Source organism: Mesorhizobium sp. M0016, assembly GCF_040324035.1.
Lineage (GTDB): Bacteria > Pseudomonadota > Alphaproteobacteria > Rhizobiales > Rhizobiaceae > Mesorhizobium.
The window spans coordinates 56,925-170,376 of sequence record NZ_JAMYVM010000005.1 but is presented as its reverse complement, the minus strand read 5'-3'; the positions used below and the strand labels follow the sequence as shown (position 1 = coordinate 170,376).

The 113,452-nt window shown below is 63.1% G+C and carries 104 protein-coding genes, 1 tRNA gene and 1 other RNA gene (2 of these 106 only partly in view); 42 read left to right on the top strand and 64 right to left on the bottom strand.

Features of this window, described 5'->3' with window-relative positions; genetic code table 11:
• The 4 genes in view from infB to rimP are tightly spaced (at most 47 nt apart) and all read right to left on the bottom strand, a layout consistent with a single transcriptional unit that may run on beyond the window.
• Positions 1 to 2,022: the 5' portion of a translation initiation factor IF-2 gene (gene infB / locus NKJ88_RS10005; RefSeq protein ID WP_352444005.1), read on the bottom strand. 540 nt of this gene lie to the left of the window's left edge; only the first 2,022 of its 2,562 coding nucleotides appear in the window; the start codon lies at positions 2,020 to 2,022; the stop codon falls past the left edge of the window.
• A complete protein-coding gene (locus NKJ88_RS10000) occupies positions 2,019 to 2,669 on the bottom strand; it encodes an RNA-binding protein (RefSeq protein ID WP_023755160.1) in 651 nt (216 codons plus the stop codon). Before NKJ88_RS10000 ends, infB begins: the two co-directional genes overlap by 4 nt.
• 38 nt (positions 2,670 to 2,707) lie before the next feature.
• The gene (nusA, locus tag NKJ88_RS09995; RefSeq protein ID WP_023669555.1) at positions 2,708 to 4,303 is read right to left on the bottom strand and encodes a transcription termination factor NusA; all 1,596 of its coding nucleotides are present in this window, start codon (positions 4,301 to 4,303) and stop codon (positions 2,708 to 2,710) included.
• Between the two features lie 47 nt (positions 4,304 to 4,350).
• Positions 4,351 to 4,995 (bottom strand): ribosome maturation factor RimP, encoded by a 645-nt coding sequence (rimP, locus tag NKJ88_RS09990; RefSeq protein WP_023669554.1) that lies wholly within the window; start codon positions 4,993 to 4,995, stop codon positions 4,351 to 4,353.
• Positions 4,996 to 5,330: 335 nt separating this feature from the next.
• Between rimP and NKJ88_RS09985 the strand changes: the two genes are divergently transcribed.
• Positions 5,331 to 5,495 (top strand): hypothetical protein, encoded by a 165-nt coding sequence (locus NKJ88_RS09985; RefSeq protein WP_023669553.1) that lies wholly within the window; start codon positions 5,331 to 5,333, stop codon positions 5,493 to 5,495.
• 42 nt (positions 5,496 to 5,537) lie between these two features.
• Here the strand turns inward: NKJ88_RS09985 and trmB are convergent, their stop codons facing one another.
• The 18 genes from trmB to NKJ88_RS09895 form a co-directional block, all read right to left on the bottom strand.
• On the bottom strand, positions 5,538 to 6,239 hold the full coding sequence (gene trmB, locus NKJ88_RS09980) for a tRNA (guanine(46)-N(7))-methyltransferase TrmB (protein WP_352444004.1): 702 nt from the start codon (positions 6,237 to 6,239) through the stop codon (positions 5,538 to 5,540).
• Positions 6,240 to 6,378: 139 nt separating this feature from the next.
• Positions 6,379 to 7,644, bottom strand: a complete 1,266-nt coding sequence (metK, locus tag NKJ88_RS09975; protein WP_023669551.1) for a methionine adenosyltransferase — start codon at positions 7,642 to 7,644, stop codon at positions 6,379 to 6,381.
• A gap of 222 nt (positions 7,645 to 7,866) precedes the next feature.
• Positions 7,867 to 8,286: a helix-turn-helix domain-containing protein gene (locus tag NKJ88_RS09970; RefSeq protein ID WP_023669550.1), complete on the bottom strand. Its 420-nt coding sequence runs from the start codon at positions 8,284 to 8,286 to the stop codon at positions 7,867 to 7,869.
• A 137-nt stretch (positions 8,287 to 8,423) separates the two neighbouring features.
• Entirely contained in the window at positions 8,424 to 10,016 is a 1,593-nt protein-coding gene (gene lnt, locus NKJ88_RS09965) for an apolipoprotein N-acyltransferase (protein ID WP_352444003.1), read from the bottom strand.
• Positions 10,017 to 10,093: 77 nt separating this feature from the next.
• Positions 10,094 to 10,564, bottom strand: a complete 471-nt coding sequence (locus NKJ88_RS09960) for a VOC family protein (RefSeq protein WP_023688744.1) — start codon at positions 10,562 to 10,564, stop codon at positions 10,094 to 10,096.
• Positions 10,565 to 10,584: 20 nt separating this feature from the next.
• Positions 10,585 to 11,679: a hemolysin family protein gene (locus NKJ88_RS09955; RefSeq protein WP_023688745.1), complete on the bottom strand. Its 1,095-nt coding sequence runs from the start codon at positions 11,677 to 11,679 to the stop codon at positions 10,585 to 10,587.
• A 28-nt stretch (positions 11,680 to 11,707) separates the two neighbouring features.
• A complete protein-coding gene (ybeY, locus tag NKJ88_RS09950) occupies positions 11,708 to 12,214 on the bottom strand; it encodes an rRNA maturation RNase YbeY (protein WP_352444002.1) in 507 nt (168 codons plus the stop codon).
• Positions 12,215 to 12,231: 17 nt separating this feature from the next.
• The gene (locus NKJ88_RS09945; protein WP_027049340.1) at positions 12,232 to 13,224 is read right to left on the bottom strand and encodes a PhoH family protein; all 993 of its coding nucleotides are present in this window, start codon (positions 13,222 to 13,224) and stop codon (positions 12,232 to 12,234) included.
• An 83-nt stretch (positions 13,225 to 13,307) separates the two neighbouring features.
• Positions 13,308 to 14,717 carry a tRNA (N6-isopentenyl adenosine(37)-C2)-methylthiotransferase MiaB gene (gene miaB / locus NKJ88_RS09940; protein WP_352444001.1) on the bottom strand — a complete coding sequence of 470 codons (1,410 nt, stop codon included), beginning with the start codon at positions 14,715 to 14,717 and terminating at the stop codon, positions 13,308 to 13,310.
• A 76-nt stretch (positions 14,718 to 14,793) separates the two neighbouring features.
• On the bottom strand, positions 14,794 to 15,594 hold the full coding sequence (olsA, locus tag NKJ88_RS09935; protein WP_023682014.1) for a lyso-ornithine lipid O-acyltransferase: 801 nt from the start codon (positions 15,592 to 15,594) through the stop codon (positions 14,794 to 14,796).
• A 28-nt stretch (positions 15,595 to 15,622) separates the two neighbouring features.
• On the bottom strand, positions 15,623 to 16,117 hold the full coding sequence (gene rimI / locus NKJ88_RS09930; protein WP_023669542.1) for a ribosomal protein S18-alanine N-acetyltransferase: 495 nt from the start codon (positions 16,115 to 16,117) through the stop codon (positions 15,623 to 15,625).
• The gene (gene tsaB / locus NKJ88_RS09925) at positions 16,117 to 16,794 is read right to left on the bottom strand and encodes a tRNA (adenosine(37)-N6)-threonylcarbamoyltransferase complex dimerization subunit type 1 TsaB (protein ID WP_023711441.1); all 678 of its coding nucleotides are present in this window, start codon (positions 16,792 to 16,794) and stop codon (positions 16,117 to 16,119) included. The genes rimI and tsaB overlap by 1 nt, the downstream gene beginning before the upstream one ends.
• Before the next feature lie 107 nt (positions 16,795 to 16,901).
• Entirely contained in the window at positions 16,902 to 18,017 is a 1,116-nt protein-coding gene (locus NKJ88_RS09920) for a DUF1513 domain-containing protein (RefSeq protein WP_023726870.1), read from the bottom strand.
• Between the two features lie 3 nt (positions 18,018 to 18,020).
• Complete coding sequence (locus NKJ88_RS09915) at positions 18,021 to 19,100, bottom strand: imelysin family protein (protein WP_023821522.1); 1,080 nt, start codon at positions 19,098 to 19,100, stop codon at positions 18,021 to 18,023.
• The gene (locus NKJ88_RS09910) at positions 19,100 to 20,689 is read right to left on the bottom strand and encodes a di-heme oxidoreductase family protein (RefSeq protein ID WP_352444000.1); all 1,590 of its coding nucleotides are present in this window, start codon (positions 20,687 to 20,689) and stop codon (positions 19,100 to 19,102) included. Before NKJ88_RS09910 ends, NKJ88_RS09915 begins: the two co-directional genes overlap by 1 nt.
• A 12-nt stretch (positions 20,690 to 20,701) precedes the next feature.
• On the bottom strand, positions 20,702 to 21,187 hold the full coding sequence (bfr, locus tag NKJ88_RS09905) for a bacterioferritin (protein WP_023669537.1): 486 nt from the start codon (positions 21,185 to 21,187) through the stop codon (positions 20,702 to 20,704).
• On the bottom strand, positions 21,153 to 21,464 hold the full coding sequence (locus NKJ88_RS09900; protein ID WP_023669536.1) for a (2Fe-2S)-binding protein: 312 nt from the start codon (positions 21,462 to 21,464) through the stop codon (positions 21,153 to 21,155). Before NKJ88_RS09900 ends, bfr begins: the two co-directional genes overlap by 35 nt.
• Before the next feature lie 59 nt (positions 21,465 to 21,523).
• On the bottom strand, positions 21,524 to 22,816 hold the full coding sequence (locus NKJ88_RS09895; protein WP_023669535.1) for an imelysin family protein: 1,293 nt from the start codon (positions 22,814 to 22,816) through the stop codon (positions 21,524 to 21,526).
• A gap of 490 nt (positions 22,817 to 23,306) precedes the next feature.
• Between NKJ88_RS09895 and NKJ88_RS09890 the strand changes: the two genes are divergently transcribed.
• The gene (locus NKJ88_RS09890) at positions 23,307 to 24,560 is read left to right on the top strand and encodes an NAD(P)/FAD-dependent oxidoreductase (RefSeq protein WP_023669534.1); all 1,254 of its coding nucleotides are present in this window, start codon (positions 23,307 to 23,309) and stop codon (positions 24,558 to 24,560) included.
• A gap of 121 nt (positions 24,561 to 24,681) precedes the next feature.
• Here the strand turns inward: NKJ88_RS09890 and NKJ88_RS09885 are convergent, their stop codons facing one another.
• Positions 24,682 to 25,959, bottom strand: a complete 1,278-nt coding sequence (locus NKJ88_RS09885; RefSeq protein WP_023669533.1) for a 4-aminobutyrate--2-oxoglutarate transaminase — start codon at positions 25,957 to 25,959, stop codon at positions 24,682 to 24,684.
• 287 nt (positions 25,960 to 26,246) lie between these two features.
• Here NKJ88_RS09885 and NKJ88_RS09880 point away from each other — a divergent pair, with 287 nt between their 5' ends.
• The gene (locus tag NKJ88_RS09880) at positions 26,247 to 26,705 is read left to right on the top strand and encodes an efflux RND transporter permease subunit (protein WP_352443999.1); all 459 of its coding nucleotides are present in this window, start codon (positions 26,247 to 26,249) and stop codon (positions 26,703 to 26,705) included.
• Complete coding sequence (locus tag NKJ88_RS09875; RefSeq protein WP_023682020.1) at positions 26,687 to 26,860, top strand: hypothetical protein; 174 nt, start codon at positions 26,687 to 26,689, stop codon at positions 26,858 to 26,860. The genes NKJ88_RS09880 and NKJ88_RS09875 overlap by 19 nt, the downstream gene beginning before the upstream one ends.
• A 68-nt stretch (positions 26,861 to 26,928) precedes the next feature.
• Here the strand turns inward: NKJ88_RS09875 and NKJ88_RS09870 are convergent, their stop codons facing one another.
• The 12 genes from NKJ88_RS09870 to ffs form a co-directional block, all read right to left on the bottom strand.
• A complete protein-coding gene (locus tag NKJ88_RS09870; RefSeq protein ID WP_023682021.1) occupies positions 26,929 to 27,267 on the bottom strand; it encodes a hypothetical protein in 339 nt (112 codons plus the stop codon).
• Positions 27,268 to 27,281: 14 nt separating this feature from the next.
• Positions 27,282 to 28,031, bottom strand: coding sequence for an ABC transporter ATP-binding protein (locus NKJ88_RS09865; protein ID WP_023682022.1), 750 nt, complete (start codon positions 28,029 to 28,031; stop codon positions 27,282 to 27,284).
• Positions 28,028 to 28,864 (bottom strand): ABC transporter ATP-binding protein, encoded by an 837-nt coding sequence (locus tag NKJ88_RS09860; RefSeq protein ID WP_352443998.1) that lies wholly within the window; start codon positions 28,862 to 28,864, stop codon positions 28,028 to 28,030. Before NKJ88_RS09860 ends, NKJ88_RS09865 begins: the two co-directional genes overlap by 4 nt.
• Before the next feature lie 10 nt (positions 28,865 to 28,874).
• Positions 28,875 to 29,795: a nickel transporter permease gene (nikC, locus tag NKJ88_RS09855; protein WP_023823771.1), complete on the bottom strand. Its 921-nt coding sequence runs from the start codon at positions 29,793 to 29,795 to the stop codon at positions 28,875 to 28,877.
• Complete coding sequence (locus tag NKJ88_RS09850) at positions 29,792 to 30,859, bottom strand: ABC transporter permease (RefSeq protein WP_352443997.1); 1,068 nt, start codon at positions 30,857 to 30,859, stop codon at positions 29,792 to 29,794. Before NKJ88_RS09850 ends, nikC begins: the two co-directional genes overlap by 4 nt.
• Positions 30,860 to 30,878: 19 nt before the next feature.
• Positions 30,879 to 32,522, bottom strand: a complete 1,644-nt coding sequence (locus NKJ88_RS09845) for an ABC transporter substrate-binding protein (RefSeq protein ID WP_023682026.1) — start codon at positions 32,520 to 32,522, stop codon at positions 30,879 to 30,881.
• Positions 32,523 to 32,786: 264 nt separating this feature from the next.
• Positions 32,787 to 34,064: a lytic murein transglycosylase gene (locus NKJ88_RS09840; protein WP_352443996.1), complete on the bottom strand. Its 1,278-nt coding sequence runs from the start codon at positions 34,062 to 34,064 to the stop codon at positions 32,787 to 32,789.
• Between the two features lie 194 nt (positions 34,065 to 34,258).
• Entirely contained in the window at positions 34,259 to 34,864 is a 606-nt protein-coding gene (recR, locus tag NKJ88_RS09835) for a recombination mediator RecR (RefSeq protein ID WP_023828455.1), read from the bottom strand.
• A gap of 97 nt (positions 34,865 to 34,961) precedes the next feature.
• The gene (locus tag NKJ88_RS09830; protein ID WP_023692601.1) at positions 34,962 to 35,930 is read right to left on the bottom strand and encodes a cell wall hydrolase; all 969 of its coding nucleotides are present in this window, start codon (positions 35,928 to 35,930) and stop codon (positions 34,962 to 34,964) included.
• Between the two features lie 218 nt (positions 35,931 to 36,148).
• Positions 36,149 to 36,472, bottom strand: a complete 324-nt coding sequence (locus tag NKJ88_RS09825; protein ID WP_023669519.1) for a YbaB/EbfC family nucleoid-associated protein — start codon at positions 36,470 to 36,472, stop codon at positions 36,149 to 36,151.
• 31 nt (positions 36,473 to 36,503) lie between these two features.
• A complete protein-coding gene (locus tag NKJ88_RS09820; protein ID WP_352443995.1) occupies positions 36,504 to 38,315 on the bottom strand; it encodes a DNA polymerase III subunit gamma/tau in 1,812 nt (603 codons plus the stop codon).
• Between the two features lie 204 nt (positions 38,316 to 38,519).
• Positions 38,520 to 38,616: signal recognition particle sRNA small type (gene ffs, locus NKJ88_RS09815), an RNA gene on the bottom strand.
• Between the two features lie 157 nt (positions 38,617 to 38,773).
• Here ffs and NKJ88_RS09810 point away from each other — a divergent pair.
• From NKJ88_RS09810 to NKJ88_RS09800, 3 genes are all read left to right on the top strand, one after another.
• Positions 38,774 to 39,193, top strand: coding sequence for an HIT domain-containing protein (locus NKJ88_RS09810; RefSeq protein WP_023669517.1), 420 nt, complete (start codon positions 38,774 to 38,776; stop codon positions 39,191 to 39,193).
• Positions 39,194 to 39,228: 35 nt separating this feature from the next.
• Entirely contained in the window at positions 39,229 to 40,170 is a 942-nt protein-coding gene (gene nudC, locus NKJ88_RS09805) for an NAD(+) diphosphatase (protein WP_023751922.1), read from the top strand.
• 75 nt (positions 40,171 to 40,245) lie between these two features.
• Positions 40,246 to 40,551: a Dabb family protein gene (locus NKJ88_RS09800; protein WP_023669515.1), complete on the top strand. Its 306-nt coding sequence runs from the start codon at positions 40,246 to 40,248 to the stop codon at positions 40,549 to 40,551.
• A 7-nt stretch (positions 40,552 to 40,558) separates the two neighbouring features.
• Here NKJ88_RS09800 and NKJ88_RS09795 read toward each other — a convergent pair whose 3' ends face one another.
• A complete protein-coding gene (locus NKJ88_RS09795) occupies positions 40,559 to 41,422 on the bottom strand; it encodes a prephenate dehydratase (RefSeq protein ID WP_023682034.1) in 864 nt (287 codons plus the stop codon).
• A 23-nt stretch (positions 41,423 to 41,445) separates the two neighbouring features.
• Complete coding sequence (locus NKJ88_RS09790) at positions 41,446 to 42,171, bottom strand: 3-deoxy-manno-octulosonate cytidylyltransferase (RefSeq protein ID WP_023669513.1); 726 nt, start codon at positions 42,169 to 42,171, stop codon at positions 41,446 to 41,448.
• Between the two features lie 193 nt (positions 42,172 to 42,364).
• Here NKJ88_RS09790 and NKJ88_RS09785 point away from each other — a divergent pair, with 193 nt between their 5' ends.
• From NKJ88_RS09785 to NKJ88_RS09755, 7 genes are all read left to right on the top strand, one after another.
• The gene (locus tag NKJ88_RS09785; RefSeq protein WP_023669512.1) at positions 42,365 to 43,030 is read left to right on the top strand and encodes a c-type cytochrome; all 666 of its coding nucleotides are present in this window, start codon (positions 42,365 to 42,367) and stop codon (positions 43,028 to 43,030) included.
• Positions 43,031 to 43,181: 151 nt separating this feature from the next.
• The gene (locus NKJ88_RS09780; protein ID WP_352443994.1) at positions 43,182 to 45,059 is read left to right on the top strand and encodes an extracellular solute-binding protein; all 1,878 of its coding nucleotides are present in this window, start codon (positions 43,182 to 43,184) and stop codon (positions 45,057 to 45,059) included.
• Entirely contained in the window at positions 45,059 to 46,927 is a 1,869-nt protein-coding gene (locus NKJ88_RS09775) for an extracellular solute-binding protein (protein ID WP_023806304.1), read from the top strand. The genes NKJ88_RS09780 and NKJ88_RS09775 overlap by 1 nt, the downstream gene beginning before the upstream one ends.
• Positions 46,928 to 47,101: 174 nt before the next feature.
• Entirely contained in the window at positions 47,102 to 48,199 is a 1,098-nt protein-coding gene (locus NKJ88_RS09770) for a microcin C ABC transporter permease YejB (RefSeq protein WP_023669509.1), read from the top strand.
• A complete protein-coding gene (locus tag NKJ88_RS09765) occupies positions 48,199 to 49,338 on the top strand; it encodes an ABC transporter permease (protein WP_023682037.1) in 1,140 nt (379 codons plus the stop codon). The genes NKJ88_RS09770 and NKJ88_RS09765 overlap by 1 nt, the downstream gene beginning before the upstream one ends.
• Entirely contained in the window at positions 49,335 to 50,963 is a 1,629-nt protein-coding gene (locus NKJ88_RS09760; RefSeq protein WP_023682038.1) for an ABC transporter ATP-binding protein, read from the top strand. Before NKJ88_RS09765 ends, NKJ88_RS09760 begins: the two co-directional genes overlap by 4 nt.
• Positions 50,964 to 50,982: 19 nt before the next feature.
• Positions 50,983 to 51,924 (top strand): 2-hydroxyacid dehydrogenase, encoded by a 942-nt coding sequence (locus NKJ88_RS09755; RefSeq protein WP_023669506.1) that lies wholly within the window; start codon positions 50,983 to 50,985, stop codon positions 51,922 to 51,924.
• Between the two features lie 12 nt (positions 51,925 to 51,936).
• Here the strand turns inward: NKJ88_RS09755 and NKJ88_RS09750 are convergent, their stop codons facing one another.
• On the bottom strand, positions 51,937 to 52,296 hold the full coding sequence (locus NKJ88_RS09750; RefSeq protein WP_023669505.1) for a hypothetical protein: 360 nt from the start codon (positions 52,294 to 52,296) through the stop codon (positions 51,937 to 51,939).
• Positions 52,297 to 52,400: 104 nt separating this feature from the next.
• The gene (locus NKJ88_RS09745) at positions 52,401 to 53,333 is read right to left on the bottom strand and encodes a class I SAM-dependent DNA methyltransferase (protein WP_023823779.1); all 933 of its coding nucleotides are present in this window, start codon (positions 53,331 to 53,333) and stop codon (positions 52,401 to 52,403) included.
• A gap of 105 nt (positions 53,334 to 53,438) precedes the next feature.
• Between NKJ88_RS09745 and NKJ88_RS09740 the strand changes: the two genes are divergently transcribed.
• Both NKJ88_RS09740 and NKJ88_RS09735 read left to right on the top strand, forming a co-directional pair.
• Complete coding sequence (locus NKJ88_RS09740) at positions 53,439 to 54,449, top strand: ligase-associated DNA damage response exonuclease (RefSeq protein WP_023712591.1); 1,011 nt, start codon at positions 53,439 to 53,441, stop codon at positions 54,447 to 54,449.
• A 223-nt stretch (positions 54,450 to 54,672) separates the two neighbouring features.
• Positions 54,673 to 56,271, top strand: coding sequence for a cisplatin damage response ATP-dependent DNA ligase (locus tag NKJ88_RS09735; protein WP_352443993.1), 1,599 nt, complete (start codon positions 54,673 to 54,675; stop codon positions 56,269 to 56,271).
• Positions 56,272 to 56,278: 7 nt separating this feature from the next.
• Here the strand turns inward: NKJ88_RS09735 and NKJ88_RS09730 are convergent, their stop codons facing one another.
• A complete protein-coding gene (locus NKJ88_RS09730; RefSeq protein WP_352443992.1) occupies positions 56,279 to 57,472 on the bottom strand; it encodes a hypothetical protein in 1,194 nt (397 codons plus the stop codon).
• Positions 57,473 to 57,824: 352 nt separating this feature from the next.
• Here NKJ88_RS09730 and NKJ88_RS09725 point away from each other — a divergent pair.
• The 6 genes from NKJ88_RS09725 (at position 57,825) to NKJ88_RS09700 (ending at position 63,710) form a co-directional block, all read left to right on the top strand.
• A tRNA-Thr gene (locus NKJ88_RS09725) sits at positions 57,825 to 57,900 on the top strand.
• 492 nt (positions 57,901 to 58,392) lie between these two features.
• On the top strand, positions 58,393 to 58,581 hold the full coding sequence (locus NKJ88_RS09720) for a hypothetical protein (protein ID WP_023669500.1): 189 nt from the start codon (positions 58,393 to 58,395) through the stop codon (positions 58,579 to 58,581).
• Positions 58,581 to 59,762 (top strand): acyltransferase family protein, encoded by a 1,182-nt coding sequence (locus NKJ88_RS09715; RefSeq protein WP_352443991.1) that lies wholly within the window; start codon positions 58,581 to 58,583, stop codon positions 59,760 to 59,762. The genes NKJ88_RS09720 and NKJ88_RS09715 overlap by 1 nt, the downstream gene beginning before the upstream one ends.
• Positions 59,759 to 60,871 (top strand): glycosyltransferase family 2 protein, encoded by a 1,113-nt coding sequence (locus tag NKJ88_RS09710; protein ID WP_023755183.1) that lies wholly within the window; start codon positions 59,759 to 59,761, stop codon positions 60,869 to 60,871. The genes NKJ88_RS09715 and NKJ88_RS09710 overlap by 4 nt, the downstream gene beginning before the upstream one ends.
• Positions 60,868 to 61,914 carry a glycosyltransferase family 2 protein gene (locus NKJ88_RS09705; protein ID WP_352443990.1) on the top strand — a complete coding sequence of 349 codons (1,047 nt, stop codon included), beginning with the start codon at positions 60,868 to 60,870 and terminating at the stop codon, positions 61,912 to 61,914. Before NKJ88_RS09710 ends, NKJ88_RS09705 begins: the two co-directional genes overlap by 4 nt.
• Entirely contained in the window at positions 61,914 to 63,710 is a 1,797-nt protein-coding gene (locus tag NKJ88_RS09700) for an ABC transporter ATP-binding protein (RefSeq protein WP_027049321.1), read from the top strand. The genes NKJ88_RS09705 and NKJ88_RS09700 overlap by 1 nt, the downstream gene beginning before the upstream one ends.
• Positions 63,711 to 63,833: 123 nt before the next feature.
• Here NKJ88_RS09700 and NKJ88_RS09695 read toward each other — a convergent pair whose 3' ends face one another.
• Genes NKJ88_RS09695 through NKJ88_RS09675 form a run of 5 tightly spaced genes read right to left on the bottom strand, consistent with a single transcriptional unit; the run spans position 63,834 to position 69,073 of the window.
• Positions 63,834 to 64,664, bottom strand: coding sequence for a dipeptide ABC transporter ATP-binding protein (locus NKJ88_RS09695; protein ID WP_023682050.1), 831 nt, complete (start codon positions 64,662 to 64,664; stop codon positions 63,834 to 63,836).
• Positions 64,664 to 65,509: an ABC transporter ATP-binding protein gene (locus tag NKJ88_RS09690; RefSeq protein WP_081839785.1), complete on the bottom strand. Its 846-nt coding sequence runs from the start codon at positions 65,507 to 65,509 to the stop codon at positions 64,664 to 64,666. The genes NKJ88_RS09695 and NKJ88_RS09690 overlap by 1 nt, the downstream gene beginning before the upstream one ends.
• Positions 65,509 to 66,393, bottom strand: a complete 885-nt coding sequence (locus NKJ88_RS09685; protein ID WP_050485757.1) for an ABC transporter permease subunit — start codon at positions 66,391 to 66,393, stop codon at positions 65,509 to 65,511. The genes NKJ88_RS09690 and NKJ88_RS09685 overlap by 1 nt, the downstream gene beginning before the upstream one ends.
• A 26-nt stretch (positions 66,394 to 66,419) precedes the next feature.
• Positions 66,420 to 67,427 carry an ABC transporter permease subunit gene (locus tag NKJ88_RS09680; protein WP_023669492.1) on the bottom strand — a complete coding sequence of 336 codons (1,008 nt, stop codon included), beginning with the start codon at positions 67,425 to 67,427 and terminating at the stop codon, positions 66,420 to 66,422.
• 47 nt (positions 67,428 to 67,474) lie between these two features.
• Entirely contained in the window at positions 67,475 to 69,073 is a 1,599-nt protein-coding gene (locus NKJ88_RS09675) for an ABC transporter substrate-binding protein (RefSeq protein ID WP_023669491.1), read from the bottom strand.
• 476 nt (positions 69,074 to 69,549) lie between these two features.
• On the opposite strand from NKJ88_RS09675, the gene NKJ88_RS09670 reads away from it, so the two are divergent.
• The 4 genes from NKJ88_RS09670 to NKJ88_RS09655 all read left to right on the top strand — a co-directional run bounded on the left by NKJ88_RS09670 (position 69,550) and on the right by NKJ88_RS09655 (position 73,928).
• Positions 69,550 to 71,541, top strand: coding sequence for a long-chain fatty acid--CoA ligase (locus NKJ88_RS09670; RefSeq protein ID WP_352443989.1), 1,992 nt, complete (start codon positions 69,550 to 69,552; stop codon positions 71,539 to 71,541).
• Positions 71,542 to 71,621: 80 nt separating this feature from the next.
• Positions 71,622 to 72,305 (top strand): class I SAM-dependent methyltransferase, encoded by a 684-nt coding sequence (locus NKJ88_RS09665; RefSeq protein WP_502902178.1) that lies wholly within the window; start codon positions 71,622 to 71,624, stop codon positions 72,303 to 72,305.
• A 132-nt stretch (positions 72,306 to 72,437) separates the two neighbouring features.
• Complete coding sequence (locus NKJ88_RS09660; RefSeq protein ID WP_352443987.1) at positions 72,438 to 73,007, top strand: hypothetical protein; 570 nt, start codon at positions 72,438 to 72,440, stop codon at positions 73,005 to 73,007.
• A 99-nt stretch (positions 73,008 to 73,106) separates the two neighbouring features.
• Complete coding sequence (locus NKJ88_RS09655) at positions 73,107 to 73,928, top strand: gamma-glutamylcyclotransferase family protein (RefSeq protein WP_352443986.1); 822 nt, start codon at positions 73,107 to 73,109, stop codon at positions 73,926 to 73,928.
• Between the two features lie 140 nt (positions 73,929 to 74,068).
• Here the strand turns inward: NKJ88_RS09655 and NKJ88_RS09650 are convergent, their stop codons facing one another.
• Complete coding sequence (locus NKJ88_RS09650) at positions 74,069 to 74,800, bottom strand: HAD family hydrolase (protein ID WP_352443985.1); 732 nt, start codon at positions 74,798 to 74,800, stop codon at positions 74,069 to 74,071.
• On the bottom strand, positions 74,797 to 76,440 hold the full coding sequence (gene pgi, locus NKJ88_RS09645) for a glucose-6-phosphate isomerase (RefSeq protein WP_502904743.1): 1,644 nt from the start codon (positions 76,438 to 76,440) through the stop codon (positions 74,797 to 74,799). The genes NKJ88_RS09650 and pgi overlap by 4 nt, the downstream gene beginning before the upstream one ends.
• Before the next feature lie 427 nt (positions 76,441 to 76,867).
• Here pgi and pdxR point away from each other — a divergent pair, with 427 nt between their 5' ends.
• Together pdxR and NKJ88_RS09635 are read left to right on the top strand one after the other, a co-directional pair.
• Positions 76,868 to 78,361: a MocR-like pyridoxine biosynthesis transcription factor PdxR gene (gene pdxR, locus NKJ88_RS09640; protein WP_352443984.1), complete on the top strand. Its 1,494-nt coding sequence runs from the start codon at positions 76,868 to 76,870 to the stop codon at positions 78,359 to 78,361.
• Positions 78,362 to 78,568: 207 nt separating this feature from the next.
• The gene (locus NKJ88_RS09635) at positions 78,569 to 80,188 is read left to right on the top strand and encodes a trimethylamine methyltransferase family protein (protein WP_023745244.1); all 1,620 of its coding nucleotides are present in this window, start codon (positions 78,569 to 78,571) and stop codon (positions 80,186 to 80,188) included.
• A 17-nt stretch (positions 80,189 to 80,205) separates the two neighbouring features.
• On the opposite strand, the gene NKJ88_RS09630 is transcribed toward NKJ88_RS09635, so the two are convergent.
• The 3 genes from NKJ88_RS09630 to NKJ88_RS09620 form a co-directional block, all read right to left on the bottom strand.
• Positions 80,206 to 80,568, bottom strand: coding sequence for a hypothetical protein (locus NKJ88_RS09630; protein ID WP_081726128.1), 363 nt, complete (start codon positions 80,566 to 80,568; stop codon positions 80,206 to 80,208).
• 110 nt (positions 80,569 to 80,678) lie between these two features.
• The gene (locus NKJ88_RS09625) at positions 80,679 to 82,160 is read right to left on the bottom strand and encodes a flavin monoamine oxidase family protein (protein ID WP_352443983.1); all 1,482 of its coding nucleotides are present in this window, start codon (positions 82,158 to 82,160) and stop codon (positions 80,679 to 80,681) included.
• Positions 82,161 to 82,492: 332 nt separating this feature from the next.
• Positions 82,493 to 84,298 carry an IlvD/Edd family dehydratase gene (locus tag NKJ88_RS09620; RefSeq protein WP_352443982.1) on the bottom strand — a complete coding sequence of 602 codons (1,806 nt, stop codon included), beginning with the start codon at positions 84,296 to 84,298 and terminating at the stop codon, positions 82,493 to 82,495.
• 143 nt (positions 84,299 to 84,441) lie between these two features.
• Between NKJ88_RS09620 and NKJ88_RS09615 the strand changes: the two genes are divergently transcribed.
• Entirely contained in the window at positions 84,442 to 84,900 is a 459-nt protein-coding gene (locus tag NKJ88_RS09615; RefSeq protein ID WP_023712599.1) for an SRPBCC family protein, read from the top strand.
• Between the two features lie 17 nt (positions 84,901 to 84,917).
• On the opposite strand, the gene NKJ88_RS09610 is transcribed toward NKJ88_RS09615, so the two are convergent.
• The 3 genes from NKJ88_RS09610 to NKJ88_RS09600 all read right to left on the bottom strand — a co-directional run bounded on the left by NKJ88_RS09610 (position 84,918) and on the right by NKJ88_RS09600 (position 87,836).
• Positions 84,918 to 86,108: an Mrp/NBP35 family ATP-binding protein gene (locus tag NKJ88_RS09610; protein ID WP_023703517.1), complete on the bottom strand. Its 1,191-nt coding sequence runs from the start codon at positions 86,106 to 86,108 to the stop codon at positions 84,918 to 84,920.
• Positions 86,109 to 86,186: 78 nt separating this feature from the next.
• Positions 86,187 to 87,191 (bottom strand): inorganic phosphate transporter, encoded by a 1,005-nt coding sequence (locus NKJ88_RS09605; protein ID WP_023703518.1) that lies wholly within the window; start codon positions 87,189 to 87,191, stop codon positions 86,187 to 86,189.
• A gap of 3 nt (positions 87,192 to 87,194) precedes the next feature.
• On the bottom strand, positions 87,195 to 87,836 hold the full coding sequence (locus tag NKJ88_RS09600) for a DUF47 domain-containing protein (RefSeq protein WP_023673429.1): 642 nt from the start codon (positions 87,834 to 87,836) through the stop codon (positions 87,195 to 87,197).
• A gap of 158 nt (positions 87,837 to 87,994) precedes the next feature.
• Here NKJ88_RS09600 and NKJ88_RS09595 point away from each other — a divergent pair, with 158 nt between their 5' ends.
• The 10 genes from NKJ88_RS09595 to NKJ88_RS09550 all read left to right on the top strand — a co-directional run bounded on the left by NKJ88_RS09595 (position 87,995) and on the right by NKJ88_RS09550 (position 98,611).
• The gene (locus NKJ88_RS09595) at positions 87,995 to 88,894 is read left to right on the top strand and encodes a LysR family transcriptional regulator (protein ID WP_023688790.1); all 900 of its coding nucleotides are present in this window, start codon (positions 87,995 to 87,997) and stop codon (positions 88,892 to 88,894) included.
• A 194-nt stretch (positions 88,895 to 89,088) separates the two neighbouring features.
• Positions 89,089 to 89,568 (top strand): formate dehydrogenase subunit gamma, encoded by a 480-nt coding sequence (locus NKJ88_RS09590; RefSeq protein ID WP_023738147.1) that lies wholly within the window; start codon positions 89,089 to 89,091, stop codon positions 89,566 to 89,568.
• Positions 89,565 to 91,121 carry a formate dehydrogenase beta subunit gene (locus tag NKJ88_RS09585; RefSeq protein ID WP_023823787.1) on the top strand — a complete coding sequence of 519 codons (1,557 nt, stop codon included), beginning with the start codon at positions 89,565 to 89,567 and terminating at the stop codon, positions 91,119 to 91,121. Before NKJ88_RS09590 ends, NKJ88_RS09585 begins: the two co-directional genes overlap by 4 nt.
• Before the next feature lie 10 nt (positions 91,122 to 91,131).
• Positions 91,132 to 94,044 carry a formate dehydrogenase subunit alpha gene (fdhF, locus tag NKJ88_RS09580; protein ID WP_023823788.1) on the top strand — a complete coding sequence of 971 codons (2,913 nt, stop codon included), beginning with the start codon at positions 91,132 to 91,134 and terminating at the stop codon, positions 94,042 to 94,044.
• Positions 94,045 to 94,390: 346 nt separating this feature from the next.
• Positions 94,391 to 95,221, top strand: a complete 831-nt coding sequence (gene fdhD, locus NKJ88_RS09575; protein ID WP_352443981.1) for a formate dehydrogenase accessory sulfurtransferase FdhD — start codon at positions 94,391 to 94,393, stop codon at positions 95,219 to 95,221.
• Positions 95,211 to 95,525: a formate dehydrogenase subunit delta gene (locus NKJ88_RS09570; protein ID WP_023688796.1), complete on the top strand. Its 315-nt coding sequence runs from the start codon at positions 95,211 to 95,213 to the stop codon at positions 95,523 to 95,525. Before fdhD ends, NKJ88_RS09570 begins: the two co-directional genes overlap by 11 nt.
• Before the next feature lie 134 nt (positions 95,526 to 95,659).
• Positions 95,660 to 97,213, top strand: coding sequence for an alpha/beta fold hydrolase (locus NKJ88_RS09565; protein ID WP_023673422.1), 1,554 nt, complete (start codon positions 95,660 to 95,662; stop codon positions 97,211 to 97,213).
• 110 nt (positions 97,214 to 97,323) lie between these two features.
• Positions 97,324 to 97,803: a carboxymuconolactone decarboxylase family protein gene (locus NKJ88_RS09560; RefSeq protein ID WP_023688798.1), complete on the top strand. Its 480-nt coding sequence runs from the start codon at positions 97,324 to 97,326 to the stop codon at positions 97,801 to 97,803.
• A 76-nt stretch (positions 97,804 to 97,879) separates the two neighbouring features.
• Positions 97,880 to 98,242: a nuclear transport factor 2 family protein gene (locus tag NKJ88_RS09555; RefSeq protein WP_023688799.1), complete on the top strand. Its 363-nt coding sequence runs from the start codon at positions 97,880 to 97,882 to the stop codon at positions 98,240 to 98,242.
• Between the two features lie 54 nt (positions 98,243 to 98,296).
• Complete coding sequence (locus NKJ88_RS09550; RefSeq protein WP_023738143.1) at positions 98,297 to 98,611, top strand: hypothetical protein; 315 nt, start codon at positions 98,297 to 98,299, stop codon at positions 98,609 to 98,611.
• A gap of 28 nt (positions 98,612 to 98,639) precedes the next feature.
• Here NKJ88_RS09550 and NKJ88_RS09545 read toward each other — a convergent pair whose 3' ends face one another.
• The 10 genes from NKJ88_RS09545 to NKJ88_RS09500 form a co-directional block, all read right to left on the bottom strand.
• Positions 98,640 to 99,338 (bottom strand): hypothetical protein, encoded by a 699-nt coding sequence (locus NKJ88_RS09545; RefSeq protein ID WP_023698927.1) that lies wholly within the window; start codon positions 99,336 to 99,338, stop codon positions 98,640 to 98,642.
• A 153-nt stretch (positions 99,339 to 99,491) separates the two neighbouring features.
• On the bottom strand, positions 99,492 to 100,919 hold the full coding sequence (locus NKJ88_RS09540) for a gamma-aminobutyraldehyde dehydrogenase (protein WP_352443980.1): 1,428 nt from the start codon (positions 100,917 to 100,919) through the stop codon (positions 99,492 to 99,494).
• A gap of 105 nt (positions 100,920 to 101,024) precedes the next feature.
• A complete protein-coding gene (locus tag NKJ88_RS09535) occupies positions 101,025 to 101,840 on the bottom strand; it encodes an ABC transporter permease (protein ID WP_023673416.1) in 816 nt (271 codons plus the stop codon).
• Positions 101,830 to 102,795, bottom strand: a complete 966-nt coding sequence (locus NKJ88_RS09530; protein ID WP_023702659.1) for an ABC transporter permease — start codon at positions 102,793 to 102,795, stop codon at positions 101,830 to 101,832. Before NKJ88_RS09530 ends, NKJ88_RS09535 begins: the two co-directional genes overlap by 11 nt.
• Before the next feature lie 220 nt (positions 102,796 to 103,015).
• Entirely contained in the window at positions 103,016 to 104,014 is a 999-nt protein-coding gene (locus NKJ88_RS09525) for an ABC transporter ATP-binding protein (protein WP_023715589.1), read from the bottom strand.
• Between the two features lie 203 nt (positions 104,015 to 104,217).
• Positions 104,218 to 105,372: an ABC transporter substrate-binding protein gene (locus NKJ88_RS09520; RefSeq protein ID WP_023702657.1), complete on the bottom strand. Its 1,155-nt coding sequence runs from the start codon at positions 105,370 to 105,372 to the stop codon at positions 104,218 to 104,220.
• A gap of 210 nt (positions 105,373 to 105,582) precedes the next feature.
• On the bottom strand, positions 105,583 to 106,494 hold the full coding sequence (locus NKJ88_RS09515) for a LysR family transcriptional regulator (RefSeq protein ID WP_023715588.1): 912 nt from the start codon (positions 106,492 to 106,494) through the stop codon (positions 105,583 to 105,585).
• Positions 106,495 to 106,574: 80 nt separating this feature from the next.
• The gene (locus tag NKJ88_RS09510; RefSeq protein WP_023702654.1) at positions 106,575 to 107,186 is read right to left on the bottom strand and encodes a DedA family protein; all 612 of its coding nucleotides are present in this window, start codon (positions 107,184 to 107,186) and stop codon (positions 106,575 to 106,577) included.
• Positions 107,187 to 107,241: 55 nt separating this feature from the next.
• A complete protein-coding gene (locus NKJ88_RS09505; RefSeq protein WP_023715587.1) occupies positions 107,242 to 107,463 on the bottom strand; it encodes a hypothetical protein in 222 nt (73 codons plus the stop codon).
• A 123-nt stretch (positions 107,464 to 107,586) separates the two neighbouring features.
• The gene (locus tag NKJ88_RS09500) at positions 107,587 to 108,351 is read right to left on the bottom strand and encodes a DeoR/GlpR family DNA-binding transcription regulator (protein WP_023685103.1); all 765 of its coding nucleotides are present in this window, start codon (positions 108,349 to 108,351) and stop codon (positions 107,587 to 107,589) included.
• A 420-nt stretch (positions 108,352 to 108,771) separates the two neighbouring features.
• Between NKJ88_RS09500 and NKJ88_RS09495 the strand changes: the two genes are divergently transcribed.
• Together NKJ88_RS09495 and NKJ88_RS09490 are read left to right on the top strand one after the other, a co-directional pair.
• Complete coding sequence (locus NKJ88_RS09495; protein ID WP_027049312.1) at positions 108,772 to 109,656, top strand: phosphotransferase; 885 nt, start codon at positions 108,772 to 108,774, stop codon at positions 109,654 to 109,656.
• Positions 109,653 to 112,106 carry a GcvT family protein gene (locus NKJ88_RS09490; protein ID WP_352443979.1) on the top strand — a complete coding sequence of 818 codons (2,454 nt, stop codon included), beginning with the start codon at positions 109,653 to 109,655 and terminating at the stop codon, positions 112,104 to 112,106. The genes NKJ88_RS09495 and NKJ88_RS09490 overlap by 4 nt, the downstream gene beginning before the upstream one ends.
• A 12-nt stretch (positions 112,107 to 112,118) precedes the next feature.
• Here the strand turns inward: NKJ88_RS09490 and NKJ88_RS09485 are convergent, their stop codons facing one another.
• Positions 112,119 to 112,751 (bottom strand): class I SAM-dependent DNA methyltransferase, encoded by a 633-nt coding sequence (locus tag NKJ88_RS09485; RefSeq protein WP_352443978.1) that lies wholly within the window; start codon positions 112,749 to 112,751, stop codon positions 112,119 to 112,121.
• A 106-nt stretch (positions 112,752 to 112,857) separates the two neighbouring features.
• Between NKJ88_RS09485 and NKJ88_RS09480 the strand changes: the two genes are divergently transcribed.
• Positions 112,858 to 113,452 carry the 5' portion of a phosphotransferase gene (locus tag NKJ88_RS09480; RefSeq protein ID WP_352443977.1) on the top strand. 308 nt of this gene lie beyond the right edge of the window, so 595 of the gene's 903 nt are visible here — the first part of the coding sequence; its start codon is at positions 112,858 to 112,860; its stop codon lies off the right edge, out of view.

Here is a 113,452-nt window from a genome sequence, read left to right as displayed (position 1 = left end):
CTTGTCGAGAGCGGCGTTGATCGCCTCGATCGAACCCTGCACGTCGCCCTTGATGACCAGCGGGAATTCCTTCAACCCGCTCGTCTGCAGCTGCGACATCATCTGTTCGAGCGAGCCGCGCTGGCCGGCATGGCGAGCCACTGCCTTCTCGCGCGCCAGACGCTGGCGATATTCGGTGATCTCGCGGGCGCGGGCCTCGTTGTTGACGACAGCGAAGCGGTCGCCGGCTTGCGGCGTGCCCTGCAGGCCGAGCACCTCGACCGGCATAGCCGGCGGCGCCTCCTTGATCTGCTCGCCACGGTCATTGACCAGCGCGCGCACCCGGCCCCATTCGTTGCCGGCGACGAGGATGTCGCCCGGCATCAAAGTGCCGGTCTGCACCAGTACGGTGGCGACGGGGCCACGGCCCTTGTCCAGCTGGGCTTCGATGACCACGCCCTCGGCGGTACGGTCCGGATTGGCCTTGAGGTCGAGGATTTCGGCCTGCAGCAGGATCGCTTCCAACAGCTTGTCGAGGTTGGTGCCCTTGGTCGCCGACACTTCGACGTCCAGCACTTCACCGCCCATCGATTCAACGAACACCTCATGGCGCAGCAGTTCCGACCGCACCTTCTGCGGATCGGCATCATGCTTGTCGATCTTGTTGATCGCCACGATGATCGGAACGCCGGCCGCCTTGGCATGGCTGATCGATTCGATGGTCTGCGGCATGACGCTGTCGTCGGCCGCCACCACCAGGATGGCGATGTCGGTCGCCTGAGCGCCGCGGGCGCGCATCGCCGTGAAGGCGGCGTGACCGGGCGTGTCGATGAAGGTGATCTTCTGACCGTTCTTCTCGACCTGGTAGGCGCCGATATGCTGGGTGATGCCGCCGGCTTCGCCGGAGACGACATTGGCATTGCGGATGGCGTCGAGCAGCGAGGTCTTGCCGTGGTCGACATGGCCCATGATGGTCACGACAGGCGGCCGCGACACCAGGTCCTCGGCATTGTCGGCAATGTTGAACAGGCCTTCCTCGATGTCGGACTCGGCGACGCGGCGGACCGTGTGGCCGAATTCGGTGGCGACCAGCTCGGCCGTGTCGGCGTCGATGATGTCGCCCGGCTTCAGGATCTGGCCCTGCTTCATGAAGTACTTGACCACATCGACAGCGCGCTCGGACATGCGCTGCGCCAGTTCCTGGATGGTGATGGTTTCAGGCAGGATCACTTCGCGCATAACCTTCTCGCGCGGCTCATTATGCATCGCGCGCTTGAATTTTTCCTGGCGGCGACGCATCGACGACAGCGAGCGGGCGCGCGCGTCCTCGTCGGAAAGCGCCGTGTTGAGGGTCAGCTTGCCGCGACGACGGTCTTCCTCGGCCTTGGTCGGCTTGGCCGGGCGCGCCACTTCGGGCGTAACCGGACGGCGTACCGGGGCGCCGGCGGCGGTGCGCTTCGGCTTGACCTCTTCCTCGTCGTCCGATGCCACAAGCTCGGCAGCCTGCGGCGCGCGGCGGCGCGCTTCTTCCTCGGCGCGGCGGCGGGACTCGGCCTCGGTCTGCAGGCGGGCTTCTTCCTCGGCCTGACGGCGCGCGGATTCCTCGCGCTCGCGCTTGCGGCGTTCCTCATCCTCGTTGCGGCGCTTGGCCTCTTCGATGGCGCGTTGGCGGTCCTCGACGTCGCGAACCTTGGAGCCTTCGAGCGCCCTGCGGCGCGCTTCCATTTCATTGCGCGACAGTTCGTTCAGCACCATGCCGCCGCGTTCGGCCGGGGGCGGAGGCGGCGCCTTGGGCGCTTCCTGCACGACGGGGGCTGCCACTACCGCGGGCTTGGGCGTAAATACGGGTGCAGCCACCGGCTCCGGCTTGTCGCCGGGCATGGAGAATTTGCGCTTCTTGATCTCGACCTGGACCTGCTTGGTGCGGCCATGCGAGAAATTCTGTCGCACGACGCTCTGCTCGGTACCGGGGCGCTTCAGCGTCAAGGTCTTCTTCGCTGTAACACTCAACGTCTTATCGTCGCCCGATTTCGTATCGCTCATTCCATATCCTCTGCAGCATCATCTTCGTCAGCAACGGCCGCAAGCATTGCCAGATCGTCGGGGGTTCCGCCCCGATATCGGTCGAGCGCAACCATGCGCCTCTCAACCGCCTTGCCCGCGTCTCCCGCGAGAACGGCAGCATGTATCACATTTGTACCCCCCAATGCCAAGCTCAACTCGGCCTCGGAGAAAAGTTTGTAGGCAAGGACTGCAGGCCCGCCGAGGTGGACAGTTGCCCGCCGCGCCTGACTGATCTTGCGCACGCCATCGTCGGATGCCTCGCTCGCGTGGAGCACGAAAAGCGCCAACCCCGAGCGCACCGCGCTCTCGACCTTGGTTGCGCCGAGTGCGATCGAGCCAGCCTTGCGGGCAAGGCCAAGCATACCCAAAGCGGATCGTGCAAGCAGTCCGTCGACCATGCCGCCGAGATCGGGCGGCACGACGACCTGCGCCTTGAAGGCGCGGGCAAACAGGTTCTTCGCCGCCGCCTTGTCGATATGTAGGCGGTCGGCGCTCACCCAACAACCACGGCCGGGCAGATTTCTCTTCAGGTCAGGAACGACGGCCGAATCCGGGCCGACGACGAAACGGATCAGCTCATCCGGCTCGGCTTGCTTGCGCGTGACGATGCAGGTGCGATCGTTCATCTCGTCCTGGGGCGGGTTGTGTGCGATGCGGTTTCACCTCACGCACCAACGGCTTCGTCAGCCGGGACCTGTTCGGCTGCAAGCTCGTCTTCGGTGATCCAGCCGGCCTTGAGGCGGGCTGCCAGAACCATCTGCTCGGCGTCGGCGCGCGACACGCCGTGATTGGCGAGCACACCCGGGAATACCTTGGTCTCGCCGTCCTTGCGTTCCTTCCAGCCGGTCAGGTCGTCGGCGGCATAGCCGGCGAAATCCTCGATCGTCTTCACGCCATCCTCGCCGAGCGTCACCATCATGGCGGTGGTGACGCCAGGGATCTCGCGCAGTTCGTCGGTGACGCCCAGCGCCTTGCGCTTGTCGTCATGCTCGGCTTCGATCTTCTCCAGATATTCGCGGGCGCGGGTCTGGATCTCCGAAGCGGTGTCTTCGTCGAAACCGTCGATCGAGGCGATCTCGCCCGAATCGACATAGGCAACTTCCTCGACGCTGGTGAAGCCTTCGGAGGCCAACACCTGGCCGACCATCTCGTCGACATCAAGGGCTTCCATGAACAGCGACGAGCGTTCGACGAATTCCTTCTGGCGGCGCTCGGACTCCTCGGCCTCGGTCAGGATGTCGATGTCCCAGCCGGTGAGCTGCGAGGCAAGACGCACGTTCTGGCCGCGACGGCCGATGGCCAGCGACAGCTGGTCGTCGGGAACCACCACTTCGATGCGCTCGGCATCCTCGTCGAGCACCACCTTGGCGACTTCCGCCGGCTGCAGCGCGTTGACGATGAAGGAGGCGGCCGAAGGCGACCACGGAATGATGTCGATCTTTTCGCCCTGCAATTCGCCGACCACGGCCTGGACGCGGCTGCCGCGCATACCGACGCAGGCGCCGACCGGATCGATCGACGAGTCACGCGAAATGACGGCGATCTTGGCGCGCGAGCCTGGGTCGCGGGCGACCGACTTGATCTCGATGATGCCGTCATAGATTTCCGGCACTTCCATGGTGAAGAGCTTGGCCATGAACTGCGGATGGGTGCGCGACAGGAATATCTGCGGGCCGCGCTGTTCGCGGCGCACGTCGTAGACATAGGCGCGGACGCGGTCGCCGTACTTGTAGTTTTCGCGCGGGATCAGCTCGTCGCGGCGGATAATCGCCTCGCCACGGCCGAGATCGACGATGACGTTGCCATATTCGACGCGCTTGACGGTGCCGTTGACGATCTCGCCGATGCGGTCCTTGTATTCGTCATACTGGCGGTCGCGCTCGGCCTCGCGCACTTTCTGCACGATGACCTGCTTGGCTGACTGGGCGGCGATGCGGCCGAAATCCATTGGCGGCAGCTGTTCGGCGATGAAGTCGCCAAGCTGGGCGTCCGGATTGCGCTCGCGGGCCGAGGAAATGGCGATCTGGGTGGCGTAGTCGTCGACCTTCTCGACCACTTCCATCAGCCGCTGCAGCTTCATCTCGCCGGTGTTGGCGTTGATGTCGGCGCGGATGTTGGTTTCCTGGCCGTAGCGCGAGCGCGCGGCCTTCTGGATCGCATCAGCCATGGCGGCAATGACGATCGACTTGTCGATCGACTTTTCACGCGCCACCGCGTCGGCGATCTGCAGCAGTTCAAGTCTGTTGGCGCTTACAACCATCTTATTTCTCCCGAGCTTGTTGCCGAGCTTTTAGGCCCGGCCGCTCATCATAGTTCCTGTTCGATTTCGTCTTCCGCGCCGCCTTCAGCACCTTCGGGTGCATCATCAGCTTCGCCGCGGCGTTTCTTGGCTTCCTTGCGTTCCCGGTTGTCCTTCGAAAGGGCATCGCGAATAAGGTCGTCGGTGAGGATCAGCCGCACATCGGCGATCGCGTCATAAGGAATGCGAACCGTCGGCTCTTCGCCGTAGGCGGCCTTGTCGCGCTCGAGCAGCATGTCGTCTTCGCCGGCTTCGGCGATCTTGCCCTTGAAGCGCTTGCGGTCGGCGACCGGCACCGAGGTTTCCATCTTCACCAGATGGCCGGTCCAGGTGACGAAATCCGACTTGCGTACCAGCGGCCGGTCGATGCCCGGCGACGACACTTCGAGATGATAGGCCTTCTCGATCGGGTCATCGACGTCGAGCGCCGGCGACACAGCGCGGCTGACCTCTTCGCAATCCTCGACGGTCATGGTGCCGTCCTCGCGTTCGGCCATGATCTGCAGCGTCAGGCCGTTCTGGCCCGACAGATGCACCCGCACGAGGCGAAAGCCAATGCCTCGCAACACCGGCTGGACGATCAGCGCGATGCGCGCATCGATACCGCTTTCGCGGATGATGCGGTCGTCGGCTTCGCTTGCCGTTGCAGTCATGCGTTTCCTGTCGTTCTATGGATCAGGATGATCGTCGTCCCGAACCATCTCTTTGCTGATGGCTGACCGGCAGGTAATAAAAAAGAGCGGGACCGGGTGGACCCACTCTTCGTCATACCGACCAAGAATTTGAGGCTGATATAGACGATCCCGGCCGGTGTTTCAAGTCTGTTGACGGGCCGGGCAGAGTGCAGCCGGGGACGGCTGGCAGGATTGCGCGCGGCGCACGCCGGCTATGCGGTAACGGCCCTGTGATCCCGGATTTCACATCCCTATCTATGTTGCACTGCACAAATCAAAGATTAGCGCGCGGTGGCGCGCGGAAGGTCAAGACAATGAGCAACCGTACCGTGTTTTCCGCCATAGGCGACGCCTTTGCCCTGTTCGGCAGCGCCGTTGCCGCCTCGCGGGCCGTCGAAGCCGGCCGCAAGCCGCGCGCCAACGATCTGCGCCGGCTTGGCATGGACCCGACCGCTTTCGGCAAGATCGGCCGTTTCTGAAGCCAGACCGGCTGTCGATGCGGGACACTTTCCCGCATCGAACTATTTTCTGATGAAGGTGAGATAGGCCGGCCGTCGGCCCTCGCGAGTGGCTTTCGCCTCGTAGCGTGTGCCCGGCCAGCCTTCATAGGGCCGATGCCAGTCGGCCCCATCTTGCGCCTGCCAGAGGAGCCCGCCATGCGCCCGACAGTGCAACAAGGTCCAGTTCACATAGGTGTCGATGTCGGATGCGAAGCGGAATTTTCCGCCCGGCTTCAGCACGCGCGCGAACCGATCGAGGTTGAGCGGGCTGACAAAACGCCGCTTCCAGTGCTTTTTCTTCGGCCAGGGATCGGGGTAGAGCAGATCGATGCCGTCGAGCGACGCCTGCGGCAACCAATCGAGCAGGCGCGTGGCGTCGTCGTCATAAACGCGAAGATTGGCAAGCGGCTTTTCCCGCACCGCCATCATCAGCTTGGCCATGCCGTTGACGAACGGCTCGACACCGATGAAGCCGGTCGCCGGTGCCTCCGTGGCACGGTGCAGCAGATGCTCACCGCCGCCGAAGCCGATTTCCAGCCGAACCGTTGAAACATCCGCTGAGAATAGCGCGCGCAATTCTGCCGGTGCCTGGACGGAGAGGTCGAGGCCATAGGCCCCAAGACCGCTTTCCAGCGCCGCCGCCTGCTGCGGGCGAATGGTCTTGCCGTGCCGGCGGCCGAAGAACCCTTCGGTCGCCCGGCTCCGCCTGTCCTGTGGATCCATGGCCTGGTCGCGCGCCGCGCTTAGATTGAGATGAGATTTGGGATTGAGATGAGATTTGGCTGAAATCTCATCTCAATCTAATCCTTTGTTGGAGCATGATCTTTTCCAAAAAACCGGTACCCACTTTTTGGAATCATGCCTAAGCAGCGATCGCGTCCTTGAGCGCCTTGGCCAGATCGGTCTTTTCCCAGGAGAAGGACCCGTCTCGGCCGGCCTTGCGGCCGAAATGGCCGTAGGACGAGGTCTTTGCGTAGATCGGCTTGTTGAGGTCGAGATGCCTGCGGATGCCGGATGGCGACAAATCCATCACCGTGCGCAGCGCTTCCTCGAGCTTGGCCTCGTCGACCTTGCCAGTGCCGTGCAGGTCGACATAGACCGACAGCGGCTGGGCAACGCCGATGGCGTAGGACAGCTGGATGGTGCAGCGGTCGGCGAGCTTGGCCGCCACTACATTTTTGGCGAGATAGCGCGCCGCATAGGCGGCGGAGCGGTCGACCTTGGTGGTGTCCTTGCCGGAGAAGGCGCCGCCGCCGTGCGGGGCAGCACCACCGTAGGTGTCGACGATGATCTTGCGGCCGGTCAGGCCGGCGTCGCCGTCCGGTCCACCGATGACGAACTTGCCCGTCGGGTTGATGTACCACATGCAATCGTCGGCGATCTTGAGGTCGCCGAGCGCCTCACGGATGTAAGGCTCAACGACCTTGCGGACCTTCTTGGAATCCCAGGTCGCGTCGAGATGCTGCGTCGACAGCACGATCTGCGTCGCTTCGGCGGCTTTGCCATCGACATAGCGAACGGTGACCTGGCTCTTGGCGTCGGGTCCGAGCTTGCCGGCTTCGCCGTTGTTTTCGTGACGGGCAGCGGCGAGCAGTTCGAGAATCTTGTGGCTGTAATAGATCGGCGCCGGCATCAGGTCCGGGGTCTCGCGGCAGGCATAGCCGAACATGATGCCCTGGTCGCCGGCACCCTCCTCGCCCTGGCGGTCGGCGGCGTTGTCGACTCCCTGGCCGATGTCGGGCGACTGGCCGTGCAGCAGAACCTCGATCTTTGCCGTCTTCCAGTGGAAGCCGGCCTGCTCGTAGCCGATTTCGCGGATCGCCTTGCGGGCGACCGACTTGAACTTGGCCGGGTTGACGACCGAATGCCCGGCGGCGTCCTTGAGGATGTTGCCGGCTTTGTCCCGCTTCAGCAGAGTATCGGGAACCCTTACTTCGCCGGCGATGACGACGCGGTTGGTGGTTGCGAGCGTCTCGCAGGCGACCCGGACTTTCCATGGGTCCATGCCGGTCTTCTTGGCCTCGCGATAGACCAGATCGACGATCTCGTCCGAGATGCGGTCACAGACTTTATCGGGATGACCCTCGGCCACGGATTCCGAGGTGAAGAAGTAGTTCTGCCGCGTCACGGGTGTCCCCTCTTGAAAAAACGATCGGCAGGGCTGCCGATTTTGGCGCGCCACGTGTTAACGGTGCCGGGCGCCGCTCGTCAAGCGGTGCCGCGGTTCTGGCATGAGTGTCGCAGCAATATATCTTGTACCACCGGCGGCTTGGCGCCGCCGGCAGTCGAGCCTCTGGGCTACTCGGGCCCAGGGGATTACTGGGGCCAATGGGTCAATCGACCCACCGAATCACTCGGCATCTTCGGCAGAAAGGGACTTCACAAGGTCGATAATCCGGCGGCGCACCTTTACATCCGCGATCTTGACGAACGCGCGGTTGAGCTGAAGCCCTTCCGGACTGCCGCAGAATTCGACGGCGAAAGCCATCGAAGTGTCCTCGGCAAATCCTCTATTACCCACCGGCTCCTGCCCTGGCGCATCCTCGAAAAAGAAGGCGACAGGCACGCTGAGTATCGAGGCTATTGCCTGCAGACGGCTGGCGCCGACGCGGTTCGTTCCTTTTTCATATTTTTGGATCTGCTGAAACGTAATACCGAGATTTTCACCAAGCTTTTCCTGGCTCATTCCAAGCATATTGCGCCGAAGGCGGACGCGACTTCCGACATGGATGTCGATCGGATTCGGTTTCTTCTTGTTTTCTTCTGTCATTTTTTCCTCGCCGAATTTTTCCGGCCTTTTCTATTTTTCTCGCCCAAACGAAGCCGGAGCCAACTGCCCCAACAGAAACACCAACCGACTTCGAGAAAATTAGGCGGTAACAGTATGAGTTTCTAATGTGTCGACTGTCAATTCACCCGTAGCCGTTGCCTTACGTTCAAGCTGAGGGCGATTGCGGCAAACACCAACATGATCAGCATTCCGTTAATGCGCCGCCGCGCGGCGGAGATGAAGGCTTGGCCGGAGATCGGCACCCGCACGTCGATGGCGCCACGTGCATCGACCGCCAATGCGTCGACGATGCGTCCGCGCGTATCGACAACGGCGGAAATGCCGTTGTTGGCGGCGCGCAACAGCGGCAATCCGTTTTCCACCGCGCGAATCTGAGCCTGCCTGAAATGCTGGTACGGCCCGGGCGTGTCGCCGAACCATGCGTCGTTGGTGACGTTCACAATAAGCTGGGATGACGTTGCGTCAACAGCCACAAGATCAGGAAAGATCACCTCGTAGCAAATAAACGGCAAGGCGCTGATGCCGCCGGGCAAAGCGATCGGATGGCGCTCGTTGCCGGCGGCGAAATTCATCGGCCCGGCGACGAGCTGTCCGATGCCGAAGCGGCTGAGCAGACCGGAAAACGGCAGATACTCGCCGAACGGCACCAGATGGACCTTGTCGACGGCATCAGCGATTTCGCCCTTGTCATCGATCGCCACCACCGAATTGTAGTAGCGGCTGTCGGCATCCGCCCCCGATCCGCGCTCCTCGCGCACGACGCCGGCAATCAGCATCTGACCAGGCTGCAGCATGTCGCCGAGCGCGGTCAGCGCGTCCGGACGCTCGGTGAACAGGAACGGTACCGAGGTCTCCGGCCACAGGATAAGTTGCGGTTTGTCATGACCGGGATCGGGCGCTGCGGCCGACAGGCCCATCATCGTGGCGAAGATGCGGTCGCGCACCGAGGCGTCCCATTTTTCGCTGAGGTCGACATCCGGTTGCACGATACGGACATCGAGAGTGCGGGTTGTCGGCTTGTCGGGGGTCGCGAGCCTGACATAGCCGAAGCCGGCATGGGCGGCGACAAGAATGGCAAGCAGGACCACACCGAGACGGACATGCCGGCGTGCTGCAAGCAAGGCCGGCATGGCGAAGACAAAGACCGCCAGCGCGTTCATGCCGACCATGCCGGTCACCGACACGCTTTGCATCAACAGCGGCACGGGCATCGCCGCATAACCGACGGCATTCCAGGGAAAGCCGGTGAACAGGAAGCCGCGCAGCCATTCCGTCAGGCCAAAAGCAAAGGCAAGGGCGGCAATGCGGCCAATGTCGTTGGTCCATAACAGCCGCGCGACGACGGTGGCGAAGCCGTAGAAAAATGCCAGCGCCAAAGGAATGCCGACGACCGCGAAGGGTAAGGCCCAGGCGAAACTGTCGGCCTCGACCAGAAGCGCCTCGCCTATCCACCACAGGCCGGCGAGGAAATAGCCGAAGCCGAACCACCAGCCAATGGCAAAGGCCGGCCGCAGGCGCCTGAGCCAGCCGTCGGAAGCCTCGCCGGTGGCGCCGTCGAGCAGCCAGACCAGCAGTGGAAACGAGACGAAACAGACGGCGAAGAAATCGTAAGGCGCCTGGGCGAGCACCGCCAGCGCCCCGGCAAGAAACGCCACCAGCGCGCGCCGCCAGCCCCAAAGCAGAATTATCCGGCCGGCAAGGCGCTCCATACAGACTTCCCAGGTCGCGCGAATCAAGAGCCAAGATTTATCAGATTTATTGAAACGCGAACCGGCCGATCGCTGCGCTATCGGGGCCATCCCTCGATGGTTAGCCCGCTCAGGTGCTCGGCCTCCTCGCGCGGCACCGCGCGCAAGGTCTGGGTGAAGGTCCAGACATGGCCTTCGGGGTCGCGCGCCCGATACTGCCGTTCGCCGTAGAAATGGTCGGCAGGCTCCTCGACGATTTGGGCTCCAGCCGCCATTGCCCGCTCACAATGCACGTCCAGGCCGTCTTTCAGACGCACACAGACCGACTGAGTGTTCTTGCCGCCGACGCTTACCGGACTGGCAATATGATCGGCCCATTCGGAATCGACGATGATGTAGCCGTCGCCAAAGCGCATTTCGGCATGGACCAGCCGTCCGTCGGCGTCGCTGACCACCATGCTCGGCTTGAAGCCGAAGGCCGTTTCGAGCCATTTCAATGCGGCTCGCGGGTCCTTGTAGAAGACACCCGAGCCAAAGGTTGAGTGCTTGAAGGGATCGTCGATCGTCATCGGCCGGGCAACGTTCTGTCCTAGGCCTGCTCGGTGCGGGGGGCGGTCACGCGGCGGCGACGCTCGCCCTTCTGGTTATGGACGATGCGCACCCGCTTGACGCGGCGCGGATCGGCGTCGAGCACGTGGAATTCGAAGCCGGGGATGGCTTGCACAACCTCACCACGCGCGGGCACGCGGCCCAGCGTGTTGAAGATCATGCCGCCGATCGTGTCGACATACTCGCCATGCTCGCCGGCGGTAAAGTCCTCGCCGATCATCTTGGCGACCTCGTCGATCTCGGCCTTGCCGTCGACGACGAATACGCCCTCGCCGGTCTGGGTGATCAGCGGCTCGTCCTCGTCATGCTCGTCCTCGATATCGCCGACGACCATCTCGACGATGTCTTCCAGCGAGGCGAGACCATCGGTGCCGCCATATTCGTCGATGACCAGCGCCATCTGGGTTCGCGTCGTCTGCATATGGCCCATCAGGTCGGAGGCAAGCATCGATGGCGGCACGAAAAGCACCGGGCGGATCAGATTGAGGTCGCCGATGGTGCGGCCGAGATCGACCTGGGCGAGGTCGAGAAGCGTCGTTGCCGGCGTCTTCCTGGATGTTCTGCCCTTCTTGACGCGGGCAACCTTGGTGATGTGGGCCAGCACGTCGCGGATGTGAACCATGCCGCGCGGATCGTCGAGCGTCTCGGAATAGACCGGCATGCGGGAATGGCCGGACTGCTCGAACAGACCGAGCAGATCGCCCAACGTCGTGGTGATCTCGACGGCCTCAATATCGGCGCGCGGCACCATGACGTCCTCGACGCGTACCTCGCGCAGGCGCAATATGTTGTTGAGCATGGCGCGTTCGCCAGGCGAGAAAGACCCGGCATCGCTGGTCGTTTCGGCAAGCGCGCCGGCGATTTCCTCGCGCAGGCTGGTGCCGTTCCGCTGCCTGAAAAGGCCCAAGACGCGGTCGAACAGGGACGGACCGGCAGGCGATGGCTCGCTGGCAATACTACCAGAAGCGGGGCTGCCGGAACTGGGACTCGGACTCGATCCCTCTTCCGTCGTATCGGAAGGCTTTGTCGCACTGCCAGCCTCGGGGCGGGCGGCAGTTTCTGGTTTGTCGTTCATCGTCGTCCGGTCAATTGGTCTTTTGTCATTACGTGTAGGGATCGGGAATGGCAAGCCTTGCGAGCGCTGAGCGCTCGATGGCTTCCATCTCCTCGGCCTCTGCATCGGTCTCGTGATCGTAGCCCAGCAAATGCAGCAGGCCGTGGATGACGAGATGGGTGATATGGTTCTCGAAGGGCTTGTCTTCCAGGGCTGCTTCGCGCGCCACCGTCTCGGCGGCCAGCACGATGTCACCCAGCATGGGCGGCAGCTTGCCACCCCTGGGGAACGGAAAAACAGGGAAAGACAAGACGTTGGTCGCCTTGTCCTTGCCGCGCCAGCCGGCATTGAGGGTACGGATATGGGCATCGTCGGAAAAGACGATGCTGAGTTCGGAAGGACCGGCAGCAGCGGTTTCGGCAAAGGCAGCCGACACGGCGCGATCGACCAGACGCGTCAGCGCCGCCTCATCGGGCCAGTCGCCGGCCCCGACCGACATATCGATCTCGACGGGAACCGAACTATCCCCGCCGCCAGGTCTTATGTCTTCAGGCATGAGCCCGCATCGTCGCATCAGCTCTCGGCGCCGAGGCCGCGCGCCAGCTTGGCGTCGCGGTCATAGGCCCTGACGATTTCGGCCACCAGCGGGTGGCGCACAACGTCGACATCGTTGAAGCGCACGGTTACCGCGCCGGCCACGCCGTCAAGGACACGCAAGGCTTCGACGAGGCCCGACTTGGTGCTTGGAGGCAGATCGATCTGCGTCGGATCGCCGGTGACGATCATGCGCGAATTCTCGCCGAGGCGGGTCAAAAACATCTTCATCTGCATCGGCGTGGTGTTCTGCGCCTCGTCGAGGATGACGGCGGCATGCGCCAGCGTGCGGCCGCGCATGAAGGCCAGCGGCGCGATTTCGATGACCTCGGCAGCGATAGCACGCTCGACCTTGTCGGCCGGCATCATGTCGTAGAGCGCGTCATAGAGGGGCCGCAGGTACGGATCGACCTTTTCCTTCATATCGCCGGGCAGAAAACCCAGCCGCTCGCCGGCCTCGACCGCTGGGCGTGACAGGATGATGCGCTCGACCATGCCGCGTTCGAGCAGCATCGCCGCATGCGCCACCGCCAGATAGGTCTTGCCGGTGCCGGCCGGGCCAATGCCGAAGACAAGTTCCGAACGCTCCAGTGCCCGCATATAGGCGTCCTGGTTGAGCGAACGGGCATAGATCGTCTTCTTGCGGGTGGAGATCTGGGCGGCCGAAACCTTGCCCTTGCGTTCAAGCGTCGGCAGCGTCAGCTGGTCGTCGGCGGCAATCGCCATGCGCACGGCGCCATCGACGTCGGACTGGCCGATGTCGGTGCCCTTCTGGAGAATGCCGTAGAGATTGTCGAGTGCGCGGCGCGCCTGTTCGGCCGCCGAGGCCGAGCCCTTGATGGTCAACTGGTTGCCGCGCGAGCGGATATCGACGCCGAGCTTCTGCTCAAGCCGGGCCAAATTCTCGTCGAACTGACCGTACAGGGCGCTGGCAAGCTTGTTGTTGTCGAAAGTCAGAACGATGTGCGCCATGTCAGAGGCCCCGGATGTCTGGTTCTGGGGCAGAGTCTTCACTTCAGCAGCGCTCAACCGTCTCTCCTCATCTGCCGAGGCCATCAAGCCAACTCGGCGAACAGGCTATTGTAGCCCGTCTTCGTGATTCGCACCCGGATAATGTCACCGATTTCGGCGGCCTTTTCATCAACAATAACCGGCTGCAGCCAGGGCGAGCGGCCGACCTTCTGGCCGGCCTGACGGCCGGGCTTCTCGATCAGCGTGTCGATGGTGCTGCCGACCAGGCCCAGGCCGAAATCCTGCTGCTGCTTGAGCAACAATGCCTGCAGCTGTTGCAAACGTTCATCCTTGACCGCTTCCGGCACGTGATCGGGCATATCGGCGCCCGGCGTGCCGGGACGCGGCGAATATTTGAACGAGAAGGCCGAGGCGTAGTTCACCTGGCGCACCAGACCCATCGTGGCCTCGAAATCCGCCTCGGTTTCGCCGGGGAAGCCGACGATGAAGTCACCGGACAGCGCGATGTCGCCGCGTGCAGCGCGGATGCGCTCGAGCAGCGCCAGATAGTCCTTGGCCGTGTGCCTGCGGTTCATCGCCTTGAGGATGCGGTCTGACCCGGATTGCACCGGCAGGTGCAGATAAGGCATCAAAGCCGGGAGATCGCGATGGGCAGCGATCAATTCGTCGTCCATGTCGCGCGGATGGCTGGTGGTGTAGCGCAGCCGCGCCAGGCCGGGAATTTCGGCCAGCCGGAACAGCAGGCGACCAAGCCCCCATTCCATGCCATCCTCACCCTTGCCGTGCCATGCATTGACGTTCTGCCCCAGCAGCGTCACCTCGCGCACACCGGCATCGGCCAGCCGCTCGGCTTCGGCGACGATCTGCGCCACCGGCCGCGACACTTCCGAGCCCCTGGTATAGGGCACGACGCAGAAGGTGCAGAATTTGTCGCAGCCTTCCTGTACCGTGAGGAAGGCGGTGACGCCGCGCTTGATCATTTCGGCACGCTTCGGCTTCGGCAGATGCTCGAACTTGTCCTCGATGGCGTATTCGGTCTCGACGATCTTCTCGCCGCCACGCACCCGGGCCAGCACATCGGGCAGCCGGTGATAGGTCTGCGGGCCGATGACCAGATCGACAGCAGGCGAACGGCGGATGATTTCCGCGCCTTCGGCCTGCGCGACGCAACCGGCGACGCCGATCAGCATTTCGCGCCCAACTGCTGCGCGTTCAGCCTTCATGTCGCGGATGCGGCCGAGCTCAGAATAGACCTTTTCCGCCGCCTTCTCCCTGATATGGCAGGTGTTGAGCAGCACCAGGTCGGCGTCGGCGATGACATCGGTCGCGGTGTAGCCGTCGGCGGCCAGCGCATCGGTCATGCGCTGTGAGTCATAGACATTCATCTGGCAGCCATAGGTCTTGACGAAGACCTTTTTGGCCGGGGCGGACGCCGCAGCAGCGCTTTGCGAGGCGCTGTCGGTTTCGTTCCGCTCTATCGTGTTCAAATCCATCCGGCGGCTTCTAACGCCTTTCCGTGACAAAAAACAGACGATTCTCGGGCATCGGCCTGTAGGCGCTCGGCCTGCGCTAGCGGCTCGGTCGGGGATCGGCGAGCGCGGCCTGCATCATGGCGCGCACCTGGCTTTCCATCATCCTCGACGTTTCCTTGCGGTTCGAGCCCTTGGAAAAGGCGATGGGCTCGCCGAAATGCACCTCGACGTCAATGGCGCCTTCGGCCATCAGCACCTTGAGATGCGGCATCAGGTCCTGATCGCCGATCCAGGCAGCGAGCGGCCGGTGGCGACGGCCGAGAGGCACGCCGTGCACCCGCGTGTAGGCAATCGCCAGCGGCTGGATGAAGACCTGCTCGGCCGCGCCTTCCGAAATCGCCATCGAGGCGGCGCCGAACAAGGTGCTCTTGAACGGCAGGATGGTGTTGCCGTCGCCGGTAGAGCCCTCGGCAAACAGCACCATGGCGTCGCCCTTGGCCATGCGGCTGGCGATCTCGCTGGCCTGGTCGCCAGCTGTCCGCTTGCGCTCGCGTTCGATGAAGACCGTACGCTGCAGTTTCGACAGCCAGCCGATCAGCGGCCATCCCTCCATGTCCGCCCGGGCGATGAATGTCACATCGGCAAAGGAGCCGAGCACCATGATGTCGGTCCAGGAGATATGGTTCGAGGCGACCAGCAGCGGGCGCTGGCTGGACAGTGCGCCTTTGACATGGATGCGCAGGCCGAGCGTCCGGACGATGAGGCTGTGCCAGACCTTCAGAATGACCGTCTCGCGCCAAATTCCGGTCTTCATCGACAGCAGCTGCAAAGGCACAAGGACCAGCGAACCGACGACAACGAGGCTCAGCGCCAGGAAAATCCTGATTTTTCCGATCATGCAGCTTGGCCCTGCCCCAAAACTTTGGCTAGCGAAGATCGCGGCGCATGACAAGCGCGCCGGTAGGACCATGTTCGGTCGAGCGGTAATAATTGGCGCGGTGGCCCACCTGGCGGAAGCCGAGCCGCCGGTAGAGGGCGATGGCAGCGACATTGGTCTCGTCGACCTCAAGGAACAGCGCCTCGGCGCGCTGCGCATGCAATTCGCGCAGCACGGCGTCCATCAATTGCCAGCCGAGCCCCTGGCGGCGATGCGAGCGCGCCACCGCCACGGTCAGAATCTCGCCCTCGCCGGCTGCAAGCCTGGCCAGCACGAAGCCGACCGGCGGCTTGGCGCCCTGGCCGATTTCGCGCGCGGCATAGCCGAACACGGTTTCCTGTTCGAGCAACGCGGCGAACTCGCCATCGGTCCAGGGCCGGACGAAATCCTCGCGATGCAGCACCGACGCTGCCGGGCTGTCGGCGATGGTCAGCGGCTCGAGCGCATAGTCCCTGCGGCGCGGCTGGAGGAAAGGGATGCGCATCACTTTTCCTGCCTCAACAGGATGAACCCGGCCTGCGCCTTGGCATCGGCGCCGCGCAGATAGAGTGGCTTCGGCTTGTCGCCCTCACCTTTTGCAGCGGCGAGCCGGGCGTAGACGGCAATGTCGGCGGTGGCAGCCGTCGGGCCGATATCGAAATCGCGACCGGCCGCGGCTGCGATCTGCACGGCGGCCGTGCCGGCAAGCACCGGACGATTGTCCGCCGCCATTCCCGCGGCTTGGGCAAGTGTGGTCACAGCCGGACCATAGCGCAAAATCGCTTCCGCATCGTAAAACGCCGCATGGATCTCCTCGCGGCCTGCATCGAGAGCCGCCAGGATCGGGCGGCCGGGAAATGCCGCCCTCGCCTCGGCCGCCAGCGCCTCCAGTGTCGTTACCCCGATCGCCGGGATCTTCAGCGCCAGCGCCAGGCCGCGCGCCGCCGAGACGCCCACCCGCAGGCCGGTGAAGGAACCCGGACCGATGGAGACCGCAACGGCGCCAAGGCCGGCATAATCGGTGCCGTCCGCTTTCAACGCTTCGTCAATGACAGCCATCAGGTGTTCGGCGTGGCCTTTGCCGAGATCGAGTACCGAGCGGCCGAGCTCTCTGTCGCCCGATGCGTCATAGACGCAAGCGGCGCAGAGATTGGCGGCACAGTCGATGGCGAGCAGTTTCATGGGCGACCGGTTCGAAAAACAGTCTCCCTCTGCCCGCCACGGCGCGCCGCCGCAAGAGCCAGCGCGTAAATTGTTAAGCGGCTTCGCTTCGGTGCAGGCCGGACGGCTTACGCCGCCGGCGCGATGCGCAGCATGTGGTTGTCCCAGACATAGTCGGGCTCGGAGCGCGTCGCGCCGCTGCCTTCGATGATTTCGCCGGCACCCGTGGTTGCCATGAAGCCCGGGCCGTCGGGCGCCAGGCCGCAGACCTCGACCAGCGCCTTGGTGGCGACGATCTTGCCGCTGGCGGCGTCGATGACGGCCAGCGAATTGCCTTCCGGCGAAGACACCGCGACCGTGCCGGCAATCGGGTTGGCGGCGACCGAGCCGATGTAATTCCGGAAGCCGGATAGCACGTCCTGCGGCATGTCGAGCAGCTGCAGCCCCTTGCCGCGCGTGGCGCGGCCGACCAGCGGTGGCCGCTCGGTGCCCGGCCCGCGGTACTGGCAGCCGAACCAGATGGTGCCTGTGGGGTCGGCATCCATGTGGCGAATCGACAGCTGGTGCAGAGCCGGCGGCAGTTCGTGCTTTTCGATGAGATCGCCGGTTGTGCGATCGACCAGCACATAGGACGGCTTCATGGTGGCGATGTTGAGCTCGGCGCGGCCATAGTCGGGATGGGTCTCGATGCCGCCATTGGCGATGGCGATCGTCCGGCCGTCTCCGAGCAGCAAGAGCTCATGCGGCCCCATGCCATAGGTCGGAAACTCGCCGATGCGGCTGAACTTGGCCCGTGCGTCGTAGATCCCGACGACGCCGGCGGCATTGTCGAAATTGTTTTCGGTGACGTAAAGCAGCGCGCCGTCGGTGGAAAACACACCGTGGCCGAAGAAATGCCGACCGGTGATGCTGACGATGGTCAGCGGCGGCTCGCGGCCGGCATGGTCGAAGACCACGGCGAAGGTGCCGGGTTGCCGGGCGAAGACCACGGAGCGCTTCGAGACCGGATCGAAGGTGACGTCGTGGCCACGGTCGGGCAGGTCGATCGCATGCAATACTTTTCCGGCTTCCGACAACACAGCGGCGCCAAAGCTGCCGTCGCGCTTGACGAAGGCGGTGGCAAAGACGGCATCGGCGGCAAGCGTGTCCGCCCAGGCCCGCGGCGCCATTGACGCGACGAAGCCGGCGCCGGCAGCTCTGAGAAAATCGCGGCGGTCCATCAGCGGCGTGCGTGTCGCAACCATTGGTCAGTCCCCGTCCAGTGACGAAAAGCCGGCGGTCAGGCCGAACTCGGCGGTTAGCCGGGTGCCGATCAAGCCCGACAGGCTGGAGGTGATCAGCGCGAAATGTTCGAGTTTTCCGCGCTCCGCGGGATCGGCGAGCGTCTTGTCGATCCGACCCTGGATGGATTTGGCAGTGGCAACGCCATTGATGAGCTGGATATGGATGGATTCCGCCATCCATCTGCTATCCTCGGGCAGCGCGTCGCCGAGCTTCGAGGCCTGGAACAGCGCATCAATGCCGGAGAGGTTGCCGGCTAATGAAAGGCCGGTGTTTTGCGAGCGCCAGTAGATCGCTTGCCTCGGCTTGTCACCCTGCGGTTTGGCGCCGAGAAAACCTTTGAGGCGCACGTCGCGCACCATTTCGAGTTCATTGATGAAGACGCCGACCAGTTCGGTCACCGCTTCGGTGCCGTCGCGGTAAAGCGCATTGTCGGGTCCAGGATTAGCCCACAAGGCTGCAAAACCGTCCGGTTTTTTCCAGGCCGCGTCGACATCGGCCGCCATGGTCTCGATGTTCTTGGCGACTGCCGCGCCATAGGCGCAGCGATAGGGCTCGTCCTTGCCGACGAGCGTCTCGGCGCCATCGCCGTAAAGCACGAACTCAAGCGCCCCTAATCCCTGCATCGCGACACTCTTGCCCGCCAGCTGCGCCGGATCGGTGGCGGTCGGATCCTTGCCGGCCAGCGCCGCCTGCACCTGCTTCAGGCCGATGCTCTTTCGGTCCGGCCAGTAGAGCATGCGCTCCAGCCGGTTGTTCTCCTTGATTGGCCCGAAGCCGATGATTTCAGCCGACGACCAGGCCGCGACCGTGGCCGAGAATCCGGCATGCGCGGCATCGAGGTTGCCCTGCGACGGCGCCTGGCAGAGCGCGTCCATGGCCTTCGCCAAGGTGCCGGCATGGCCATGCAGGCTGGCATAGGCGGGGCGGACAAATCCGTCGATCGCTCTTTGAATGACATCGGAGGCTTTCACCGAGGCCGATGCCGGGGACGCACCGAACAGAGCCAATGGGAGGAGTAGAACAGGCAAAACCCGCTTGAGCATCAGAATGACTCCAGGAATTTGATGAGAGCATCGCGGTCGGCCGTATTGGCGGCGGCAAAGCGATCGCGCGCCTTCTGCCCCTCGCCGCCATGCCACAGGATCGCTTCGGCAAGCGTGCGCGCACGCCCGTCATGCAGGAAGAAAGCGTTGCCGTTGACGGTCTTTGTCAGGCCGATGCCCCATAGCGGCGGGGTGCGCCATTCACTGCCCGTGGCATCGCCCACCGCCTGGCCGTCGGCAAGGCCAGGCCCCATGTCGTGCAGCAGAAAGTCGGAATAGGGCCAGATCAGTTGGAACGCCTGCGCCTTGTTCCCGCGCATGGTGACGAATTTCGGCGTATGGCAGGCAATGCAGCCCATCTCGTAGAACAGCGTCTTGCCGGCGAGCACGGCGGGTGCGCCGACATCGCGCCGCGCCGGCACCGCAAGGTTCTGTGAATAGAAGGTGACGAGGTCCATCACCGGTGGTGGCGCCTCGACCGGGCCGAGCCGCTTCTGCACGCCATTGGGCATGGCTAAGCAGGCCTCTTCGGCTGCGGTGCAATCGCCCCAGTGGCTGGGCTCTTCCGGCGTCGAAATGCCGATATCGCCGGCAAAGGCGTCCGCCGCCTGCTGGCGGATCGATGCGGTCTGCGCCTTCCAACCGAAGCGGCCAAGCGTCAGTTGCCCGCTGCTGAGGTCACGCACCATGTTGGGCTTGCCGGAAATGCCGTCGCGGTCGTCGGGATCGGCATGGGCAAGGATGTCGGCCGGCGCGATCTGTTCGATCAGGCCAAGGCCGATCATGGGCGGGGTCAGACGTGGCGACAGCGTGGTGCGCGGGTCAAGCGGGCCGTAGCCAAGCCCGTCGAGCGAATAGCTCGGCTTGCGCAGCGAAACGATGCTACCGTCGCCGAGCGTGACCTTTTCCTCGCGATAATCGACATCCATGCGGCCTTCGCCCTTGAGGCCGGGCACCGCCAGTTCCTGCAACTGCGCGCCGTAGACCGGATCGGGGAAGTTCAGCACCTTGTGCACGGCAATCTCGGCTTTTTCCTCGGCCGTGCTCGCATCGCGCGCCAGCCGCAGGAACATCGACGTGGTGCGGCGGTCGGCGGCCGGCGGTCGGCCGCGGCCATCCTTCAAATGGCAATTCTGGCAGGCGCGCTCGTTGAACAGCGGTCCGAGACCATCCGAGGCCTGGGTCGACGATGGCGACGACACCCAGTTCTTGCGGAAAAGCGCATTGCCGAGCTTGAAATTGCCCTGTTCCTCGAAGGTGATGTTTTCAGAGGGTTGCGAGAAAGCGTCGCGGTCGACCTGCCTGCGCGACGTGCCGGCGCCGCCTTGCATCGTTTCGAAGGATTCGGGCTTGGAGAAATCCTGGGTTGGCCTGGTAACGGCAAGGACGCGGGACCGGTCCTTCGGCGTCAGGTCGGTGCGGCTCGTGGCGAGGCCGACCGGTTCCGACGATCCGGCCAGGGCCGGGGCCAAAATTGCCGCCAGGATTACACCCGAAAGCCCACGAAACGCCTGATATCCCAGGTTTTTAAGGCGCAGCGGGCCGTTAGCCCGCCGCACGCGGCGCAGAATATCTAGGGGGCGCCGCATTCCTGCATGGTCCTATTCCGCCTCGTCCGCCGATGCGGCGTTGAGCTGGCCGTATTTTTCCTCGCCGATAGAGGCAAGGAGGTCGAGCTGCGTCTCGAGGAAGTCGATGTGACCTTCCTCATCCGCCAGCAATTCCTCGAACAGCTTCATCGTCACGTAGTCGCCGGCTTCGTTGCAGATCTCGCGCGAACGCTTGTAGGCGGTGCGTGCGTCATATTCGCCGGCGAGATCGGATTCGAGCACTTCCTTGACGTTCTGGCCGATGCGCAACGGCGCCACGGACTGCAAATTGGGATGCCCTTCGAGGAAGATGATACGGGCCACCAGCCGGTCGGCATGGTGCATCTCCTCGATCGATTCGGCGCGTTCCTTCTTTGCCAGCTTGGCATATCCCCAATCTTCGAGCAGGCGGAAATGCACCCAGTATTGATTGACGGCGCCAAGCTCCAGGAACAGAGCCTCGTTAAGCCGCTCGATGATCTGCGGTTCGCCTTTCATGGATTCTGCTCCCATATTGGACGCGCAGGCCTCTGACGCGATCCAGGTGTGAAACGATGTCCACGCCGCTCGCCTCCGAACGGGTGTGGTAATTTTCGGTGACCCGAATGATCGTTTCGACCACATTTGGGAAGCAGCCGCAACAGCGACCGCGCTTTTGCATCGTGTGATAGACCTTCGCCGGCACGATCAGTTGCCAGGGGTCCTGATCCAGCAGATCGACGATCGTCTGCTCAATCTCCTTTTCGGTGATGATGTTGCAATGGCAGATCAGCATGGATTGGCTCTGGCTGACGGCGCCCCTCCGCGCCGTTTGGCTGGTAGTTGGTTGGGGTGCTACTTGAACACCTTGTCCGGTGCGTCGAGGCTGTCGGACCCCTCGAAGGCTATGTTGTTCAGCTTCAGCGCGCCGACGGCGCGTTCGATCGACTTGGTCTGGTCGACCAGCGCGTCGATTGCCGCCTGCACGGTAGCATTGCCTTCGGTGTTGCCCTCGGCGATCTGCTGGTCGTAGGCCTCGCCGGCCACTTCCCGCGCCTTGATCGCCTCCATCTTGGCGACCGAGACATCGAGCTTGTCGGACAGTTCCTTGTCGATCGCCGGATCGGCCGCCTTGACCATATCGTGCACCGACGGGCCTGAAACGACGGTGCCGTCGATGCGCGTGTAGCTGGCGAGATAGGCGGCGCGGATGCCGATGGCGTCATAGAGATGCGAGTTGTAGGTATTATCCGAGAAGCAGTCGTGCTCCTCTTCGGGATCGTGCAGCAGCAGGCCGAGTTTCATGCGCTCCCCGGCCAGTTCGCCGTAGGACAGCGAGCCCATGCCGGTGAAGATCACCGAGATAGCGGTGTTCGGCTGGCCATCGACGAGGTTCTTGCGGGCGGCGCCGTCTTCCTTCCAGTTGCCGACCATCTCCTGCAGGTCGGAGACCAGAAGATCGCTGGCCGACTTCAGATACTCGGCCCGGCGATCGCAATTGCCGCCGGTGCAGTTCTTGAGGTCGTAGTCGGTGTACGGACGCTCGCCGGCGCCCGGGCCGGTGCCGTGCAAATCCTGGCCCCAGAGCAGGAATTCGATGGCGTGATAACCGGTGGCGACATTGGCCTCGATGCCGCCGGCCTCCTGCAGCGTGCCGGCGAGGAACTCCGGCGAAAGCTTCGAGGCGTCGACCTTCTTGCCGTCGATCTCGATGTCCTTGTTAGCGATGACATTGGCGGTGTAGAGCGCGTTGGCGTCGGACTCGGTGCCGTAGCTCTTGGCGACGTAGTCGATCAGGCCTTCGTCGAGCGGCCAGGAGTTCACCTTGCCTTCCCAGTCGTCGACGATCTTGTTGCCGAAGCGGTAGACCTCGGTCTGCTGGTAGGGCACGCGCGACGCCTTCCAGGCATCGCGGGCGGCATTCAGCGTGTCCGCCGACGGGTTGGCAAGCAGCGCGTCGACAGCCTTGTCGAGCGCCTGCGCCGTGGTCAGCGAATCCTCGTACTTGGCCAGCGCGATGTCGGAATAGGTCTTGATGACCGCCTTGGCATCGATCTCCGCCGCCTTGGCCGGCAGGATGAAAACCGCCGCCGTCAACATAGCCGTGGCACCGATCGCAGCCAGTCTGCCGCCATATCGCGCTGTCATCATCAGTCTCCAGTTCAAAGGGGATTCGGTAAAAGGCGCGCGTGCCAAACGGTGCCGGGACATAGGCATGCCGTAGGACACCACAGATGCCGCGCCGCTCTGCGGCTCACGGGAGAAAGACACCAAATGCCTCCAATCGAACGGGTTCAAGGCCCAAACATCAAAGGGATGCGCTGACGCGCGAGCCTCCATAAAACGATGGCGAGGCCGGAAGTCAACTGGTGAACCCTAGAAAATTCAATTGAAACAACAGTTTAGAATTATTCTAAACTAGCACTATCAACTTTAAATCGTAGCCAGCAGCCAAGGTGAGAGACGCCGCGATTGACAAGCGACCGTTCCGGGTGCGACCCGGACCGGGGCTCTTGCGACGGCGGCAGACAATCGCCATCTGGCGGAACGGCTCACAATCAAAGCATGATGTCGTCCGAAAACCGCTTCACACTTTTCGGCATCATGCTCCAGATTTGAAACAGGAATTCGGGTTGCGATGAAGAACGGGGTCGTCATTGTCGGTGCGGGTCATGCGGGCGTGCAAGCGGCCGCCAGCCTGCGCGAGGAAGGCTATGACGGGCCTGTCATACTGATCGGCGACGAAACCGATCTGCCCTATCACAAGCCGCCGCTGTCGAAGACCTTCATCAAGGACGCCGATGCCAAGCCGCAACCCTTGCGCGGCGAGGCCTTTTACACCGGCAGCGCCATCGACTTCAGGCCGGGCATCCGAATAGACAGCCTCGATACGGCAGGCTGCAAGCTGGAGGTAGCGGGCGGCGGCGTGCTGCCGTTCGACCGGCTCATCCTGGCCACCGGTTCGCGGCCGCGGCTTCTGCCGCTGCCGGGCGCCGACCTCTCGGGCGTGGTGTCGCTGCGCTCGATCGCCGATGCGCGGCTGATCCGCGCGCTCAGCGCCCAAAGCGAAGACGTGGTCATCCTCGGCGGCGGCTTCATCGGGCTGGAGATCGCGGCAACGCTGAGGGCCGCCGGCCGCAACGTCACCCTGGTCGAGGCTGTCGACCGGCTGCTTGGCCGCGCCGTGGCGCCGGTGGTGGCGAGCCATGTCCGCCAACGGCTGGAGGCGATCGGCGTGCGTATCCTCACCGGCACCACCATTGCCGGGCTGGAAGGGGAAAACGGCCATGTCTGCGCTGCCATCACCTCCACCGGCGAAAGGCTGCCCGCGCGCATGGTCATCGTCGGCATCGGCGCCGTGCCGAATGTCGAACTTGCGCAGGCTGCCGGACTGACTGTCGCCAATGGCATCCGCGTCGACCAACAGATGCGCACCTCAGTGCCTGATATTCTGGCCATCGGCGACGCCGCTTCCTACCGCCACTGGTCGACCGGCGGCGACGTGCGGCTGGAATCGGTGCAGAACGCCACCGACCAGGCGCGGCTTGCCGCACGCACGATCACCGGCCATACGGACGCCTATGCGGCGGTGCCGTGGTTCTGGTCTGACATCGGCGACATGAAACTGCAGATGGTCGGGCTGACCTCGGGCGGCGACAGCCATGTCGTGCTGGGCGACCTCGCTGAGAACAAGTTCTCGATCTACCACTATGCTGGAAGCCGGCTGCTCGGCATCGAATCCGTCAACAGGCCGGGCGACCATATGCTGGGCCGCAAGATGCTCGGGGCCGGGTTTTCGCCGATGGCGCAGACGATTGCTGAGGGACCTGACGGGCTGAAGGCTGCACTGGCAGCGTTCCAGCAGGATGAGCCGGCACGGGCTGCGGGCTAGACGCACTTACCCTCCCCCTTGTGGGGAGGGTCGCTGCGAAGCAGCGGGGTTGGGGTCGGCGCGAGGCCCCCCACCCGGACCTGCGGTCCGACCTCCCCACAAGGGGGAGGTAGGGTTTGCGCTAGGCAGCGCAGACTTCGCGGATCGAGCTTTCCAGAATGTCGAGCGCCTCGTTCATGACATTGTCCTGGATGGTGATCGGAGCCAGGAAACGGATGACGTTGCCGTAGACGCCGCAGGTCAGCAGGATCAGCCCCTTGTCGAGCGCCTTCAGCCGGATCGCATTGGCGATCTCGGCCGACGGCAGGCCCTTCTTGACGTCGTTGAACTCGACCGCGTTCATGAAGCCGAGACCCCTGATGTCGACAATCTCGGGCACATCGTCGCGGATCGACTGCAGCCGCTGTTTCAGCCGGGCGCCCAGCGTATTGGCGCGGTCGCACAGCTTTTCGTCCTCGATTACGTCGAGCACGGCGTGTGCTGCGGCGACACCGATCGGGCTGCCGCCATAGGTGCCGCCGAGCCCGCCAGGACCGGGCGCATCCATGATCTCGGCGCGGCCGGTGACCGCCGCCAGCGGGAAGCCGCCGGCCAGGCTTTTCGCCATGGTGGTAATGTCGGCCGCGACCTCATGATGATCCATGGCGAACATCTTGCCGGTGCGGGCAAAGCCGGTCTGCACCTCATCGGCGATCAGCAGCATGCCGTGCTGGTCGCAGAGCTTGCGCAGCGCCGTCAGGAATTCGCGCGGCGCGTCGTAGAAGCCGCCCTCGCCCTGGACCGGCTCGATGATGATGGCGGCAACGCGAGCCGGATCGACATCGGCCTTGAACAGTTTGTCGAGTGCGGCCAGCGAATCGGCTGTAGACACGCCGTGCAGCGGCACCGGAAACGGCGCGTGGTAGACGTCGCCCGGCATGGCGCCGAAGCCGACCTTGTAGGGCACGACCTTGCCGGTCAGCGCCATGCCCATGAAGGTGCGGCCGTGGAAGCCGCCGGCAAAGGCGATGACGGCTTGGCGGCCAGTGGCGTTGCGGGCGATCTTGATGGCGTTCTCGACGGCTTCAGCACCCGTAGTGACGAAGATGGTCTTCTTCTCGAACTTGCCGGGCAGCATGCCGTTCAGCCGTTCGGCCAGCCTGACATAGCTCTCATAGGGCACGACCTGGTGGCAGGTATGGGTGAAGCGGTCGAGCTGTGCCTTGACCGCCTCGATCACCCTGGGATGGCGGTGGCCGGTGTTGACGACGGCGATACCGGAGGAGAAATCGATGTATCGGCGGCCTTCTACATCCCAGATCTCCGAATTCTCGGCGCGGTCGGCATAGATCTGCGTCGTCATGCCGACGCCGCGCGAGATCGACTGGTTCTTGCGCTCAGAAATGGCTGCGTTCTTCATTTCGTCCCTCATCGGGCCGACGCCCGTTCTCGTTAGATGAATGCCAAGGCCTCTTCTGACCTTATTTCACGTTTTCCTCAAGTTGGCACCGCCGCCGGGCGATTGGGCCTGTCGTCGATGCGGGCCACTTCGACAGACCGGTCTTAACCAGCCGACCGATACACGTACGGGGCAGTCCGTGACAGCTCACCCGTCACCGGGAACGGCGAAGCGATCCCGCTCGCCGCGGTGGCGAACTTCCGCTACGACCTGAACAGCCGACGGTGTGGCGGCGCAACCGCATCCCGATGATCACCGTTCGCGCAGGCCTCGTTGGCGACGTGCTGCCGGCCACCGTCGTCAACGAATTGAAGCCGTCGGTCGACGCCTTCATCGCCAAACTACCGCCCGCTATTCCGTTGCAACCGCCGGCTCGGTCGAAGAAAGCGCAAAAAGCCGCAGCGGTGGTGCCGCTGATGCTGTTCGTGATGGCGACCATCCTGATGATCCAGTTGCAAAGTTTTCAGCGCCTGTTCCTGGTGGTGGCGGTGGCGCCGCTCGGCCTGATCGGCGTGGTCGCGGCCCTGGTGCCGAGCGGCGCACCGCTCGGCTTCGTCGCCATTCTGGGCGTCCTGGCGCTGATCGGCATCCTGATCCGCAACTCGATGATCCTGATCGTGCAGATCGAGGATCTGGTGGCCGAGGGCCAAGACCGCTGGGAAGCCGTATCGAAGCGACCGAGCACCGCATGCGGCCGATCGCGCTGACGGCCGCGGCCGCCAGCCTGGCGCTGATCCCGATCGCGCGCGAAGTGTTCCGGGGCCCGATGGCATACGCCATGATGGGCGGCATCATCGCCGGCGATCACGCTGCTGTTCCTGCCGGCGCTTTATGTGACGTGGTTCAGGATCAAGGAGCCTAAGCAGGGGGACGAACCATCTGTTCCAGAGAACGGCGAACTGGCGCAAAGCTCGACTTAGCCCTCCTGCATCACTCGTTGTCGTTGGAGGGTACAGGGAGTGATTTAGCGCGCTGCCAAGGCGACAATTTTGAACTGCGCCAAGCATGCCAGCCTTTTGGCAAATCGGCCAATTCCAGGATGCTCTCATCCCGCTGAACCACATTCTGGAGGCTGACGAGCATTAGCTCGGGTTCATCTCGATTTTGCTTGTCGTTGCTATGAAATTGCCAACTGCCACCCTCATCGTTGTGGTTATCGTCGTCATCAGCTTCGTGCACAACGTATGCGATCCAGTCACCACGTTTAAATATGCTTCTGTCCGACAACACCGCGACATTGGGTGGGTCTTCGAACGTCCATTCCGCCATAGGAAACCCCAGATTCAAGCGGTCCGCACAAACCCCTCGCTCGCCCTCAACAGATTGCGCGTATAATCCTTCTCTACGCGATGCCCGATCAGCTGGCTCGCGGTGAGATTTTCCACCGCTTCGCCGTTCTGCATCACCATCAGGCGCTCGCACATATGGGTGATGATGGCGAGGTCGTGGCTGACCATCAGGAAGGTCAGCTTGCGCCGACGGCGAACCTCTTCCAGCAGGTTGAGCACTTCGGCCTGCACCGAAGCGTCGAGCGCCGAGGTTGGTTCGTCGAGCAGCAGGATCGACGGTTCGAGGATGAGCGCGCGCGCGATCGCCACGCGCTGACGCTGACCGCCGGAGAGCTGGTGCGCGTAGCGGAAACGGAAACCGTTGCCTAATCCGACCTCGTCGAGGGCGCGCTGGATGCGTTGCTCGCCATCGGCAAAGCCGTGAATGGCGAGCGGTTCCTGTAGCAGGCGGTCGACGGTCTGACGCGGGTGCAGCGAACCATAGGGGTCCTGGAAGACCATCTGCACTTCGCGATAAAAAGCCTTGTCGCGGCGCGCTCCCAGCGTCTTGCCATTGACCGTGATAGTACCGGATGCGACAGGCACCAGGCCGGCAATGGCTTTGAGCAGCGTCGACTTGCCGGAACCGCTCTCGCCGACCAGGCCGAAGGATTCGCCGGACTTCACCTCGAGGTTCGCCCCTTTCAGCGCGCGAAAACGGTCGAACACCACCTCCAGCCCTTCAATCGAAATGGCTGGCGTCATGCCGCCCACTCCGGCTTGCGGTCGAGCACCGGCAGCGGGTGGCGTTCGTAACCGATCCTGGGCATGCAGTTGAGCAGGCCGCGCGTGTAGGGATGCTGGGCGTCGCGCAGCTCCGACGCCTTGAGCTGCTCGATCACCTTGCCGGCATACATGACGATGACGCGGTCGCAGAAGGAGGCGACCAGCCGCAGGTCGTGCGAGATGAAGATCAGGCCCATGCCGCGCTCACTGACCAAGCGGTCGAGGATGCCGAGCACATCGAGCTGCACGGTGACGTCGAGCGCCGAGGTCGGCTCGTCGGCGATCATCAGTTCCGGTCCGGCGATCAGCATCATTGCGATCATGGCGCGCTGGCCCATCCCGCCGGACACCTCGTGCGGATGCAGGTCGAAGACACGCGAGGGATCGCGGATCTGCACAGCTTCCAGCATGGCCAGCGCCCGCTCGCGCGCTTCGGCCTTGGAGACCTTTTCATGCGTGCGCAGCGTCTCGACGATCTGGCGGCCGATGCTCATCACGGGGTCGAGCGAATATTTCGGATCCTGCAGGATCATGGCGATGCGTTTGCCGCGCAGCGCCCGGCGCTGACGGGCCGGTATGGCCAGAAGGTCGATGCCGTCGAGGGCGAGCTTCTTGGCCGACACCAGAGCCTGCGGCGGCGTCAGGCCCATGATGGCGCGGCCGGTCTGCGACTTGCCGGAGCCGCTTTCACCGACAATGCCCAGCCGCTCTCGGCCAAGCGAAAAAGTGACGCCGCGCACCGCCTGGATGAGGCCGGTCCGAGTCGGGAAGGTGACGCGCAGGTCGTCGACATCGAGAAGTGCACCGCTCATTGGTCACCACTCATTGGTCGCCACTCCGGGGATCGAGCGCATCGCGCAGGCCGTCGCCAAGCAGGTTAAAGCCGAGGCTGACGATGAGGATGGCGAAGCCCGGCGCGCCGGCCACCCACCATTGGTCGAGCACGAAGCGGCGGCCGGACGCGATCATCGTGCCCCATTCCGGCAGCGGCGGCTGGGCGCCCAGGCCGAGGAAGCCGAGGCCGGCGGCGGTGAGGATGATGCCGGCCATATCGAGCGTCACCCGGATGATGAGCGAAGAGATGCAGAGCGGCATGATGTGGCGCAGCACGATGCGGAACGGAGAGGCGCCCATCAATTGCACCGCCTTGATGTAATCCGAATTGCGCACGGTCATCGTCTCGGCCCGCGCAATTCGGGCGTAAGGCGGCCACGAGGTGATGGCGATGGCCAGCACCGCGTTTTCGATGCCGGGGCCAAGGGCCGCGACAAAGGCCAGTGCCAGGATCAGCTTGGGGAAGGCGAGGAAGATGTCGGTAATGCGCATCAGAATGGCATCGGTCCAGCCGCCGGCATAGCCGGCGACGGTGCCGACCAAAAGGCCGATGGGGGCTGCGATGACAGCGACAAGAATGACGACATAGAGGGTCCAGCGCGAGCCAAAAAGAATGCGCGAATAGATATCGCGGCCGAGATCGTCGGTGCCGAACCAATGCGCCGCACTCGGCGCCAAAAGCCGGGCATTCTTGAGTTCGCCGATAGTCGGCGAATAGGGCGCCAGCACATCGGCAAGGGCGGCGACCAGCAGCAGCGCGATGATGATGAGCAGGCCGAGAAACGCCAGCCGGTTGGCGGAAAAGCGCCGCCAAGCGACGTAGGCGCGGCCGAGCCGTGCCTGCATGCGCGAGGCCGGCCGATCGCTGAGCAGCCAATCGCGGCGCGTTTGGATTGCTTCGGCGCTCATCCTGTCTTCGTCCTCGGATCGAGCACCTTGTAGAGAACATCGGACAGGAGATTGATGCCGATGAACACCGAACCGATGACGATGGTGCCGCCGAGCACGGCGTTCATGTCGGCGTTCTGCAGCGAATTGGTGATGTAGAGGCCGATGCCGGGCCAGGAGAACACCGTCTCGGTCAGCACCGAACCTTCGAGCAGCCCGGCATAGGACAGCGCGATCACCGTGACCATCGGCACCGCGGCGTTGCGCAGCGCATGGCCCCAGATGATTCGCGTTTCAGACAGGCCCTTGGCGCGCGCGGCGACGATGTATTCCTGCGACAGCTCGTTCAGCATGAAGGAGCGCGTCATCCGGCTGATATAGGCGAGCGAGAAATAGCCCAGCAGCCCTGCCGGCAGGATGATGTGGCGGTAAGCGTCGTAGAAGATATCCCACTGGCCCTGCAGCGCGGCGTCGAGCAGGTAGAAGCCGGTGATCGGTGTGAATGTGTACTCGTAGACGATGTCGAGGCGGCCGGGAAAAGCCACCCATTGGAGCTTGGCGTAGAACAGGACAAGCCCCAAAAGCCCGATCCAGAAGATAGGCACGGAATAGCCGATCAGGCCGACAATGCGAACGATCTGGTCGATGAGACTGCCGCGTTTTACCGCTGCCAGCACGCCGAGCGGCACGCCGATCAACGAGCCTATCAGAGTGCCCAAAGTCGCCAGTTCGATCGTTGCCGGAAAGGCACGGCGGATGTCGGTCATCACAGGATTGGTGGTCAGCACAGAGGTGCCGAAATCACCGTTCAGCGCATGCTTGAGATAGATATAGAATTGCTCGATCAACGGCAGGTCGAGCCCCATCTCGCGGCGGGTGCGCTCGACGACATTGGCCGGTGCGCGGTCGCCGAGCACCGCCAGCACCGGATCGATCGGAATGATGCGGCCGATGAAAAAGGTCACCGCGAGCAGGCCGAGATAGGTGGTGACGGCGATGACCAGGAAGCGGCCGATCGCCAACAAGATAGCGACGGCGCGGGCGCTTCCCTGCCCCGCCGTCGCCTGGTTTTCAATCGCGCTCATCAGGGCGCGTCCGCCGGCGCTATTCCTTGGAGACCGGGCCGACGAAGTTGGTGTCGAAGCTCGGACCGAGCGCAAAGCCTTTCAGGTTTTTGCGCAGGCCTGCCACTTCCAATTGCTGGTGGATGATTACGAAGGGGCTGGTGTCGAGGATCGTCTTTTCAAGGCTCTTGTACATATCGGCGCGCTTGCCGGCATCCTTCTCCAGCAAGGCTGCTTCGGTCTGCTTTGTCAGGTCCGGGATGTCCCAAGCATTGCGCCAGGCCAGCGTCTTGGTCTTGCCTTCATCAGAATTGTCCGGGTTTGAGGCAAAGGTCTGGGCGTTGGAGTTCGGATCGAAATAGTCCTGGCCCCACTGGCCGATATAGATGTCATGATTGCGGGCGCGGTATTTGGTCAGCGTCTGCTTGCCGTCGCCCGGGATAATTTCCAGCTTGATGCCGGCCTGGCCAAGCGTCTGCTGGATCGATTCCGCCATGCCCGTTGTCGGCTGTCCCGTGCGTACGTCCATGGTTACGCTGAAGCCGTCGGCCAGGCCGGCCTTGGTCAGCAGTTCCTTGGCTTTGGCGACGTCGAACTTGAACGGATTTTCGTCCAGTTCGCCCAGCACGCCCTTGGGCAGGAAGGTCTGGTGAATCTCGCCAATGCCCTTGAGGATGGTCGTGCTCAGCGCATCGTAGTCGACCAGATATTTGAACGCCTGGCGAACCTCGGGCTTGGCGAGGTTCGGATTCTTCTGGTTGAGACTGATGTAAAAGACCGTGCCCTTCGGCGCGCTGGTCGTGGTGAGATCGGCATTCTTGGCGATGGCGTCGAGATCGTTCGGCTCGAGGTTGCGGGCAACGTCGATGTCGCCTGCTTCGAGCGCCAGGCGCTGTGCCGAGCTTTCCTTCATGTTGCGGTAGATGACGCGGGCGAGCTTGGCCTTCTCGCCATTGTAATTGTCGTTGCGCTCCAGCACGACGACCTCATTGGCCCGCCATTCGCGCAGCTTGTAGGCGCCGGAGCCGGCATAACCGGTCTTCAGGAAGGCGTTGCCGAAATCGTTGTCCCATTTGTAGTCGGCACTCGGCGTCACCGCGGCGACATGTTCCTTGACCAGCTTTGCGTCGACGACCGAAGCGACCGTTGCCGACAGGCAGTTTAACACGAAGCTCGGCGCATAGGCCTTGTCGACGGTGAACTGGAAGGTGGTATCGTCGACGGCCTTGGCCTTGTCGGCAACATTGTCGCCGCTGATGCCGAACTGGTTGATGATGAATGCCGGCGGCTTATCCAGCTTGATGGCGCGCTCGAAGGAATAGGCGACATCGGCGGCCGTCAGTGGATTGCCCGAAGCGAACTTTAGGCCGGGCTTGAGCTTGAACGTATAGACCAGGCCGTCGTCGGAGACGGTCCAGCTCTCGGCAAGGTCGCCCTTGACCTTGGAGGTGTCGCTGAGGTCGAGGCGGACCAGCAGATCATAGGTGTTGCCGGTGACTTCGGCGGTCGACAGTTCGAACGCCTCGCCCGGATCCATGGAGATGATGTCGTCGATGGCAAAACCTTCGACCAGCGTGTCGGCGGGGGTCACGGCAAAGGCCGGCGCGACGCCAATGAGCAGAGCGGACATGGCAGCACCTGCGAGCCAGACGCGCGAACGTAGAGCAAACTTTTCCATCATCATGATGATTGTTCCCTGTTTTGTTGATTGTTGACCCCGAGTTCCCGGCTCAGGGCTGCAGTAATCTTTTTCGCGGCCGGAGGACGACCGTTAGACCCCATACCGTGTTGATTTTTTTCCAGTTGGTCAACACCCTATCCGGCAGCCCTCCAACCGGCAACGGGCATTTTTGCGAGCCGGCATACTGGACCGGAATATGCTGTGCGCGTCGAAGCATGGGCGAGCCAATTGCAGCCGCCGATGGGGAAAAATCTGCTCTTTTCGGTGTTACTTGATGGCAGCAACCAGATCGGCGTCGGGGAAGCAGGTGGCGGGGCGGCCGTTCTTTTCCTGCCAGCTGCCGATCGAGCGGCGGGTCTTGAAGCCGGGCAGGCCGTCGGCGCTGCCGACATCGTAGCCCTTGGCCTCCAGCGCCCGTTGCAGCGCGGCGATGTCGGAACGATGCAGGCCGCCGACCGCACCCCAGCTGCCGACGAAATCAGCATCGCCATGGGCGATGCGGTCAGCGCCATGGCCGATGAACAGGGCGTAGAGGTCGCTGGTGTTGTATTGCTTCAGCACGTAGAAATTTGTCGTGGCGATGAAGGCCGGACCGCTGCGTCCGGCCGGCATCAAAAGGAACCCTTCCGCCTTCAGTTCGTTGGCCGGAAAGGCTTTGCCGCCGACGCGGCTGATTCCCATCGCCGCCCAGGCTGAGATCTTCTTGCCCTGGTCGGGACCTTCGAGCGAGCAGGAAACGCTTTCCGGAACCGTCACCTCGAAACCCCAGCCACGCCCCTTCACCCAGCCATAGTGGACGAGATAGTTGGCGATCGAGGCCAGCACGTCCGGCGTCGAATTCCAGATGTCCGGGTGCCCATCACCGTCGTAGTCGACGGCGTGCTTCAGGAACGAGGTCGGCATGAATTGCGGCTGGCCGAGCGCGCCGGCCCAGGACGATTTCATGGCGCCGACCGGCGCCAACCCATGCTCGACGATCTCGAGCGCCGCCAGTACCTCGGTGCGGAAGAAGTCCTTCCTGGTCGACATGAACGCCTTGGTGCCGAGAACCTCGAAGGCGTCGTAGGGCATTTTCGCCGCGCCGAAGCCGGTCTCGCGGCCCCAGATCGCCAACAGTATCTCGCCCGGGACACCGTAGCGCTTTTCGATCGCAGCCAGCGTCCTGGCGTTGGCCGCCTCGCGCGTGCGCCCACCTGACGTGACGGCGCGCACCGTCTTTTCGGCGAAATAGGCGCCGGGCGAACCGAACTCGGCCTGATGCTGTTTTTGCGGGGTTTCGGGTTTCTCGCCGGGCAGGACGAGGTCGGGCAATTTGAGGTTCGGCTTCACGCCATCGAAAGCGGCGTCGAAGGTGGATTTGGAGATGCCTTTGGTCTGGGCTTCCGGCCAGAGATCGGTTTGCAGCCAGGCGCGGAACTGGTCGTCGATTTTGGCGGCGGAGGCGGGGGCTACAAAAAGCAGGGCAACAAGGGATGCGAGAAGCGCAACGAGCGCCAATCGGAAAGGTCCGCTTTCTGTCGCGCCCCCCTCTGTCCTGCCGGACATCTCCCCCACAAGGGGAGAGATTGGCTGTCGCTTCGGTTTTCGCCAACCACCAGCGTTGAAAGAAGAATGCCGCCCGAGAAGCTGCTGATCTCCCCCCTTGAGGGGGAGATGTCCGGGAGGACAGAGGGGGGTGTTTGGCGCAAACCTCGAAGAATGCGAAGCTTTCATGTCGCACATCCTGCCCGCCAATTGCGTCAAAACGCCGTCCGCGAGCGCAAGGCCGCCGCCAGCGTACCCTCATCCAGATAATCAAGCTCGCCGCCAACCGGCACGCCATGGGCAAGTCGTGTCACCTTGACCTCGAAGCCCGACAACTGGTCGGTGAGATAGTGCGCCGTCGTCTGGCCCTCGACCGTGGCGTTGACGGCGAGGATCACCTCCTTCACCTCGCCGCCGGCGACGCGGTCGACCAGCGAGCGGACATTGAGCTGGTCGGGGCCGATGCCGTCGAGCGGCGACAGCGTGCCGCCGAGCACGTGGTAGCGCACATTCATGGCCGCCGCCCGCTCCAGCGCCCAGAGGTCGGAGACATCCTCGACGACGATCAGCGTCGAGGCATCGCGGCGCGGATCGGTGCAGATCATGCAAGGGTCGGAGGTATCGACATTGCCGCAGATCGTGCAGATGCGCACCTTGTCGGCGGCTTCAGCCATGGCGGCGGCGAGCGGCGACAAAAGCTGCTCCTTCTTCTTGATGAGGTGCAGTGCCGCACGCCTGGCCGAACGCGGCCCTAGCCCCGGCACCTTGGCCAGGAGCTGGATCAGGCGTTCGATCTCGGGACCGGCGATTCGCTTCGACATCGCACTGATCTAGGATTTTTCCGCGCGCTTTGAAACATGCCGCATACGCACCGAGCCCGCCATGCTGCCATGGCGGGCTTGGAAACTGTTTTAGGCGTCAGTAAGCTGACGCTGGCCGGGTCTGGTCGATAATCATCGCGCCGATAGCATCGGTATTCTCAGGCGTCGACTGGAAGCCCATCGACGCTTCCTGCGTTGCCGATGGAACCGAGGTGATGTAGCGGGCGTTCAGCGTGCCGCCGAAACGCGAGGCATCGGGCTCGGCCATCGGCTCCTGCATCGCCACCTCCGTCTGCTTGGCGGCGATGCGGGCGCTCTTGGCGGGCGCCGCGGAAGCCGTCACATAGGTCTGCTCGGCCGGGGCACGTGTCGCCTTGGCTGCGCGAACCGCCGCGGCCTGCTTGGCCGGATCTGGACGGACAATGGTCTTCACCACCGGCTCGGCGTAGGCAACCTGCAACGGCGCTTCAGGCACAGGCGCGCGCGGCTGCGCCGAGGCAACCATGGTCGTGGATTCATCCGGCAGCGGCTGCCAGTTGCGACCGCGCTTCTCGTAGAAGGCGTTGCCGCCGGCAACCATGGTGTAATGCATGTTCTTGTAGGGGAACCTCAGGCCGGCGGTGTGGAAGTACATCGTGTTCTTCAGCTTGGCCTTGCGCTCGCCCTTGAGCACCGCATCGGCGGCCTCCTCGACATCGGGCATCGCTTTCGAATTCATCGCCCGCGTCATCACGCCGGGCGCGAACTGGCCCGGTTCGCCAACCACTTGGCAAATGGTGCTGCCATGATTGCCGGAGCGCAGCCGGTTCATCACCACCGTGCCGACGGCGATCATGCCGTCACGGCTCGAGCGGTTGGACTCGAAGAACATCGCCCGCTCCAGGCATTCCTTCTCCTTCGGCGTGTTGCGGTAGGCGCGCGTCGAAAGGAAGCTGGGCGTGATGGCGTCGGTCAGGCTGGCGACCGACAAGCCGTGCGAAGACGTGGTCTGGCTACAACCCGCCAGGAACATAGGGGAGAAGATGATGCCGAGCAGAAGCGGCGTCTTCCATCGCGTCGCGATCAACAAAAATGCCTCATTGTCCAGATGCCAGCCCGCCCCGAGATGTGGCAAGAATGAGACTCTTAAAGGCAAAAAGATGGCTAAAGGATTAGCTTTCGTGCAGCATAGGTAAAACTTTATAAATGCCCGGATATGTCCGCGTGAGCAAAGCCGGAGAAAGTCTTAACAACAGCCTCCGCAGCCGATTTCTCTTCATAATCAATTAACTGGTTGGAGCCGGCTCAGAACGGCAATTTCATTCCGGGCGGGATCGGCAAGCCTGCCGTCAGCGCCTTGGTCTTCTCCTGCATAATCTGCTCGACCTTATTTTTGGCGTCATTGTGAGCGGCCAGCAGCAGGTCTTCGAGAATCTCGACCTCGTCCTCCTTGAACAGCGACGGATCGATCTTCAGCGACTTCATTTCGAACTTGCCGGTCAGCGTGACATTGACCAGCCCGCCGCCCGCCTGCCCGCTTGCTTCAATCGTCGCGATCTCGTCCTGCATGGCCTGGAACTTGGCCTGCATTTCCTTCGCCTTGCCCATCAGGCCGAGAAGATCTTTCATGGTCGGGTCCTTTGCGGATTCGTGGCTATGGTCAGGTTTCGTCGTCGTCGGACGGCGGCTCGACCGGCGCTTCGGCCTTGTCGGTGTCGACTTCCGGCGCGTCGGGAATGCGCACGTCGATGATCTTGGCGCCGGGAAAGCGCGCGAGGATGGCGGCCACCGCCGGATCGCTTTTCGCGTCGGAGAAAGCGGTCTCGCGCCTGGTCGATTCCATCTCGGCCAACGTCTGGCCGCCCTCTTCCTTCGACAATGACACCAGCCAGTTGCGGCCGGTCCAGGCCCGCAGCTTCGTCGTCAAGTCGTTGAGCAGCATCTTGGGCGCATCGGCGGTCAGGCCGACGTCAATACGGCCGGGCTCGATGCGCACCAGGCGAATACAGCTCTTGACCAGCACCTTGAAGGCGATGTCACGCTGCGCGTCGGCAAGAGCGACAATATCGGCCAGCGATTTCAGCGGCGGCGATTGCGGCTCGACGACCGGCTGCGGAGGCGCGACAAAGGCGACCGGGGGCGCGTCGACCAATCGCATGGTTTGCGCACCGGCTGGCCCGGACGGCATCCGGGTCTGCGCTACCGCGCTGGCGCCGCCGCCATTGCCGGCATTTACCGGCGCACCATTCGGGCGTGACGCACCACCGGACGCCGGAGCGCCGCTCTCCAGAGATTTCAGCGCCTCGTCCAGCGTCGGCAGGTCGGCGGCATGCGCCAGCCGGATCAGCACCATCTCGCCGGCGCTGACCGGTCGGTTGGACGACTGCACCTCGGGAATGCCTTTCAAGAGCATCTGCCAGGTTCGCGACAGAACCTTGACCGACAGCGTGCTGGCGAAGTCGGCGCCGCGGCGGCGCTCATCCTCGGACAGGGAAGCGTCGTCGGCAGCCGTCGGCACGAAGCGCAGCCGGGTGACGAGGTGGTTGAATTCGGCCAGATCGGTCAGCACGGCAGCCGGATCGGCGCCGGTGTCGTACTGGTTGCGGAATTCGGCAAGGGCGGCCGCCACATCGCCCTTCATGACATGTTCGAACAGGTCGACGATGCGGGCGCGGTCGGCGAGACCCAGCATGTCGCGCACCGCTTCGGCGCTGACGGCGCCGCCGCCATGGGCGATTGCCTGGTCGAGAATGGAGAGCGAATCGCGGGCCGAGCCTTCGGCGGCGCGCGCGATCATCGCCAGCGCGTCGTCGTCGACCGATATGCCTTCCTTGCCGGCAATCGAGGAGAGGTGCGCGACCAGTGCGCCAGCATCGATGCGTCTCAGGTCGAAACGCTGGCAGCGCGACAGCACGGTGATCGGCACTTTGCGGATTTCGGTGGTGGCAAAGATGAATTTGACGTGCGGCGGCGGCTCTTCCAGCGTCTTCAACAGGCCGTTGAAGGCCTGGGTGGAGAGCATGTGCACTTCGTCGATGATGTAGACTTTGTAGCGCGCCGACACCGGGGCATAGCGCACGCGCTCGATAATGTCCCTGATGTCGTCGATGCCGGTATGCGACGCGGCGTCCATCTCGATGACGTCGACATGGCGGCCTTCCATGATCGCCTGGCAGTGCTCGCCCAGGAGGGCGAGGTCGACCGAGGGATGGTCGACCGTCGGCGTCTTGTAGTTGAGCGCCCGCGCCAGGATGCGCGCCGTCGTGGTCTTACCGACGCCGCGCACGCCGGTCAGCATCCAGGCCTGGGCGATGCGGCCTGTGGAGAAAGCGTTGGTCAAAGTGCGGACCATCGGCTCCTGGCCGATCAGTTCGGAGAAATTCGACGGACGATATTTGCGCGCCAGCACGCGATAGGCGACGGCCTTTTGCTTCTCCAGGTTTTCGGGGTCCGAATTTCCGGCTTCGCTCATTCGCCCGTAAAGCTCCAAAAGGCCGCGTCTCAGCGTAGCCGATTCCTGCTAGATCGTTTCACCGTTTTCTGAAACGGCAAACCGCTCTACCCTTTGCTTTAACGCAATTCCGGACGGGAAACCGCTCACACTTTCCCTGGAATTGCTCCAATAGTCTCGCCCGCGCTGCAATGCGTCGTCAATGTCGCGAGAGGGGCCGATGAGGTGGGAGGCTGGAACAATGACCCGTTCCGGGCTCGTTAGGGCTGCTTCCTTCCGGACCTGACCCGGTTGGCGAGTGGATCGTCCACCACCAACCTCCCGCGTTCCATATCGGCAATTCAGCGATCAAATGCAAGGGTGCATTGAGAATCGGATGCCCGTGAACTCCGCCGCTCAATGAATCGCTTGCAGCCCCCGTGCAGCCGCTCTAGCGTGATGAGTTTGGGAATAATGCGAGAAGCGCAAGGGAAACGCCAATGCTACCGGGCCTCAAGGCCGGATTCACGCTCGACTCCAGGCTGGAGGCGGATAGCGAGCAGCTGATGTGGCTCGGCCTGTGCGAGCTCAGGGTGATGAACGATAGCCGCTGGCCATGGCTGGTCCTGGTGCCGCAGCGGCCGGGGGCCGAAGAAATCCACGACATGACGCCGCTCGACCAGGCGATGTTGACCTTCGAAACCAACATGGTGGCGCAGGCGCTGAAAAGAACCACGAGCTGCACCAAGATCAACACCGGCGCGCTCGGCAACATCGTTCGGCAATTGCATGTCCACGTCATCGCCCGCTCGGAAGGCGATCCGGGCTGGCCGGGGCCGGTGTGGGGGCACGGCATGCGCGAGCCCTATGAGCGTTCAGGCATCCGCCAGTTTGCGCAACAGATCAAGGCGGCGCTATAAGCCGCCTGTGTCCATCCCTAGACGTTCGAGCTTCCATGACCCTTCGCCTTTTTGACGCGCCCTTGCGCGAACCGAGCCAGTTCGTCGGCTTCGCCGGAAACACGATTGATCGGCAATCCGAGAACCGCGCCGACGATTCCGTCGAAAGGGCGTTGGCCGATCCCTCGGCACGTCTTCTGCCGATGCATGGCGGACGGCTGTATCTGAAATTGCACGATGGCAGCTTCGACCCTTGGTTCGATCTGGCTGAGAGCCAGAAGCTGCAGCCATCACTCGCACAAGGCGTGCTGCTTGGCTTTGCCGAGAGCGGCCCGGTACTTGCCGTGCCGGTCGGCCTCGATCCCGAACAGCTGCCGGAGACCATGAAGGCGATCGATTATCGCTCGGTCTATATGCAGGGGCTGATCGACGAGGCGGCAGCGGGCGCGCTGGCGCAAGGCGCCGCCCTGCTTGCCTGGCATGCCACCCATCGCTTCTGCAGCAAATGCGGCCATGAATCGCAAATGCGGGCCGGCGGCTACAAGCGCCATTGCCCAAATTGCGGCACCGAGCACTTTCCACGCACCGATCCGGTGGCGATTATGCTGACGGCGACGCGGGAAAAATGCCTGCTCGGCCGCGGCCGGCATTTCGGGCCCGGCATGTACTCGGCGCTTGCCGGCTTCATCGAGCCGGGCGAGACGATCGAGGCGGCGGTGCGCCGCGAAACGCTGGAGGAAGCCGGCATCCGGCTCGGCCGCGTTGTCTACCATGCCAGCCAACCCTGGCCGTTCCCCTATTCGCTGATGATCGGCTGTTTCGGCGAACCGCTCAGTGACGACATCCAGGCCGATCTCAACGAGTTGGAAGATTGCCGCTGGTTTTTTCGCGACGAGGTGCGTTCCATGCTGGAGAGGACGCACAAGGACAATCTGGTCACGCCGCCGAAAGGCGCGATCGCGCATCATCTGATCCGCGCCTGGGTCGACAGCGAATAAGACTTGTTATTTTACGCAATTCCGGACGGAAAACCGCTTCACACTTTTCCTGGAATTGCTTAACGGGAGCAAAAAATGATCCGTCACACCGTGGTTTTCACCCTGAAGCACCCGCAGTACTCGCTGGAGGAAAAGCGGTTCCTCTCCGATGCCAAGCGCATTCTCAGCGCAATCAAGGGCGTCACCCATTTCGAGCCGCTGCGGCAAGTCAGCCCGAAGAACGACTATCACTTCGGCTTCTCGATGGAGTTCGTCGATCAGGCCGCCTACACCAGATATAACGAGCATCCCGACCACGTTGCCTTCGTGCGCGACCGCTGGATCCCGGAAGTCGAAACCTTCATGGAAATCGACTATGTGCCGCTGACCCTGCTGGTTTAGGGGAACCTTAGTCCGCGACCTTCCACTGCTCGCGCGACTCGCTGGCGGGATAGACACCCAGAATGCGCACTTCGCGCGAGAAGAAGCGCAGTTCGTCCAGCGCCAGCTTGACCAGTGGATCGTCGGGATGGCCCTCGATATCGGCGTAGAACAGCGTCGCGGTGAAGGCGCCCAACTGATAGCTCTCCAGCTTCGTCATGTTGACGCCGTTGGTGGCGAAACCGCCCATTGCCTTGTAGAGCGCAGCCGGCACATTGCGGACACGGAACATGAAGGTCGTCATCATCTTGGTGTCGGCCGAGGGCCGTTCGGCCAATCGCTTGTCCTTGGTCAGCACGACAAAGCGGGTGACATTCGAATCCGTGTCCTCGACGTTCTTCTCGATGATGTCGAGGCCGTAGAGTTCTGCGGCTAGCGCCGGGGCGAGCGAGGCCATGGTGCGGTCCTTGAGCTCCGAGACCAGCTTCGCAGAGCCCGCCGTGTCGCCGGCGATCACCGGCTTCCAACCGTTCTTGCGGATGTATTTGCGGCACTGTCCCAGCGCATGGATATGGCTGTGCACGGTCTTGATCTCTTCGCGTTTGACGCCTGGCAGCACCATCAGCTGGAAGTGGATCGGCAGAAAATACTCGCCGACGATGTGGAGTTTCGATTCCGGCAAGAGATGATGAATGTCGGCGACGCGGCCGGCGATGGTGTTTTCGATCGGGATCATGGCGAGGTCGGCCTTGTTGGTCTCGACCGCGTTGAAGGCATCCTCGAAGGTGGGGCACGGCAACGGCTCCATCGAAGGGAACATGTTGCGGCTGGCGGTGTCGGAATTGGCGCCCGGTTCGCCTTGGAAGGCTATTCTGTTGGTCTTGTCAGGCATGCCGATATCTCAGGTTGAAGGTCTCAGGAAAGAATTTGTCGGGCGCGTTCGAGGTCTTCCGGCGTGTCGACGCCCAGCGGCAGCGATTGCACGATCTCGGCATCGATGCGCATACCGGCCTCCACCGCCCGCAACTGCTCCAGCCGCTCGCGCCGTTCGAGCGGCGAAGGTTTTAGCGCGACGAAGCGTTCGAGGGCTGAGCGCCGATAGGCGTAGAGGCCGACATGGTGATAGAGCGGCCCCTCGCCCCAGGGCGCGGTGGCGCGGGTGAAATAGAGCGCCTTCAGCCGCGTCGCCGACAACGGCGAACCGACGATCTTGACGACGTTGGGGTTGGCCTTTTCCTCGTCGCGGACGATCTCGACGCCGAGCGTGGCGATGTCGACCGCAGCGTCCTCGAACGGTTTCAGCGCCGCACCGATGATCTTGGGATCGATGGTCGGCAGGTCGCCCTGCACATTGACGATGGTTTCGACCTTGCGATCGGGGTCGAGGGCGGTCAGCGCCTCGAAGATACGGTCGGAACCGGATTCGTGGTCGGTGCGCGTCATCACCGCCTCGAAACCGTGCGCGCGCACCGCTTCGGCCACGTTGCGCGTGTCGGTTGCCACCACTACCCGGCCAAGCCCAGCCTCAGCGGCGCGGCGGGCGACATGGACGATCATCGGCGCGCCGGCTATGTCGGCCAGCGGCTTGCCCGGCAGGCGCGTCGAGGCCATGCGGGCCGGGATCAGGATGAGCGTGGACATCGAGGTTGCAAGGCGTTCGAAAGAGGATGGGGAAAGTGGCAAAAGGTCTCACTGGAAGCGCCCTTATAGGTGTTGCAACGCCCAAGCAAAAGACCTAGTTTCCGCCCGATTTGACCGGCTCGACGGGGTGGGTCACGATACCGACGGACGGAGTGGACGGAGAGGTCCGCCGGAAAAGGGAGCCCTGGGGCGTATGGATTCCAACGAAGTCAACAAACTGCTCGCCGGGTTGCTTGGAACCTGTTTCGTCGTCTTCTCGGTCGGTTTGGTGTCCGACGCCCTGTTTGCCTCGCCGGCGCCGGAAAAACCCGGCTTTGCCATCGAGGCGACGGAGCCTGCCGAAGGCGGCGCCGCCGGACCCGCAGCAGAGGCGAAGCCGATCGCCGACCTTTTGGCCACCGCCAATGTCGAGCAAGGTGCGGCCGTCTTTAAGAAATGCCAGGCCTGCCATTCCGGCGAAAAAGGCGGCCCCAACAAGGTCGGCCCGGATCTCTGGGACATCGTCGACCGCCCCGTCGCCGAGCATGAGGGCTTTGCCTATTCGGCCGGCATGAAGGAGTTTTCCAAGGGCGGCGCCGAGAAGTGGACCTATGACAATCTCAACCACTTCATCACCTCGCCGAAGAAATTCGTGAAGGGCACGGCGATGGGCTTTGCCGGCCTGCCGAAGGACGAGGACCGCGCCAACGTCATTGCCTATCTGCGCACGCTGTCGGATAGCCCGAAGCCGCTGCCGACGCCAGGTGCCGCCGCCGATGCAACGGCGCCGGCCAAGCCGGCCGAGGGTGCCGCTCCGGCCAAGCCGGCTGAAGGTGCAGCTCCAGCCCCTGCGACGCCGGCACCGGCGCCCGCCAAATAACCGAATTGTCATCTCCATGACCTCAAAAAAGCCGGGTTCAGCCCGGCTTTTTGTTAGGAAAATCGCATATGCGGCGACAAAGCCGCCGCATGGCGGTTTTCACCGGCGTCAAATCATTTAGGATTGCCGGGCATCGCGACGAGGAGAACGCATGACGGTTGGCCGAACGCTTCTGAGGTCCTTTCTGGTTGTGGGCGCCCTCGCAGGCGGCCTGCAGGCATCCTTCCCCCAGGAATGGCACACCACCTCTTCGCTGATCGGCCCCTCCAAATATGGCGAGAACTTCCAGCGCTACGATTATGTGAATCCGGATGCACCGAAGGGCGGTACCTACAATTCGGTCGTTTCCGGCACGTTCGACAGCTTCAATCCCTATATCGTTCAGGGATCGCCGGCGGCCGGCCTGCAGCCATTTGGCGGCGGCCTGCTCTACGACACGCTGATGGACCAGGCGACTGACGAAGGTAGCGTCAGCCACCCGCTCGTCGCCGATGCCTACAAGTACCCGACCGACTATTCCTCGGCCACCTACCGGCTCGACCCGCGGGCGAAATGGCATGACGGACAGCCGATCACAGTCGACGACGTGATCTGGTCGTTCCAGGTGCTGAAGGCCAACAGCCCGATGTACAGCCGCTATTTCGAAAACGTCACCGACGCCGTCGCTGTCTCGGACCGTGAGGTCGAGTTCCACTTCGACCAGAAGGGCAATCGCGAACTGCCCAAGATCCTCGGCGACCTTGTCGTGCTGCCCAAGCATTGGTGGGAAGGCACCGACGCCAATGGCAAGAAGCGCGACATCACCAAGGGGACGCTGGAGCCGCCGCTGGGCTCGGCTGCATACAAGATCGCCAGCTTCAAGGCGGGGTCGGAAATCGTCTGGCAGCGCGTCCCCGACTATTGGGGCGCCAAGCTGGCTGTGAAGATCGGTCGGGAGAATTTCGACACGCAGCACTTCACCTACATTCTTGACGACAACGCCTCCTGGGAGGCGTTCAAGAAAGGTGGCCTCGACGATATCAAGCCGGAAAACAGCTCGAAGCGCTGGGCGACATTTTATGATTTCGCGGCGATCAAGGCCGGCGATGTGATCAAGCAGGAGTTCAAGACCACCTCGCCCGAGCCGATGCAGGCTTTCATGCTCAACCAGAGACACAAGCTCTTTGCCGATCGTCTGGTCAGGGCCGCGCTCACCTATCCCTTCGATTTTGAATCGATGAACCGCACGCTGTTCTTCGGTTTCAACACCCGCACCCACAGTTATTTCCAGGGCACGGAACTGGCCTCGAGCGGCCTGCCGCAAGGCAAGGAGCTGGAGATCCTGGAGAAGTACCGCGACAAGCTGCCGCCGGAAGTATTCACGCAGGAATTCAAGCTGCCGGTTTACGATTCGCCGCAGGCGGAGCGCAAATATCTGAAGCAGGCGGTCGACCTGTTCGCCCAGGCCGGCTGGGTGATCAAGGGCGGCAAGATGGTCAACGCCAAGACCGGCGAGCCATTCAAGTTTGAAATCCTGGGCTCGAATGAAACCGACCAGGTCATTTCCAGCCCCTGGATCGCCAATCTGCGCAAGATCGGCGTCGATGCGACACTGCGCATCGTCGACCCGAGCCAGTACACCAACCGCGTCAGAAATTTCGATTACGACGTCATCACAGGACAGCTCCAACAGTCGGAATCGCCCGGCAACGAGCAGCGCGATTTTTGGAGCTCCAAGGCCGCCGACACACCGGCATCGCGCAATTATTCCGGCATCAAGAACCCGGTCGTTGACGCCCTTGTCGACCGCATCATTTTTGCCACGGATCGCGATGACCTCGTCGCCACCACCCAAGCGCTCGATCGCGTGCTGCTGTGGAATTACTATGTGGTGCCGCAATACTATCGCGCCGTTGTGTGGCTGGCTTACTGGAACAAGTTCGGCATCCCGGAAAAGCAGCCCGGCTACCGTGGCGCCGATATCGATTCCTGGTGGATCGATGCGGACAAGGAAAAGGCCCTGGCCGCCAAGTACAAGGGCAGCAATTGATGGCGGGGCTCCCTCGCCGCGATTTCCTGGCCCTCAGTGGCGCCGCGGCCGTTGCTGCGCTGCTGCCGGGCAAGGCTTTCGCCGCCAGCCCAACCGGCGTGAAACTGCATGGACTGTCGGCTTTCGGCGACCTCAAATACAAGCCGGACTTCACTCATTTCGACTATGTCAATGTCGATGCGCCGCAAGGTGGCGTCTTCAACTTCCTGCCGCGCAACTGGCTTGCCAACCAGACGCCGCTGACCTTCAACACGCTGAATTCGTTCGTTCCCAAAGGCGATTCGCCCCAGCGCACGGAGATGTGCTTCGATTCACTGATGGTGAGAGCGTACGACGAACCTGACGCCGTTTACGGGCTGATCGCTGACGGCGTGACGATTTCCGACGACCGCAACGACTTCACCTTCTCGCTGCGCCCGCAGGCCCGCTTCCATGACAGCACGCCATTGACGGCAGAGGATGGCGCCTTCACCTTCAAGCTGCTCAAGGACAAGGGGCACCCGTACTATTCCCTGCCGCTAACGCATCTGGATGACGCGATTGCCGTGGATGCCCACACGCTGCAGCTTAGGTTTTCCGGCAAGCAGACAAGCCGCACCATCCTCAACGTCGTCGAGTTCCCGGTCCTGTCGAAGGCGTTCTACACGGCCAACCCGTTCGATTCCTCGCAGATGAACCCGCCGTTGGGGTCAGCCGCCTACAAGGTCGGTCGCTGGTCGGCAGGGGCCTGGATCGAATATGAGCGTGTGGCTGATTATTGGGGCAACGACCTGCCGGTCAATCGCGGCCAGAACAATTTTCAGCGGATCCGCGTTGAGTTCTATCAGGACCGTAGCGTTGCCTTCGAAGCGTTCAAGAAGGGAGAAATCCTCTACAGGGAGGAATTCACCTCGCGCGTCTGGGCGACCGGCTACGACTTCCCAGCGTTCACTGCCGGCAAGGTGGTGAAGCACGAATTCCCGGCCGAAACGGTGCCTTCGATGCAGGGCACCGCCGTCAACCAGCGGCGCGAGCAGTTTCGCGACTCGCGCGTGCGGCAGGCGATCGGGCTCTGCTTCGACTTCGAATGGACGCGGCGCAATTTCTTCTACGGTTCCTATGAGCGCTCGCAATCCTGCTTCGAGAAATCCGAATTTCGCGCCGAGGGCAGACCGTCGCCACAAGAATTGGCTCTTCTTGAGCCGCTGCGTGAGCAGATTCCCGCCGAGGCTTTTGGCGAAGCCGTGATCCAGGACGCGTCGAACGGCTCCGGCCGCGACCGGCAGTTGCTTGGCAAGGCGGCCAAGCTTCTGGCCGAGGCCGGCTGGAAACGGTCCGGCAATTTCGTCGTGAACGACAAGGGTGGTCGGTTGTCCGCAGAGTTTCTTGTCGACGACGAAGTCTTCGAACAGGTCTACTCGCCCTGGGTCGAAAACATGAAGGCGGTCGGCATCGATGCCTCGATCCGGCTGGTGGATGCCGCGCAATATCAGCTGCGGCAGAATTCGTTCGACTACGACCTCGTCTCGGTCGCGGCCTCGTTTCCGGCGACGCCAACCCGTGACGACCTCGAAACCATTTTCCATTCGCGAGCAGCTACCGTATCGGGCTCTCGCAATCTGCCGGGAACGTCGAGCCCGGCCATCGACGCCCTGGTTGACGCCGCAGGTGCCGCCGAGGGTCGCGAAAGCCTGACAATTGCCATGCGCGCGCTCGACCGGGTCTTGCGTGCACGGAGGGATTGGATTCCAAGTTGGTTCCTGGCGAATCATCGAAGCGCCTATTGGGACATGTTCGGTTTTCCCGAGCGGAAACCCGATTTCGACTTCCCGGTCGAAGCGCTGTGGTGGGTCGACAAGGGCAAGGCGGCAAAAATTGGCAAAGGGTAGGCTGTTGCGCGGCACTTTACCCTCCCCCTCGTGGGGAGGGTCGGTGAGCACTTCGTGCGCAGCGCGAATGGCGAACCGGGGTGGGGGTGTGACGGCGTACGCCGGATCGAGACTACCCCCACCCCGCTCCGCTTCGCGGATCGACCCTCCCCACAAGGGGGAGGGTGAAAGCTGATGGGCGCCTACATACTGCGCCGTATCCTGCTGATGATACCGACCCTGTTCGGCATCATGGCGGTTGCTTTCGTCGTCACTCAATTCGCACCGGGTGGACCGGTCGAGCAGGTCATCGCCAGCCTGACCAACCAGGGCGGCAGCGACCGCCTCGGCAGCGGCGGCGGCGATGCAGGAGGCGGCGGCAATTTCGATGTGGCCGGTGACGTCGGCTCGAAGTATCGCGGCGCGCAAGGGCTCGATCCGGAATTCATCAAGAAGCTGGAAAAGCAATTCGGCTTCGACAAACCACCGCTCGAACGCTTCGGCATGATGCTGTGGAACTATGCCCGCTTCGATTTCGGCGACAGCTATTTCCGTGACATCTCGGTTCTTGACCTGATCCTGGAGAAGATGCCGGTGTCGATCTCGCTTGGGCTGTGGATCACGCTGTTGTCCTATCTGATCTCGATCCCCCTTGGCATCCGCAAAGCGGTCAAGGACGGCTCCGCCTTCGACGTCTGGACCAGCGGCGTGATCATCGTCGGCTATGCCATACCGGCCTTCCTGTTCGGCATATTGCTGATGGTGCTGTTCGCGGGCGGCTCCTTCTGGGACTGGTTCCCACTGCGCGGCATCGTCTCCGACAATTGGGACCAATTGTCGTGGCCCGACAAGATCGTCGATTATTTCTGGCACATGACCTTGCCGCTGACGGCGCTGGTGCTGTCGGCCTTCGCGACGACGACGCTGCTGACCAAGAACTCCTTCCTGGAAGAGATACGCAAACAGTATGTGGTGACGGCCCGTGCCAAGGGCCTGTCGGAGCGGCGGGTGCTTTACGGACATGTGTTCCGCAACGCAATGCTGATCGTCATTGCCGGCTTTCCAGCGGCCTTCATCTCGGCCTTCTTCACCGGCTCGCTTTTGATCGAGAACATCTTTTCCCTCGACGGTCTCGGGCTGCTCGGTTTCAGGTCCGTGTTGGCGCGCGACTATCCGGTCGTGTTCGCCAACCTCTATATATTTTCGCTGCTTGGTTTGTTCGTGACGCTGTTGTCCGACCTGATCTACACATGGGTCGATCCGCGCATCGATTTCGAGCGGAGAGACGTCTGATGACGCAGGCTGCAGCCGAGATCACACCGACAAGGATCGCCCGCCCCTGGCTGTCGCCGCTCAACAAGCGGCGCTGGCAGAACTTCAAGGCCAACCGGCGCGGCTACTGGTCGTTGTGGATATTCCTCGCTCTGTTCGTGCTGTCGCTGTTTGCCGAACTGATCGCCAACGACAGGCCGATCGTCGCCTACTACAAAGGCGAGATCCTGTTCCCGGTGGCGGTCGCCTACCCCGAGGAAAAATTCGGCGGCTTCTACGCCGTCACCGACTATCGCGACCCGGTCATCCGCGACGAGATCAACGCCAATGGCTGGATGATCTGGCCGCCAATCCGCTATTCCTACCGCACCGTCAACAATGCGATCCCCGACGCCGCTCCCGCAAAACCGTCATGGGAATACGACGCGCAGAGGCGATGCAGCCAATATCCGCAAGGCGCTGCCGATCCTGACTGCATTGTCGGCAACTGGAACTGGCTGGGTACCGATGACCAGGCGCGCGACGTGCTGGCGCGCATCATCTACGGGTTTAGGATTTCCGTGCTGTTCGGGTTGATCCTGACTGCGGGTTCGTCGGTTATCGGCGTCGCCGCCGGCGCGCTGCAAGGGTATTTCGGCGGCTGGACCGACCTTCTCTTTCAACGCTTCATAGAAATCTGGTCGGCGATACCGCTGCTGTATCTGCTGCTGATCGTCGCCGCCATCCTGCCGCCGGGCTTCTTCATCCTGCTCGGGCTGATGCTGCTGTTCTCCTGGACGTCGCTTGTCAGCGTGGTGCGCGCCGAATTCCTGCGCGCACGCAACTTCGAATATGTCAACGCGGCCCGCGCGCTTGGTGTGTCCAACCGCACCATCATGCTGCGCCATCTTCTGCCTAATGCCATGGTGGCGACGCTGACCTTCATGCCTTTCCTGGTCAGCGCCTCGATCTCGACACTGACCTCGCTCGACTATCTCGGCTTCGGCCTGCCGCCCGGCACCGCGTCGCTCGGTGAACTGCTAAAACAGGCGCAGAGTAACCTCAATGCCCCCTGGCTCGGTATATCGGGCTTCATCGTCATCTCGCTGATGCTGTCGCTGCTGGTGTTCATCGGCGAGGCGACGCGCGATGCGTTCGATCCGCGCAAGGCGTTCCGATGAGCGAGCCCCTGCTCTCGGTCCGCGATCTCAGCGTTGCCTTCACGCAAGGCGGCAACCAGTCGATAGCCGTCGACCACATCTCCTTCGATCTCGCCAAGGGCGAGACGGTGGCGCTTGTGGGCGAATCCGGTTCCGGCAAATCGGTCTCGGCGCTGTCGGTTCTGAAGCTGCTGCCCTACCCGACGGCCAGCCATCCCTCGGGCAAGATCCTGTTCCAGGGCGCCGACCTTTTGGCGATGAACGAAAAGCAGTTGCGCAGCGTGCGCGGCAACAAGATCACCATGATCTTCCAGGAGCCGATGACCTCGCTCAATCCTCTGCACACGATCGAGCAGCAGATCGTCGAGATCCTGGCGCTGCATCAGGGCATGGGCGACCGCCAGGCCAAGGCGCGCACGCTGGCGCTGCTCAACGAGGTCGGCATTCGCGAACCGGAAAAGCGGCTCGACGCCTATCCGCACCAATTGTCCGGCGGCCAGCGGCAGCGCGTCATGATCGCCATGGCGCTGGCCAACGAACCGGAACTGCTGATCGCCGACGAACCGACGACGGCGCTCGACGTCACCGTGCAGGCGCAGATCCTCGAATTGCTGGCGGGGCTGAAGAGCCGCAAGGGCATGTCAATGCTGTTCATCACCCATGATCTCGGCATTGTCAGAAAGATCGCCGACCGCGTCTGCGTGATGACCAAAGGCAAGATCGTCGAGACCGGGCCGACCAGGGACATCTTCGCCAACCCGCAACACGCCTATACCAAGCACCTGTTGGCCGCCGAGCCGAAAGGCAAGCCGCCGGCCGCCAACGACGCCGCCAAGCCTGTGATGACCGGCAAGGACATCAAGGTTTGGTTCCCGATCAAGAAGGGTTTCTTTCGCACCACCGTCGACAATGTGAAGGCAGTTGACGGAATCGACGTCACCGTACGCGCCGGCCAGACGCTCGGCGTCGTCGGCGAATCCGGCTCCGGCAAGACGACGCTCGGCCTGGCGCTGGCGCGGATGATCTCATCGACCGGCACCATCCAGTTCAATGGCAGCGACATCAACCAGCTTTCCTTCAACGCCATGCGGCCGCTGCGCCGCGAGTTGCAGATCGTTTTCCAGGACCCGTTCGGGTCGCTCAGCCCGCGCATGTCGGTCTCGGAGATCATCGAGGAAGGCTTGAAGATCCACGAGCCGAAGCTGTCGCCCGACCAACGCGACGACAAGGTCGTCGCCGTGCTGAAGGAGGTCGGGCTCGATCCGGCGACCAGGAACCGCTATCCGCATGAATTCTCCGGCGGCCAGCGCCAGCGCGTCGCCATTGCGCGCGCCATGGTGCTCAATCCGCGCTTCGTCATGCTGGACGAACCGACCTCGGCGCTCGACATGAGCGTGCAGGCGCAAGTGGTCGACCTCTTGCGCAATCTGCAGGCCAGGCACGACCTTGCCTATCTGTTCATCAGCCACGATCTGAAAGTCATTCGCGCCCTTGCCAATGACGTCATCGTCATGCGCAATGGCAAGATCGTCGAAGCCGGCCCTTCCGAACAGATTTTCGAGCGCCCGCAGACCGACTATACGAAGGCGCTGATCTCGGCCGCGTTCAAGATCGAGACGGCGCCAGTCGGTATCGTTAGCGAATAACAGGGAATACAATCCGCAAATGGAAAAAGGCAAAATCCTGCTTGCCGTCACCGGCTTTCATCCGCAGCGCTGGCGCGAGCTGCTGTCGGCCGAGCGCGAAGTGGTGCTGGAGCCGGACGGCGCTTCGGATCCGTCGATCACCTATGCGGTGGTGTGGAAGCAGAAGCCGAACCTACTGAAATCGCTGCCCAATCTGCGCGCAATCTTCTCGATCGGCGCCGGCGTCGACCACATCTTCGCCGATCCCGGCCTGCCCGATGTGCCGATCGTCAAAGTGGTCGCTGACAACCTGACGCAGTACATGACCGAATATGTCGTCTGGCGCGTGCTCGACCATCACCGCCAGGGCATGCTCTATCGTGCGCAGCAGCCGAAGAAGACCTGGCACGAACCGCCGCAGCGGCCGGCCGGTGACATCTCGGTCGGCATTATGGGGCTCGGCAATCTCGGCCGCGCGGCGGCATCGGTGCTGTTGTCGCTCGGCTTTGCCGTCAATGGCTGGTCGCGCAGCGACAAGGCCATGAAAGGCGTTGCGACCTACGCCGGAGAGGCCGGGCTGATCCCCTTCCTCAACGCCACCGACATACTGGTGGTGCTGTTGCCGCTGACGCCGGATACGCACGGCATCATCAATTACGGCGTGCTGAAGGAATTACGCAAGCGCAACGGCCTCGGCGGCTCGGTGCTGATCAATGCCGGGCGCGGCCGGCTGCAGAAGGACGCCGACATCTTGCGCGCGCTGGACGACGGCACGCTGAAGGAGGCGAGCCTCGACGTGTTCGAGGTCGAGCCGCTGCCGAAGACCAGTCCGCTATGGAGTCACCCGAAAGTGTTCGTGACGCCGCACGCGGCGGCGACCTCCGACCCTGTCCACCTGGCGCCGAGCATGTTGCGGCAGATGGATGCCTTCGAGCGCGGCGAAAAGCTTGATAACGTGGTCGACCGCAAGGCGGGGTACTGAGGAAGTTCAGGTTCAGCTCGGCAGGGTGAACTTCTTCTGTTTGTTGGGCTTGCCGCAGTCGCGGCGGACGATCGAGCGGTTCATGGCGTCGATCTTGCCACTTGCCAGATCAGTATCGCGCTTGCTTTTGGAGCGCATATCCGGCGTGAACGGGCCGAAGCCCATCGCCGGATTGGAGAAGCTCGGCTTGGCGTCCGTCGACAGATGGTATTGCTGCGCCAGTTCGTTGCGCTGCGCCAGCAACTGGTCGCAAGGCACGTTGTCATATTGCAGCGACGATTGCACGTCCTGGTCCTGCCGCTCCGACATCGAACTGCCCATGCAGCCGGTCATTGCCAGGCAAGACACCAAGACCATCATGTTCCAGCGCATGTGTTCCTCCTCAATGCCTGCCGAGGGCTTTTCCCGGCTTGTATCCTACCTGATGCCGCGCCAGCCGCAAAAATCCTATTCACGTTTTCGAACAAGACGAGACATCAACCCTTGGACGAGGGCACCGCCAGCGCGGCAAGCCCGTCGACCGGCTGGCGGCGATCCCAGCGGATGACGGTCGGCTGCATCGACAGCACCGACAGGCCGTTTGCGGCAAGCACCCGCTCGACATAGGCTTGAGAATGGGCGTAGCGACGAGACGGCTGCAGCGCGAAACCGGCGTCGCCGCCCGCCCCGCCCTTGGCTGGCGTTTCGACGGAAAAGGCAAACAGGCCATTGGTGGCCAGAATGCCCGCGACGGTCTTCATCACGCGATCGAGCGCGCCGACATAGATGAACACGTCGGCCGCCACCACCAGATCGGCTTTCGGTCCGGCATAGGCGAAATCCTGCAGATCGGCCTTGGCGAGCAGATCGTAGACGCCTTTGGCGCGGGCCTTTTTCAGCATGGCGGCGGAGATGTCGTAGCCCTCCAGCCGTTCGGCGACCGGCCGCAGTTTCTCGCCCATCAGACCGGTGCCGCAACCAAGGTCGAGCGCCAGCGAAAAGCGGCCCGGTCTTGCCGCGCGAATGGCGCGATCGAGAAACTCCGGCAGCCGGTAGCCGAGCTTGTCGACCAGCGAGTCCTCGAAAGTCTCGGCATAGTGGTCGAACAGCGTCTCGACGAAGGCGCTGGGTGGCGCTGCGGCAGCCGGCGCCTTGCCGATCAGCTGCAGCTTCAGCGCAGCGCCAAGGCGATCCGCCGGGTCGAGTTTCAGCGCCGTCGCCCAGGCTTGAGCCGCCACGTCGAGCCGCTCGGCCGTCTCCTGCATCTCGCCAAGACGGAACCAGCCCGCCGCCCATTGCGGCGCCAGCTCCAGCGCGCCGAGCAGCAGCTCCGCCGCTGCCGCGTGCTCGCCCGAGCCGAAAAGCATCTCGGCATAGTCGGCGCGACGGTCGGCGGTCAGGTCGCCGGACGAGATTTTCAGCGGTTGCATGGCGATGGCCCCGCCGGCTGATGCGGCCGGTGGCTGGCTGTAGGCCGAGTCAGCAGTCTCTTGCAACAGGCTTCCCGCGCTGGAATTAGCCACTATCTTGACTGGATGCGCGCCAGCGACCTGCTCCATCCCCGGCCTGAAGGCCTTTATTGCCCATGCGGCGATTTCTTCATCGACCCGGTGCGGCCAGTCAACCGGGCGTTGATCACGCATGGCCATTCCGACCATGCCCGATCCGGCCATCGTTCGGTGCTGGCGACGCAGCAGACGCTCGACATTATGGGGTTGCGTTATGGCGAGGATTTTGCCGGGACAACGCAAGCGGCCGTGCTTGGCGAAGCGATGGCGCTGAACGATGTCAGCGTCACCTTCCATCCGGCCGGCCATGTGCTGGGCTCGGCGCAGATCGCGGTCGAGCACAAGGGCAGGCGCATCGTCGCCTCCGGCGACTACAAGCGCCAGAAGGACGCGACCTGCGCACCGTTCGAACCGGTCCAATGCGACGTCTTCATCACCGAGGCGACCTTCGGCCTGCCGGTGTTTCACCATCCGCCCGACACGGAGGAGATCGCCCGGCTGCTCAAATCGGCGGCGCAGTTTCCCGAGCGATCGCATCTGGTCGGCGCCTATGCGCTGGGCAAGGCACAGCGGGTGATGCGGCTGCTGCGCGATGCCGGTTATGACAGGCCGATCTATATCCACGGCGCGCTGGCCAAGCTCAGCGAATATTACCAGAGCCAGGGCATCGACCTCGGCACGCTGGAGCCGGCAACCGTCGACAGCGGCGGCAAGCAGGATTTCACTGGGGTCATCGTTGTCGGCCCTCCATCGGCCTTCGCCGACCGCTGGGCGCGGCGCTTTCCCGACCCGATCTCGTGCTTCGCCTCGGGCTGGATGCGCATCCGCCAGCGCGCCAAGCAAGGCGGCGTCGAACTGCCGCTGATCATTTCCGACCACGCCGACTGGGACGAACTGACCGCCACCGTCAAGGAGACGGGCGCCGGCGAAATCTGGGTGACGCATGGCCGCGAGGAAGCGCTGGTGCGCTGGTGCGAGCTGGAAGGCATCGCCGCCAGGCCACTGCACCTTGTGGGCTATGAGGACGAGGGCGATTGATGGTGATCACCAGCGCCGCGACCCGTTGCGCCCCCCTCTGTCCTGCCGGACATCTCCCCGTCAAGGGGGCATATTGGCAGCTCCAATGCCGGCTCATCTCCGCCAATATCGGAGATTGGCCAAGGCCGGCGCGACATCCGATCTTCCTCCTTGAGGGGGAGATGGCCGGCAGGCCAGAGGGGGGTGCCTCGCGCCGGTTTTCACCATTGGCGTGGGGCGACGCATGAACCGTTTCGCCGAACTCCTCGACCGCTTGGTGCTGACGCCGTCGCGCAATGGCAAGCTGACGCTGCTCGTCGACTATTTCCGCAGCGTCGAGGACCCCGACCGCGGGCTGGCGCTGGCGGCGATCACCGGCGACCTCAACATTGCGGCGGTCAAGCCGGCGATGCTGCGCACGCTGGTCACCGAGCGCATGGATCCGGTGCTGTTCGGCTATTCCTACGACTATGTCGGCGACCTCGCTGAAACCGTGTCGCTGGTCTGGCCGCAAACGCCGGGACATATCCCCAACCGGGAGCCGACGCTTGGCGACGTCGTGGCGACGCTGCAGGCGGCGAGCCGCTCGGACGGACCCAAGGTGCTGGCCGGGCTGCTCGACAGCGCCGGCATTTCGGCGCGCTTTGCCATCATCAAGCTCGTCACCGGCGGCTTGCGTATCGGCGTTTCGGCGCGGCTGGCCAAACAGGCGCTGGCCGATTTCGGCAAGGTCGATGTCGTCGAGATCGAGGAGCTGTGGCACGGGCTGACACCGCCCTATATCTCGCTGTTCGCGTGGCTGGAAGGCAAGGCCGAGAAGCCGAAGCGGACCGCACTTGCCCTGTTCAGTCCGGTGATGCTGTCGAACCCGGTCGGCGACGGCGACCTCGAAAAGCTCGATCCGGCCGACTATGCCGCGGAATGGAAATGGGACGGCATCCGCGTTCAGGCGGTGTGCGAGGGCGGCGTGCGCCGGCTCTATTCGCGCACCGGCGACGATGTGTCCGGCGCATTCCCCGATCTCGCCCAGGCAATGGATTTTTCCGCCGCGCTCGATGGTGAATTGCTGGTCGGCGAGCCGGTGGCGACCGGCACCTTTTCGGACCTGCAACAGCGGCTCAATCGCAAGAGCGTGGCCCCGAAGATACAGCAGCAATACCCGGCGTTCATGCGCTGCTACGATGCGCTGCAGATCAACGGCGAAGATTTGCGCGCGCTACCTTTCCGCGAGCGGCGGGCCCGTCTTGAGGCCTTCATCACAACGCTGGACCCGCACCGTTTCGATCTGTCGCCATTCGTCGAATTCCGGGATTGGCAAACGCTGGAGGAACTGCGCCGCGCGCCGCCGCACCCGATTATCGAAGGCGTGATGCTGAAGCGCTGGGATTCGCCCTATCTCGCGGGACGGCCGAAAGGGCCGTGGTTCAAGTGGAAGCGCGATCCGCACACGGTCGATGCTGTGCTGATGTATGCGCAGCGCGGCCATGGCAAGCGGTCGAGCTTTTATTCCGACTATACGTTCGGCGTCTGGTCGGGGCCGGAAGGCGCGGAGGAATTGGTGCCGGTCGGCAAGGCCTATTTCGGCTTCACCGACGAGGAGTTGAAGCAGATCGACAAATTTGTCCGCGACAATACGGTCGAGCGTTTCGGCCCGGTGCGCTCGGTGCGCGCCGACCGCAGCCAAGGCCTGGTGCTGGAGGTGGCGTTCGAAGGTCTCAACCGTTCGACTCGCCACAAATCCGGCGTTGCGATGCGATTTCCCCGCATCTCACGGCTGCGCTGGGACAAGCCGACCGCCGAAGCCGACCGCATCGAGACGCTGCAGGCGCTGCTTGATCGCTAGGCGGCGCTTACGGTTCGATCGAAACGCGGATCTCGTAGATGTCGACCGCCTTGCCCTGCTTGTCGAAGTCGGAGTTGATGGCGATGCTGCCGGCCGCGCCCGGGGGCTTGTCGGGGAATTTCACGTCGAACAGATATTCGTTACGCTGCTGGCCGACCGCATAGCGCTTGCGGCCGCAGTCGCCGAGATCGCCGAAATTGCAGTCGACGGAGATCTGCGTGTCCTTGCCGTCCTCGGCGCGGGCGACGATGTCGAACACGGCATGTTTGCCGGCAAGCTTCTCCAGCACGCCCTGCCCGACATCGAAGCTGATGGCCGAGCCGGAAGCACCGGAGCGGATGCGCAGGAAGGAGCCGGTGTCGTCCTGCACGACATCGGCCTTGGCGTCGGACGGGGTCGCCACATGCGTTGGATCGGTGGGTGTAAACACGTTGATCCAGTCGCGCGTCTGTTCGGCGACACCAGGCTGCTGCGGCGCGCCAGGCTGCTGCGGCTCAGTTGTATCGGCAGGCGGCGTGAAGTCGTCATCGTCGACGGTCGGCGGCGCTTCGGGCGGCGCCGTGTCGAGCTGCGCCGGCGTCTTGAAGACCCCGGTCTGCACGGCGAAATAGAGGCCGATGCCGGCGGCGGCGAGCAACGTCACGCCAAAGAAGATCGCCGTCAGCGGCAGGCGGCGGCCCCTTATCCGCCTTTCATCACGGTCAGGCGCCACTTCCGCCGCGGCCTCGGCCGGCGCGGAATCGGCCATATCGATCGCCGGGGCGCCGGGCAGCGTGGCGTCAGGCATGATGTCGGGGACGACCGGCAGCACGCGCGAACGCGGCGCGTCGGATGCCTCGGGCTGAACCGGTTCATCAACGACGATCGCCGGCGACGGTCCGACCGCGACACCTGTCGGGGCATCGACCGCGGGCGCTTCGGTGGCGCCTGGCGCTTGCGGGGCGTCTTGCGTCTGCGCAGCGTCTTGCGTCTGCGCGGCGACATCGGGGACCGCTGGCAGGAATTCGGATTCGATCTCGGCGATCTTTTCCTGCACCGCCTTGCGGCGCTTGATGGCGGCTTCCACCGTCACGCCGGGGTTGGCCTGAAGGACGCGGTCGAGCGCCGCGAAGGCCGACCGGTAGACCCTCTCGCGAAACGCCCGGTCCTCGGCATTGCCTTTCTCGAAGGCGTTTCGGATCGCTTTTTCGATCGCGTCCAAGCGAATTTCCCCTGTCCGTTCGCTCACATTGCCATGATCGTTAGCCGCAGGCGACCAATCAATCAACGGGCGAGCGTGCGCATTCTGCCTTACAGGCCTGTTCAAGGCCCATTTCGATGCGTTTTGGCAATAAAATCAGTCCGTTTTGCCGCCTTGCCGGGCAGTTTGTGCGCAGTCCACCGCGACGTCTCCGCGTAGCCGAAAAAGCAAATGAGGCGGTGGCTCATTGCGCGCCAATGGAAAATGCCGGGACGAATTGCCGGATGCCGGCTCGAAATCGCGGTTGCCCATCTTGAATTAGCGGCCGGTTGAGTCTATCACCCAGCCGATCCTGGAACCTCGCGCTTCCCGGGCCGCTTTAGCTCAGTTGGTAGAGCACATCATTCGTAATGATGGGGTCAGGTGTTCGAGTCACCTAAGCGGCACCAGTTCTCCATCCGACGCAAGCGTGACGGCAGGTGCAAGGCTAATGCACGTCACTCCCTACGCCAACACCGGCACTTCCTGTCTGCCTCGTCGACATGCGCCATATGGCCGCCGCCACTGGATTGCGTCGTCAGACGCTTGACCATCGACTATGCTGCATCGCGCAAGATCGACAACCTAGAGAACCCGACACTACAAGCATAATTTATAAGATACAAAACCACTGCCTTAGAATAATCTTCGTCAATTTTGACCTATATCAGACACTCCGGATTATAGTTGTGTAATTAAACCGTGTCTTTTCTGACATGGTACCACTTCTCGTACAGCATTGCGGACGTGAAAAACCCTCAGCGACGCAACGCACTCGCAAATCATACCCATTTTTAGCACTAACTCACACAAATATTACAGCTCGATAGATATTTTGTGTTGCACTGCACCATTGCCCGGTTGCACCATTTCTTGGGGGATTTGGTACTGGGAAGTGCGCCGTGGAGGATTCCGCCAAGTTGATCAGCTTGAATTTTTCGCTGGCCAGCACCGATTTCGAGGCTGCCCCGCGCAAAAGGCGCGGGTTTGATGTTGTCGGCGCACTCTCGACGCTGGCAGGCCTCGACCTGAGGCCCGGAATGCAGGGCCGCTGGCTTCATCGGAGATTTCAGACCGGCGGAAATGGCTGATGGCGGTCGCGCGTGACAATCAGTTGGACGCTCTGCGCGCCATCGCTGTCACGATGGTTCTCTATTCCCATTTCCTTGCACCCAACGGGTCCTCCTTTTGGGGCCACATCGGGGTGCGGCTTTTTTTTGTGCTGAGCGGCTTCCTGATCACACGACTGCTGCTCGAAGCGCGCGCCGCGGCCGAATTCAAAGCCGGCCCTGCATTGAGTTCCTTCTACATCAGGCGCGCGCTGCGCATATTCCCGCCCTATTTCGCCGTGCTTGGGTTCGTCTGGCTGACCGATCTGGAGCAGTCCAGTGGATCGCTCGTCTGGCATGTGCTTTACCTGTCGAATTTTTGGTACGCGCTGCGCAACGAATGGACGCCCTGGCTACTCTGCCATTTCTGGAGCCTGAGCATCGAGGAGCAGTTCTATATCGCCTGGCCGCTGGTCGTGCTTCTCGCACCCCGCCGGCGGGTGGAAGCGATCACTATCGGCGTCATCCTGTTGTCGCTGGCCTATCGCTTCTACTGGCCGATCACCGCCACCCCGGCGCTAGCGCGCGACCTGCTGCCGCCAGCATCGATGGACGCGCTGGCGTTTGGTGCTTTGCTTGCCTGCCGGCGGACCAGAGGCGCCGGCCTGCCGCAATGGATGCGGCTAGGCTGGCCAGCCCTTGCGGCTGTCTTCCTGGCGATTGAGTGGCTTATCCCTGCGCCGGCCGATCCTATGCTGGAATGGGCCCGCTGGGCGTTGCTGCAGATCCTGCCCCTAGTGCCGCTGGTGGCCGTTGTGGCCGCCTGTTCAGCCGGCCTTGGCGGCGTCCTCGGCAGGGTTTTCGAACTGCCACCGCTGCTGTCACTGGGCCGCATCAGCTACGGCGTCTATCTTTACCATCCGATCCTTCTGTCGCTCGCCGTCAAGTCACAGCCCTGGATCCCGCTCAATGTCTCGGAGCAGGGGCCAGGGCGTTTCCTGGTCGCGAGCGCCGCCACGATCGCCGTCGCTTCGATCTCGTGGACGGCTTTCGAAAAGCCGCTCAACGGCCTCAAGCGCCGCTTCCCCTATGTAGCGCGCCGCCGCTCCCAGGCACGCTCTGGCGATGCCGGCTGGCTCGGCAGGGCGGCGGACGCCTATCCCGGCGGATCCCCCGATGGCCGCGCCGCACTCGAACTCCGGCGAACGGATGCGCAGAGATGACCACCGCGCCGCTCGTCTCCGTCCTGCTGCCGGTCTACAATGCCGGGCCTTATCTCACCGCTGCGCTGGAGAGCATTCTGCGGCAAGACTACGATCGCCTGGAGGTCATCGCTATCGATGACGGATCGACTGACAACTCGCTCGAGATTCTCGAACGATACCGCCGGGCAGACAATCGCGTTTCTGTCATCTCGCGTGAGAACCGCGGCCTCGTCGCCACCCTGAATGAAGGGCTACGACTGGCCCAGGGCGAGCTTGTTGCGCGAATGGATGCGGACGATGTCGCCTATCCCCGGCGCCTCTCGCGCCAGGTCGCACTGTTCGAGCGGCGGCCCGATCTCGGCTTCTGCGGCGCCTGCGTCGATACCTTGCTTCACGGCCGTATCGCCAAAGGCAGGCTAGACCCGGTGTTCCGGCTCGGCCGGCTCGACATATTGTCGATGTTCTTTACGATATTCTTACATCCGACGGTGATCTACAACAGGAATGTCATTGGGAACAACGATCTCTATTACGATCCTAAATATAGACATGCCGAGGATTTTGATCTCTTCAGACGGCTTGCCGGCCGTTTCCCGGCGACCATATTGCCCGATAGCCTGCTCGTCTATCGCATCCATGCGGGAAGCGTGACCATGCGGCATGCCAAGGAAATGCGCAGGACGCATTTGCGGATCGTGGCCGAAAATCTCGAGCGTGAGGGGCTTGCGGAAACCACAGCTGATCTGCGCGACATCGGCGACGCCGTCTCTTTCGACACGGTTTCGCGCGCAGCCGATTTCATCCGTGCGCTCGAAGAGCGGATTTCCGAGCTGCCGACCGACACACGGCCAAGCTTCGAGGCAGGCGCGCTGAACCTGTTTTATTTCCTCTACCAACTCGTCGGCGACGAAGGAGAACCGCCGCTGACCCACGAATTGCTCACGCGGACGGCGAGATGGAATTTCATCCGGCGCCGCGAACAATATGCGCTGCGTCCCGGCGTCTGGGCGCCTTGGCTCAGCCTGCTCTCGATAAGGGCCGGAAAGCGGGCGGACGCGGTGGCCTACTTCTTCAAAACCACGCCGGCCGAAGCGGTGCTTGCGCGTTATCAGCGGGGACTGGTATGACCGACAGGCCCCACCCGCTCCTGCGCGATCACCAGTTTGCGAGTGCGCCTGTCCCGACATCTCCCCGATCGGAGCGGCCGTCGCTCGAGGTCAGTTTCATCGTCTGCACGCGCGACCGCGCCGCTGTGCTGGAGGCTTGCATAGCCTCGATCCAGGCGGCATGCCGGGTGCACGCCACCTTCGCGGCAGAGTTGGTGGTGGTCGATAATGGTTCACGGGACGGCACGTCAAAGCGGCTGGCCGCTATCGCCGAAACTTCCGACATCCCAGTCACAGCCGTCTCGGAGACTCGCCCCGGGCTAGCCGCTGCCCGCAATGCCGGATTGGCGCGAGCGCGAGGCCGCGTGCTGGTCTTCGTCGACGACGACTGCAAGCTCGACCGCGACTATCTCCGCGACCTGGAGCGGCACTACCGGAGTGGCGAGAAGTGGCTGATCCGCGGCGGCCGGGTCGAGCTCGGTGATGCCCGGGACCTGCCCTTCACCATAAAGCTCCGCGAGGCAAGCGAGCGGCTGACCCCGGCGGTCCACCCCGGCGGCTTCGTGCTCGGCTGCAACATGACCATGCACCGCGACGTCGCGGCCCGCATCGGCTCGTTCGACGAACGCTTCGGCGCTGGCGGCCCGCTACGCTCGGCTGAAGATACTGATTATCTCGTGCGGGCGATGCTGCTCGGCATGCCGGTCGAGTATGTGCCCGACATGACGGTCTTGCATCATCACGGCCGGCGAGACCGCAAATCGATCGACAGGCTGCACCGCGACTATAGCCTCGGTAATGGTGCGCTGTGCCTGAAACATGTCCGCCACGCCCCTTGGCTGCTTCGCCATGTCTATTGGTCCGCGCGGGCCGCGTTCAGGGAACTGGCGGGCCGTCCTCGCTTTGACCGCGACCTCGATCTGTCGCACTGGCCTATTGTCGTTATGAATCTGGCAGGTGCCGCCAGATTTGCGCTGCTCGTCATGATGGGATGGCCAAAACGGCTGCCGCTGCGCCAAGACCGACAAGCCAGCGAAGCCAACGCGGAGGCCAGAGCGCGATAATGTCACTGATTCCGTCAGCCCTGCCAATGCTGCGCCGCGCGCTTGGTGGCAGGCTGTTGCGGCTCGTTCCCGTCGTGGTGGGGCTCGGGCTTGCAGGCGCCGCGCTGGAAGGCCTCGGCATCGGTCTCATCATTCCGCTGCTTGGCATCATTATGGGACGTGGCGAAACATCAGGCATGGCCGGTTTCTCCGCCCTCCTCCAGCAGGTTGGAGCGGACCTCGGCGAGCGCCAGCGGCTGATCGCCATTTCGGCCGCGATCCTCGGTTCGATCGTACTGAAAAATGTCTTTGCCTTCGCCAACACGCTGCTGACCAGCTACATCTACGGCAAGGCAGGTTATTCGATCCGTAGCGCACTGTCGGAGCAGTTGCTCAGGGTCGGCTACCCCTTTTTCCTGCAGCAAAGCCCCGGGCGGCTGCTCAACATCATCTCCAACGAATCCTGGCGAGCATCCGACGCTATCCAGGCCCTGCTCGGCGCGATCGTCAGTGCCTCGGCCGCCGTCATCCTGCTCGCCTTCCTCCTGCTCCTCTCTTGGCAGATGACGCTGCTGGTGACTCTAGGGCTGGCGCTTGTCCAGCTGGCGCACGGGGTTTTGTCGTCCAATCTGAAGGCGCCGAGCCGCAGCGTCGTCTCGCGCAACAGCGCACTGGCGTCGCAGATGCTGCATCTGGTGCATGCCGGGCGCCTAATTCGCATCTTCGGGCAGGAGAACCGTGAAAAGGCGGTCTTCGCCAAAGCGTCCGACGGGGTGCGGCGGGCGGCTTTCGTGCTTTCAATCCGCCAGGGCGTCTTGCCGCCACTGACCGAGGTATTGCACGCGATGCTGTTCCTGGCGGTGGTGATCGGAGCCTGGCTGGCGAATGTAAGCTTCCCGCTGACCGTCGCCTTCCTCATCCTGCTCTACCGACTGCAGCCGCATATGCGCGCCTTGCAGATGTCCTGGAGTCAGTTGCAAGGCATGAGCGGCTCGCTGGAGGAGGTACAATGGCTGCTCGATCCTTCCGACAAGCCCGAGGCGCCGCAGGGCAGCCTGCCGTTCGACGGCTTGCGCCAAGGGATCAGCTTCGATGATGTGAGCTTCGCCTATTCCGGTCCCCTGTCTGGCCCCGACGCGCGCGAGGCGGTGCTGCATAAGGCGGTGTTCGATATCCGCAGCGGCCGCTCGACGGCGCTGATCGGCCGCTCGGGCGCCGGCAAGACGACGATCGTCAATCTCCTGTGCCGCTTCGTCAAACCCGACAGCGGCAGGATCCTCGTCGATGGGGCACCGCTCGATGAAGTGGACCCAAGCCAGTGGCGGCGGAACATTGCCCTGGCCAGTCAGGAGCTGGAACTGGTCGATGGCACCATTTTTGAAAACATTATCTACGGCTACGACACGGCGTCGGCCAGCGACGCCATGCGCGCCGCAAGGCTGGCCGAGGCACATCAATTCATCGAGCACCTGCCGCAGGGCTACGCGACACTGGTCGGATACCGGGGCATCAACCTGTCAGCCGGACAAAGGCAAAGGATCGCCCTGGCGCGGGCGCTGGTGCGCGATCCCGATATTCTCATCCTCGACGAAGCCACCAGTGCGGTGGATGGGTTGTCAGAAGCCGCTATTGTCGAGACGCTGAAATCGCGGGCCGGCCGCCGCACCACCATTGTCATCAGTCATCATTACAGCACCATATCGTTCTGCGACGACGTGGTGATCTTGAGCCGCGGTCGGGTGAAAAAACAGGCCCCCTTCGCAACCCTGGCAATGCTCAGCATGGACGAGCTTTACCAGCACGGAGCGGGTGAGTGATGGGGCGCACCCCAACCTGCGACGCGGCTTGCGCCCGGCAGCTCGCAGATCGCGATCAATCCTGCCGGCAAACCACCGCCGCGACGCATTTCCGATTGTTCAAAAACAATTCTCGGTGAGAGGTCAGGCGGCCTTCTTCTTCGCCAGCCGCGCCTTGATCGAGGCGACGTCGGCGCGCGGGGTCGCGGCGAACAGCGTTCTGGTGTAGTTGTGCTTGGGGTCGGCGAAGACCTCCTCGCGCGAGCCGTATTCGACGGCTTCGCCGAAATACATCACCATCACGTCGTCGGCGATGTAGCGCACGACAGACAGATCGTGGCTGATGAAGACATAGGTCAGCTGGAATTCGTCCTGCAGGTCGGCGAGCAGGTTGAGCACCTGCGCCTGCACCGAAAGGTCGAGCGCGGAGACCGGTTCGTCAAGCACCAGCAGGCTCGGGTTCAGCATCAGCGCGCGGGCAATGGCGATGCGCTGGCGCTGGCCGCCCGAGAACATGTGAGGATAGCGATTGTAGTGCTCGGTTCCGAGGCCGACTTTCTTCAGCATCCTCATGGCGAGGTCGCGCCGCTCTTCGGCCGGCTTGTCGGTGTTGATGAGCAGCGGCTCGCCAAGCACATCTCCGATCTTTTGGCGCGGATTGAGCGATCCGTAAGGGTTCTGGAAGACGATCTGCACCTTGCGGCGCATCTCCCTGGTCAGGCCGTTCCTTGCGATGTCCACCTTGTTGCCGTCGATGAACAGTTCGCCCGACGTTGCCGGATCGATCAGCGTGATGATACGCGCCAGCGTTGACTTGCCGCAGCCCGATTCACCGACGATGGCCAGCGTCTTGCCCTTGTCGACGCTGAACGAGACGCCCTTGACCGCATGCACGGTGCGCGCGCCGCGAAACAGGCCGCCGCCGACGTGATAGTCGCGCACGATGTCCTTGCCTTCGACGACCTTGATGCTCATCAGAAGCCCCCGGCAGCTGGTTCGAACAGCATGTCCGAGACGGTCGGCAGCCGGTCGCCGACGGCATTATCCGGCAGCGCCGACAAAAGTGCGCGGGTGTAATTGCTCTTCGGCGATTCAAACAGCGACAGCACGTCGGCCTCTTCCATCTTGCGGCCCTTGTACTGGACGATGACGCGGTCGGCCGTCTCGGCGACCACGCCCATATTGTGGGTGATCATGATCAGGCCCATGCCGTATTTGACCTGCAGCGACACGAGGAGGTCGAGGATCTGCTTCTGGATGGTGACGTCGAGCGCGGTGGTCGGCTCGTCGGCGATCAGAAGCTTCGGATTGCAGGCGATGGCGATGGCGATCATCACGCGCTGGCACTGGCCGCCCGACATCTGGTGCGGAAACGAGTTCAGCCGTTCGGCCGGCTCGGCAATGCCGACCTGCGTCAGCAATTCGATGGCGCGCTCGCGACGCTGGGCCTTGTCCATGCCCATATGGAAGCGCAGCACCTCCTCGATCTGAAAGCCGACGGTGAAGCACGGATTGAGACTGGCCATCGGCTCCTGGAAGATCATCGACATGTCCTTGCCGACGATCTTTCGCCGGTCGGCCGGGCTCATCTTCAGGAGATCGCGGCCGTTGAAGCTCATCTCGTCGGCAGTGACCGTCGCCGTCCACGGCAACAGCCCCATCACAGCCAACATCGACACCGACTTGCCGGAGCCGGATTCGCCGACGATGGCCAGCACTTCACGTTCGTTCACATGGAGCGAGACGCCATCGACCGCGCGGAACGGGCCGGATGCGGTCTGGAACTCGACGACGAGATTGCGGATGTCGAGCAGCGCCATTACGACCTCCTCAGCTTCGGATCGAGCGCATCGCGCAGACCGTCGCCGATCAGGTTGATGGCAAGCACGGTTATGAGGATGGCCAGACCGGGGAAGGTCACCACCCACCAGGCGCGCAGGATGAATTCACGCGCCGAGGCGAGCATGGTTCCCCATTCCGGTGTCGGCGGCTGGGCGCCAAGGCCGAGAAAGCCGAGAGCGGCCGCCTCCAGGATGGCGTTGGAGAAGGACAGCGTGCCCTGGACGATCAGCGGCGCCAGGCAATTGGGCAGGATGGTGCGCAGCATAAGCCTTATATGGCCGGCGCCGGCGACCTTGGCGGCGACCACATATTCGCGGCTCTTTTCGGCCATGACGGCAGCGCGCACCAGACGGGCAAAGTGGGGTTGCAGGACAAGCGCGATGGCCAGCATGGCGTTGAACAGGCCGGGGCCGAGGATGGTGACCAGAACCAGCGCCAAGAGCAGCGACGGGAAGGACAGGATCAGATCCATGACCCGCATGATCGCCACGTCGACCCAGCCCCGGAAATAGCCGGCCAAAAGGCCGAGCGTGATGCCGCCGACAAGCGCCAGCGTGACCACGACGGCGCCGATGAGCAGCGAGAAACGCGCGCCATAGAGCAGGCGCGAGAGCATGTCGCGGCCGACCGCGTCGGTGCCAAGCAGATATTCCATGCTGCCGCCCGCCTGCCAGGCCGGCGGACGCAGGAAAGCGGTCTTGTCCTGGATGTCGGGCGCATAGGGCGCCAGCAGCGGTGCAAAGAGCGCGGCCAGCACCAAAAGGATGAAGACGAACAGGCCGATGACGGCGCCGCGGTTTACCGAGAAATAGTGCCAGAAGGTCCTGAAGCCGGTCAGACGGTCAGGGTTGCCGGCGGCCATCGGGGCGATTTCGGTCGACTGGCTCATCACGCCGCCCTGATGCGCGGGTTGATGACGGCATAAAGCACGTCGACGATCAGGTTCACCGCCATGACGATAAGGGCGATCAGCAGCAAGCCTGACTGCACGACGACATAGTCGCGCTTGGATATGGATTCGACCATCCACTTGCCGATGCCCGGCCAGGCGAAGATGGTTTCTGTGAGAATGGCGCCGGCGAGCAGGGTACTGACCTGCAGGCCGATGGTGGTGACCACCGGGATCAGCGCATTGCGCAGCGCATGCACGCCGATGACGCGGGACGACGACAGGCCCTTGGCGCGGGCGGTCCGCACATAGTCTTCGCCCAGCACTTCGAGCATGGCCGAGCGCGTCTGGCGCGCGATCACCGCCAGCGGGATGGTGCCGAGCACAATTGTCGGCAGCACCAGGTGACTCAATGCCGAGCGGAAAGCATCCCACTTGCCGTAGAGCAGGCTGTCGAGGGTCAAGAAGCCGGTGATCGGCTTGATAAAGAACTGAAGGCCGATGCGGCCTGAAACCGGGGTCCAGCCGAGATAGCCGGAGAAAAAGATGATCAGCAGCAGACCCCACCAGAAAATCGGCATGGAATAGCCGACAAGGGCGGTGCCCATCAGCCCCTGGTCGAACCAGGAGCCGCGTTTGACCGCAGCAATGATGCCGGCCGGTATGGCCAGCACCATGGCGAAGATCATGGCGAAGACGGAGAGCTCGATGGTTGCCGGGAACAGCGTCATGAAATCTTCGATGACCGGCCGCTTGGACGAAATCGACACGCCGAAATTGCCGGTCGCGGCATCGCGGACATAATGCGCGTATTGCTGCCAGATCGGCAAATTGTAGCCGAACTGTTCCTTCAGTTCCGCGTAACGCTCGGGCGACACGCCATGCTCGCCGGCCATGGCAAGAATGGGATCGCCGGGCAGCAGCCTGACGAAAGCGAAGGCGCAGATGGTGATGCCGATCAGCGTCGGCAGCACCAAGACGATTTTGTTTAGGAGATATCGGAGCATCTTGAAAAGCGGGCGGCGCCTGATTGCGCGCCGCCCGCCTAACAGTTCTATTCGGCCTTGTCGACGCCGTCGAAGCGATGAATGCCGAGCGGGTCCATCATGAAGCCGCTGACATTCTTGCGCACGACTGCGTAGACTTGGCTGTGTGCCATGAGGAAGGCCGGAGCCTGCTTCTGGAAGACAACCTGCGCCTCTTCATAGAGCTTGGTGCGTTCGGCCTGGTCGCTGGTCTTCTTGGCCTTCTGGATCAGATCCTCGAAGTCCTTGTCGCACCAGCTGGAGTAGTTCGACACGCCGATGGCCGAGCAGGCGAACAGCGTGGCGAAGAAATTGTCCGGATCGCCATTGTCACCGGTCCAGCCGATCTGGAAGGCGCCCGGGCGTTCCTTCTTCTTGCCTTCTTCGCGGTACTTCGTCCACTCGTAGCTGACGATCTCCGCCTTGACGCCGACCTTGGCCCAGTCAGCCTGGATCAGTTCGGCGGCGCGCTGGAAGTTCGGGTTGTAGGGACGGACGCGGTCGGAGGCCCAAAGCTGGATCTCCTTCAATCCGGCATCGGCCAGCACCTTCTTGGCGGCTTCCGGATCATAGGCGTCGGACTTCACGTCCTTGTTCCACGACCACATGGTCGGCGGGATCAGGTTTACGGCCGGCGTGGCGCCGGCGTCCTGGAACAGCGACTTGATGAGCGATTCCCGATCGATCGCCTGGTTGAGCGCATGGCGCACTTCAGGCTTGTCGAGCGGCGGGATGGTGGTGTTGTAGCTCATATAGCCGATGTTGAGGCCAGCCTGATCCATCAGGGTCACGTCGGCGTTGGCCTTGATCGTGCCGATGTCGGCAGGATTCGGATAGGGCGCGATATCGCATTCGCCGGCGAGCACCTTCTGGATGCGGGCGGTGGCGTCAGGCGTGATCGCGAAGACGAGATCGTCGATCTTTTCCTTGCCCTTGAAGTAGTCCGGGTTGGCCGCATAGCGGATGACCGAATCCAGCTGGTAGTCGACGAACTGGAACGGACCTGTACCGACCGGCTTGGTCGAGAAGTCGGCCATCTTGCCGTCTTTTTCCAGCTGGTCGGCATATTCCTTCGACACGATCGAGGCGAAGTCCATGCCGAGATTGGCCAGCATCGGCGCGTTCGGCTCGGTCAGCGTCAGCTTCACGGTCAGGTCATCGACCTTTTCCCACTTGGCGACGTATTTCGGCATGTCCATGCCGGTGTAGTAGTCCCAGGTCAGGTTCGGCAGGTACTTCTCGCCGTTCCAGGGGTTTTCCTTGTTGAACTGGCGATCGAACGAAAAGACGACGTCGTCGGCATTGAAATCACGCGTCGGCTTGAAGAAATCCGTCGTCTGGAACTTCACGCCCGGATGCAGGTGGAAAGTATAGACCAGGCCGTCGTCCGAAATCTCCCATTTGTCGGCGAGACCGGGCACAACTTCGGTGCCGCCATGCTTGAACTCGACCAGGCGCGAATAGACGGTGCGCGACGAGGCGTCGAAGTCGTTGCCGCCCGTCGTGGTACCCGGGTCGAAGTTGGCCGGTGAGGCCTCCGAGCAATAGACCAGCGTCTTGGCATTGGCCACACCGCCGAGGACGCTTGCAGCCAGCAACGCGGCTGCAAAAGTCAGTTTCTTTTTCATTGAGCACTCCCTGATGTTCTTCCAAGCCCCTCTATAGGCTCGCGAAGCGCGCATATAAGCACCGTTTTTCCGGCTTTGGAACACCCTGTTTGCCTACCCCACCGTAAGCAGAAAATATTTCTCGGTCTTTGACGAACTGCAGAAACAAATAGCAAAATCTGCTAATCACGGGATTGTTAACGACCGCATTTTTTCATTGATCGCAGCAATCGTAAGCCAAAAATCCACAAGCCTGGGTTTCGCCACCGAGATGACCGGACGGCATTGCCTGAGCTGGCATCGCGGGAAGGATTTCGACGGCAAATCTTTGCCGTCCTGCCGCTGGGGCAAGACTTGCACGGCCGCCGATAGTCGCAATAGATAGATGACACGCTGGATTTTCCGGGAATCCGCGACATCGCTGCAGCGGAGGACGCCTCACCACATCGAGGCGGCGCAGCAGGAGCAGGCAACAGAACGACCGAGGGAGGCTAGAGGTGGCGAAAGCAACAAAGACAACGGCCCCGGCGAAAGCAAAAGCGGCGAAAGCTTCAAAACCGGCCGCCGCTGCCGCCAAGTCGAAAGCGCCACCGGCCAAAGCCACTCCCGCCGTCAAGCCAACGGCAACCTCGACGCCGGCGAAGGCAAGCGCCAAGCCGGCAGCGAAACCTGTGGTCAAGCGCGCGGCGAAGACAGCACCCGCTGCAAAGCCCGCCCAGCCGCCAGCCGCCAAGACAGCCGCGGCGAAGCCCGCCTCGAAGCCATCGCCGGGCGCGGCCAAAAAACTGCCTAATACGCTGACGGCGCTTGCCGCGGGCTTGCCGGAAAAGCCATGGCTAAAAAGCTATTCGAAAGTAGTGCCGGCGGAGATCGGCGCCCTGCCCTACAGTTCGATCGGCGACTTCCTCGTCGGCGCCTGTAAGCAGTTTTCCGGCCAGCCGGCATACGTCTGCATGGGCAAGTCGATCTCCTATGCCGAACTCGAGCGGCAATCGGCCGCCTTCGGCGCTTATCTGCAATCGAAGGGCCTGCAGAAAGGCGCACGCGTGGCGCTGATGATGCCGAATGTGCTGCAATATCCGGTGGCGATGATGGCCGTGCTTCGCGCCGGCTATGTCGTGGTGAACATCAATCCGCTCTACACGCCGCGCGAGCTCGAACATCAGCTCAAGGATTCCGGCGCGCAGGCGATCGTCATTCTGGAGAATTTCGCCAGCACCCTGGACGCGGTGATTGCCAGGACGGCGGTCAAGCATGTGGTGGTCGCGGCGATGGGCGACATGCTCGGCGCCCTCAAGGGCACGATCGTCAACCTCGTCGTGCGCCGGGTGAAGAAGATGGTGCCGGCCTGGTCGCTGCCCGGCCATGTCAAATTCAATGCGGCGGTGAAAGCCGGCGCCGGCATCGCCTTCAAACCGGCCAAGATGGAGGCCGGCGACGTTGCCTTCCTGCAATATACCGGCGGAACCACGGGGATTTCCAAAGGTGCTGTGCTGCTGCACTCCAATGTGCTGTCCAATGTCGCGCAGAACACGCTGTGGCTGCAGGACGCCTATGCGATCAAGCCGAAACCGGCGCATCTCAACTTCATCTGCGCACTGCCGCTCTACCATATCTTCGCGCTGACGGTGAACGCGCTGATGGGCATGCAGCAGGGCGCCCAGAACGTGCTCGTTCCCAACCCGCGCGACATTCCCGGCTTCGTCAAGGAGCTGCAGAAATACCCGATGCACATTTTCCCCGGCCTCAACACGCTGTTCAACGCGCTGCTCAACAACGAGGATTTCCGCAAGCTCGACTTCAAGCCGCTGATCATGACGCTGGGTGGCGGCATGGCGGTGCAGAGGGGGGTTGCCGAGCGCTGGAAGGCGCTGACCGGCAATTCGATCACCGAGGGCTACGGGCTGTCTGAGACCTCGCCCGTGGCCACCGCCAACAAGTTCAGCGACGGCAATTTCACCGGTACGATCGGCCTGCCGCTGCCGTCGACCGAGATCGTCATCCGCGACGATGACGGCAACAACCTGCCGCTGGGCGAAGTCGGCGAGATCTGCATCCGCGGGCCGCAAGTCATGGCCGGTTACTGGAACCGGCCGGACGAGACCGCCAAGGTGATGACCAAGGACGGGTTTTTCAAATCCGGCGACATGGGCTTCATGGACGAGCGCGGCTACACCAAGATCGTCGACCGCAAGAAGGACATGATCCTGGTCTCCGGCTTCAACGTCTATCCCAACGAACTCGAGGAAGTCGTCGCCCAGCATCCGGGCGTGCTCGAAGTAGCGGCGATCGGCGTGCCGGACGAGCATTCGGGCGAGGTGCCGAAGCTGTTCGTGGTCAAGAAGGACCCGGCGCTGACCGTCGAGGCGCTGACCGCCTATTGCCGCGAGAACCTGACCGGCTACAAGCGGCCGAAATACATCGAGTTCAGGACCGAACTGCCGAAGACTCCGGTGGGCAAGATTTTGCGCCGGGCGCTGCGGGAATAGATTTGAACGACGAGCCTAGTCGCGGCGAAAGTGTAGACGACAATCCGCGTCCCGACGCGGCGACGTTCATCAAGGCGAACATGCGCCTTGCGCCTGTTCCAGCACTTCCTGAAATCCAACTCTACACGGCTCATCCCGGCAGCGGCCTGAGGCGGCTTGTCGACCCGCACCAAGGCGCGGACGACGATGCGGTTGAGCCAGTCGACGACGCGCCTCAGCCACCGCCGCCCTACTGGGCCTATCCATGGGCCGGCGGGGCGGTGCTTGCGCGCTATATACTCGACCATCCGCAAAGCGTAGCCGGCCGACGCGTGCTCGATCTCGGCGCCGGCTCCGGCCTCGTCGGCATCGCCGCCGCCAAGGCCGGCGCCAGCGCGGTGATCGCGGCCGAGATCGATCGCAACGGCGTCGCCGCGATCGGCATCAATGCCGCGGCCAACGGCGTCGAGATCACCATTGTCGACAAGGACATCACCACAGGCCCGCCGCCGGCCGTCGACCTCGTGCTTGCCGGCGACGTGTTCTACGGCCGCGAGGTTGCGATACGGGTTATTCCGTTCCTCGACCGCTGCCTGGCAGCCGGCATCGAAGTGCTGGTCGGCGACCCCCGCCGCGCCGATCTGCCGCTGTCGCGGCTACGATTGGTTGCGGAATATCAAGTGCCGGACTTCGGTGACGCGAAGGGCGCTGCGGGCAGGCTGAGCGGTGTGTTTTCGTTTGAGGTGGAAGATTGCTGCGCTGAGATCAAAAGCCGATCACTCTGAATGACCCGGTTCGGCCCATTGCGGACATCCCGCGTTACGTGCCGGATTTTGAAAGCTCAGCGACATCGGATTATGTTGAGGTTCACAGCCCTTTGCAGCGGGGTGCAACGAGTCCACCGCAGGGAGCCAATCATGTTGAGAGCTACCGAAGAGGAGATCGAGGAAGTACGGGAATACTTTGAATGGCAGGCGCCCGACCTCGAAGTGGCCTTTATGCAGAAGGTCTACTCGGAGTCCGTCCTCAACACCCGCCACGATGTGTGGGACGTCCACACCAACAAGGATCGCTGGTGGGTCATCACGGGCGGCACAAACCTCTACTCTCAGGAGCAATTCCCAAATATGGATCTTGCCCTTACCTTCCATATTGGCCTGATGCTCCGGATCCCGCGTACGGAAAAACAACAGGAAGATGATCTACGCATCCTCCCGTTCGGCCCGGTCTTCGAAAAGATGGAAGAAGCAGGAACCGCCGTGACACAGGCGCATGGCCTCTCGGACTATCAGGCCGTCGGTGTTCGCTGCCGCGAGGCGCTGCTCGAGCTCATCGGCGTCGCGCAGGACGCTGCAATATGGACAGACACGCCACCACAGCGTGCGAACTTCCGCGCGTGGACCGAGATCATTTGCAACGATCTTCTGCCGGGTGACACCAACAAGGAGCGTCGCGGGACCGTCAAGAGCGCGCTTGAGTCCGCATAGACGTTTTCCAACTGGCTGACGCATTCAAAGTCGGCCACCTGGATTGATGCCGAGATGGCGCACTCATTGATCCAACACGCCGTCGGCTTGGCGACATCGTTGATCATTCTCGAGTTGCGCGGTGTGCCTTGGGAATGCCCGAACTGCGGCTCACCGCATCTTGAACCCGGACATGGCGAGAATACTGAGGCGCCCGGTGTACTCTGGGAACGACCGCAGTGCGTCGACTGCGGATGGGCCGGCAGGCCGGTTCCAATTCTCGATCTCGGCGACGGACAGCCCATCATCACACGCGAAGGCGAAAAAACCGACGGGTGCAGCATCATGACAGTACCGCTACGCACGATCCTAAAGCCGGGAAGTCCCTTGATCGAGCCGCTGAAGAACACGGAGACCGGTCCTCCGGAGCACGTTGTGTATTTTGCCTACGGGTCCAATATGTCGACCGCCCGGCTGCGCGATCGCATGCCGAGCTGCAATCCAATCGGCATTGCCACCTTGCCGGGTCATACGCTTCGATTTCATAAGCGTAGCGTTGACGAGTCCGGGAAGTGCAACGCATTTGCCACGGGCGACGAGAATAGCGTGATTGGAGTCCTGTTCAGCTTCGATCCTACCGAGCGCGCTAAGCTAGATAAGGCCGAAGGCGTCGGCAGCGGCTACGAGCACGCGACGGTCACGGTCATCAATGACAAAGGTCGCAGGCGAAAAGTTCTTACCTATCTCTCCACTCCCGACTACATCGACGATAGCCTCAAACCCTATAGCTGGTACAAGGATTTTGTCCTTGCAGGTGGCAGGGAACACGGCCTGCCGCCGGAGTATATTGCCGAATACATCCAGTCGGTTGAAGCGATCGAAGATATCAACAAGAGACGGAACAGGAAGCAGCGGGCTACGCTGGGAGGTCTTGGGCGGTGAGAGGGCATCGGTGCGAGTTGCACCCCTGACTGCTGACCCGATGTCAGCTATACCGCAACCTGCCCGTTCAGGCAGATGAGCCCAACGGCAACTTCCATTGGTAGGAAAGCCGAAGTTGATTGAATCCCCCCAAGCCCCCGTCAGACTGTCTCCTTGACCCGCGCCGAGAGAAAGTCTGGCAAATCGGCGACCGAATCCAAAACGACATCGGCGATCGCCGACAGCGATTCACGCGTGCCGGTGCCGGAGAGCACGCCGACCGCCAGGCCGCAGCCGCCAGCACGCGCCATCTCCAGGTCGTGGCGGTTGTCGCCGACCATGGCGATCTCGGACGCCTTCAACCCGGTCAGGTCGCAAAAGGCGACGATCGTGTCCGGCGCCGGTTTCGGATTGGCGACCGCGTCATAGCCATAGGCGGCGGTGAACAGCTGCGCGACGCCGAGCGTGACCATGGTCTTTTCGGCACCGGCAGTCGAATCGTTGGTGGCGACGCCGAGCCGGTAGGACCGCTTGTGCAGAGCCGTCAGCGCTGCGACGACGCCGGGCAAGGCAACCGCCATCGACGAGCCTTGCACCGAGGTGATCTCGTTGAAGCGGGCGACGGCCAGCATCTGGTCCTCGTCGGACAGACGCGGGAACCATAGTTCGACGACATCCATGTTGGTGCCCGAGGCGAAGATGGAATCGGGCTTGAAGCGCTTGGCGACAAAATCGAAGCCCGCCGCCGAAAGCAGCCTGTCGGCCTTCCAGCGATCGCCCTCGGCTGCGTCCATGGCCATGAAATCGGCAATGCTGAGCCAGGTCGCGTTGAAATCGACAAGCGTGCCGTCCTTGTCGAACAAGATGCCCTTGATGTCGGCCGGATTTTTCATTGCGCCCCCCGCAGTTGCTGGATGCGCGCCACCAGCCCGGCGGTCGATGCGTCGCGCTTGTCGGCGCTCTCCTTGCCTTCCACGACTGGCAACAGGCCGGTCGCCAGCTCCTTGCCGAGCTCGACGCCCCATTGGTCGAAGGAATTGATGTTGAACAGAGTGCCTTCGACGAAGACGCGGTGCTCGTAAAGCGCGATCAGCCGGCCGAAGGTGCGCGGGTCGAGCTTGCGGTAGAGGATCGTCACCGAGGGGCGGTTGCCGGAGAAGACACGGTGCGGGGCTATTCTGTCGACATCGGCCGGCTTCATGCCCTTTGCCAACATCTGCGCGCGCGCCTCGTCCAGCGTGCGGCCCTTCATCAACGCTTCCGACTGCGCCAGGCAATTGGCAAGCAGCAGATCGTGCTGGTGCTTGAGATCCGGCTCATGGCCGACGGCGGCAGCGAGGAATTCTACCGGTATGAAATCGGTACCCTGATGCAGCAGCTGGAAGAAGGCGTGCTGGCCATTGGTGCCGGGCTCGCCCCAGACCAGCGGCCCAGTCGGCGTCGTCACCGGCGTGCCGTCGAGGGTGACGCCCTTGCCGTTCGATTCCATGTCGAGCTGCTGCAGATAGGCCGGCAACCTCGACAGGCGCTGGTCATAAGGGATGACGGCACGCGCCGGATAGCCGCAGATCACGCGATGCCACCAGCCGACCAGCCCCAGCAACACCGGCAGGTTCTTCTGCAAGGGCGCGGTGCGGAAGTGCTCGTCCATCTCATGCGCGCCGTCGAGGAAGGCGCGGAAATTGCGCGGACCGATGGCGATCATCACCGGCAGACCGATGGCGCCCCACAGCGAATAGCGGCCGCCGACCCAGTCCCAGAAGCCGAACACGCGATCGGCTTCGATGCCGAACTTGGAAACCAGGTCGAGCGCGGTCGAGACGGCGGCGAAATGCTTGCCGACAGCTTCCTTGCCGAGCGCCTTCTGCACCCATTCGCGCGCCGTCTCGGCATTGGTCATCGTCTCGACCGTGGTGAAGGTCTTCGAGGCGATGATGAACAGAGTGGTTTCGGCCGACAGGCCCTTCAGCGTGTCGTGGATATGGGCGCCGTCGATGTTGGAGACGTAGTGCGCGCGCGGGCCGTCGTGATAGGGCGCCAGCGCCAGCGTCGCCATGGCCGGGCCGAGATCGGAGCCGCCAATGCCGATGTTGACAATGTCGGTGATTTTCTTGCCGGTGGCGCCGGCGGCCTTGCCGGAGCGAATGGCGTCGGCGAAAGCGCCCATGGCGTCGAGCACGGACAGCACATCCGCCTTGACGTCCTGGCCATCGACGGTGACGCCCTTGCCCGAGAGGTTGCGCAGCGCCGTGTGCAGCACGGCGCGGTCTTCGGTGATGTTGATTTTCTTGCCGGAAAACATTGCGGCGCGGCGACCTTCGAGATCGGCGGCGGCGGCGAGCTTCTCGAGCAGTTCCATCGTGCCCTGGTCGACCGCGCATTTCGACCAGTCGAGCAAAAGGTCGCCGTCGCTGGCCGAGAACGTCTCGAAGCGCTTGGGGTCGGCGGCAAAAGCCTCGCGCATCGTACCCGATGCCGCCGCGCGCGCAGCACGCAAGGCGACAAGCTGTTTGTCGAAGGAGGAATGATCCACTTTCGGCTCCTGATCGTTTTTCACGACATCTTATCAGACCGGATGTTTCCGGCGCGTGTCGTCGCGCTGATCTTATTGAGCCGAATTCCGCATGTTTCAATGCGTGGGGATGACGCAGTGCAGCATAGTGCGATGTGATGGAGCTATGACGCTGCGCGCCGCGCTGGATGATTTGATGGGAGTAGCGACGACGCTGCGCGTCGCGCTGGGGATAATGAGGCGCGACGACGCTTCGCATCGCGCGGGCGTCCGCGCTGCGGGATGACGCAAGCGTCACCCGGGGATGCGACGACGCTGCGCGTCGCGCATAGATCACTGGCATAAATCCCAGCGATCAGAAAAATTGATTGGCGCAACCCCTTGTGCCACGGTTACCTTCCGCTGGTCCAGCCAAGCAAAAAAGACTGGCCATCGAGGAACACCTTCCATGCCACAGCGTAACGACACGGCCATATGGTCCGGCCTGTTCCGGATTTCGGCGGAATCGGGCCAGACCCTGCAGGCGCAGATCCGTCAGGCGATCGTCGCCGCCATTCTCGACCGGCAGATCGCCGCTTCGATGCCGCTTCCGTCCTGCCGCATCCTGGCTGAAAAACTCGGCGTCGCGCGCGGCACTGTGGTGCTGGCGTTCCAGCAATTGGTCGACCAAGGTTTCCTGGTGGCGCGCGAACGGCGCGGCCATTTCGTCAATCCGGATGTGCTGGCCACCCCCGCCAAGCCGCACCAGAAGGCGCCCGACCAGCAGAACGAGATCGACTGGAAGGCACGCCGGCAGATCGCCGCCAGCGACATGCCGCCACCGGCCAAGCACGACAACTGGATCAAGTCCTCCTACCCCTTCGTCTACGGCCAGTTCGACCCGGCGCTGTTCCCGACAGCCGAATGGCGTGAGTGCAACCGCATGGCGCTGGCCGTGCTCGAAATCCGCAACTGGGCCTCCGACATGGTCGATCGTGACGATCCGCTCTTGATCGAGCAGATCCAGGCGCGGCTGTTGCCGCGGCGCGGCATCTTCGCCAATCCGGACGAGATCATCGTCACGCTGGGCGCCCAGAACGCGCTCTATATGATGGCGACACTGCTGATGACAAAGGGCTCCAAGGTCGCGATGGAAGACCCGGGATACCCCGACGCGCGCTCGATCTTCCGCTTGGCAGGCGCCGAAATCCAGCCGGTTCCGGTCGATCAGTCCGGCATCGTCACCTCGTCCATTCCCAACGATTCCGGCTTTGTCTTCGTCACCCCCAGCCACCACTGCCCGACCATGGTGCCGCTGTCGGCGGAGCGGCGGCAGGACCTTCTGGCGCGCGCCAACCGCCACAACCAGATCATCATCGAGGACGGCTATGACAGCCAGCTTCTCGACGAGGCGCCGCAGCAGGCGCTGAAGAGCCTCGATCGCTCGGGTCGCGTCGTCTATGTCGGCTCGATGTCGAAGACGCTGGCTCCGGGCCTGCGGCTTGGCTACATCGTCGCTTCGGCTGGACTAATCTCCGAGCTCAGGGCGCTGCGTCGCTTCATGCTCAGGCACCCGCCGGCCAACAACCAGCGCGCGGTCGCGCTGTTCCTGTCGCTCGGCCATCACGAAGCCCTGGTGCGGCGGCTGTCGTCGGCCTTCGACGAGCGGCGCAAGCGTCTGGTCCATGCGATTTCCGCATTCCTGCCGGAATGGCGCTCGACCGATTCGGCCGGCGGCACATCGCTCTGGCTGGAAGGCCCGCGCGGCACCGATTCACGTGGACTGGCCGAGGCCGCGGCGTCGCGCAGCGTCATCATCGAGCCGGGCGATCGCTTCTTCGATCGCACCGAAAAGCCGTCGCGTTTCATGCGCTTGGGCATTTCCTCGATCGCACTGCAGCACATCGAGCCCGGTATTCGCGAGCTCGCGACTGCGGCCGGACGCAGGCCCGCGGCAGCCTGATTTGCCTGTGCCGGAGCTTTGAACAGCCCCGGCCCTTGGCATGATCACCAACATTCTGCATTAGCTCTCTGGCATACTCGGCTGCGTTGATTGGCCCATAGGCTGGGCCAACGGCAACGGCATAGTCGGCTGACAGAGGGACGAAGCAGGCCGACGGTGGACCAATCACCGCGTCGTGTTTCGCAAGCTAAAGGTGGAGTGCCCCCCATGTCAGTGGCTGTTGAGCAGCAGGATGCGGCTCTTAAGGATGCGGCTCCTAAAGATACATCAGCCGACCAGCGTTCGCGACGATCCGGCGGGCGCGAAGCGCGCCGCGCCATGCGGGCAGCACCTTTGGCCGACGACATCAGGCCGGTACGTGCCGGGCTTGAAGGCGGCAGTTACGGCCCGCTCAACCGGAACGACCAGGAGCGCATCCATGAAGCGGTGCTGACGCTGCTGGAGACCGTCGGCTTCGCCAATGCCATTCCCTCCTGCGTCGAGGCGCTGACCGGGGTCGGCGCCGTTTACGGCGATGACGGCCGCGTCCGTTTCCCACGCGGGCTTGTGATGGACACGATCAGACGAGCCGCGCGAAATTTTACGCTGCACGGCCAGGACCCCAGGCATGACATGCTGATCCAGGGCAAGCGCGTGCATTACGGCACGGCGGGTGCGGCGGTGCATCTGGTCGATGTCGAAAAGCGCGAATACCGCGAGTCGCTGGTGCAGGACATTTATGATGCCGCTCGCCTCGTCGAAGGGCTCGACAACATCCATTTCTTCCAGCGGCCGATGGTGCCGCGCGACATTCCCGATCCGCTCGAAATGGACTTCAACACGCTCTACGCCTGCGTGATGGGCACGTCGAAGCATGTCGGCACCTCGTTCACGGTGCGCGAGAACGTGCAGCCGGCGCTGGAAATGCTTTATGCGATCGCCGGCGGCGAGGAGAACTTTCGCGCCCGGCCGTTCGTGTCAAACTCCAATTGCTTCGTCGTGCCGCCGATGAAGTTTGCCGAGGACGCCTGCGGCGTGCTCGAAGCCTGTGTCGACGGCGGCATCCCGATCCTGCTTCTATCGGCCGGCCAGGCCGGCGCCACCGCTCCCGCGGCGATTGCCGGCGCTGTGGTGCAAGCGGTGGCCGAAGTGCTGGTCGGCCTCATCTACGTCAACGCCATCAAGCCCGGGCATCCGGCGATCTTCGGCACCTGGCCGTTCGTCTCCGACCTGAGGACCGGCGCCATGTCGGGCGGCTCGGCCGAGCAGGCAGTACTGACTTCGGCCTGCGCGCAGATGGCGCAGTTCTACGACCTGCCGGGCGGCTCGGCCGCCGGCATGACGGATTCGAAACTGCCCGACATCCAGTCCGGCTATGAAAAGGGGATCACCGACGTGATGGCCGGTCTTGCCGGCCTCAATCTGGTCTATGAATCGGCGGGCATGCACGCCTCGCTGCTCGGCTTTTGCCTGGAGAGCCTGATCATAGACAATGACATGCTGGGCCACTGCCTGCGCTGCGTGCGGGGCATCGAAGTGACCGACGAAGCGCTGTCGATCGACACCATCACCGAAGTCTGCATGAATGGCCCAGGCCACTATCTCGGCAACGAGCAGACGCTGCGCCTGATGCAGACCGAGTATTTTTATCCGGCCGTCGGCGACCGCTTTTCGCCCAAGGAATGGAACGAGAAGGGCCGGCCCGACATCTTGCAGCGGGCGATCATCGAAAAGAAGCGCGTGCTTGCCGAGCGCTTCCCGCGCCATGTGCCGAAGCTGCTAGACGACAAATTGCGCGCCCGCTTCGGCGAGATGATCAAGCTGCCACGCAGCGGCATGGGCGGGTAAGCTTCACCTTACGAAGGTCAGTCCGCACTTAGCCCAAAGCGCTCGACGACTTCGGCGCTGATCAGCTTGCCATGCAGCGCCATCAGCACGATCTGGGCATCCAGGCTGTCGCCGGTTTCAAGCGCTGCCTCGATGCGGCGCTCAGCGTCCAGCCGCCGCTCCGGCCCATTGGCCTGCTCAAAGGTTTGTGGGCCTGCGATGCAATAACCAAACAGCTGCGCCACGGACCGATAAGCCTCTGGCGGGGGCTCGTCCGGCCAGTGATCCTTCATCAGATTGACGATGGTGAGCTTTACTCCCTCTGGCACCAGTGCCGGGTGAAGGTCGGCGCCGCGCAGCGCGTTGTCCAGTTCCCGCAAGTCACCCGAGCGGCCGAACATGCCGAGGAAACCGAGGGAAGAGCGCCGTTTAGTCACGTTGATACTTTCCGTCCGATAGCCGACCACTCATATGGGAATGTAGGATCGTTTTTCATCGCCTTTCCGGAGTCTCAGGCAAACCAGGCGTCGAGCCCGAATTCCCGCTGCAACAGGTCTTCCGCACTTTCCAGCGCGCCCTCGATCCAGCCGTGATTGTTGGACCACGCTTCGCCACAGACATGAATGCCCGGAGCGAGCGTATGGCTCGCCAGTTTTATACCGGAGATATCTATGCCACGGTCCCAGACATGCGACGCGCCGCCATAGGCCGGCGCACCCCAATCCTGCGCAAACCCGCCGATGGGTTTCGAGATGGCGCCGTGTTTGCCATGGACTTCGACCATCTGGCCGTGAAAGGCCTCCAGCGCGGAATGTCCCTCGGCCAAAACCGCAAAGCCGTGGCGCTGAGCGAGCTCAGGCAGCAGTGAGCGCCAGAATACCATGTGCTTGCCATCGCAATAGGCCATGGCGACGCTCCGACGAATCGTCGCGTCGCGAGCGTCCGCTTTTGTGAACTGCCATATCTGGCGAGCCGGCAGATCGGTCACGCTGTGGCCGGCCGCGATGCCGTTTCGAGCCCACCACGGGCTGGCATAGCAGGCGGCCAGCGTGAGCATCGGCCAGGGTTCCGGTGCCGGCAGATCGCTGGGCTGCTCGATGCCGGACTTTTCCAGCAGGGTCCGCAGGGGGCGGACCGGTAACGCCAGCACGACCTTGCGCGCCTCGACCGTCCCGCCCTGCCCCTCGACAGACAAGACCATCCCTTGCGCCGAGCGGGCGATGGCGGTCACGGTGTGATCGAGATGGACGGCGCCGCCGCTGACAGCGATCCGCCCGGCCATTCGCTCCGCAACCGGCTGGAACCCGCCATCGGGGGAACAATAGGAGCGGCCGCCGCTCAGCTCGCCGAGCGCAAGCCTGAACGTCTCGGCGGCGTTGGGTCCACGCAGGAGCAACGAATAGCCCACCGCGTCCTCGGCAAAAGCCATTTCCTCCGGGGTCAAGACCGTCGCCAGCACATCCCAAGTCGCCCAATCCGCCAGCTTGCGGCCGCCATAAACGAAGCCTGCGGCGCCGTTCCATTCGGCGCTGCCGAAGGCCTCCGAACCCGGCAGGATCAGTGCTGCCGCCTTTCGCAGCAGGCGGGACGGGCCTTTTTCCTGCAGCCGACGCGTCACGTCATAGGCAAACAGGCGGCGCGGCGCAAAGCGCGATATAGCGGCGTAGGGCAGGCTCCTACCGCGCAGATGGAGCCGGTTGGCGCCGGTGACGACGTCCATACCCGACAGCTTTACATCCAGCGTCGCCATGAGTTTTTTGAGTAGCCGATGTTGCGGCATCAGCATCATCGCGCCGAGATCGATGCCGAAGTTCGGCTCTCCGGGAAATGAGACCGTGGAGGCCCGACCGCCGACGCGACCGGCGGATTCGAAAACAGCGATCCTTGCGGGCTTTTCACTTTGGGACAAGCGCCACGCCAGGAAGAGACCGGCCATGCCCGCGCCGACAATAGCAATGTCGACCGGGGCAATGTCGATCGGGCTAGGCGGCAAGGATACGCCCGTGGCGGAAAACCATCATCATGGACGACTCTCTGGACCCCTCTTGATTTCGTGTCAAAAAACCCGAAACTGACGAGGACTGCAATGTCATACTGAAAGGTGGGATCAGTTGGCGTGCGAGCAGTGATCTAAAACGGGCAACGGGTCCTATGAAGAAACAGTATCACACACCAGTCATCCGCAAGGCAGGACGACTCTCCGGCATCACAGCCATCGCCGCTTCGTCCGGCCCGCCTCCACCCTGAGGCCGCCATCCAAACAAGCTTACGCCAAGGCTTTCATGCCGGCCCGATCAGGCCGGCATTTTCATATCAAGCGGGTGCTTAGTGATTGTCCCTCGGCACGCCGCTGGTGTGCGCGACGTCCTGGTATTTCACCGCCGGCTTCAGCACCATGCCCTCCGAGAACTGGTCGACCATGGAGCGCTGGATTTCCTGCCATGGCGTCTGGTGCTTGGGATAGTGGTAGCCGCCATCGTCCTGCAGTTCGGCACGGCGGCGCGTGATTTCCTCGTCGGTGACGAGGATGTTGGCAGTGCCTTTGCGTAAGTCGATGCGCACACGGTCGCCGGTCTTGAGCAGCGCCAGGCCGCCGCCAATGGCGGCTTCCGGGGAAGCGTTGAGGATAGAGGGCGAGCCCGATGTGCCCGACTGGCGGCCATCGCCGATGCAGGCCAGCGCGTGAATGCCCTTCTTGATGAGATAAGCGGGCGGCTGCATGTTGACCACCTCGGCGCCACCGGGATAGCCGATCGGGCCGGCGCCGCGCATGAACAGGATGGTGTGCTCGTCGATGCCTTGCGCCGGATCGTCGATGCGGGCGTGGTAGTCCTCCGGCCCGTCAAAGACCATGGCGTTGCCTTCGAAGGCTTCCGGGTCGTTCGGGTTGGAGAGATAGCGCTCGCGGAATTCCGGCGAGATGCCGCTCATCTTCATGATTGCGGAATCGAACAGATTGCCGCTGAGATTGATGAAGCCGGCATTGGCCTTCAGCGGCTCGGCGACGGTGCGGATGACGTCGGTGTTCTCGTTGGCGACACCCTTGCAATTGTCACCGATAGTCTTGCCATTGACGGTCATCGCTTCGGGATAAGGCAGCAGCTTGGCCTTCATCAGTTCGGCCACCACAGCCGGCACGCCGCCGGCATGGTGATAGTCCTCGCCGAGATATTCGCCCGATGGCTGCAGATTGACGATGAGCGGCACATGGAGGCCGACCGTCTGCCAGTCGTCATTGGTGAGTGGCACGCCGAGATGGCGGGCAATCGCGTTGAGGTGGATCGGCGCGTTGGTCGAGCCGCCTATCGCCGAATTGACGACAATGGCGTTCTCGAAGGCCTTGCGCGTCATGATGTCGGACGGCTTCAGATCCTCATGCACCATCTCGACGATGCGCTTGCCCGTCTCATAGGAGATCTGGCCGCGCTCGCGATAGGGCGCCGGGATGGCAGCCGAGCCCGGCAATTGCATGCCGAGCGCCTCGGCCAGCGAGTTCATCGTGGTGGCGGTGCCCATGGTGTTGCAATAGCCGGTCGACGGCGCCGATGAGGCGACGATGTCCATGAACTCGTCATAGTCGATCTCGCCGGCGGAGAGCCGCTGGCGCGATTCCCAGACGATGGTGCCGGATCCCGTGCGCTTGCCTTTGTGCCAGCCATTGAGCATCGGTCCGACCGAAAGTGCTATGGCCGGAATATTGACGGTGGCCGCCGCCATCAGCAGCGCCGGCGCGGTTTTGTCGCAGCCGATGGTCAGCACGACGCCGTCGAGCGGATAGCCGTAAAGCACTTCGACCAGGCCGAGATAGGCAAGGTTGCGGTCGAGTGCCGCGGTCGGGCGTTTGCCGGTCTCCTGGATCGGATGGCACGGGAATTCGAAGGGGATGCCGCCCATCGAGACGATGCCTTCGCGCACGCGCTTGGCGAGTTCGATATGGTGGCGGTTGCACGGCGACAGATCCGAGCCGGTCTGGGCGATGCCGATCAGCGGCTTGCCCGACATCAACTCGGCCCGCGTCAGGCCGTAGTTCAGGTAGCGCTCGAGGTAGAGCGCGGTCATGCCTGGATTGTCGGGATTGTCGAACCACTCCTGCGAGCGAAATTTCTTCTTTCCGGTGGGGGCGCCTGCCATCATGGTCTCCGTATTTGTAAGACAAATCGATATGGCAACGCGCGGAAGCAGGCAAGAGGGCGCACCGTCGCAACCGGACTTTGGTGCGATAGACACAGACCAGACCGTGCGTTAGGCCTTCGAAGTCTGTCCGGGAGGTGTCGATGGCTTTGGTGATCGAAGGCGAGGAACGCATTGCCGCCCCCCTGCAGAAAGTGTGGGACGCGCTGAACGATCCGAAGGTTTTGCAGGCGACCATTCCCGGCTGCCAGCACCTGGAGATGAAATCGCCGACCGAAATGGCGGCGACGGTGGTGTTGAAGATCGGACCGATCAAGGCGACATTCAACGGCGAGGTGACATTGAAGAACCTGAAGCCGCCGCACTCCTACACCATCCAGGGCGAGGGCAAGGGCGGTATTGCCGGCTTCGCCAAGGGTGGCGCCGACGTGACGCTGACGGCGGACGGGCCGGATGCGACGGTCCTCAAATACTTTGCCAAAGCCGAAGTCGGCGGCAAGATCGCCCAACTCGGCAGCCGGCTCATCGAATCGACTTCGAAGAAGCTGGCCTTGCAGTTCTTTTCAAGCTTTGGCGAGAAGGTGGGTTCCCCTCCCCCTTGAGGGGAGGGATATCCGAGCTACTCGAACACGATGTTCGGCACCGCCGCTTCGGCCGCGCCGCGTTCTTCGTTGACCCGGTCCCAGACCTTCGAAGCAATGCCGCGATAGATCTTCGCCTCGGCGCTGTCTGGCTTCGACGCCACCACCGGAGCACCTTCATCAGAACTTTCGCGAATGCCCATTTCCAACGGCACTTCGCCGAGGAAAGTCACGCCGAGGCGCTCGGCCTCGCGCCGCGCCCCGCCATGGCCAAAGATGTCGTAGCGCTTGCCGGTATCGGGGGCGATGAAATAGCTCATGTTCTCGACGATGCCGAGCAGCGGCACGTCGACCTTCTTGAACATATTCAATCCTTTGCGGGCGTCGATCAGCGCCAGGTCCTGCGGCGTCGAGACGATGACGGCGCCGGCCAGCGGCACCTGCTGGGCCATGGTCAGCTGGGCGTCGCCGGTGCCGGGCGGCATGTCGACGACGAGCACGTCGAGGCGGCCCCATTCGACCTCGCGCAGCATCTGCGTCAGCGCCGACATCACCATCGGACCGCGCCAGATCATCGGCGTCTCCTCGTCGACGAGGAAGCCCATCGACATCACCTTAAGGCCGTAATTCTCCATCGGTTTCAGGATCTTGCCGTCGACGGTCTGCGGCCGGCCATGGATGTTGAGCAGCCTGGGCATGGACGGGCCATAAATATCGGCATCGAGCACGCCGACACGCAAACCGTTGGCGGCGAGGCCAAGCGCGATGTTGACAGCGGTGGTCGACTTGCCGACGCCCCCCTTGCCGGACGCCACCGCGATGATCGCCTCGATTCCGGGCACGCCGCGCTTGCCCGAGCTTTGCGAGGCCGAGGCGTGCGGGGCTGGAGTGTGTGGAGCTGGGCGCGGCCCGCCTGGCGCAGCCGGCGGTGCGGGCCTGGGCGCGGGACGCGACGCAACCGGAGCCTCCATGCCGCCGCCCTTCTTCTCCGCCGTCAGCGCGACGACGGCGCCGGCGACACCAGGGATCGCCTTGACGACACGCTCGGCTGCAGCGCGCAGCGGCTCCATCTCCTGTGCGCGGGCGGCGGGAACGGTGATCGAGAAAAACACTTTCGAATCGGCGATGAAAATCTCCGAAACCATGCCGAGGTCGACGATGTTGCCGGTGAAGTCCGGCCCGTTGACCGTCTTCAGACGCTCGGTGACGATTTCCTTGGTGACGGACATGCATTATTCCCTAAGGCGTTTGGCTGCGGCTCAGATAGTGCAGATTGGCAGCGACTCCAAGCACCACCGGTGTCCGCCTCACCCTGCCAGGCCAACCGCTAGGTAGGTGAGCGCCGAAATTGCAGCCGTCGCCGGCAAGGTGACGATCCAGGCGATGACGATGTTGCCGGCAATGCCCCAGCGCACGGCCGAGACGCGGCGGGCGGCGCCGACACCGATGATGGCCCCGGTGATGGTATGGGTGGTCGACACGGGGACGCCGAGCCAGGTGGCGGCAAACAGGGTGATGGCGCCGCCGGTCTCGGCGCAGAAGCCCTGCATCGGATTCAGCCGGGTGATCTTCGAGCCCATCGTGTGAACGATGCGCCAGCCGCCGAACAAAGTGCCGAGCGCCAGTGCTGTCTGACAGGTGAGGACGACCCACAGCGGCACGTAGAACGTCCCGCCGAGCATACCTTGCGAATAGAGCAGCACGGCGATGATGCCCATGGTTTTCTGGGCGTCGTTGCCGCCGTGCCCTAGCGAATAAAGCGAGGCCGAAAAGAACTGCATGACGCGGAAGGTGCTGTCGACGGCGAACGGTGTCTGGCGCACGAACAGCCAGGAAACGGCCAGGATCAGGACCAGCGCCAGAACAAACCCTGTCGCCGGCGACACGACGATTGCGGCGACCGTCTTGCCAAGCCCGGTCCAGACGATGGCGCCGGGCCCAGCCTTTGCAACGCCGGCGCCGACGAGCCCGCCGATCAGGGCATGCGAACTGCTGGACGGGATGCCGGCAATCCAGGTGACGATGTTCCAGACGATGGCGCCAACGAGCGCCGAGAAGATCACCGCCGGCGTGACGATGCTGACGTCGACGATACCTTTTCCCACGGTTTCAGCCACGTGAAGGCCGAAGAACATGAAGGCGATGAAATTGAAGAAAGCCGCCCACAGGACCGCATATTGCGGTCTCAGCACGCGGGTGGAGACGATGGTGGCGATGGAGTTCGCTGCATCGTGCAGGCCGTTGAGAAAATCGAAAAACAGCGCGACGGCGACAAGGCCGATCAGCACGGGAAAGGCGATGGTGGCTTCCATTGCCTAAACGTTCTCGATGACGATGCCGCTGATCTCGTTGGCGACGTCCTCAAAGCGGTCGACCACCTTCTCCAGCTGGCCGTAGATCTCCGAGCCGATCAGGTAGGCCATCGGATCGCTGCGGCCATGCCGCTTGAACAGGTCCTTCAATCCCTGCTCATGCAGATCGTCGGCGCGGCTTTCGACGCGCATGACCTCTTCGGCGATGGCGTTGAGGCGTACCGTGTGCGTGCCGACCTTGCTGAGCAGCGGGATCGCTTCGGCAACCAGCCTGGAGGCGGCAACGATGACGCCGCCCATCTCCTGCATCAGCGGGTCGAATTCCTTCTTTTCGAACAGCTTCACCGTCTTGACGGTCTTGTGCATCATGTCGATGGCGTCATCCATTGACTGGATCAGGTCCTTGATGTCGCCGCGATCGAAAGGCGTGATGAAGGAACGCCGCACCGCCAGCAGCACTTCGGCCGTGATATGATCGGCCTCGTCCTCGAGATCGATGATCTTCTGGCACCAACGATCGATGTCCTTGCCCTGCAGGAGCTGCTCCAGCGCCTCGGCGCCGCCGACCACGGTGCGGGAATGCCGTTCAAAGAGGTCGAAGAAGCGATCTTCGCGCGGCAAAAGCTTGCGGAACCAGCCCAGCATGTCCGATCTCCTCGTATTCCATCCAACCACATAGCGCCGTGTTCGGCCGGGGGAAACAGCCAGCCGGCCCAAAGATGTGGATGCATGGCCAATTGCGGGTAGAGCTTGCGGCGAAAGGCAATTTCCCCGACCTTGCGCGCAACGAACGGACGGATGGTATGATCGACAAGCTCGAATTCTTCATCGCGCTGGCCAAGGAGGAGCATTTCGGCCGGGCGGCGGAAGCGTGCGGCGTCACGCAGCCGACCTTGTCGGCCGGGATCAAGCAGCTGGAGGGCCAGCTCGGCGTCATGCTGGTCAATCGCGGTTCGCGCTTTCAGGGGCTGACGCCGGAAGGCAAGCAGGTGCTGGTGTGGGCGCGTCGCATCGTCGGCGATTCCAGGACCATGCGCGAAGAGATGCGGGCGGCGCGACATGGCCTGTCCGGGCGTATCCGTATTGCCGCCATCCCAACCGCCCTCGCCATGGTGGCGCGGCTTACGACGCCATTTCGCGAGAAGCATCCGGGCGTCACCTTCTCTATCCTGTCGCGCACCTCGATCGAGGTGTTGTCGCTGCTCGGCAATTTCGACGTCGATGCCGGCATCACCTATCTCGACAACGAGCCTCTCGGACGGGTGACCAGCGTGCCGCTCTATGACGAGCGCTACCAGCTGATTACGGCGGTCGGAAATCCCTATTCGGATCGCGACAAAGTGACATGGGCCGAAATCAGCCAGCTGCCGCTCTGCTTGTTGACGCCGGACATGCAGAACCGCCGCATCATCGACCAGCATCTGGCCGAGGCCGGCGTGCAGGTGCGGCCGACACTGGAATCCAACTCGATGATCGTGCTGTTCTCCCACATACGGACAGGCAAATGGTCGTCGATCATGCCGCTCAACCTGGCGGAAACATTCGGTTTTTCCGAGCCGATCCGGGCCATTCCGATCGTCGAACCGGATGCCAGCCACACGGTCGGGCTGGTCGCCGCGCCGCGCGAACCGCACACGCCGCTGGTGCAGGCGCTGCTGGACGAGGCGATGGCGCTGGCAGACGATTTCCGCGCTAATCGCTGAGCTAGTCATAACTGGTCAATCGGCGCGATAGAAATTTTCTATCGTGCAACGAAACCGCTTTATTGATTTCAGAGGTTTTCTCTGATTTCTTAAGCACTTAGCGATTAAGCGGCGTAGGCATGTCGTTGTTCCAAAACCGCTTCATGCTTTTGGACGATTATATGCATCGATCGCTACGATAGGGAGGGCGCTGCGTGACGATGCAGCCTGCAAGTACCGAGATACAGTCGCGCACGGCGGCGATCATCCAGGAGTTGAAGGGCCTCGAAGGCCCCCTGCTGCCGATCCTGCACGAGATCCAGGAAGAATTTGGCCACGTGCCGCAGGACGCCGTGCCCGTCATCGCCGATGGGTTGAACCTGTCGAGGGCCGAAGTGCATGGCGTCGTGACCTTCTATCATGATTTCCGTGCCCGGCCGGCTGGCCGGCATGTGCTCAAGCTCTGCCAGGCGGAAGCCTGCCAGTCGATGGGTTCGGATGCGATCGCCGCAAAGGTCAAGCAGTTGTTGGGCATCGATTTCCATGAGACCACCCGCGACGGATCGGTTACACTTGAGCCTGTCTATTGCCTCGGGCTGTGCGCCTGTTCACCGTCGGCGATGCTAGATGGTGAGGTGATCGGGCGGCTCGATGACGAGAAGATCGAAGAGATCGTCGCGGAGGTACGCTCATGATCCCGCGCATCTACATTCCAGGTGACTCCGGCGCGCTGGCGCTCGGCGCCGAAAAGGTCGCCAAGGCTGTTCGTGCGGAACTGGCTGAACGGGGCGTCGAGGCCAAGATCGTCCGCAACGGCTCGCGCGGCGCCTATTTCCTCGAACCGATGGTCGAGGTCGCGACCGAAAAGGGCCGCGTCGCTTACGGGCCGGTCAAGCCATCGGACGTCAAGAGCCTGTTCGACAGCGGCTTTCTCACTGGCGGCCATCACAAGCGCTGGCTGGGCGCGCCCGACAAGATCCCGTTCCTGGCCAAACAGACGCGCCTGACGTTCGCGCGTTGCGGCATCAACGACCCGCTATCGCTCGACGCCTACAAGTCACTGGGCGGGCTGAGGGGCCTGCAGAACGCGGTGGCCATGGCGCCGCTCGACATCGTCAAACAGGTCACGGAATCGGGCTTGCGCGGCCGCGGCGGCGCCGGCTTCCCGACCGGCATCAAGTGGAAGACGGTGCTCGATACGACATCTGACCGCAAATACATCGTCTGCAATGCCGACGAGGGCGACAGCGCCACCTTTGCCGACCGCATGATCATGGAGGGCGACCCCTTCGTGCTCATCGAAGGCATGACGATTGCCGGCATCGCCACCGGCGCGACCAAGGGGTTCGTCTATATCCGCTCGGAATATCCGCATGCGGTGGATGTCATGAACAAGGCTGTCGAGGTCGCCCGCAAGGCAGGCGTGCTCGGCGTCAGCGTGCTGGGTTCGCCCAACGCCTACGACATGGAAATCCGCGTCGGCGCCGGCGCCTATGTCTGCGGCGAGGAAACTTCGCTGCTGAACAGCCTTGAAGGCAAGCGCGGCGTGGTCCGAGCCAAGCCACCGCTGCCGGCAATCCAGGGTCTGTTCGGCAAGCCGACGGTGATCAACAACGTCATCAGCCTAGCCTCCGTGCCCATCATCATGGACAAGGGTGCGGCCTTCTACAAGGATTTCGGCATGGGCCGCTCGCGCGGCACGATCCCGATACAGATCGCCGGCAACGTCAAATTCGGCGGCCTGTTCGAGGCGGCCTTCGGCATGACGCTGGGCGAAATCGTCGACGATATCGGCGGCGGTACGGCCACTGGTCGCCCGGTGAAGGCGGTGCAGGTCGGCGGCCCGCTCGGCGCCTATTTCCCGCGCGGCCTGTTCGACACGCCGTTCGACTACGAAGAGTTCGCGAAGCGCGACGGGCTGATCGGCCATGCCGGCATCACCGTGTTCGACGACACGGCCGACATGCTGAAGCAGGCGCGCTTTGCCATGGAGTTCTGCGCCATCGAAAGCTGCGGCAAGTGCACGCCCTGCCGCATCGGCTCGATACGCGGGGTGGAGACCATCGACCGGATTGCCGCCGGCATCGAGCCGGAGAAGAACCTGGCTCTGGTCACCGATCTCTGCAACACGATGAAGTTCGGATCGCTCTGCGCGCTGGGCGGCTTCACGCCCTACCCGGTGATGAGCTCGATCACCCATTTCCCCGAAGATTTCAAGCCCGCGCCGGCGCGCGTGGCTGCTGAATAGGAGCTGGCAGATGAATATCAAGGCCGACTTCCCGACACTCATCGAAGAACTCGATTACGGAACCCCGGAATCGAAGGCGCAAAAGCAGGTTACGCTGATCGTCGACGGCCGCAGCATCAGCGTGCCGGACGGTACGTCGATCATGCGCGCGGCGATGGAAGGCGGGGTCGAGATCCCAAAACTCTGCGCTACCGACATGCTGGACTCGTTCGGCTCCTGCCGCGTCTGCCTGGTCGAGATCGACGGGCGCGGCGGCACGCCGGCATCCTGCACGACGCCCGTCGGCGAAGGCATGGTGGTGCGCACGCAATCCGAGCGGCTCGACGCCATCCGCCGCGGTGTCATGGAGCTTTACGTCTCCGACCACCCGACCGGCTGGAACGAGAAGGCCGGCACCGGCGCCAGCGAGTTCGACGTTGTGGCGAAATCGGTCGGCCTGACCGAGAACCGCTTCGGCATCGAGGGCCGCAACCACGTCAAGCAGGAAAACGGCGTCGCGCCCGGCCATGGCTCGCTGGCGGTCGACTACATCGCCCGCGATGAGTCCAACCCCTATTTCACCTATGATCCGGCGCAATGTATCGTGTGCTCGCGCTGCGTGCGGGCCTGCGAGGAGGTGCAAGGCACCTTCGCGCTGACGATCGAGGGCCGCGGTTTCGAATCGCGCATGGTCGCCGGCATGCACGAGGATTTCATCGCCTCCGAATGCGTGTCCTGCGGCGCCTGCGTGCAGGCCTGTCCGACCGACGCGCTGCGTGAAAAGACCGTGCTTGAGAAAGGCATGCCCGAGCGCTCCGCCGTCACCACCTGCGCCTATTGCGGCGTCGGCTGCTCGTTCAAGGCCGAAGTGAAGGACGACGAAGTCATTCGCATGATGCCCTACAAGGACGGCAAGGCCAACCACGGCCACTCCTGCGTGAAGGGCCGTTTCGCCTATGGCTATGCGACTCACAAGGACCGCATCCTGTCGCCTATGATCCGGGAAAAGGTCAGCGATCCCTGGCGCGAGGTGAGTTGGGAAGAGGCCATCGCCCATACGGCCAAGGAATTCCGCCGTATCCAGTATCAATACGGCCGCACCTCGATCGGCGGCATCACGTCCTCGCGATGCACGAATGAAGAGACCTATCTGGTGCAGAAGCTTGTGCGCCAAGGCTTCCGCAACAACAATGTCGACACCTGCGCCCGCGTCTGCCACTCGCCGACCGGCTACGGCCTCGGCCAGACCTATGGCACCTCGGCCGGCACGCAGGATTTCGATTCCGTTGATTTCACCGATGTCGCCGTCATCATCGGCGCCAATCCGGCTTCCGCGCACCCGGTGTTCGCCTCGCGGCTGAAAAAGCGGCTGCGCCAGGGCGCCAAGCTGATCGTGCTCGATCCGCGCCGCACCGAAATGGTCAAGTCGGCGCATATCGAGGCCGACTATCACCTGCCGCTGAAGCCCGGCACCAACGTGGCGGTGCTGACGGCGCTGGCGCATGTCATCGTTACCGAAGGGCTTTTCGACGAAGCCTTCATCCGCGATCGCTGCGACTGGGCGGAGTTCCAGGATTGGGCTTCTTTCGTCGCCTTGCCGGAAAACAGCCCCGAAATCGTGGGCAAGCTGTCCGGCGTCGATCCCGAACTGATCCGAGGTGCTGCTCGGCTCTATGCCAAGGGCGGCAATGGCGCGATTTATTACGGCCTTGGCGTGACCGAACACAGCCAGGGTTCGACCACGGTTATGGCTATCGCCAACCTTGCCATGGCGACCGGCAATATCGGCCGCCCGGGCGTCGGGGTGAATCCGCTGCGCGGCCAGAACAACGTGCAGGGTTCCTGCGACATGGGCTCGTTCCCGCATGAACTGCCGGGCTACCGCCACATCTCCGGCGAGGCGGTGCGCGACATCTATGAGACGTTGTGGGGGGTGAAGCTCGACGACGAACCGGGCCTGCGCATCCCCAACATGCTGGATGCCGCCGTCGACGGATCCTTCAAGGGCATCTACATCCAGGGCGAGGACATCCTGCAATCCGACCCTGATACCAAGCATGTCGCGGCCGGCCTGGCGGCGATGGAATGCGTCGTCGTGCACGACCTGTTCCTCAACGAGACAGCTAACTACGCGCATGTCTTCCTGCCGGGCTCGACCTTCCTGGAAAAGGACGGCACCTTCACCAATGCCGAGCGCCGCATCAACATGGTGCGCAAGGTGCTGGAGCCAAAGGCGCGCTATGCCGACTGGGAAGCGACACAGGAGCTTGCCCGCGCGATCGGGCTGGATTGGAACTACCAGCATCCCTCCGAAATCATGGACGAGATCGCCAAAACGACGCCAAGCTTCGCCGGCGTCTCCTTCGATCTGCTCGACCGTGTCGGATCGGTGCAATGGCCCTGCAACGAGAAGGCGCCGCTCGGCACGCCGATCATGCATATCGACGGCTTCGTGCGCGGCAAGGGCAAGTTCATCCGCACAGAATATGTCGCGACCGACGAGCGAACCGGGCCGCGTTTCCCGTTGCTGCTGACCACCGGTCGCATCCTTAGCCAGTACAATGTCGGTGCACAGACAAGGCGCACCGAAAACGTCATGTGGCACTCGGAGGACCGGCTGGAGATCCATCCGCACGATGCGGAGAACCGCGGCCTGCGCGATGGCGACTGGGTGCGGCTGACCAGCCGTTCGGGTGAGACGACGCTGCGTGCGCTGATCACCGACCGGGTGTCGCCAGGTGTGGTCTACACAACGTTCCACCATCCCGACACGCAGGCCAACGTCATCACCACCGACTTCTCCGACTGGGCGACCAACTGCCCGGAGTACAAGGTGACCGCGGTGCAGGTCGGCGCCTCCAACGGGCCTTCGGACTGGCAGCGCGATTATAACGAGCAGGCCGAGCAGAGCCGCCGCATCGCTCCGCTACAGGCGGCGGAGTAGTCTTGCCACGGCGTTCGACAATGAGAGCTTCAATCTTGACGGTTGGTCGACCCCCACTCCGTCAGGAAGGAGAGCTTAAGCCGCCTGGCGCCTTTCCTCTCCCTCCGGAGGGGGGAGAGGTGGCGCCGCGAAGCGGCGACGGAGTGGGGGACGCCGGCCCCGCAACACGCAGCCGTCGAAAGTCGCGCACAACCCAAAGAGCAGGCAAACCGGCCTATCTGGCGAGCAGTCGACCCCCACTCCGTCAAGCTTCGCTTGACACCTCTCCCCCGATCGACGGGGGAGAGGAAAGGCGCGAGCCTCCACAGCTACTGCTAAGGACGAACAGGGCAGAGGGGCGCGCCTCGTGACCCGAAAACGCCAAGCCACCACCCAAATCTCTCGCCTTGCCCACCGCGCCAGCGGCACTGCGACGGCCAACCGCATGGTGCCGGAGGAGACGCCGGTGGCGTTCTCGTTTGCCGGCACCACCCATGCGGTGATGATGGCGAGCCCGGCCGACTTCGAGGATTTCGCGCTCGGCTTCTCGCTGACCGAAGGCATCATCGGTTTGCCTGACGAGATCGAGGCGATCGAGGTCGAGGACCATGGCGCCGGCATCGATATCCAGATCCGGCTGAAGGACCAGGCCAATACGCGCTTCGAGGCGCGGCGGCGGCGGCTCGCCGGCCCGGTCGGCTGTGGGCTGTGCGGCATCGAATCCATCGAGGAAGCGATGCGCTCGGTCGATAAGGTTGGTGCGTCCAAGCTTACGCTTGAAGCCGACGACATCACCCGTTCGGTAAAGCTTTTGTCCAAGGTGCAGCCTCTGCATTCAGAAACCGGCGCCGTGCATGCAGCGGGCTTCTACATTCCCGGCAAAGGCATCGTCATGGCGCGCGAGGATGTCGGCCGGCACAATGCGCTGGACAAACTGGCCGGCGCGCTGGCCAAGGCCGGCATTGACGGTGCATCGGGCGCGGTGGTGGTGACATCACGCGTCTCAGTGGAGATGGTGCAGAAAACGGCGGCGATCGGCTCCGCCTTCATCATCGCCGTGTCGGCGCCAACAGCCCTTGCCATCCGCACCGCCGAAGAGGCCGGCATGACGCTGGTGGCGCTGGTGCGCGGCGACGATTTCGATGTTTTCACCCACCCGGAACGGGTGGTCTTGGGAGTTGCCCAGCATGTCGCATGACGAAGAACACATCACGAGCACCGGGGAAAAGCTGGTGCGCATGGCCAACCAGATCGCCGCCTTCTTCCATTCAAGGCCCCGTGAGGAAGGTGTGGCGGGCGTGGCCGAGCACATCAACAAGTTCTGGGAGCCCAGGATGCGCCGGCAGTTCTTCGAGATGCTGGACAGCGGCGGCGAAGGTTTTGACGAACTCGTCGTCGTGGCCTCGGCCAGGATCAAGCGGCCGAAGACCGAGGAGCAGGCCGATGTGAGCATCGGCTACGTCCAACCCACGGGTGCAGAGAGCGCCGCTCCCCAGAAATAGCCTCCCCCAGAAATGGCGGGCGAACACGGTTCGCCGCGGGCTATATTCCTGTCTTCTAAAGTTTGGCTGCCGCATCCGCCAGGCGTCTGCTATGGTCGGCGATCAGAAATCGTCTGGCCGGGCGGGATAGCAACGTGAGGCCGATCGAGACGCGATATGCCCTCAGCGGCGACGTGCGGATCGCCTATCAGGTGGTCGGCCAGGGATCGTTCGACCTGGTTTTCGTGCCCGGCTTCATCTCCAATCTCGACCTGCATTGGGAAGACGAGGGCTACGCCAGGCTCTTGAAACGGCTCTCGGCGTTCTCGCGGCTGATCCTGTTCGACAAGCGCGGCACCGGCCTGTCCGACCGCGTCGACCCACGCCACCTGCCCAGCCTCGAAACCCGCATGGACGATGTGCGCGCGGTGATGGATGCCACCGGCAGCGGGCGCGCGGCCTTGCTCGGCGCTTCGGAAGGCGCGCCGATGGCAATGTTGTTTGCCGCCACCTATCCGGAACGGACACGAGCGCTGGCGCTCTATGGCGGTTATGCGCATTTCCACAAATGGGTGATGTCGCCGGAGCGCCTCGAGGCCTTCATCGCGACGGCCGGCACGGAATGGGGCACGGGCGCCACACTGCCCAACTTCGCTCCCGGCCGGGTAGATGATGCGCATTTCACCCAGTGGTGGGCCCGCTTCGAGCGGCTGTCGGCCAGTCCGACGGCAGCGGCAGCCCTTGCCCGGATGAATGCCGGAATCGATGTGCGCGGCGTGCTTTCGGCGATCGGCGCACCGACACTGCTCATTCATCGCCGCAACGACGCGCGGGTCGACCCGGACGCCAGCCGCTTCCTGGCGAAAGAGATCGCCAATGCGCGATTGGTCGAGGTCCCCGGGCGCGACCACCCGATCTGGACCGGCGATGTCGACCGGGTGGCTGACCTGATCGAGGAATTCCTGACCGGCGAGCGTGCCGTGGCCGAAGCGGAGCGCGTGCTTGCCGCTCTTCTGGCGACACGCATCTACGACACGGCGCGGGTTGGCGACCGCATGTGGAGCGAACGTAGCGAGCGCTTCCAGGAGAGCTGGCAGCAGCTGGTCGGCCGTCATGGCGGACGCGTCGCCGGCATCCATGGCGAATTGATGATCTCGCGCTTCGACGGGCCGGCGCGGGCCATACGCTGCGCGGCGGCACTGCGCGATGCGGCGCAACATATGGGCATTGCAAGCGCCCAGGGCGCCCATGTCGGCGAGGTCGAAATGCGCGGGCCGCCGGTGGGGCTGATGGCACGGGTGACGATGCAGATCGCCGCCCATGCCGGGCGCGGCGATATTCTGGCGTCGCGGCTGGCCGCCGATCTGGCGGCGGGGTCCGGCCTGCATTTCATCGATGCCGGGCGTGTCACGGTGGATGAGCTGGACGAGCCGCTGGCGCTGGTCCAGGCAACGTCGGAACAGCACCTGGAGCCGGCCTGCCGCCCCAAGGCGAAACCCGCCGAGCCGGCTCAACTGACGGCGCGCGAAAGCGAGGTGGTGATCCTGATCGCCGACGGCAAGAGCAATGCCGCGATCGCCGCCGAGCTGAGGCTCAGCGAGCATACGGTCAAGCGTCATGTCGCCAACATATTGCTGAAGCTCGATTTGCCGTCACGGGCGGCGGCAGCGGCATTTTCCGCCAGGCAGGCTGGCCCGGACGGGCCATAGGGACCATGGCGCTTTCGGGCGAAGCGGCCAGGTGGGGTCGAGGCGTACCAATTCTCTCCATGCAGGCCAGGCGGATGTCGCCGGGAAAGGCACTGCGGATGGAGGATGCAATGCTGAAGTCAAACAGGTCGATCAAATCGCTGGTGATAGCGGCAGGCGTTGGCGCGTTGTTCACGATCGCTCCCGCCAGAGCCGAGGATGCCTCGGCGGCCGCCGCCTACAAGGACATCGAGGCGACGCTCGGCTCAGTGCCGGACATGTTCAAGACGCTGCCCGATGTCGCGGTTGCCGGCGCCTGGGCCGAGATCAAGGGTGTGCAGCTCAACCCCAAGACCGCGCTCGACGGCAAGACCAAGGAACTGCTGGGGCTGGCCGTCGCCTCGCAGATCCCCTGCCAGTACTGCATCTATTTCCACACCGAGGCCGCCAAGCTCAATGGCGCGACCGATGAGGAGATCAAGGAGGCGATCGCGATGGCGGCCATCGTGCGCCACTGGTCGACGATGCTCAACGGCAGCCAGGTCGATTTCGCGACCTTCAAACAACAGACCGACGGCGTGTTCGCAGCCGTCAAAGCCAAGTCGCAGTGAAAGAAAATGCCGGGCGGTGCGCCGGGCATTGCTTGTGATCATTCAACCGCCCGATCAACGGGCCATGGAGGAGAAGATGCTGACCAAGACGCAGAGCGTGGACGGCGCGGCGATCAAGAAAGCGATCGAAGGACGGGACGGCAGGATGCTCGCTAGCTTCTATGCCGACGACGCACTGGTGCGGGTGATCGACCGCAACAATCCGCCGAGCAAGCCGCGCGAGATCCGCGGCCGGGCGGCGATCAGCACCTTCTGGGACGACATCTGCAGCCGGGCGATGACCCACAAGGTCGACACCACCATCGCCGATGGCGACAATCTCGCCTTCACCCAGGCCTGCGCCTATCCGGACGGAACGAAAGTGTTCTGCGCGGCGATGCTGGAGCTGAAGAATGGGCGGATTGCACGACAGACCGTCGTGCAGGCCTGGGACGAGTAGTTCCACCGCGGAAAGATCAACCGCGGTTTGGGCCGCAAAACTGGAGGAGACAAAATGTTCAGCGCCAGATGGCAGATCGACGCCAAGTTCGGGCACAAGCAGACCGTGCTCGACCTGTTGAAGAAATGGGAACGCGAGATCGGCTCTCAGGTCGGCATTGCCGATCTCGAGTTCCAGATCATGACCGGTTCGGTCGGAGCTCGGGAAGCGACGGTCGAATCGCATCATCAGGTCGAAAGCCTTGCCCAGCTGGAGGGATTCTTCGCCAGGATCGGCAAGATCGACGCGCACGCCAAATGGGGCAAGGAGATGGAGCCCTACGTCGTTTCAGGCACCAGCCTTTGGAACATCTACCGCATCGTGGAGTAGCCGTGGCAGGTGCAGCAGTTTTCGGCCATCAGTTGCGGCGGCCGAAACTCGTCCGCTGCCCGGAAAACCGCCCTTCCCTGCCCGATCCGGCAGCCGCGACACGTGCCGGCTGATTGGGCAATGTGGCCTGCTTGGCCAGGGCCGCCGCTATCAAGGCGTCGGCCTGGCGCGCGCGCTGGTCCGCGCCGGCATCTCCGGCAGGGTTGCCCGCCACGGCGGAGGTCGACATCCGCCGGCGGGGTTTGAAAGCAAGATAGAGAAGCAACGCGCCGAGCAGTCCAGCCCCAATGACGATCGTCAAACGCGTGCCGGTCATGCCGGTGCGTTCGATCTGGGTGGGGTTGACGGGGTTCTGGACGACGGTGAGCTTGTCGCCGACCTGCGGTTCGCGGGCACCGTTCTTGTTCAGCTCCATCGTGGCCTCGACGGCGTCGGCGCCGGTGCCGACGCGCAAGGTGCCGGTGAATTTCTGGGTCACCTTCCACTCTTTGTCAGCATGAACCGTCTTGAACGCATCCACCAGTTCGCACGGGATCGTGGCGGTGCTGACGGTCTTGTAGACAATCTTGTGGGCGGTCGATTCCATGTCGCATTCGACATTGACCGCGAGGATTTCAGCAGGCGCCTCGGGCCAGCCGCTCTTCTTGATCATGTCCTTGCCGCCGAACACAGCGATCAGCAGACAGAAGCCGCCAATGAGTACCAGCTTGATCTTGGTCGTGTTCATGCGCAAACCCCTCGCCGCGCGGTTTCCCGGCAAGAGGCTGCTCGTTCAGGTTGAATATTCAGTAAATCGTGAACTCCCGCCGTACCGCAAAAGTAACTCTCGCTTAATGTACAGAAAACGGGTTGGCGAACATTTTAGAGATATTGGCAGCCTCTACCCATGCGCGACCATCACATGACGAACGGCGGTATAATCCTCCAGCGCATAGAGAGACATGTCCTTGCCGTAGCCAGACTGCTTCAGCCCGCCATGCGGCATCTCGTTGGTCAGCATGAAATGGGTGTTGATCCAGGTGCAGCCATATTGCAGACGGGCGGCCGTCGCCATGGCGCGCGAGACGTTCTTGGTCCACACCGAGGATGCCAGGCCGTAGTCGCTGTCATTGGCCCAGTTCACGGCTTCATCGACTTCGGAGAAGCGGGTGATGGAGACGACCGGACCGAACACTTCGCGGCGCACGATCTCGTCTTCCTGCAGCGCGCCGGCAACCACCGTCGGCTGGTAATAGAAGCCGGAGCCTTCGCCCGGCTTGCCGCCGGTGGTGATCTCGATGTGCTTCAGTTCCGAAGCGCGCTCGACGAAGCTCGAGACTCGATCGCGCTGGCGGCGCGAGATCAGCGGCCCGATCTCGTTTTCGGTGTCGTCGGGCTGGTTGTATTTGATGGTCGAGACGGCAGATGAGAGATCGGCGACGAGCTTGTCGTAGATCTTCTTGCCGGCATAGATGCGGCAGGCGGCTGTACAATCCTGCCCGGCATTGTAGTAGCCGAAAGCGCGCAGGCCGTTGACCACGGCGCCGAGGTCGGCATCGTCGAAAACGATGACCGGCGCCTTGCCGCCGAGTTCCAGATGCGTGCGCTTGACCGACTTGGCGGCGGCCTGCAGCACCTTCTTGCCCGTGGCGACGTCGCCGGTGATCGAAATCATGTTGACCTTGGCGTGATTGATCAGCGTGTTGCCGACGCTGTCGCCGCGGCCGAGCACGACATTGACGACGCCCTCGGGCAGCACCTCGGCCAGGATCCTGGCCAGCTTCAGCGCCGTCAGCGGCGTCTGCTCCGACGGCTTGAAGACGACGGTGTTGCCGCCGGCAATGGCCGGCGCCAGCTTCCAGGCCATCATCATCAGTGGATAGTTCCACGGCGCGATGGAAGCGACGATGCCGATCGGGTCGCGCCGCACCATCGAGGTGTGGCCGGGCAGATATTCGCCGGCGACCACGCCCGGCATCGAACGTACCGCGCCGGCAAAGAAGCGATAGCAGTCGACGATCGCCGGGATTTCGTCATTGAGCACGGCGTTGATCGGCTTGCCGCAATTCAGCGCCTCGAGCGCCGCGAACTCCCGCGCGTTGGCCTCGATGCGGTCGGCGATCTTGAGGAGATAGCCGGAGCGCTGCGCCGGCGTTGTGCGTGACCACAAGACGAACGCTCGCTCGGCGGTAGTAACAGCCGCCTCGATCTGCGCCTGGCTGGCTTCAGGCAGGTTGAGAATGGTCGCCCCGGTCTTTGGATTCAGAATCGGCTCCTCGGTCTCGGTGCCGTTCTCGAAGCTCGAGCCGATCAGCATCTGGGTGTCCATGCAGGTTCTCCTCGGTCAGGAGCGAGTAGCGAATAGCGAGTAGCGAATAGGGCTGGTCGTGCAATCTCCCCTATTCGCTATTCGCTACTCCCTATTCGCTGTTCTTCATTTGCCCGAACCGGCGATCTGGTCGCCGTCGCGGGTCAGGTAATAGGCGGCAAGGATGGGCAGCAGCGTCACCAGCACCACGACCATGGCGACGACATTGGTGACCGGACGCTGGCGTGGGCGGATCAGCTCTTCCAGCATCCAGATCGGCACGGTCTGCTGCTGGCCGGCGGTGAAGGTGGTGACGATGACCTCGTCGAAGGACAGCGCGAAGGCGAGCATCCCCCCGGCAAGCAGAGCGGTGGCGATGTTGGGCAGCACGACGTGCCGGAAGGTCTGGAAGCCGTCGGCGCCGAGATCCATCGAGGCCTCGATCATTGAGCCGGAAGTGCGGCGGAAACGGGCGACCGCATTGTTGTAGACGACGACAACGCAGAAGGTGGCGTGGCCGAGCACGATCGTCCAGAACGAGAACGGGATGTCGGCTAGCGAGAAGGCCGAGCGCAACGCGATGCCGGTGATGATGCCGGGCAGCGCGATCGGCAGGATGACGAGCAGCGAGATCGTCTCGCGGCCGAAGAATTTCGTCCGTGACACGGCGGCGGCGCACAGCGTGCCCAGTATCAAGGCAATCGCGGTCGAGATTGCGGCGACGCGGACCGAAAGCGACAGCGCCTGCCAGACATCCGGCCGGTTCCAGGTGACGGCGAACCATTGTGTGGTCAGCCCCGGCGGCGGCCAGACGAAGCTCTTCTCTTCCGTGGTGAAGGCATAGACGAAGATCAGCAGGATCGGCAGATGCAGGAACAGCAGGCCGCAGGCGGCAGCGATCTTGAGGCCGAGCGGAGCGGATTGCGAACCGTCAGAGCGCATCGAAGGCCCCCATGCGCTTGGCGCCCCAGAGATAGAAACCCATGATGACGATGGGCACGACGGTGAAGGCTGCGGCGAGCGGGATGTTGCCGGCTGTGCCTTGCTGCGAATAGACGGCCTGCCCGATGAACAGCCGCGATGTGCCGATGATCTGTGGGATGATGTAGTCGCCCAGCGTCAGCGAGAAGGTGAAGATCGAGCCGGCGACGATGCCGGGCAGCGCCAGCGGGAACAGCACGTTGCGGAAGGTCTGGCCCGGCGATGCGCCGAGATCGGAGGACGCCTCGACCAGATTGCCGGGCACGCGCTCCAATGCCGCCTGCACCGGCAGGATCATGAACGGCAGCCAGACATAGACGAAAGCGATGAAGGTGCCGGTGGCGGAGACCGACAGGGAATTGCCGCCGACGACCGGCAGCGACAGCCAGCCATCGAGCACCCAGAGCAGATGCAATTTGGCGAGCAGCCAGGTCAAAATGCCTTCCTTGGCGAGGATCAGCTTCCAGGCGTAGATCTTGACGAGGTAACTCGACCATAGCGGCAGCATGACGCCGAGATAGAACAGCGCCTTCCAGCGGCCGCGGGCATAGCGCGCCGCATAATAGGCGATCGGGAAGGCGATGACGGCCGAGGCCAGCGTGACCAGCACCGCCATCGTCACCGTGCGCAGGATGATGTCGAGATTGGCGGGCTGGAACAGGTCGCCATAGGTCTTCAGCGTGAATTCGTGGTTGATGAGGCCGGAGAACTCGTCGATCGAAAAAAAGCTCTGCGCCAGAAGTGCGAACAACGAGCCGATATAGACAACGCCGAGCCATAGAACCGGCGGCAGCAGCATGAGGAACAGCAGCAGTTGCGGCTTGCGCCAGAAAAGGTCCGACAGTGCGCCGCGCATGCCACCGCTGCCGGGCAGGATGGCGGGGGCGGAGGTTGAGTTGAGCGCGGCGATGGTCATGGGGCGACCGCGTGCTGAAGGAACCCTGAGAAGCCGCGTTCCTTCACACCCCCCTCTGTCCTGCCGGACATCTCCCCCTCAAGGGGGGAGATCAGCAGTTTCGCTGCCTCGCCAAATCCCCAACGTTGAAGATTGGCGAAACCGGGAGGAACAGCCAATCTCCCCGCTTGAGGGGGAGATGTCCGGCAGGACAGAGGGGGGTGCTTGGCGCAAACCTCAATCATGCCGGCTCGTCCATCAAATGCAAATGCTCGCGGTTGAACGTCAGCACCACCGCTTCGCCTTTCGCCGGCAGCTTTGTCCCGGCCGGTACGATGGCGTGCAGCCTCAACCCGTCGGCGTCGAGCGTCAGCTTGGTCGTAGCGCCGAGATAGTTGGTTCCGACCAGGCGCGCGGCGACGCCCTCGCCTTTGGCGGCGCGGCCGATGCGGATGGATTCGGGACGCAGGCTGCCCCAGCGGTGCTGGCCGGAATAGCGCTGGACGAAGTCCGGCGGCAGTACGTTGGAGGAGCCGACGAAATCGGCGACGAAGCGGGTCTTCGGCCGCTGGTAGATGTCTTCCGGCGTGCCGATCTGCATGATCTTGCCGTCATTGAAGACGGCGACGCGGTCGGCCATCGACAGCGCTTCGCCCTGGTCGTGGGTGACGAAGACGAAGGTGATGCCGAGCGCCTTCTGCAGCGACTTCAGCTCTTCCTGCATGTTCTCGCGCAGCTTGAGGTCGAGCGCGCCGAGCGGCTCGTCGAGCAAAAGCACCTTGGGCTGGTTGACCAGCGCACGGGCCAGCGCGACGCGCTGGCGTTGGCCGCCGGAGAGCTGGCCGGGACGGCGGGCGCCATAGCCGGGAAGCCGCACCAGTGACAATGCCTCTTCCGCCGCCTTCTGCTGCTGCGGCTTGGCGATGCCCTTGACCATCAGCCCGTAGGCGACATTGTCCAGCACGTTCAAATGCGGGAACAGCGCGTAGTCCTGGAACACCGTGTTGACGTTGCGGCGATAGGGCGGCACGCCCTCGGCTCGGTCGCCGAAGATCGAGATCGAGCCCGAGGTCGGCTGCTCGAAGCCGGCGATGAGGCGCAGGCAGGTCGTCTTGCCGGACCCCGACGGACCGAGCATGGCGAAGAACTCGCCCGGCACGATATCGAGATCGACCGCATCGACGGCGCGCACGCTGCCGAAATGGCGAGAGACTTTCTGGAAGGAAACGGCCGATGTCATGGGCTGTCCGTCTGTTGCCGGTTTGTGTTCGTCGAAATAGCTCTTGCCGCCACCAATCAGGCCAGCGGGCACGGCACTTCACCTCCCCCTCGATGGGGGAGGTCGCGGCGAAGCCGCGGGTGGGGTGACTAGCACCGGACGTCAGCGTTGCCCCCCCGACGCTGCGCGTCGACCCTCCCCACAAGGGGGAGGGTTAAGGGAGCTCACCGCCCGCCGATGACGCCGATATAGTCGGACACCCAGCGGTAGTAGGGCACGCAGTGGTCGTTCTGGGTGGCGCACTTCGAGACCGGCGTCTTCCAGAACTTGATCTTGTCGAAGTTCTCGTAGCCGTTGGTCTTGCAGCCTTCCTCGCCGAGCAGCTCGTTGCCCTTGCAGGCAGCGGGCACCACGGGGAGCGAGCCGAACCAGGCCGAGACATCGCCTTGCACCTTGGGCGACAGCGAATGCTCAAGCCACATATAGGCGCAGTTGGGATGCGCGGCGTCGGCCTCCATCATGGTGGTGTCGGCCCAGCCGGTGACGCCTTCTTCCGGCACGGTCGAGGCGACCGGCTTCTTGGCGGCAACCAGCGTGTTGACCTGGTAAGGCCACGAACCGGAAGCGACGACGCCTTCGTTCTGGAAGTCGTCGACCTGGATGGCGGCGTCATGCCAGTAGCGGCCGACCAGCGTCCGCTGAACACGCAGCAGCTCGAGCGCTGCCTTGTACTGGTCTTCGTTCAGTTCGTACGGGTCCTTGATGCCGAGTTCCGGCTTGTGGAACATCAAATAGTTGGCGGCGTCGGCGATGTGGATCGGGCCGTCATAGGCCTGGACGCGGCCCTTGTTGGACTTGCCGTCCGGCAGGTTCATTTCCTCGAAGACGACGTTCCAGCTCTTGGGCGCTTCCTTGAAGACATCGGTGTTGTACATCAGGATGTTCGGGCCCCACTGATAGGGAACGCCGTAATGCACCTTGTCGACGGTGAACCAGGGCGCATCCTTCAGACGGTCGTCTACCGCCTTCCAGCTCGGGATGAGATCGGTGTTGATCGGCTGCACGCGCTTGCCGGCAACGAGGCGCAGCGATGCGTCACCCGAAGCGGTGACTAGATCGAACCCACCCTCATTCATCAGCGAGACCATCTCGTCGGAGGTGTTCGCGGTCTTGACGTTGACCTTGCAGCCGCTCTCCTTCTCGAAGGAGGTCACCCAGTCATAGCCCTTGTCGGTTTCGCCGCGCTCGATGTACCCCGGCCAGGCAACGATGCTGACCTCGCCTTCGCCCTTGCCGAGCTCCTTGACCTGGGCGACAGCCTGACCGGAAAAGGTTAGCGCGACCGTCAAGGCGGTGCACGTCTTCAGAAATGAGTACATCGTCAATCTCCCATTTGGCGCCTGACTGCGAAGCGAGTCGCCGCCGCGGTCAGCCGCAGGCTGAAAAGCGTCAGTTCATCCGATGGCACGTTGCCGCTCTGATGGCGGCTTTCGTCCCTGACATGAAAAGTGCTCGGAAAATTCCGGTTTCGCAAATTCATTTATCAGAAACGCGATATCGGTTTTTCCGATAGATAACCACGCACCCTATCAACGCTGCTGGCGTACCATACGTTGCGACTGGGCAAGGCCGATGAAGTCGCGCGACGCCTGCGGCAGACCGGAGCCGCGGCGCCAGACCATGCCGACCTGGACGACCGGCAGGGAACCCGAAATGTCGCGCGATTCGATGCGGTCGCCTTCCAGCGACCACGGCCGGTAGACTAGGTCGGGCAGCAACGCCACGCCCGCACCTGTGGCGACGAGGCTGCGAACGGCTTCGACCGACCGGGTGCGAAAGGCGACATGCGGCCTGGCGCCGATCGCCGCCAGAAGCTTGCCGGTGTTCTCCTCGATCTCGTCGACGGTCAGCATGATCAGCGGCTCGCCGGCAATGTCGCCTATGCCGATAATGTCGGCGCTGGCCAGCTTGTGGCCGAGCGGGACCCACAGCCGGTAGGCCGAGACCTCGAGGATTTCCGACTGCAGCGCGGTGCGGTCGCGCAAATTGGAGGTGACCATGACGGCAATGTCGAGCTTGCCGCCGATCAGCAGATGTTCGAGATAGTCGCCATTGTCCTCGATAGCCGAGACATCAATGCCGGGATAGGCGCGGCGGTAGCGCGCCAGCAGATCGGACAGCACATAGCCCGCGACCAGCGAGGTGACGCCGAGCTGCAGCCGCCCGCCAGCCACCACCTGGTCGTCGGAAAAAGCGCGGCGCGCGTCGGAGACGTCGGCCAGGATCTTGGTCGCATGGCGCAGGAACTGGTGGCCTTTGTGAGTAATGTTGAGGCCACGTGGATGGCGCTCGAACAATTCGACGCCGAGATCGCTCTCCAGCTCCTTGATCGCCTCGGTGACCGAGGATTGCGAGATGGAGAGGTTTTGTGCGGCGCCCGACACCGTGCCTTGCTCGGCGACGGCAATGAAGAACTGCAACTGGCGGATGGTGAAAGCCATGGCCGGACTAAACACCGGCGCGACGGGGAAGGAAAGCCGAAGGCGGGCCTTATACCCATACGGCTTGAGGCGCCTCCTGGTCAGCGGAATCCGAGGCGCCGCCGGCAGGCTGAACCGTAGCGCAGCGCGAGCATAAACGCCGTCTCCAGCGCCAAAACGATGACGATGATGCGAAAGCCGATGGCATAGGAATCCCGGCCGCTGCCGCGCATAAGGTAGCCGGTGACGAGGAAGCCGGTGTTCCATAGCGTGGCGCCGAGCAGCGTCGCCGCCGCGAAGGGCAAGAGTGGAAGACGGAGCGCGCCGGCCGCGATCGGCAGATAGTTGCGAACCGTCGGGATGAACTGCGCCAGCAAGGAGACCCGGACATGATGGCGGCGGTAGGCCTGACCAAGCTTGCTGTAGGTCGCATAGCGCAAGCAGACATATTTGCCGAAACGCTCGACCAGCCTGTCGGCACGATCCAATCCAATCCTACGGCCCACACTATACCAGACAAGGCAGCCTGTGATGGCGGACAGCGTCGTCACCAGAAGCAGGATCGCCAGCGCCAGGAGATCGGAGGCTGCCGTCATGCCGAGGAACAGCAGCAGCACATGCGAGGGCGGCAGCGGCAGGATCTTTTCAGTGAAGGCGAGACAGCCGACACCAAGCAGGCCGAAGCCCAGGATCGCCGACAGTGGATCAGTCATGCGAAGCGCCAGTCATAGGTTTTGAGGTTCTTGATCCTGGACACCTTATACACCGTCATACACCGTCGCCGGCGGAAAGTTGCGGAATGTCCAGCCAAGCCGGGTCCGCTTCCAGGTCGGAGCGCGCAAGCGTCCAGGAAAGACAAGGCATCGTTTGCAGCATGGTGGCCTCATTGGTGATGCGGGCGATTCGCCCGGCCCGCATTTCGACGAGGCGCTGTTTGCGGCTGCCAAGTTGCATGGACATTGCGAAGAGCGGGATGATTGAAAAAAGCAATTTTTCACCAGAACGACATCTTATGCGGCCGGCGACGCGGCGCGCATGATGCACAACATCGCCTTCGTGGTATCGGGTGGCGGCATGGGCCGGGATCGCGGCGCGCCAGTCGCTGGTGTTTGGCTAGGCCGCAGCGATGCTGAGGCGCGCTCCAGCCTCGGCAAGTGCCGAGGCAATGTCGCGCGGCGGCGGCTGGTCGGTGGCGAGTTCGGAAAAACCGTCGAAGCCGCAGACCTGGACCAGACCCTGGCGACCGAACTTGGTGTGGTCGGTGATGACCAGCGAGCGCTGGCCGCGCGACAGCACCATGCGGGCGAACTCCGCCTCTTCCAGATCGTAGTCGGCAAGGCCTGCGGCGGCATCGACGGCGCCGATCGAAATCACCGCATGGCTGACCGAGAAGCGGCTGACGAAATCGATCGCCGAGGCGCCGAAGGCGGCCCCGGAATCGCTGCGCAATTCGCCCCCGGCCATATAGACCTTGTTGCCGTTGACGGTGGCCAGCGTGCGGGCGATATCGGACGAGTTGGTGACGACCGTCAGCCGCCGGTGGCCGAGCAGTTCGCGGGCCAGGAACGAGGTCGTGGTGCCGGTGTCCAGCATGACCGATTCACCGTCGCGAATGGTGGCAGCGACCATGCGGGCGATCAGCCGCTTGGCCTCGGCATTGTCGCGCATGCGCCGCTCGAAGGGCGCTTCGCCGGCCATCGACGGCAGGCCGATAGCGCCATGCATCTTGAGCACCGAGCCATTGCCGGTCAGTGGCTTGACATCCCGGCGCACCGTTTCAAGCGAAACCCCCAGCCGGTCGGCGAGGCTGGCGATGGTGACGGTGCCCTCTTCCTTGAGGAGGCGGAGGATTTCGCCATGCCGTTTCGAATGGATCATCTGGCTTCCTGAATTTGCGGCCTGCCCGGTTTTAGGGCAATGCCGCCGTTTTTAAAGGAATTGCTCGTGGTTTCGGGCAAAACACCCAAAAAAAGTCACAACATTTCATTGACAGTTAGGTAGCACTGGCGTGACATTGATGGCGTGACAGCTTCGGAACTGCCACGGGAGGGTGATGGCAGAGCCGCAATTCACGGACCGGACCGTCTGGCCAGACCGTCTGGGTTTGAACTGGCACAAAAGTTTCTCAAATCCGCGGGGGCGGAGACCGGGTATCAAAACCTGGCCAGAGGGGCTCGTCGGTGCGGCGCGGGATAGGAGTTCCTGCGTCCCGCACCGACGAGATTTTTTGCGTTTCCCAACGCTCGTTGCGCGGCGCATGGCGCCCAAGAAAGCTCCGCAAAAGTCAGGGATGGTCCCGTGACTGCTGAAGACCGCATCCGGGCCTTGCCCTGCTGGAACGGCAACATCGACATTGCGCCGCTGCCGGGCGGCCTCAGCAACGCCAATTATCTGGTCAAGGACGCAGCCGGGCGGCATGTCGTGCGCTTCGGCCAGGACTATCCATTTCACCACGTCTTTCGCGACCGCGAGGTGATGACGGCCCGCGCGGCGCACGCCGCAGGCTTCGCGCCGGCGGTCCACCATTCCGAACCCGGCATCATGGTCACGGAATTCCTCGGCGCGAAGACCTATGTCGCCGAGGATGTGCGCGCCAATATCGGCCGCGTCGCAGCGCTTATGCGCGGGTTCCATCGCGAGATGCCCAATCACATCTCCGGCGCCGGCTTCATGTTCTGGGTCTTCCATGTCATCCGCGACTATGCGCGAACGCTGAGCGAAGGCGGCAGCCGCAAGCGCGACGAGCTGCCCAGGCTGCTGGCTCTGGCCGACGAGTTGGAGCGGGCGCAGAAGCTGCTGCCGATCGTATTCGGCCACAACGATCTTCTGCCGGCAAATATCCTCGACGATGGCGACAGGTTGTGGCTCATCGATTTCGAATATGCCGGTTTCAACACCGCGATGTTCGATCTTGCCGGCGTTGCCTCCAACGCCGAGATGAGCGACGCGGAGTCCTTCACTTTCCTCACGGCGTATTTCATGCGCGAGCCGGATGAGGCGATCCGCCGCTCGCACGCGGCCATGCAATGCGCCTCGCTGCTGCGCGAGGCGATGTGGAGCATGGTTTCCGAACTTTACCTCGACGCGCCCGGCATCGACTACGTCGCCTACACCGCGGAGAACCTGACGCGGCTCGACGCGGCGCTGGACAATTACCGCACGAAGTACGGGACACAGTCATGACATTGCCTACACATGCCGGCATCGTCGTCATCGGCGGCGGCATTATCGGCTGTTCGACGGCCTATCACCTGGCGCGCGACCACAAGGCCGATGTCGTGCTGCTGGAACAGGGCAAGCTGACCTCGGGTTCGACCTGGCATGCGGCCGGGCTGGTCGGCCAGTTGCGCTCGTCGGCCTCGATCACCCGCGTGCTCAAATATTCGGTCGAGCTCTACAAGGGACTGGAAGCCGAAACCGGGCTCGCTACCGGCTGGAAGATGACCGGGTGCCTCAGGCTTGCGACCAATGCCGACCGCTGGACCGAATATAAACGGCTGGCGACGACGGCCAGGAGCTTCGGCATGGACATGCAGTTGCTGTCGCCGGGGGAGGTCAAAAAGATGTGGCCGCTGCTGGAGACCGGCGACCTCGTCGGCGCCTCCTGGCTGCCGACCGATGGGCAGGCCAGCCCCTCCGACATCACGCAGTCGCTGGCCAAGGGCGCGCGCATGCATGGCGCCAAGCTGTTCGAGGACGTCCGCGTTACCGGCTTTGACATGACGGACGGGCACATCACCGCGGTGAAGACCAACAAGGGCGACATTGCTTGCGACAAGGTGGTGAACTGCGCCGGGCAATGGGCACGCCAGGTCGGCGCGATGGCCGGCATTTGCGTGCCGCTGCAACCGGTCAAGCACCAGTACATCATCACCGAGAAGATCGACGGGCTGGCGACCGACGCGCCGACAATCCGCGATCCCGACCGCCGCACCTATTTCAAGGAAGAGGTCGGCGGGCTGGTGATGGGCGGCTATGAGCCGAACCCGCAGGCCTGGGCGACCGGCCTGCCCGGCGGCGATGTCCCCGATGACTGGGAGTTCCGCCTGTTCGACGACGACTACGATCATTTCGAACAGCATATGAGCCAGGCGATCGCGCGCGTGCCGGCGCTGGAGACGGTCGGCGTCAAGCAGATGATCAACGGGCCGGAGAGTTTTACGCCGGACGGCAATTTCATCCTCGGTGTCGCGCCCGAATGCGCCAACATGTTCGTCGGCGCCGGCTTCAACGCCTTCGGCATCGCTTCCGGCGGCGGCGCCGGCTGGGTGCTGGCGCAATGGGTTGTCGATGGTGAAGCGCCGCTCGACCTTTGGGTGGTCGACATCAGGCGCTTTTCCAATTTGCACCGCGACCGGCAATGGGTCAGCGATCGCACGCTGGAAGCCTATGGCAAGCATTACACGATCGGCTTTCCGCATGAGGAGTACGTCTCGGGCCGGCCGCGCATCGTCTCGCCGCTCTACGAGCGGCTGAAAGCGCACCGCGCGGTGTTCGGCTCCAAGCTCGGCTGGGAACGGCCGAACTGGTTCGCGCCGCAGGGCGCCACATCCGAAGACATTTATTCCATGGGCCGGCAGAACTGGTTTGGCCCGGTCGGCGAGGAGCATCGCCATGTGCGCGAGAAAGTCGGCATCTTCGACCAGTCGTCCTTCGCCAAATACGAAATGACGGGTTCGGATGCGGCTAAGGCGCTGGACTGGATCTGCGCCAACGATGTCGCCAAGCCGGTGGGACGGCTGACCTACACGCAGCTTCTCAACACGCGCGGCGGCATCGAGGCCGATTTGACGGTGGCCAGGCTCGCCGAAGACAAATTCTACATCGTGACCGGCACCGGCTTCCGCACGCATGATCTCTCCTGGATTGGCGACCATGTCGGCAAGGGTCTCGACGTGACGCTGAAAGATGTCACTGAGGATTTCGGCACGCTGTCACTGATGGGACCGCGGGCCCGCGACGTTCTGGCTGCCGTGACCGATGCCGATGTCTCGAACGCCGCCTTCCCGTTCGGCCATATCCGCGAGATCACGACTGCCGGCCATACGGTTCGGGCGCTGCGCGTCACCTATGTCGGCGAGCTTGGTTGGGAATTGCATGTGCCGATCGCCGCCACCGGCGAGATTTTCGACACGCTGATGGCGGCAGGCAAGCCGCACGGCATCCGGCCGATCGGCTACCGGGCGCTGGAATCACTTCGGCTGGAGAAAGGCTACCGCGCCTGGGGCTCCGACATCACCCCCAACGACACGCCTCAGGAGGCCGGCCTCGGCTGGGCGGTGAAGCTGAGGAAGAACACCGATTTCGTCGGCCGGCGGGCGCTCGAAAAGATCAGCGGCGCCGACCTGAAGAAACGCTTTGCCGGCTTCACGGTCGACGATCCCGATATCGTGCTGGTCGGGCGCGAGACGATTTTGCGCAATGGCGAACCGGTCGGCTATCTCACCAGCGGCGGATATGGCTACACGCTGGCTAAGAACATCGGCTATGGCTATGTCCGCAACGCCGATGGCGTCAGCGACGATTTTCTCAGCTCAGGCGACTATGAGCTGGTGGTGGCGATGGAACGGACGCCGGCGAAGATCCATCTCGAACCGATGTACGATCCTTCGATGAGCAGGATCAAGGCATAGGCTGCGCCAGACTCAGATCACGCGCAGCACAAGGCCGCGGCTGGGCACGGTGTCAGCCTCGCCCGGCATCGAAACATAAGGCGCAGTCTCCTCGGCACGAACGACCCTGACCTCAGCCTCGAGCGCAGCGATGCGATCGGCAAAGCCGGCGTTCCACAGCGTGTTCTTGATGGTCAGCACGATGACGCCACCGGGACGGCAGACGCGGATCAGTTCGTCCAGCCCCTCGGCGCCGACATGGCCGGAGGTGAAAACGCCGGCCGAGACGATGCCGGCATAGGCATTGTCGGCAAAGGGCAGTGGCCCGCCGAGCGCCAGGCAATGCAGCGCCGAATAGACGCCCTTTGCCGCCGCTTTAGACAGCATGCCTTGCGAAATATCGAGCGCTTCGACCTGGGGATAGCCGGTGATGGCCAGCCACTCGCCGATCAGCCCGGTGCCGGCGCCGGCGTCGAGAAGCGGTGCGGCGCCGCGCGGCAGATGGCGGGCCAGCAGGGCAAGGCAGATCGTCGGATGGCGGTAGCCGGCGGCCGACATGTCGGCATCGTAGGTTTCCGACCATTTGTCATAGATCGCGGCGACGTCCTCGGGCCGTTGCGCCGAATAGGCGGCGCCAAGCCCGCCATGATCCTTGTTGCCCGCCATGGCTGTTTCTCCGCCAGCTCGCTGCTCACCCTCGATCGGATGATAGCCAAACGGCGAAAACTGTGGAACCGTTGTCGCAAGAAATACACGGCCAAGGGCAACAGGCATGGGGACGGACGAGGCACGCGCAACACTTGCGGCAATTCCGGCATTGGCGGGCTATGACGGACCGCTTGAGCGGCTGGGCGGGATGACCAATCTCGTCTTTCGGGCCGGCGATATCTGCCTGCGTATCCCCGGCAAAGGCACCGAGGAGTATATCAACCGCGCCAATGAAGCGGTGGCGGCGCGTGAGGCGGCCAAAGCGGGCGTCAGCCCCGAAGTGCTGCATGTCGACCCCGCGACAGGCGTGCTGGCGAGCCGCTTCGTTGCCGGCGCCGTGACGATGTCGCCGGAAAAGTTCAAGCTGCGCGCCGGCAGCCCGGCCCGCGCCGGCGAAGCCTTCCGCAAGCTGCACACGTCCGGTGCGGTATTTCCGTTCCGCTTCGAGCTGTTTGCGATGATCGACGACTATCTCAAGGTCTTGTCGACCAAGGATGTCGCCTTGCCGCCGGGCTACCACGACGTGGTGCGCGAATCCGACACCGTGCGTGCGTCCCTTGCCGCGCATAGACTGCCGCTTGCCGCCTGCCATTGCGATCCGCTGTGCGAGAATTTGCTCGATACGGGCGAGCGGATGTGGATCGTCGACTGGGAATATT

Excerpts from the sequence above, each read along its gene's own strand:
- NKJ88_RS09560 (WP_023688798.1), top strand. The coding sequence starts at position 97,324 with ATGCTGAAGTCAAACAGGTCGATCAAATCGCTGGTGATAGCGGCAGGC.
- NKJ88_RS09615 (WP_023712599.1), top strand. The coding sequence starts at position 84,442 with ATGGCTTTGGTGATCGAAGGCGAGGAACGCATTGCCGCCCCCCTGCAG.
- NKJ88_RS09595 (WP_023688790.1), top strand. The coding sequence starts at position 87,995 with ATGATCGACAAGCTCGAATTCTTCATCGCGCTGGCCAAGGAGGAGCAT.
- NKJ88_RS09900 (WP_023669536.1), bottom strand. The coding sequence starts at position 21,464 with ATGCTGATCTGCCATTGCAACATCATCACCGAAAAGGAGATTGAGCAG.
- NKJ88_RS09985 (WP_023669553.1), top strand. The coding sequence starts at position 5,331 with ATGAGCAACCGTACCGTGTTTTCCGCCATAGGCGACGCCTTTGCCCTG.
- NKJ88_RS09845 (WP_023682026.1), bottom strand. The coding sequence starts at position 32,522 with ATGATGATGGAAAAGTTTGCTCTACGTTCGCGCGTCTGGCTCGCAGGT.
- NKJ88_RS09865 (WP_023682022.1), bottom strand. The coding sequence starts at position 28,031 with ATGACGCCAGCCATTTCGATTGAAGGGCTGGAGGTGGTGTTCGACCGT.
- NKJ88_RS09785 (WP_023669512.1), top strand. The coding sequence starts at position 42,365 with ATGGATTCCAACGAAGTCAACAAACTGCTCGCCGGGTTGCTTGGAACC.
- NKJ88_RS09860 (WP_352443998.1), bottom strand. The coding sequence starts at position 28,864 with ATGAGCGGTGCACTTCTCGATGTCGACGACCTGCGCGTCACCTTCCCG.
- NKJ88_RS09760 (WP_023682038.1), top strand. The coding sequence starts at position 49,335 with ATGAGCGAGCCCCTGCTCTCGGTCCGCGATCTCAGCGTTGCCTTCACG.
- NKJ88_RS09970 (WP_023669550.1), bottom strand. The coding sequence starts at position 8,286 with ATGACAGAAGAAAACAAGAAGAAACCGAATCCGATCGACATCCATGTC.
- NKJ88_RS09485 (WP_352443978.1), bottom strand. The coding sequence starts at position 112,751 with ATGGCGGGCAACAAGGATCATGGCGGGCTTGGCGCCGCCTATTCGGCG.
- NKJ88_RS09770 (WP_023669509.1), top strand. The coding sequence starts at position 47,102 with ATGGGCGCCTACATACTGCGCCGTATCCTGCTGATGATACCGACCCTG.
- NKJ88_RS09650 (WP_352443985.1), bottom strand. The coding sequence starts at position 74,800 with ATGAAAAATCCGGCCGACATCAAGGGCATCTTGTTCGACAAGGACGGC.
- NKJ88_RS09515 (WP_023715588.1), bottom strand. The coding sequence starts at position 106,494 with ATGGCTTTCACCATCCGCCAGTTGCAGTTCTTCATTGCCGTCGCCGAG.
- NKJ88_RS09675 (WP_023669491.1), bottom strand. The coding sequence starts at position 69,073 with ATGAAAAAGAAACTGACTTTTGCAGCCGCGTTGCTGGCTGCAAGCGTC.
- pdxR (WP_352443984.1), top strand. The coding sequence starts at position 76,868 with ATGCCACAGCGTAACGACACGGCCATATGGTCCGGCCTGTTCCGGATT.
- NKJ88_RS09550 (WP_023738143.1), top strand. The coding sequence starts at position 98,297 with ATGTTCAGCGCCAGATGGCAGATCGACGCCAAGTTCGGGCACAAGCAG.
- NKJ88_RS09665 (WP_502902178.1), top strand. The coding sequence starts at position 71,622 with ATGCGCCTTGCGCCTGTTCCAGCACTTCCTGAAATCCAACTCTACACG.
- NKJ88_RS09555 (WP_023688799.1), top strand. The coding sequence starts at position 97,880 with ATGCTGACCAAGACGCAGAGCGTGGACGGCGCGGCGATCAAGAAAGCG.
- NKJ88_RS09710 (WP_023755183.1), top strand. The coding sequence starts at position 59,759 with ATGACCACCGCGCCGCTCGTCTCCGTCCTGCTGCCGGTCTACAATGCC.
- NKJ88_RS09635 (WP_023745244.1), top strand. The coding sequence starts at position 78,569 with ATGTCAGTGGCTGTTGAGCAGCAGGATGCGGCTCTTAAGGATGCGGCT.
- NKJ88_RS09705 (WP_352443990.1), top strand. The coding sequence starts at position 60,868 with ATGACCGACAGGCCCCACCCGCTCCTGCGCGATCACCAGTTTGCGAGT.
- NKJ88_RS09780 (WP_352443994.1), top strand. The coding sequence starts at position 43,182 with ATGACGGTTGGCCGAACGCTTCTGAGGTCCTTTCTGGTTGTGGGCGCC.
- NKJ88_RS09755 (WP_023669506.1), top strand. The coding sequence starts at position 50,983 with ATGGAAAAAGGCAAAATCCTGCTTGCCGTCACCGGCTTTCATCCGCAG.
- NKJ88_RS09520 (WP_023702657.1), bottom strand. The coding sequence starts at position 105,372 with ATGTACTCATTTCTGAAGACGTGCACCGCCTTGACGGTCGCGCTAACC.
- NKJ88_RS09840 (WP_352443996.1), bottom strand. The coding sequence starts at position 34,064 with ATGTCCGGCAGGACAGAGGGGGGCGCGACAGAAAGCGGACCTTTCCGA.
- rimP (WP_023669554.1), bottom strand. The coding sequence starts at position 4,995 with ATGACTGCAACGGCAAGCGAAGCCGACGACCGCATCATCCGCGAAAGC.
- NKJ88_RS09600 (WP_023673429.1), bottom strand. The coding sequence starts at position 87,836 with ATGCTGGGCTGGTTCCGCAAGCTTTTGCCGCGCGAAGATCGCTTCTTC.
- NKJ88_RS09605 (WP_023703518.1), bottom strand. The coding sequence starts at position 87,191 with ATGGAAGCCACCATCGCCTTTCCCGTGCTGATCGGCCTTGTCGCCGTC.
- NKJ88_RS09490 (WP_352443979.1), top strand. The coding sequence starts at position 109,653 with ATGACATTGCCTACACATGCCGGCATCGTCGTCATCGGCGGCGGCATT.
- NKJ88_RS09775 (WP_023806304.1), top strand. The coding sequence starts at position 45,059 with ATGGCGGGGCTCCCTCGCCGCGATTTCCTGGCCCTCAGTGGCGCCGCG.
- NKJ88_RS10000 (WP_023755160.1), bottom strand. The coding sequence starts at position 2,669 with ATGAACGATCGCACCTGCATCGTCACGCGCAAGCAAGCCGAGCCGGAT.
- rimI (WP_023669542.1), bottom strand. The coding sequence starts at position 16,117 with ATGCGCATCCCTTTCCTCCAGCCGCGCCGCAGGGACTATGCGCTCGAG.
- NKJ88_RS09525 (WP_023715589.1), bottom strand. The coding sequence starts at position 104,014 with ATGACATCGGCCGTTTCCTTCCAGAAAGTCTCTCGCCATTTCGGCAGC.
- NKJ88_RS09870 (WP_023682021.1), bottom strand. The coding sequence starts at position 27,267 with ATGGCGGAATGGACGTTCGAAGACCCACCCAATGTCGCGGTGTTGTCG.
- recR (WP_023828455.1), bottom strand. The coding sequence starts at position 34,864 with ATGTCGAAGCGAATCGCCGGTCCCGAGATCGAACGCCTGATCCAGCTC.
- NKJ88_RS09885 (WP_023669533.1), bottom strand. The coding sequence starts at position 25,959 with ATGAAGAACGCAGCCATTTCTGAGCGCAAGAACCAGTCGATCTCGCGC.
- NKJ88_RS09895 (WP_023669535.1), bottom strand. The coding sequence starts at position 22,816 with ATGACAGCGCGATATGGCGGCAGACTGGCTGCGATCGGTGCCACGGCT.
- ybeY (WP_352444002.1), bottom strand. The coding sequence starts at position 12,214 with ATGCCTGAAGACATAAGACCTGGCGGCGGGGATAGTTCGGTTCCCGTC.
- NKJ88_RS09915 (WP_023821522.1), bottom strand. The coding sequence starts at position 19,100 with ATGCTCAAGCGGGTTTTGCCTGTTCTACTCCTCCCATTGGCTCTGTTC.
- NKJ88_RS09955 (WP_023688745.1), bottom strand. The coding sequence starts at position 11,679 with ATGAACGACAAACCAGAAACTGCCGCCCGCCCCGAGGCTGGCAGTGCG.
- NKJ88_RS09540 (WP_352443980.1), bottom strand. The coding sequence starts at position 100,919 with ATGGACACCCAGATGCTGATCGGCTCGAGCTTCGAGAACGGCACCGAG.
- NKJ88_RS09735 (WP_352443993.1), top strand. The coding sequence starts at position 54,673 with ATGAACCGTTTCGCCGAACTCCTCGACCGCTTGGTGCTGACGCCGTCG.
- NKJ88_RS09960 (WP_023688744.1), bottom strand. The coding sequence starts at position 10,564 with ATGACGATCGACGATCCCTTCAAGCACTCAACCTTTGGCTCGGGTGTC.
- nikC (WP_023823771.1), bottom strand. The coding sequence starts at position 29,795 with ATGAGCGCCGAAGCAATCCAAACGCGCCGCGATTGGCTGCTCAGCGAT.
- NKJ88_RS09920 (WP_023726870.1), bottom strand. The coding sequence starts at position 18,017 with ATGGTTGCGACACGCACGCCGCTGATGGACCGCCGCGATTTTCTCAGA.
- NKJ88_RS09660 (WP_352443987.1), top strand. The coding sequence starts at position 72,438 with ATGTTGAGAGCTACCGAAGAGGAGATCGAGGAAGTACGGGAATACTTT.
- NKJ88_RS09535 (WP_023673416.1), bottom strand. The coding sequence starts at position 101,840 with ATGCGCTCTGACGGTTCGCAATCCGCTCCGCTCGGCCTCAAGATCGCT.
- NKJ88_RS09620 (WP_352443982.1), bottom strand. The coding sequence starts at position 84,298 with ATGGCAGGCGCCCCCACCGGAAAGAAGAAATTTCGCTCGCAGGAGTGG.
- NKJ88_RS09790 (WP_023669513.1), bottom strand. The coding sequence starts at position 42,171 with ATGTCCACGCTCATCCTGATCCCGGCCCGCATGGCCTCGACGCGCCTG.
- NKJ88_RS09910 (WP_352444000.1), bottom strand. The coding sequence starts at position 20,689 with ATGCGGCGCCCCCTAGATATTCTGCGCCGCGTGCGGCGGGCTAACGGC.
- NKJ88_RS09690 (WP_081839785.1), bottom strand. The coding sequence starts at position 65,509 with ATGGCGCTGCTCGACATCCGCAATCTCGTCGTCGAGTTCCAGACCGCA.
- NKJ88_RS09745 (WP_023823779.1), bottom strand. The coding sequence starts at position 53,333 with ATGCAACCGCTGAAAATCTCGTCCGGCGACCTGACCGCCGACCGTCGC.
- nusA (WP_023669555.1), bottom strand. The coding sequence starts at position 4,303 with ATGGTTGTAAGCGCCAACAGACTTGAACTGCTGCAGATCGCCGACGCG.
- NKJ88_RS09890 (WP_023669534.1), top strand. The coding sequence starts at position 23,307 with ATGAAGAACGGGGTCGTCATTGTCGGTGCGGGTCATGCGGGCGTGCAA.
- NKJ88_RS09545 (WP_023698927.1), bottom strand. The coding sequence starts at position 99,338 with ATGAACACGACCAAGATCAAGCTGGTACTCATTGGCGGCTTCTGTCTG.
- NKJ88_RS09510 (WP_023702654.1), bottom strand. The coding sequence starts at position 107,186 with ATGACTGATCCACTGTCGGCGATCCTGGGCTTCGGCCTGCTTGGTGTC.
- NKJ88_RS09500 (WP_023685103.1), bottom strand. The coding sequence starts at position 108,351 with ATGATCCATTCGAAACGGCATGGCGAAATCCTCCGCCTCCTCAAGGAA.
- NKJ88_RS09680 (WP_023669492.1), bottom strand. The coding sequence starts at position 67,427 with ATGCTCCGATATCTCCTAAACAAAATCGTCTTGGTGCTGCCGACGCTG.
- NKJ88_RS09530 (WP_023702659.1), bottom strand. The coding sequence starts at position 102,795 with ATGACCATCGCCGCGCTCAACTCAACCTCCGCCCCCGCCATCCTGCCC.
- NKJ88_RS09700 (WP_027049321.1), top strand. The coding sequence starts at position 61,914 with ATGTCACTGATTCCGTCAGCCCTGCCAATGCTGCGCCGCGCGCTTGGT.
- NKJ88_RS09795 (WP_023682034.1), bottom strand. The coding sequence starts at position 41,422 with ATGCCTGACAAGACCAACAGAATAGCCTTCCAAGGCGAACCGGGCGCC.
- tsaB (WP_023711441.1), bottom strand. The coding sequence starts at position 16,794 with ATGAAACTGCTCGCCATCGACTGTGCCGCCAATCTCTGCGCCGCTTGC.
- NKJ88_RS09685 (WP_050485757.1), bottom strand. The coding sequence starts at position 66,393 with ATGGCCGCCGGCAACCCTGACCGTCTGACCGGCTTCAGGACCTTCTGG.
- NKJ88_RS09825 (WP_023669519.1), bottom strand. The coding sequence starts at position 36,472 with ATGAAAGATCTTCTCGGCCTGATGGGCAAGGCGAAGGAAATGCAGGCC.
- NKJ88_RS09750 (WP_023669505.1), bottom strand. The coding sequence starts at position 52,296 with ATGCGCTGGAACATGATGGTCTTGGTGTCTTGCCTGGCAATGACCGGC.
- NKJ88_RS09800 (WP_023669515.1), top strand. The coding sequence starts at position 40,246 with ATGATCCGTCACACCGTGGTTTTCACCCTGAAGCACCCGCAGTACTCG.
- NKJ88_RS09585 (WP_023823787.1), top strand. The coding sequence starts at position 89,565 with ATGATCCCGCGCATCTACATTCCAGGTGACTCCGGCGCGCTGGCGCTC.
- NKJ88_RS09570 (WP_023688796.1), top strand. The coding sequence starts at position 95,211 with ATGTCGCATGACGAAGAACACATCACGAGCACCGGGGAAAAGCTGGTG.
- NKJ88_RS09740 (WP_023712591.1), top strand. The coding sequence starts at position 53,439 with ATGCGCGCCAGCGACCTGCTCCATCCCCGGCCTGAAGGCCTTTATTGC.
- NKJ88_RS09630 (WP_081726128.1), bottom strand. The coding sequence starts at position 80,568 with ATGTTCGGCCGCTCGGGTGACTTGCGGGAACTGGACAACGCGCTGCGC.
- olsA (WP_023682014.1), bottom strand. The coding sequence starts at position 15,594 with ATGATCGGAAAAATCAGGATTTTCCTGGCGCTGAGCCTCGTTGTCGTC.
- NKJ88_RS09765 (WP_023682037.1), top strand. The coding sequence starts at position 48,199 with ATGACGCAGGCTGCAGCCGAGATCACACCGACAAGGATCGCCCGCCCC.
- trmB (WP_352444004.1), bottom strand. The coding sequence starts at position 6,239 with ATGGATCCACAGGACAGGCGGAGCCGGGCGACCGAAGGGTTCTTCGGC.
- bfr (WP_023669537.1), bottom strand. The coding sequence starts at position 21,187 with ATGAAAGGCGAACCGCAGATCATCGAGCGGCTTAACGAGGCTCTGTTC.
- lnt (WP_352444003.1), bottom strand. The coding sequence starts at position 10,016 with ATGGAGCGCCTTGCCGGCCGGATAATTCTGCTTTGGGGCTGGCGGCGC.
- NKJ88_RS09850 (WP_352443997.1), bottom strand. The coding sequence starts at position 30,859 with ATGAGCGCGATTGAAAACCAGGCGACGGCGGGGCAGGGAAGCGCCCGC.
- NKJ88_RS09945 (WP_027049340.1), bottom strand. The coding sequence starts at position 13,224 with ATGGCGCACATCGTTCTGACTTTCGACAACAACAAGCTTGCCAGCGCC.
- NKJ88_RS09875 (WP_023682020.1), top strand. The coding sequence starts at position 26,687 with ATGCGGCCGATCGCGCTGACGGCCGCGGCCGCCAGCCTGGCGCTGATC.
- NKJ88_RS09695 (WP_023682050.1), bottom strand. The coding sequence starts at position 64,664 with ATGAGCATCAAGGTCGTCGAAGGCAAGGACATCGTGCGCGACTATCAC.
- fdhF (WP_023823788.1), top strand. The coding sequence starts at position 91,132 with ATGAATATCAAGGCCGACTTCCCGACACTCATCGAAGAACTCGATTAC.
- NKJ88_RS09610 (WP_023703517.1), bottom strand. The coding sequence starts at position 86,108 with ATGTCCGTCACCAAGGAAATCGTCACCGAGCGTCTGAAGACGGTCAAC.
- NKJ88_RS09880 (WP_352443999.1), top strand. The coding sequence starts at position 26,247 with ATGATCACCGTTCGCGCAGGCCTCGTTGGCGACGTGCTGCCGGCCACC.
- miaB (WP_352444001.1), bottom strand. The coding sequence starts at position 14,717 with ATGGATTTGAACACGATAGAGCGGAACGAAACCGACAGCGCCTCGCAA.
- NKJ88_RS09820 (WP_352443995.1), bottom strand. The coding sequence starts at position 38,315 with ATGAGCGAAGCCGGAAATTCGGACCCCGAAAACCTGGAGAAGCAAAAG.
- NKJ88_RS09810 (WP_023669517.1), top strand. The coding sequence starts at position 38,774 with ATGCTACCGGGCCTCAAGGCCGGATTCACGCTCGACTCCAGGCTGGAG.
- NKJ88_RS09715 (WP_352443991.1), top strand. The coding sequence starts at position 58,581 with ATGGCGGTCGCGCGTGACAATCAGTTGGACGCTCTGCGCGCCATCGCT.
- nudC (WP_023751922.1), top strand. The coding sequence starts at position 39,229 with ATGACCCTTCGCCTTTTTGACGCGCCCTTGCGCGAACCGAGCCAGTTC.